Consider the following 112,281-nt stretch of genomic DNA (forward strand, 5'->3'; position numbering starts at 1 on the left):
GGCCCGGGCGATTATCTGGCGCTCATGCCGCTGCTGTTCGCCAAACCCGCTCGCACGGTGGCGCAGACCATGCGTTGCAATGGCCCGCTGTGGGACCGCTTGCTGCGGCCGCTGTTTGTCGCGCTCCTGAATGTCGAGCCGCGTGAAGCGTCGGCGGAGCTGACGGGCGCGATGGTCCGGGAAACCCTGCTGGCCGGTGGCCTCGCGTGCCGGCCGCTGGTGGCGCGCAACGGTCTGGGCAGCGCCTTTGTCGATCCGGCGCTGCGCCTGTTGCAACATGGCGGCGCGGCGATCCGGCTCGGTTCGCGCCTGAAAGACATTCAGTTTGCCAGCCCCGGCACCGGCCCCGGCCCCGGCCGCGTGTCGAAGCTGGTTTTCGCTGACGAAAGCATCGCGATCGAAGCGAACCAGGCCGTGATTCTCGCGGTGCCGCCGGAGATCGCTCAAACGGTCGTCCCCGGTTTGCGCGCACCCAATCGCTTCGCGGCGGTCGCCAACGTACATTTCGCGGTCGAGCCGCCGTTCGGTTTGCCGCCGATTACGGGGTTGCTGAACGCGACCGCCGATTGGCTGTTCGCGGCCGATGGCCGGCTCTCGGTGACGATCAACGCCGCGGACCGCGTGCTCGACATGCCGCATGAAGCGCTGGCGCAAACCGTCTGGACCGAAGTGGCCCAGGCCGCCAGTTTGCCGGCCGAGCCGATGCCGGCCTGGCAAGTCGTGATGGAAAAGCGCGCGACGTTTGCCGCGTTGCCGGATCAGGAAACGCTGCGGCCCGGTACGCGTACTCGCTGGAACAACTTGATGCTCGCGGGCGACTGGACGGCTACCGGCCTGCCCGCGACGATCGAAGGCGCGGTCCGCTCCGGCCAGAAGGCCGCGGACACGCTGCTGAATCAACCGATGGAACGCCGATGAACGATTTATCCCAAGCCCAGCAGCTGGACGCCGTCCTGCCCGAATTCGCCGAGGCGCCGCAGAACGCGCCTGAAGTGGCGCCGCAAGCGCCCGCAACGCCGCTCGACGCCTCGATCACGCGCGCGACCGATGCGATCCTCGGCGCGCAGAAACCGGACGGCCACTGGGTCTACGAACTCGAAGCCGACGCGACGATTCCCGCCGAATACGTGCTGCTGGTCCACTATCTCGGCGAAACGCCGAACGTGGAACTGGAGCAGAAGATCGCGCGCTACCTGCGCCGCATCCAGCTGGATAACGGCGGCTGGCCGCTCTTCACCGACGGCGCGCTCGACATCAGCGCCAGCGTGAAGGCGTACTTCGCGCTGAAGATGATCGGCGACCCGGCAGACGCCGAACATATGGTCCGCGCGCGCGATGCGATTCTGGCGCACGGCGGCGCGGAACAGTCGAACGTGTTCACGCGGATTCTGCTCGCGCTGTTCGGTGTGGTGTCGTGGCGCGCGGTGCCGATGATGCCCGCCGAAATCATGCTGCTACCCGAGTGGTTCCCGTTCCATCTGTCGAAGGTGTCGTACTGGGCGCGTACCGTGATCGTGCCGCTGCTGGTGCTGAACGCGAAGCGGCCGGTCGCGCGCAATCCGCGCCGCGTGCGTATCGACGAGTTGTTCCGCGGCGCGCCGGTCAACACCGGCCCGCGGGCCCGCGCGCCGCATCAGCATGTCGGCTGGTTCCGTTTCTTCAGCGGCGTGGACGTGCTGCTGCGCGCCGTGGACGGCCTGTTGCCGAAGGCGACGCGCGAACGCGCGGTGCGCGCGGCGGTGGCGTTCGTCGACGAACGGCTGAACGGCGAAGACGGCCTTGGCGCGATTTTCCCGGCGATGGCCAATTCGGTGATGATGTACGACGTGCTCGGCTATCCAGCCGATCATCCGAATCGCGCGATTGCCCGCCAGTCGATCGAGAAGCTGCTCGTCATCAAGGACGACGAAGCCTATTGCCAGCCGTGTTTGTCGCCGGTATGGGATACCTCGCTCGCCGCGCACGCGTTGCTCGAAACCGGCGAGGCGCATGCCGAGCAAGCCGCTGAACGCGGACTGGCGTGGCTGCGTCCGCTGCAGATTCTCGACGTGCGCGGCGACTGGATCTCGCGCCGTCCGAATGCGCGGCCTGGCGGCTGGGCGTTCCAGTACAACAACGCGCACTACCCGGACGTCGACGATACGGCGGTGGTGGCGATGGCGATGCATCGCTGCGCGGCGCTGACGCAATCGGACGTCGATCGCGAAGCCATTGCGCGCGCGCGCGAATGGGTGGTCGGCATGCAGAGCAGTGATGGCGGCTGGGGCGCGTTCGAGCCGGAAAACACCCAGTACTACCTGAATAACATCCCGTTCTCCGATCACGGCGCGCTGCTCGATCCGCCGACCGCGGACGTGTCGGGCCGCTGTCTGTCGATGCTCGCGCAACTTGGCGAACTGCCGGCCGGCAGCGAGCCTGCGCAGCGCGCTTTTGATTACATGCTCAAGGAACAGGAATCGGACGGCAGCTGGTACGGGCGCTGGGGCCTGAACTACATCTACGGCACGTGGACCGCGCTGTGTTCGCTGAACGCCGCGGGTATGCCGCACGACGATCCGCGCATCAGGCGCGCCGTGCAATGGCTGCTGTCGATCCAGAATCAGGATGGCGGCTGGGGCGAGGCCGGCGAGAGCTACAAGCTCGACTACCGCGGCTACGAGCGCGCGCCGAGCACAGCCTCGCAAACCGCGTGGGCGCTGATGGGTTTGATGGCGGCCGGCGAGGTGAATCACGAGGCGGTCACGCGCGGTATCGATTATTTGCAGCGCGAACAGCGTGAGCATGGTCTGTGGGACGAAACGCGCTTTACCGCGACCGGCTTCCCGCGCGTGTTCTATCTGCGTTATCACGGCTATCGGAAGTTCTTCCCGTTGTGGGCGCTGGCGCGCTTCCGCCATCTGAAACGTAACGGGCTGGCGCGCGTCACGGTTGGGATGTAACGGATGCCGCTTTCGACAACCCCGTTCGTCGGCGCCGGCAGCAGCACCTTGCCGGTCATTGCGGTGACCGGGATGGCCTTCGAGGCGCGCATCGCGCGCGGCAAGGGCGTCGAGGTGGTGTACGCCGCGCGCGCCGATCTGCTGGAGCGCGCGCTGAGCGCGGCGGTCGCGCGCGGGTGCGCAGGGATTATCAGCTTCGGCACGGCGGGTGGTTTGGCGCCCGATCTGGAGCCGGGCACGCTGATCGTTGCGGAAGCGGTCGAGGGACCGTTTGGGCGGCTCGAAACCGATCCGCGCTGGACGGACCGGCTGGCTGCCGCGCTGGCCGTCGGGCCGCTCGCGGCGCGCCTGCGGCGCGGCCTGGTGGCGGCCGTCAGTGCGCCTTTAGTCAGCGCCGACGCCAAGCGGATGCTGCATCGCTCGACCGGCGCATTGGCTGTCGATATGGAATCGCATATCGCCGGGGCCACAGCCGCCGCGCGCGGCGTGCCGTTCGCCGTATGCCGCGCGATCGTCGATCCGGCGTGGCGGACGCTGCCTTCGGCGGCGACAGCGGGCCTGCGCGATGACGGCAGCACTGCGATCGCGCCGATTCTGCGCGAATTGCTGCGGCAGCCGTCGCAGATCGGGGCGCTGATTCAGGTCGCCGCCGATGCCCGGGCGGCTCGCACTTCTTTGGTTCAGATGCGCCACGCGCTGGGAGAGGCCGGGGCCTTGCGGCTGGGGGGCTGACGGCGGGCGCCCAGCCGGTCTGTGCGCCGGCTTGCGCCGAAGCGCCTATCCCCGCCTTCGTTCCGATGTCGCCATGACCCGTCGCCTTGCGCGCGACGCTGCGTCCGGCTTACTTATTGCCCGTAGGCGCGGTTTCAGACGCCGGAGTCGGTGTCTTCGCGCCCGAAGCTGCTGCCGGGGCCGCAGCAGGCGCGTTTGGCGTCTCGCCAGGGTCTGTGTAGTTCGGCGCACCCGCCGGAGCGCCTGTGGCGCTTCCGGAGGCCGCGTTCGGCGCTTGTGCCGCGTCGCCCGGGTCCGTGTAGTTCGGCAGGCCTGCCGGTGCGCCCGCTGCCGCGCCCTTGGCGGGCCCGGCCGACGCGCCGGAGTCGTCCTGGTCTTCGTAGTTCGGCGGCGGCGCCGCGCCCTCGCCGGTGCCGCGCAGACGCGCTTTACGCTGCTGCGTGTAGGCGTCGCGCACGAACGAGTATTTGTCGAGCGCGGCTTGTTCCAGCAGGTTCGTGGCGCCCAGCAGATCCGAGCGCACGCTGACGAACTGCAGCACGTACAGTGGATTGCGCTCGGCCGGTTCGATGTAATTCAGCGGGTTGAACTTCACATCCACCACCAGACCCATGCTGTCGCGCACCGTGCTCGGACCGAACAGCGGCAGGACGAGATACGGCCCCGACGGCACGCCCCAGTGGCCGAGCGTCAGGCCGAAGTCCTGGTGGTGCTTCGGCAGGCCGGCCGGCGTCGCCCAGTCGAGCAGGCCGCCCAGGCCGAAGGTCGAATTGAACGCGAAGCGAACGATGTCTTCGGTCGCGTCGGTGATCTTCAATTGCAACAGGTTGTTCGCGGCGTTGCTCAGGTCGCCGAGATTCGAGAAGAAGTTGCTCACCGCCGTACGCAACGGCTTCGGCGTGACCTTCTGATAACCCTTGGCGGCCGGGACGGCGATATAGCGGTCGAGGCCGTCATTGAAGTTGAACACGACCCGGTTCACCGGTTCGAACGGGTCGCCAGGCTTGCGGTCAGGGCCGGTCGCGCAACCTGAGATCAGACCGGTGGCGACGAGCGCCAGCGCGGTGGTTCGCAGCTTCATGCTTAAATTTCCTTGTTCTTCGCGCGACGTGGCCGCGGTTTGCCCATCAGTACCGGTTGGAACACCACCGCGCCGATCAGCGTGCAAAACAACGATAGTGCCAGCAGGCGTCCCATGCTGGCCGTCCCCGGATGGTGCGACAGCCAGAGGCTGCCAAATGCTGTTGCCGTGGTCGCCGCGCTGAACAGCACGGCGTGTGTGAGGCTCGACTGCAAGAGGCCGGTCTGGCCGTTGCGCCACGCCATCACAAAGTAAATCTTGAAGGCCACGCCGACACCCAGCATCAGCGGTAACGCAATGATATTCGCGAAGTTAAGCGGCATGCCGAACACCACGCATAACTCCAGCGTCACCAGCGCCGACACCAGCAGCGGAACCAGCGTGCGCAGCACGTCGCCGAAGCGGCGCAGCGCGATCCATAGCAGGATGGCAATCGTCAGCAGCGCGTAGCCGGCCGCCTGGATGAACGCCTTGATGATGGTGTCAGCCGAATGCAGGATCGAAATCGTCCCGCCGATCGCGCCCGGTTCGACCCTCTTCACCGCGTGTGCGAAGCGGGCGAGCATCGCATCGTCGTTCGGATCGGTGCCGGGCTTGACCTTCGGCGCGATGTCGACGAGCGCGCGGCCATCCTTGGATAGCCAGCTCCGCGAGATGTCTTTGGGCAGGTTGTCGCGCGTGATGTCGGTGGGTTGCAGCAGATCCGCCAGTTGCTTCAGCGCGATTCGCAGCGGCTCCGACATCGCGGTTTCGGCGCGCTCGCGCGTGGCGGCGTCCGCGGCGGCGAGCTTTTGCAGCGTCGCCGACAGATGCCGGGCTTCGGCGGCGCCCGGGCCCGGATGATCGTCGGCGGCGAGCGCGAGCTGGTTCGACGCGCGTTTCAACGCGGCCACGCGCACCGTGTCCGTGGCTTGCGGCGAGGGCTGCTGCGTCAGCGCGGGCAGCAGTTGTTGCGCAGCGCTCGCGATCAGCATCAGCTTTTGCTGCTGCTCAGTGGGCACGAAGGTGTCGAGCGTGGTCACACGGCCGACTTCCGGCAGCGTTCGCAGATGCTCGGCCATGCGCTCCGCGTCCGCCAGCGAAGGCGCCAGCACATGCACATTGTTGACCGCCGCTTCCGGCGAATCTTTCAGCGACAGCAGCGTCGCCATCGATTCCGTGTGCGGGTCCTTCAGATGCAGCGGGTTGAAGTCGAAGCGCAAATCCGTGAGCAGGGGCGTGGCGCCGATCACGACGATGAGCGTTGCAATCAGCACCGGCTTGCGGTGTTGATCGAGGTACTCGTCGACGGGCGCAAGTAGCGGGAAACCCGGCGACACAGGTTCGCCCGGCGGATTGAAGACTTTCAGCAGCGCCGGCAGCAGCGTCATATTGGTGAAGTACGCGACGAACATCCCGATGCCGGCGATCTTGCCCAACTCCGACACGCCGCGATAAGCCGTCGGCAGGAACGAGAAGAAGCTTTCGGCGACTGCGACCGCCGCTAGCGTGAGCGGCACGCCGATGCTGTGCGCGGTGTGCACGAGCGCGGCGGAGAGGCGGTCGTCGCGATTGCGTTCCTCGCGGTATTTGACGCCGAACTGCACGCCGAAATCGACACCGAGTCCGACGAACAGCACCATGAACGCGACCGATATCATGTTGAGCGCGTCGACCATCATCAAGCCGAGCGCGGCGGTGATCGCGAGCCCGACGAACAGTGTGATGAACACGGCGACGATCATGCGGCCCGAGCGCAGCGCCAGCCACAGGATCACCAGCACGACGATGAAAGTGCCGATGCCGTTGAGGACCGCGCCGTCCTTGACCGAGGCGAATTCTTCGTCGGCGAGCGGCTGTTCGCCGGTTAGACGGACGGTCGCGCCATAGCGCGCCTCGAGGTGCAGCGCCGCGGCGGTATCGCGGATCGCCTTCGACGCAGTTGCACCCGGCTCGAGGGCGTCGTAGTTCACGACGGGCTGCACGGTGACAAACGCGCGCGCCGGATCGGTGGCCGTGCTCGTGTCGACCAGGGCACGCCACGAAAACGCCGCCGGCTGTCCGGCCAGCACGCGGTCGAGCACGGTCGCACTTTGCGATAGCAGATGGCTCATGTCGGCGAGCTTCACCTGGCCGAGTTGCAGCGGCAACAGCAGGCTCGTCGTGAGCGTGCCGGCGAGGCCAGTCAAGCTCGGATCGTGGGCGAGGGCGTTGACCAGCGGGCGGGACTGGATGAGCTGCGAGGTGGTCGACAGGACTTCATCGGTCGACGGGAACAATAGGCCGTTGTGCTCGAAGAACGGGCCGCCGGACGGTTGCGTGACCGCGACGAACTCCTTCGAGTCGGCTCGCAGCGCAGCCGTGAGCGCATTGGCGGCGGCGTCGGCGAATTCGGGGGCGCGGGCTTCGACCACGACGAGCACGGTTTGGCCGCGCTCCGGGAAGGCCTCGTCGAACGCATGGTCGAGCGACGACCATGCCTTATCGGTCTCGATGAGACGACTGATATCGGTGTTGATCTTGAAGTGATGGACGACATAAAAGCTGCTCAGGACCGCGAGCACGAGCGAGAGGGCGATGACCTGCAGCGGGCGGCGCACCGAAAAGGCGACGAGACGGACGATATATGACTTCAGCATGTAGGCGGGAAGGGCCTTATCACGGGTAGTGTTTTTGACGAAAGTGCACAAGTATACAGAGCCGGAGCGATCCGGACCGACTTCGCAGCAAGTGCCACGCCAGGCGGGACGGGGCCAGGGTGGGAACGCAATCTCGGTATACTGGTCTATCTTGCGTTTGCCGCGGGCCTGTTGGCCTGGCCGGTGCTTACTTCTCAGGTGTTGACCAGCGTATGAAACGTTATTTATCTGCCTTTCTGGCTGCGGCCGTGGTGTCCACGGCGGCGTATGCGCAAAGCGCGCCCGATGCAGTGGTGAAAAGTGCCGTTGAAGGCACGGTTGCCGCGATGAAGGCCGATCCGCAGGCCCGCGGCGGCGATATGAAGAAGATCACCGAACTGGTGGAAACGCGATTTGTGCCCGCGACGGATTTTCAGCGTACGACGCGGATTGCGGTTGGGAAGGCGTGGAGTACTGCCACGCCTGAGCAGCAGAAACAGTTGTATGAGCAGTTTCAGACCCTGCTGGTGCGGACCTATGCTGCTTCGCTGTCGCAGTTGCGGGATCAGGACGTGAAGTTCAAGTTCCTGCCGGTTAATGCGCCTGCCAGCGCCAACGATGTGGTGGTGCAGTCGCACGTTATCAGCAACGGCGGCGACGATTCCATCGATTACCGGCTTACCAAGGGTGCGTCCGGCTGGAAGGTCTACGACATCAATATGATGGGCGCCTGGTTGATTCAGGTTTATCAGACGCAGTTTGCCGATCAGCTTTCCAAAGGCGGGGTCGATGGGCTTATCAAGTTCTTGATTGCCCATAATGCGCGCAGCGCAGGGTAGTTTTTGCGCGTGGCGTCTGAATAGGTTCTTTGCCGCGCAGGCAAAAAATAAAAAAGCGCGATGGCAAAAAAGCCACCGCGCTTTCTAAAAACTGCAGGGTAATAGGGGCGGGCAAAACCGCTCCGATAAACCCGCTTTAGTGTGCAGAAGCCGTCTGCACCTTCTTACCCTTGCCAGCCCGCTGGATCTCATCGAGCTTGATCTCGACATGTCGAGAAAAGACATACTCGGCGGGACGCTGCTTATCCAAAGGAATATCTTTGGTGAAAGCACCTGAAGTCTTCGGCCCACGCAGGCTGACCTTCAAGGCCTTCAGCGGATGCGCCACCGTATCCATCACGGCAGTCGCTTCGAATCCGCAGTGCACCATGCAGTCAGCGCACTTCTCATAGTTACCCGTGCCGTAATTGTCCCAGTCCGTGGTTTCCATCAGTTCCTTGAAGGTCTTCACGTAACCTTCGCCGACCAGATAGCACGGCTTCTGCCAGCCGAACACGGTACGCGCCGGGTTGCCCCACGGCGTGCACTCGTACGTCTGATTGCCGGCCAGGAAGTCGAGGAACATCGCCGACTGGCTGAACGACCAGTTCTTGCCGTTGTTGCCGCGCTTGAAAATCTCGCGGAACAGATGCTTGGTCTTGTCGCGGTTCAGGAAGTGCTGCTGATCCGGCGCGCGCTCATACGCGTAACCCGGCGAGACAGTGATGCCGTCCACGCCCATCGGCCCGACCGTATCGAAGAACGCGGCCACGCGCTCGGGCACCGCGTCGTTGAACAGCGTGCAGTTGATGTTCACGCGGAAACCGCGGCGCTTCGCTTCCTTGATCGCCGCGACCGCCTTCTCGTACACGCCGTCTTGCGACACCGAGTGATCGTGCATCTCCCGATCGCCGTCCAGGTGGACCGACCAGACGAAGTACGGATTCGGCTCGTAGTCGTCCATCTTCTTTTCCATCAGCAGCGCATTCGTGCACAGATACACGAACTTCTTGCGCGCGATGATGCCCTTCACGATCTGCGGCATTTCCTTGTGCAGCAGCGGTTCGCCGCCTGCAATCGACACCACCGGTGCGCCGCATTCGTCGACCGCGCCGAGGCACTCTTCGAGCGACAGACGCTGGTTCAGGATGGGATCCGGATAATCGATCTTGCCGCAGCCATTGCAGGCGAGATTGCAGCGGAACAGCGGCTCCAGCATCAACGCGAGCGGGTAGCGTTTGTTGCCAGAGAGATGCTGACGCATGATGTATGCGCCGACCCGGACTTTCTGTAGCAGCGGAATAGACAAGACGTCCTCCTTAAACTTCGCGTGCAGCGAGTGGTTGCATCAGTTTCGATGGCAACTTGAATTCGACTTTTTCTTCACGGCCCGCCATCGTCGTGACCTCGACGGGCCCCAATGCGCGCAGCGCATCGATTACGTTCGTTACCATTTCTTCCGGCGCCGAGGCGCCCGCCGTGATGCCGACGGTTTGTACGTTCGCAAACCACTCCGGCTTCACTTCCGAACCGTCGGCGACGAGATAGCTCGCGACGCCGCTTTCGCTGCCGATTTCGCGCAGTCGGTTCGAGTTCGAACTGTTGGTTGCGCCGACCACCAGCAGCACGTCGACCTCTTTGCTCAGCTCGCGAACCGCCGCCTGACGGTTTTGCGTCGCGTAGCAGATGTCGCGCGTGTCAGGACCGACGATGTCGGTGAAGCGGCGCAACAGGGCGTCGATAATGCCGCGCGTGTCGTCGACCGATAGCGTGGTTTGCGTCACGTACGCGAGCGGCGCATCGGGCGGCAGATCCAGATGCGCCACTTCGGCTTCGCTCTGGACCAGCAGCACGGTGCCGGGAATCTGTCCGATCGTGCCCTCGACTTCCGGGTGCCCGGCGTGGCCGATCAGGATCAGCGTGCGCCCAGCGGCCACATATTGGCGGCCTTGCACGTGAACCTTGGTGACCAGCGGGCAGGTCGCGTCGAGCACGTCGAGGCCGCGCTGTTCCGCGTCGCGTTCGACCGTCTGCGCGACACCATGGGCGCTGAAAATCGCCACGGCGCCTTGCGGTACCTCATCGAGCTCTTCGACAAAGCGCGCGCCTTTCTGGCGCAGATTGTCGACCACATGGCGATTGTGGACAATCTCGTGACGGACATACACGGGTGCGCCGTGTTGCTGTAACGCGCGATCGACGATTTCAATCGCACGAACAACACCCGCACAAAAGCCGCGGGGTTGAGCAAGGATGACTCGCATAAGTTGGCGAACTCCGACTGACGCGGGTTTCGAAGAAGTCGGTAAAAATGACTTTATCGCCGCGACCATCATATTTAGTTGACGTCTTGGGACCGGCGTACGGCCGGCACAGCAAAACCAAACGCGCATTCTAACGCTATCACGGGCGCTTTGCTTCTGGCGCGCCCCCGAGGTGTTGGGCCGCGACGCTGCAACCGCCGGCTCGCCGTCCGGCGCGGTATTCCTGGCGCGGCATCCGCTTCCCAGGCGGCGATGCAGCCATCGATGCGGCCGGCAATGATTACGCGCTGCACCGGTTTGGCGGAACCCTTAAACTACACGGTCCTGCGGCACACGTTGGCGGCCGCGACACAGAATGAATCCGAGGCTCGCTGGATGGATGTCGATCACTACGAAAATGTTCCGGTCGCGAGCGTATTGCTGCCCAAAGCGCTTCGCGCGCCAGTCGGCATTATCTATCACGTCGCCCGCACGGCCGGCGACATTGCCGATGAAGGCGACTGGAGCCCGGCTGAGCGGCATGCGCGCCTCGCCGACTTTCGCGCCGGCCTCGACGCCGTTGCGGACGGCCGCGTGGCGCCCGTGCATCCGTTGCTGTTCGGCAAGCTGGCCGGCGTAGTCGCACAGTATAAGCTGCCGCTCGCGCCGTTCTACGACCTGCTGCTGGCGTGCGATCAGGACATCGACACCCACCGTTATGCAGACCGCGCCGCGCTGCTCGACTACTGCCGCCGCTCGGCGAACCCGATCGGCCATCTGATGCTGCATCTGGTGGGCGCCGCCACGCCGGCGAATCTGCTGGATTCCGACGCGATCTGCACGGCGCTGCAACTGGTCAGCTTCCGGCAGGACGTCGCGGCGGACTGGAAAAGAGACCGCGTTTATCTGCCGCTCGCGGAGTTGGAACGCTTCAATGTGACCGAGGCGCAAATCGCCAACGGTGTCGTCGACGATGCCTGGCGGGCGCTGATGGCTCACGAGATTTCGTTCGTTCGGGCCATGCTCGTGAGCGGCGCGCCGCTCGCGTTGCGTATTCCGGGGCAGCTGGGTTTCGAATTGTGCGGCGCCGTGCACGGCGGCTTGCGCATTCTCGAGCGGATCGAAATGGCCGGCTATGACGTGTTTCGTCAGCGGCCGGTGCTCAGCAGTTTTGACTGGTGCGTGGTGGCGGCGCGCACCGTGGCTATGCGGCTGTCGCGGCGCGTCGGCGCGCATGCGCGTTCAATCGAGGGTAATGCTTAATGGCGGTGGTTCTGTTTCTTCTTTCGTGTCTGTCGTTGTTGATCTGGTGTGTGCTGCTGTTCGCGCGTGGCGGCTTCTGGCGGGCCCGTCCTGCCGCGCCGCTGGTGCCGGAGCCGTGCGAAACATGGCCGGCGGTTGCCGCGGTCGTACCGGCGCGCAATGAAGTCGACGTGATCGCCGAGGCGGTCACCACCTTGCTTCAACAGGACTATCCGGGCGCATTCCACGTGATCGTCGTCGACGACCACAGTACCGACGGCACCGCCGACGCGGCCCGCGCCGCGGCATTGCAACTGCAATGCGCGGACCGTCTGACGGTGCTGAGCGCCAAGCCGCTGCCGCCTGGCTGGTCCGGCAAGGTGTGGGCGCAGTCGCAAGGCATCGAGGCGGTGCGCACGCTCGGTCTGCAGGCCGATTTCCTGCTATTGACCGACGCCGACATCGGCCATCCCGCCGACGCTGTCTCCCAACTCGTTGCGCGCGCGGATGCGGAACAGCGCGACCTCGTCTCGCTGATGGTTCGTCTGCGCTGCGATTCGTTCTGGGAAAAGGCGTTGATTCCGGCCTTCGTGTTCTTCTTCGCCAAGCTGTATCCGTTCGCGTGGGTCAACAACCCGCGCAATCGCACGGCGGCGGCGGCGGGCGGCTGCATGCTGGTCCGCCGTAGCGCGCTCGAAGAAGCGGGCGGCATCGAGTCGATTCGCGCCGAACTGATCGACGATTGCAGTCTCGCTGCGCGTATCAAGCATCGCGGCGCCGGACGTCATCCGATTCGCCTGGATGTGGCGGCGCGCAGCGTGTCGCTGCGTCCCTACGATAGCTGGCGCGAGATCTGGAACATGATCGCGCGCACCGCATTCACGCAACTGCATTACTCGCCGGCGCTGCTGGCGGGCACCCTGGTGGGCATGACGATCATCTATCTGGTGCCGCCCGTCGCCGCGCTGCTGCTTGGTCCGACCGGCTGGCCTGCGTGGCTCGCCTGGGGGGCGATGTGCTGCGCCTATGCGCCGATGCTGCGCTACTACCGCCGCTCGCCGTTGTGGGCGCCGTTCCTGCCGCTGGTCGCGTTGTTCTATGTCGGCGCGACGTTTGCATCGGCGGTGCGGTACTGGCGCGGCGAGGGCGGTCAATGGAAGGCGCGTGTGCAGGCGCCGGTGCAGGAGCGCTGAGGCGCGCTAAACAGCGCGGATGGGCGAACCCGCAGTGACGCGGATTTGTCGGATGAAAATGAAAGCGGCGCTCATGAGCGCCGCTTTTTGCATATCAGCCCTTGGTGAGCAGCATGTACAACTGAATCACCATGTCGGGCGAGAACGTGAACGGCACCCAGCCGTGGCCGGTGTGACGCATGACCAGCAGCCGGTCGCCATTCGACTGTTTCTGCACCGCCATGACCGGATTTTTGGTCGATACGAAGCGCCAGCCCGGCGGGATGCCCGGAGGCGGTTCCGGCGTCATCGAGGCGCGCGCGTTCGACAATTCTTCAATCAGTTGGCCAATCTGCTCAGCGCGCAGCGCGACCGTCTGGCCGCCGATCGTCATGGTGATTTCGTTCTGCGCGGGGCGGTTGATTTCGAGCGTCGGCTGGACTTGCGCGGCGGGCGCTTCATCTTTGGCAAGCACCTGCGCCTCAGCCACAGCGTCTTGCGCTACCGGTTCCGGCGTGGCGGCCTGATCCGCCGGCCCGTGCGGCGCGGCGGTTTCTGCGGATGTCTCGGGGATGTTTTCGGCCTGCGGGGCCACGACAGCCTGGATGAGCTGATCGACGCCCATTTCCAGCGCGCCGAGCTGTTCGTGAAGATTCATGCGAGGTTTCTCTGGTAAGACCCGCGATTTTACCTGCTGCGCGTGGGCTTTGACCTGTCGCGAACAAAGTGACGTTGTAACAAAATGCGTGCTAGCCGCGCCGGACCGCCCAAAGTGGCCTGCATGGCCCGGCCCGGCCCGGCCCGGCCCGCCCCGCCCCGACCCGACCCGCCCCGCCCCGCCCCGACCCGCCCCGACCCGCCCCGACCTGATCTGGACGCGCGCCTCAGGGCTTCAGATACCCCGCTTGCCTGAACCATTCGAGCGCATCGCTTAGCCCTTCGCGATACGGCCGCGCGTGATAGCCGAGTTCGCGCTCCGCCTTCGCCGACGTGAAGTACATCTTGTTCTTCGACATCTTCAAGCCGTCGACGGTGACGAACGGCTCGCGCTTCGTGATCTTCGCGACGGCTTCGGCGCCTACGGCCAGCGGATAGAGCGGCCAACGCGGCAAGCTCAGCGTCGGTGCTTTGCGGCCGGTCAGTGCGGCGATATCCGCGAGCATCGCTTGCAGCGGCAGATTTTCGCCGCCGAGAATATAGCGCTCGCCGATCTTGCCGCGTTCGAGCGCAAGAAAATGCCCGGCGGCCACGTCATCCACGTGCACGAGGTTCAGCCCGGTATCGACGAACGCGGGAATCTTGCCGAGCGCCGCTTCGACGATAATGCGCCCGGTCGGCGTCGGCTTGACGTCGCGCGGACCGATCGGCGTGGACGGGTTGACGATCACCGCGGGCAGGCCGTCCTCGGCGATCATCCGCTCCACCGCGCGCTCGGCCAGCACCTTGCTGCGCTTGTAGACGCCGATCGCCTGGTCGGCTTTGAGCGGCGAGGTTTCATCGGCGGATTGGCCGGAACTGGTGACCTTCAGCGTGGCCACGCTGCTCGTGTAGACGATGCGCTCGACGCCTTCCTTCAACGCCGCGCGCATGGTCGCCTCGGTGCCCTCGAGGTTCGAGCGTTCGATCTCGCTCGGGTCCGGCGCCCACAGACGATAGTCGGCGGCGACGTGCAGCAGATAGCGCACTCCGCGCAGCGCGACGCGCATCGACGCTTCGTCGCGCATATCGCCGACGACGATTTCCGCATCGAGCGCCTCGACGTTTTGCCGGGGACTGGTGGCGCGCACCAGCACGCGCACCTTGAAACCCTTCTGTTGCGCGATGCGCGCCACCGACGAGCCGACGAAGCCGGAGGCGCCGGTCACGAGCACGAGATCGCGATTCTGTTCGGTCATTCTGTTTCCATTCCCTGCGTGACAGTCGACGGATTGTACGTGGCGCGCACGCCGCGTGTCGCCTCGCGCGGTCCGCGAGCGAGCCGGCGAGCAATCTCGCCGCGACGCGACTAGAATGCCGGCTTGAAAGTTTGCGTTGCATGGGATCGGAGTAACGCGCTATGGGACCAGAGTAAGTGCTCTGCATGGGACCGGAGTAAGCGCTAAAGCGCTAACTCCGGTCGACAGCTAAAGCGGCAACTCTGGTCGACACGCCAACTCTGGTCGACAGCGTTGCATGGGAGAGGACGGCATGGCCCCGGATCTGGATTCGCGGATCGAAACGTATTACGTGCGGGTGCGCGGCATGGTGCAGGGCGTCGGCTTTCGCCACGCGACCGTGCGGCAGGCGCACGCGCTCGGTCTCAAAGGATGGGTGGCGAATCTCGACGACGGTTCAGTCGAAGCCATCTTGCAAGGACCGGCCAACCAGGTCGACCGGATGCTGTCATGGCTGCGTCACGGGCCGCCGGCGGCGCGCGTGACCGAGGTCGCAGGCGAAGAGCGCGCGACGGAAAAGCGTTACGAGCGTTTCGAGCAGCACTGAGAACGCGTTCATGGACGGGCAAGGCGGTGCGTCATCACATGGATGTCGCGCCGCTTTGCTGTTGGTTTCTCCCTAACCGCGCCGACGACCTCAACGCGTCACCAGCAAGCTCTCCGCAAAGCCCCATTCCTCTTCGATCCATTGATGGCTGCAGACAAAGCCGGCGTCGTCCGCAATCGCGGGTACTTCCTCGGCGCGATATTTGTGGCTGCTCTCGGTCCAGATCGTTTCGCCTTCTTTCAGCGTAACCGTCAATTGCGCCGCGCCCACGTGGACCGTGACGTCGCGTTTCGCGCGCAGATGCATCTCGATGCTGCGCGCGTCCGGATTGAATCGTGCGACGTGCTCGAACGCATCAAGCGGAAAGTCGCCACCGAGTTCGCGATTGATCCGCGCCAGAAGATTCAGATTGAACGACGCAGTCACGCCGATCGCATCGTCGTAAGCGGCCACCAGCACCGGCGTCGGCTTGATCAGATCGGTGCCGAGCAGCAACGCGTCGCCGGGTGCGAGCATGTTGCGGATATCGCGCAGAAAACGCGTGGCCGCGAGCCGTCCGAAATTGCCGATGGTGCTGCCGAGAAACAGGACCAGTAAGCGTTCGTCCGACGCGCGGTTCTTGCTGACTTCGGCAAGGCCCGCCAGATAATCGCGCTCGTAACCGACAATCGAAATCCGTTCGATGTCGCCGAGCTCACGTCTGCATAACTGCAACGCGCTGCGCGAAATTTCAATCGGACAGTATGAAGTCGGGCGTTTTTTACACAGCGCTTCCAGAATGCGCCGCGTCTTTCGCCCGCTGCCACTGCCGAGTTCGGCGACGGTGACGTCGTGCGGCAGGTGCGCGACGATGTCCGCGGCGTGCTTCGCCAACAGACGCTCTTCGGCGCGCGTCACACCGTATTCGGGCAGCACGGTGATCACCTCGAACAGCGCCGATCCGACTTCGTCATACAGATATTTCGACGGCAGCTCTTTCTGCGGCGCGTGGGTCAGCCCGGCGCGGACCTCGGCGGCAAAGGCGGGGCTGGGGTTGGGTGATGCATTGTGCGAGAGGGCTGGCTGGGTCATGCTGGCTCCAGTAGTCACATTCGATGGTCGGGGATGCTGGCCGGACGGCGGCCTGCGCGGCGAAAAGCAGTTGATGCACGCCGCTGAAAGAGGAGCGGACCGGATTCGCCGTGATGTGATGGCGCCTGTACCCGGACCAACAGATTGATGCTGCAAGACTCGTAGCAAGATTCGCGCTTGTGCGGCGAGGTTTGGCGTGTCGACGTCAGATTCGCCGGTTGCGCGTGAAGTTATGTTCTAGTGCATCGGCGCGCGATGCGCACGGAATAAATGCAACGCGTTGCGCAAAAGTACGTGCGCCCTCGTCGGGTAACCCGTCTAGAATGCCCGCCTATGCCCGCTTGCGTCGAATATCGACGAATTACCGTAGTGCTTGTGCAGTGCCCGAACTGCTTGCTGCACGCTTGAGACAATCCAATCTAATGACAACAATCCAGGCCGCGCCGTTGCATGCTGCGCCGCACACCGTTCCGATTTCGCAGCGGGCCGCCCGATGAACCAGTACGACCCAAAGCGCGGCATTGCGTTGTCGGTCGGCGCATCTGCTCTGTTTGCCTTGCTGTCGGGCTACGCAAAACTTCTCGCGCCGCTGAGCGGCCTCGATATCTTCGCGTGGCGCATCGTGTGGACCGTGCCGGGCGCATTATTGCTGATCGTTCTGCGCCAACGTCTGCCGATCTTCCGGCAACTGATTGCCCGTATGGTCCGCGAGCCGGCGCTCAGCCTCTCGATGATCGCCGCCGCGGCGCTGCTCGGTCTGCAACTCTGGGTTTTTCTGTGGGCGCCGCTGCACGGCCGGATGCTCGAAGTGTCGCTCGGCTATTTTCTGTTGCCGCTGGTGATGGTGCTGGTTGGACGCTTCTATTATCGCGAACGGCTCGATGGCTTGCAGTGGCTGGCTGTCGCTTGCGCCGCAGTGGGTGTCGTGCATGAACTTTGGGTGACAGGCGCTTTTTCATGGCCGACCTTGCTCGTCGCACTGGGCTATCCGCCGTACTTCGTGCTGCGCCGCAAAATCAACCAGGATTCGCTGGCGATGTTTACCGTGGAAATGTCGCTGCTGCTGCCGGTGGCGATCGTGGCGGTCATCAGCGGCGGCTCGCTGACGATGATTTCCGGCCGTCTCGACATGTGGTGCCTGCTGCTGCCCGGTCTTGGCGCGCTCAGCACGGCCGCGCTGGCTTCGTATCTGAAGGCGAGCCGTTTATTGCCGGTCGCGTTATTCGGCATTCTCGGCTATGTGGAGCCTGTGTTGCTGGTGGTGGTCTCGGTGACCTTGCTCGGCGAAACGCTGGGCGCACAACAGTTGGCCACCTACATACCGATCTGGATCGCGGTTGCGTTGACCGCGTTGCACAGCGTGCGGCTCGTCCGGCTTGCGCCGCGCTGAGCGTTGCGCGCGCCATCCGGCGCGCGTGCGTGTTCCGTTCAGCGATGCGCCGTCGCACGGTCCGCGTTGATGCGCGTCGGGCCAACTTGCGCCTCGATCGCTTCGCGCAGCGCAGGCCGCCAGCCGAAACAGAACAATGCTTCGGCGAGCACGAACAGCGGGCCGACCAGAAGGCCGATCACGTCGTCGACAAAGGCCGGCTTGCGATGCTCGTATGCGACATGGCCAATAAACTGAAACACCCAGCCGACCACGAATAGACCGATGCCCGAGGCCAGCCAGGTGAGCGTCGATTGCGCGGCCAGCCACTGACCGCACGCGATGCACAACACCGACACGATTGCCATCAGCGCGCCGAGCGGCACGTCGAGCACGAGGTAATAGAGCGTTGCCGCTATGAACAACACCCACGCGGGCGATAACGAAAACGGCAACGCGCCCGAAGTGAACGCGGGCCTGCTCAGCAGGACGGCCGACGCCAGCACGATCATCGGAATGCCGATGAAATGCGTGGCGATATTGCGCCGGTCACGATGGTAGGCCGCGTATTGTGTTAGCTGCTCGGTCAGCGTTCTCATGGATGTCTCTCCTCCTCGATCATCGTCATTCGATTCTCGGCAGTTGATGGGTTAGCGCCGTGATGTTCGAAATATAACGGGCGATTTTCATTACTGTACGTCCACGTAACCATATGCCTTAAGCGTAGTGCCGGGAATAGGCAGGGTGGCACCATGCTTATGCAGATAATCCGCCAGCACATTGAACTGGTCTGAATTGACAACTGTTATACAGCCCTCCGACAACCCGCGCGGCCCCATTGGGTGTAAACGAAAAGCACCGCGTTTGATGCCGTTGATTATCGTCGTGTCTCCCGCGCCTTCACGCCACAGAATAAACCAGTGACGGCGGTCAGCCCCGTACACCGCCGCCGCAAGGTAGCGAATCCACCCGGCGCGTCCCTGCCCGGCAGCTGCATTTTTATAAGCAATTTACGGCGCACGTCCGTTTCTTTGGCTATTCGCTACACCAGGCCCGGTAAGGTTCGATGCACCCGGTCAGGAAGCGAAACGATGCAGCGAAATAGCGCTCTGGATGGTGTGCAGGCACAACGCGAAATCAAACTTCATCCGCTAACCGGCTTGAAGATATTGCTGGCGACGATCGCTTTCTCGTACGCCGCGATTTCTCATGCTGCCGATGCGCCGGCGCCGGCAGCGATGCCGCTGTCGGCGAGCAACGCAGGCGTCGGCGCCAACGCAGTCGTCGAAGCCAACGCAGCCACGGGAGCGAACGCAGTCGTCGAATCGAACGTGCCGGCTCTGAGCGATATTACAGCCGTGTTGCGCGCGCAATTCCGCGTCGCGCCATCGGACTCCGCAAGGATCGCGCGTGCGGTGCTGGTGGAAGCGGACCGTCACGCCATTTCGCCGATCCTGCTGCTTGCGGTGATGTCGGTCGAATCGAGCTTTAATCGCTTTGCCGTGAGCATTGCGGGTGCGCGAGGCCTCATGCAGATTCTGCCCGCAGCGCATCCGCAATTGATTGCGGGTACAAGCGATCTGTCCGATCCGGCCATTAATGTGCGGATCGGCTCGGCGATTCTGCGCGACTACCTTGATCGGAGTGGAGGCGATCTCGAGGCCGCATGGCTGCGTTACAGCGGCGGCGGTCGAGGTTACGCACAGCGTGTCGTTCTGCGAATGCAACGATTCGACGCGAGTTTGCGCCGCGAATGACGAGTGGCTTCGCGATGCGTTCAGCGGCTACTCGGCATGGTTGGCGAACTGATGGCAAGCCCGCGCAAAAGAGCGGCCACAAAAAAAAGGCGAGTCATGAGACTCGCCCTCCCTGAACGGCACTGCGCGGCTTCGATTACCAGCTTGAATTAACTACCTATGCATGGCCGTTGCGTGCCGACGACCTGACACGTGTTATTGCGTTTTGGTCGTGTCGGTCTTCGCGCCGGCGGCTTTTGCCGGCGCAGTGCTGGCCTCGTTCGCACCATCCGTTTTGCTCTTGTCGGCGCCTGCTTCGACAGCGTTCTTCTTGGTGGACTTGTGCGTCGTTGCCGTGTGAGCGGCCGACGTCTTCTTCACATGCGCCTTCTTCGCGGTTTTCGTTTCAGCCTTCGCGTCGGTCTTGACGTCGGACTTCGTCGCGGCCATGCCGCTGTCGGCGGTGCCGGTTTGCGCACCGGTGGTGGCTTTCAGATTCGCCTGACCGGCGGGTTGCATTTGTGCGGGTTGTGCGGGCTGTGCGCTCGAAGGTGCGGTCGTTTGTGCGAACGCGGTCGAGACGAGCAGGGCGGAAGCGACAGCGGCGAAAAGCGTCTTCATGGTTTAACTCCTTGGTTTAACCGGTGGTTTCTTGTATCGCGGCTGAAAATGTTCAGCGCTGCCCGTTTAACGTTGCGCGGAAGACAGGAGTTGACGGTGCGCTGGTGACAAAACGTAAGGACTGAAACAGGATGGTTCGCGCCTTAGGTAGTCGATGCGAGGATGCGATCGTTCAGACAGGGATCATGCGAGGCGATTGCTGCGTGGCGGCGAAGGCGGCACCAGGTGCATCGCCTTCGCGCATCGGCGCTGGGTGAGTGCGACTTGATTGCGCTACTGGAACGGGTTCTGAATGACGCCCGGTTTTGCATCCGGCTCGTCCTTCACCCTGACTGGCAGATCCTGTTGCGCCTGCAATGAAGCCACGACTGCATCGACCGCCTCCTTCAGCGCTAGCGCAGCTTTCAGGCCGCGCTGATCCCGGGTCAACTCCAGCGTCCCGGCCACGACCACACGCGTCGTGCCGTTGCTCACAGTGAGCGCATCGCCTTGAATGTTGAGCACGTCGTCATCGTTCGAATAGGGTTTAAACACCTTTCAGTCCTCCCGGTCGCTGATCTTTGAGATTCTCCGGAATGCCCGGAAAACGGATGCCGCTTGCCGCCTCGAGTTCGTGAATCGTCTTGATGTCGTAACGGTTGGTCGAGACATTGTCCACCATCACCGCGAACGCGAGTTGCTTCGACGGCACGTAGACGGCCTTGAACAATTGCGTCGGCACGAAGACGCGTGTCGGCCCGATGGTCTGCAATTGCCGGCCGCTGAACATCGGCCCGGTCACGACGTAGGTATCGTCGTACGACATCGCGATCCTGCGCACCGACGTTTCGATGCGCGCCCACAAGCGCTGGTTATTCTCGCGGTTCTGCGGTACGACGTTGGCGAGCGAAAACGATTGTGCCATCGCTTCCTGATTCCAGCGATTGCCTGCCGGGCTCATATGACCGCGATCGAAACCGCTGCGTTTATAGTCCGCCAGCGTTGCGCCTTCGCCGTCGGGCAAGCGCGCGTCTTCGAAGAACTTGTTGGTGCGCACCATGTCTTTGGCGGCTTCGATGTGAGCGCGCGTCAGGTGCTCGGCGGACCATAGCGGACCATGCGTGACCCCGGAATGCAGAACGGCGAAATCGGTGTAGCAAAGCATGCGCGTTTTCGGCGCCATCTTCTGATTGGTCAGCACCGGCCATTGCGCATTCGGTGTGAACTGGGTGCAGGAGGGCGCCGCGCTCACGTGAGCGGCGACGGCAAACAATAGACAGGCAAACCACTTCTTCATGAGTCAGTCAGTCGAGGGAGGGGGCGCAAGTATAGCGTTGCGAGCCCGCTTCGAGCGACGTGGAACACGCGAATAAACAGGAAAAAAACGAGGATTTGCGCGAAGCGCAGGAGAAGACCGGACTCACGCCGGACAAAAAAAGGGGCCGCCTTGCAGCGACCCTAATGCGTGGATTTCCAAATCTACGCACGCAAACTTAAGAATGGCTTAAACGCGGGGGAGGCGCGCAGCGCGAATGAGCTGCCTGTCAATCGACGCAAAAAATCGGCGCAAAAGTTCGCCACGCACACGAGGTGCGTGTCGAGTCGAACAGATTGTCGAGCGACGAGAACCGCTCCAGAAGTCAATTTCCGAACACGCTGTTTTCCGCGTGGATCGTTTGCCGGTCGACGGCTTGCAGGCGCCAGAAGCCGCTGGTCGGCTTGCGTGCCGGTACGGCAGTCCACGCAGCCGCGCCTTGTGCTGCACTGACTTGCTGCTTGCGGTCGACGTGCAATCCGCGCAGCGTGCACAGCGGCGCGTCCGTGCTCGGCGCACAGAGCGTGGTGACGCCGTTGTCGTCGTGTAACTCGCCCCACGGGGGCAGATCGATCCCTTGATGCGCTTCTCTCGACCACCGGTGCTCTTCGGTATCGAGCCACAACACAGCGTAATCGTGGTTGACGGTGGGATCGGAACCGTTGATCAGGATGGTCAGACGCATGACAGTTCCGTACAAAATGCGAAGTGGTGCTCTACAAGTCTATGCCGCGATGCGCGTTATGCAAGCCAAAGGTAGGACGGCCGATCCGGCACGAAAAAACTCGCCGCGATCTCAGACGAGATTAAGCGCACTAGTCAGATCGCCAGGCGCAGCCTGGCCGTTCTCGGTAAATGCACGATCTCGCGCGATGATCCCATCGAGCGGCGCCAGTCCATGCACGCGGCTGATAAACCGCAAAATCGAGTTAGTGTCATACACCGTGTGATCGACGTATGCCGTCTTCGCCAACGGCGAAATCACCAGCGCGGGAATCCGCGAACCCGGCCCCCAGCGGTCGCCCTTGGGCGGCGCGACCGGGTCCCACCAGCCGCCGTTTTCATCGACGGTGACGATCACGACCGTGTTGGCCCATTGAGCACTGCGCTGAATATGCTCGACGACGTTCGCAATATGCCGGTCGCCTGATTCGACGTCCGCGTAACCCGCGTGCATGTTCAGGTCGCCTTGCGGTTTGTAGAACGTGACGGCCGGCAGGCGTCCCGCATCGATATCGGCGAGCAGACGATTGGTCGATACGTTGTTGCCCAAGCCCGCATCGCGCAGATATTTGCGGCGCGCCGCGGTGCCCGGCGCGTAATTGGCGAAGTAGTTGAACGGCTGGTGGTGATACTGGAAATCCGGCACGGCGCCGGTGTCCTGATGCTCGAGTGCGTATCGCCAGGCACCGCTGTACCACGCCCAATCGATACCCTTGTCCGTCAAACGGTCGCCGATCGTCGCGAATTTTTGCGGCGGCAGGACACGCGGATTCGATGGATCGGCGAGCTCGGGATCGCCGCCTTGCGCCGGGCGCACGTTGCTCGGCTGATAGGGCGGCGCCATCGTGTTGACGGCGTAGCCGTCGGCAGTGAACAAGCCGTCGTTGACGAATTTCGGCGGGCCGTCGAGCGCGGACGCCGGCGAATCCGCCGCGAGCTTGAGGCGCGTGCCGGCGGGATCGTCGCCTTCGAGTACCGACACCAGCTTCCTGGCCGGACTGTTATGCACGTCGGGATAGAACGGAGCCTGAGCCGAAATCAGAAAGATGTGGTTGAGCCACGAGCCGCCGAAGGCCGCCATGAAAAAGTTGTCGCAGAGCGTGTACTGTCGCGCGAGATTCCACAGACGCAGCGTGTCGGCGGAATTGCGGTAGTGGCCCATCACCAGGCCGCCGGAATCGCTCCATGCGGCGAACTGATCGTTGCGCCCCGCGTTGATCTGCATCTGGTTCTGATAGAAGCGATGCACCAGATCGCGTGTAATGACGCCGTTCGGCAGCGGCGCGCCCTGCGCGTCGGTCATGTGGAACGGCCGGTTCTGCAGGGCGCCGATATCGCGCTCGCCAATCATGTAGCGCTTGCCGTCCACTTCCTGCGCCCGCGGTACAAGGCCGCCCCAGATTTTCGGCAATTGCGGCAGCGGCGTCTTGCCGTCGCGGTCAAGTTGCAAGTAACGCTCAGCGGTCACTGCATCGAGTGGAGACTGGACGCCGGGAAAATTGCCGTACAGGTTGGCGAAACTGCGATTCTCGGCGTAGATGACAACGATATGACGCACCTGGTCGCGCAGCGCGGCGTCGAGTCGCAAGTCGGCGGCACTGCGCGGCGCCATGCCGTTCGCGGTGCTCTGCCCGGCAGTGTGGCAGCCGGCGAGAGCGAGTCCTATGCCGACCGCCGCGAGGCCGGTCAGGACGCGGCGGCGATCGGGATCGTCAGGGGCGTCGTCGGGATTGGGCGGCAGGGTGGAGTCGTGGTCGGTCATCGGCGTGTTCCGAAATATGCGGGACGGACATCCGAGCGCTGCGCGCGGCGGCGTGCGTGCAACTTCGGCTCGAGGTTTGGACCGGTCTGCTTAAGGCAGTCGCCGCTTGACGCGCCAACTGTTGTGCGTCGCGTCAACGGCTAGCAGGAGCCAATGCTTTGCGTCGACGGGATGACGCCTTTGCGTGGCGTAGCCGTCGACGGTCAATTCCAGTTCGTCGGGTGCCCGCCGATGGCAGGTTGCGTTGGCGCCGGAGCCGTCCGCGAATTCGACTATCGCGGCGGCCGCCAGGGCCGGCTCGGGCAGGTGGGCGATGTGAACCGCACAGCCCGGATAAAGATGCGAGTCGGCGACCTGAATCTGGATGGAATCGGACATGAGCGTGCCCTCCGGACGCGTGCGACGAGCGAAAGCGCGGCGATGTGACGAGGCGCTACGAACCGCATCAAAGGATAGCACCGGGTGAAACGGTGGCGGTGGACAAACTGCATCGGCAGCAACCGCTTATGACGCGTCAAGCTTACGTGCTGTCCAACGTGGTGCGCGGGTGGTGCACGCACTGTTCGCCGGATAAATAACCGCCCCATGCTTCGCGCTATCATGCTGATCTAGACACGATGAACAGCAGAAACGGCAGCCAAGATGGCAAAAGAAGAGCAGACAGGAGCGGGACGCAAGCACGCCCTTGCCGCCATTCGCCGCCGATGAAAATATCGCCGGTAGGCACGAGGCTGGTATCGAAGTGAGTCATGTCGGTCGTTCCGGTCTGCTTCAGCTAATTGGGCGATCGAGGGCGGCATCGACGGCAATACGTGTCGCCAGAAGAACGCGAAGGCGCCGGAAGGCAAGTTCATGACGGAGCGTAAAAATGACTGACGCTGCTGCTGCAAAGGCGCAAGCCGCCCACGCCGGGCTCGAAGCACCGCGCACGATCGTCGTGATCGGCGGCGGCCAGGCGGCCGGCTGGGTCGTGAAGACATTGCGCAAGGAAGGCTTCGTGGGCCGCCTCGTGATGATCGCCGACGAGATTCATCTGCCGTACGAGCGCCCGCCCTTATCGAAGACGGTGCTGACCGGTGAAGCGGATATCGAAACCGTGCGGCTCGTTACGCCGGACGATTTCGAGGCGCTGAACGTCGAAGCATGGCAACCGGATTACGCGACGTCGATCGACCGCGAGCAACGCATCGTGCGCACGCAGTCGGGCCGCGACGTGCAATACGACCGTCTGGTGATCGCCACCGGCGGCGCGGCGCGCCGTCTGCCGGATGCGCTGGTGAAGACCTCGCACATCGCTTACCTGCGCACGCTCGACGAAGCCGTCGCGCTCGGCGAGCGGCTGCGCGCCAGCAAGCGCGTGCTCGTCGTAGGCGGTGGCTGGATCGGCCTCGAAGTCGCGGCGACCGCGCGCAAGCTCGGCGTGCAGGCGACGGTGGTGGAAGGCGCGTCGCGTCTATGTGCTCGTTCGTTGCCGCCGATGGTGTCGAACTTCCTGCTCGAGTTGCATCGCGCGAACGGCGTGGACGTGCGCTTGCACGCATCGCTGGTAGCGCTTGCCGATCATCCGCACGACGCTGAGCGCATTCGCGCAACCTTCGCGGACGGCTCGACGCTCGACGCCGATTTCGCCGTCGCCGGTATCGGCCTCACGCCGCACACCGCATTGGCGGAAGCCGCCGGCATCGAGGTGCAGGACGGCATCGTGGTCGATCACTTCGGCGCGACCGACGACCCGCGCATTTTCGCGTGCGGCGACGTCGCGAATCATCCGAGCGCGTGGCTCAAGCGCCGCGTGCGTCTCGAATCGTGGGCCAACGCGCAGAACCAGGCGATCTCCACGGCGAAAGCCTTGCTCGGCACCTTCGAACCGTATGCGGATATTCCGTGGTTCTGGTCCGATCAATACGACGTCAATCTGCAAATCCTCGGCGATATTCCGGGCGATGCGCAACTCGCCGTACGCGGCAATCTGCCGGGCAAACGCGCCACGCTTTTCTATCTGGAAGACAACGCGATTCGCGGCGTGATCGCCATCAACACGCCGCGCGAACTGAAACTGTCGCGCAAGTGGATGAACCAGGGCCGGACCGTCGACCTTGCCACCCTGACCGACGCCAACACGGCGCTTGCCTAACCACACCTACGCACGGCACCACGGCATGAGAATGCCTATATGTACACGCCGGAGCTGTATCCGACGAGTATCCGGGCGATGGGTTGCGGTGTCGGCGGCGCGTGGCTCAAAGTGGCGGCGATCTTCGCACCGGCTAACGTGTCGAAGACGATGATCGGCGGCAATCTGGAAGTCGCGTTCTATATCCTTGCGGCGGTGCCGTTGCTGGCGGCGATCACGGTGCACTTCCTCGGCATCGAAACCAAGCGCAAAGTGCTGGAACAACTCGAGGCTTGACGGTTTGCCGCGACGTTACAGCGCCTTGCGATATACCACGAAGCCCGAGCGTTCCGCGACGCTATCGTAGAGCCGCATTGCCGTCAGATTCGTTTCATGCGTCTGCCAGTAAACGCGCTGCGAGCCGTCGGCCTTCGCGCGCGCGTACACCGCCTCGATCAGCGCACGGCCGATGCCTTTGCCGCGCTCCGATTCCAGCGTGTACAGGTCTTGCAGATAGCAGGTCGGGCCGGCCATCGTCGTGTGACGGTGATACAGGAAGTGCACGATGCCGAGCAACTTGCCGCCGCGCTCGGCGACCATCGCATGCATCGGCTCGTAGCCGTCGAAGAAACGTCCCCACGTAATCTGCGTGATTTCGCGCGGCAATGCAGTTTCGCCAGAGCGGCCATAGAACGCGTTGTAGGCATCCCATAGCGGCAGCCACGCGTCGAAGTCGGCGGGCGTGACGGGGCGGATTTGAATCGATTCGGACATGACTGCGGCTCCTTGTCTGGCTGCATGCGGTTGTTGGCAACCCGATAGCCGTCAGCATAAGAAATTTGTGGCACCATTGTTAGCTCCACGACGCGTTCAGAATTTGGAGCCACGAACTTGGATTATGGTCTGTTGATGTCGAACGTCGAGCGGGCACTGGGTGGCCGCAAGCTGACGCAGCAGGACTTGCTGTACGAGAGCCTGCGCCGCGCGATTCTCGATGGCGACATCCGCCACGGCAGCCAGCTCGTACCGACGCGTGCGCTCGCCGAGCAACTCGGCATCGCGCGAAATTCGGTGCTGTACGCGTACGAACGGCTGACCGAAGAAGGCTTCATCACCACGAGCCGGCATGGTTCTATCGTCAGCATGGTGAGCGGCGCGGGCGCGTCGATAACCACGGCCCGCGCAGGCGCGAAAGCACCGGCGAACCGTCTGTCCCAGCGCGTCGCCGGCCTGCCGCGTGAGCGCAGCAACCCGGACGACCCCACACCATTCCGTCCCGGCGTACCCGCACTCGATGAATTTCCGCTCGCGCAATGGCGCGCTTCGATGGAACGCGCGTGGCGCTCGGTCGAGCCGAGCGAACTCGGCTATGGCAACAATTCCGGGCATCCCGCGTTACGCCGCTCGATCGCCGAATATGTGCGCGTGTCGCGCGGCGTGCGGTGTTCGCCCGAACAGGTGTTCATCACAGCGGGTACCCAGGCGAGTCTCGATCTGTGCGCATGCATGCTGGCCGATCCCGGCGATAGCGTGTGGGTCGAAGATCCCGGTTATCACGGCGCGAAGGCGGCGTTCCAGGCCGCCGGTTTGCGACTGGTGCCGATACCCGTCGACGCCGCCGGCATCGCGCCCACGCCGGATCATTGGCAGCAGACGCCGCCGCGTCTGATGTACATCACGCCGTCGCATCAATATCCGCTCGGCAGCGTGTTGAGCCTGGAGCGACGCTGGTCGATCATCGAGCACGCGGTGGCGCGCGGCGCGTGGATCATCGAAGACGACTATGACAGCGAACTGCGCCACAGCGGTCCGCCCTTGCCGTCGATCCAGGGGCTCGCGGCGGATACACCGGTGATCTACCTCGGCACCTTCAGCAAGACGATGTTTCCGGCGCTGCGTATGGGCTTCATGATCGTGCCGGCGAATCTGGTCGCGGACGTGGACGAGGCGCTCAGCGAGATCGCGCGGCAGGGGCGCGTGGCCGAACAGATCGCGTTGGCGGACTTCATCGATAGCGGGAAATATGCGCGGCATCTGCGGCGCATGCGGCGGCTTTATCAGCAACGCCGCGCCGCGTTGGTGGATGCCATCGAGCGGCACATGGGCGATCTGGTGACGATCTCCTCCGACAGCGGCGGCATGCATTTGACGGTGCGGCTCGATGCGCCGCTGCACGATCAGGACGTAAGCGCGGCCGCGCGCGAGCACGGCTTGCATATCGCGGCGCTCAGCGCGTTCTGTCAGCCGTGCGCACAGAACGCCGCGCGCTATAACGGTTTTATGCTCGGTTACGCGGGCATCAAACCGGACGAAGCCGATGCATGGGTGGCGCGGCTCGCCGCCGTCGTTCGTGGACTGGATCGTGCAGGTACGCGCCGTTAGGGCGGCACCGTCGCTGTTGTGACGAAACCCGGCTACGCCATTTCCGCTCTGAGCCAACGTGCGAGCATGGCGTCGTCGTCCGTATGCAGTGCTTGCGCGATGCGCCGCCCGACCGCCGCGCCGAATTTATAGCCGTGGCCCGAGCATGCCGACACAACCAGCGTGTTGCCGAGGCACTGCGAAAAGAAACGTGTGTCCGCCGTGAATGTATACGCGCAAGTCTTCACTTCGGTGACCCTATATTCGTCGATGCGGCCGAAGGGCGGCGAGAACAGCCGGCGCAAACTGTCGCCTTCGTCGGGTGCGGCGACGCGATCGGCGTTTGGATCGGCGGCGCGAGTCTTGCGCACGCCCGCGCCGAACTTCAGGCCGACGCCGTCGATAGGCGGCAGCACGTAACCGCTGCTGGCGCCACCGATATCGACAATCGCCGGCGCGTTCGACCATGCGTCCTGCAAGTCCGCGGGCGGTTCCATATAGGCGACCGCGTTGCGATAAGTCACCAGCTTTTCAGCGAGTGCGGGGAACAACTGCAAGGTCCAGGCGCCCGCGGCGACCACGAGCTTGTCGCCGCGAACCGTGCTGCCGTCTTCGAGTTGCACGGATGCCGCCTGCGGATCGACGGCGAGCGCTTTTGCATGCATGCGAATCTCGGCGCCGCGCATCTTGAGCCACGCTTTCATATCGTGTGCTATGCGTTCGCTAAAGAGCACGCCACCGTCATGGTCGAGGTAAGCGTAGCGAAAGGTAGCGGGATCGAGAAACGGATAACGTTCGGCCGCTTCGTACGGTTTGAGCCGTTCGTATTCGAATTCCATCCGGTCGAGGCCGGCGCGGAATAGTTCCGCGCCGTCGCCGGCATATTGGGAAATGCCAAGCACGCCGCAATTAGCGTAGTGCGAAACGCCCAAGTCGTCCCACAGCAAATCCCAACTGTCGAACGCTTCAGCGATGGTACGCGCATAGCCGTCGGCGTCGCCGTATGCGCGGCGGATCATCCGGTGCCGGTCGCCCGACGCGGCGAGCGGATTGGGAATCGAACCCTGTTCGATCAGCGTAACGTCATGCCCCAGCTTCGCCAGCGACCACGCCGTACTCAAGCCCGCAATGCCCGCGCCTACGATTGTCACCCGCATGCCTCGTCCTCGAAACGGTCTGTTCGGATCAGAGTCTAGCAGCGGGAAATTTCTGACAACGGGAAAATTAATTCAGTGCAAGTTCGTGCGAATCAGCGTATGCAAGCCAGCGAGGCTTGCGCGAAACGGCATGAAGCAACGCATAAAGAAAGCAACGGTATAAAACAGGCGGTGGTCTCCGCGCGCCCAAATATTAGTGTTTGCTGCGATTCGACGAATTCCGCAGCTGGTCACGCACCTTCTTCGCGGCGAAGAGCGGCACGTAATCGAAGACGCGCGCATCGTGCCGATAGTCGGCCAGCGTGTCGGCGTACATCTTCGAGACCGTTTCAGCGGGCGTATCGGTTTCTTCCGCGATGCTTCTTACCAATTCGTCGATGTTGGGTTCGGGCTGGGACATGGAAATCTCTCCAGGGTAGGCAGGATGAATCGCGGGCAAACAGGAGTTTCATTAGAGAATGTGATTCGCGTTGATGCAAATTGAATCGGTCTATCGCAGGATTCGTTCCACAGAGATTTTTGTCTTGCAGTCCGTAGGTTCCAGCGCCGGGCCGTCGTGCGAGAAATCAATGCGTATGTCGATGATGAATATCCGGGAAATGCGCGTGAGTGTGCGAGATTGGTGCATGGCGATGCGGATGGGTATGCGGCTCGTTGCCATCCCATACGAAATCGTGTTCATGCTGATGATGCGCGTCGTGTCGATGACGATGCGTGTGGTCAAGTGCATCGTGCGTATGCGGATGCTCGTGACGTTCGCGGATATGCAGCCAGACGCCCAGCGTCATCAGCGCGGCCGCGACCCAGAACAGCAGCGGCGGCATTTCAGGCCACAACACCCACGACAAGGTCACGCCGAAGAGCGGCGCGACCGAGAAATACGCGCCGGTGCGCGCGGTGCCGAGATGGCGCAATGCTATGACGAATAGCACGAGACTCACGCCGTAGCCGGCGAAGCCCGTCAGCATCGCAAGCGTGATGGTCGCGGCCTTCGGCCATGCGGCGCCGAGGGTGAACGCGAGCGCGATATTCACCGAACCGGCCACGAGTCCTTTGACGCACGCAATGAACATGGCATCGTTAGCCGACACCTTGCGCGTGAGATTGTTGTCGATGGCCCAGCAGGCGCACGCGGCGGCCAGCAGCAGTGTGCCGGGCGGCAGGCCTGCCGCGCCCGGTTGCCACGACAGCGCCACGCCGCCCGCGACGATCGCGACCATGCCGAGGAATACCTGCACGTCGACGTTCTCGCGAAACACGACCCATGCGATCAGCGCGGTGAATACGCCTTCGAGATTCAGCAGCAGCGAGCCGGTGGCCGCGGGTGTCGTTTGCAAACCGAGCATCAGAAGCGCCGGACCGGCGACGCCGCCCGCCGCGATCGCGCCGGCGAGCCACGGTACTTCGCGTAACGGAAAGCGGTCGTGGCTGACGCGCTGTCCGCGGGCATGGCTTTGCAGCCGGCGCAGCAGGATCAGCACGGCGAGGCCGGTGCCGCTGCCGAGGTAGAACAGACCGGCGAGCAGAAACGGCGACAGCGAGCCGAGCAGCGCTTTGGCGAGGGGCGTGGTCGCGCCGAACAGCGCGGCGGCCAGTAACGCGGTGAAAGCTGCGTTAAAGCGGGTCGACATGAGTTTGAAATCCAGTTGAAGTCGAAGCGGGCGTTGCCGACACGATAGCGCTATCTGCCCGCCGACGCCTCGGGAATCGAGCGCTCCGACAGAAAATCCACGAACGCTCGCAGTTTCGACGACAACCGCCGGCTCGACGGCCATGGGACCGAGATGCGGAAGAGGGCGGATCCGCGCTCGACCCGCGCGCTCGACCCGCGGTTGACCAGGCGCCGCGCACGGGGTAAACGTACAGCGTCGCCGCCAACGCCCGGGTGAACCTGCAATGACGCGTCCGTTTTTCACGATCGGTCATTCCACGCATCCGCTGCGCGAGTTCATCGATTTGCTCGAAGCATCGGAGATCGAAACGCTGGTGGATGTGCGCAGCATTCCACGCTCGCGCACCAATCCGCAGTTCAATCAGGAGACATTGCCGGGCTCGCTCGCTCCCGCGCACATCGACTACCTTCATCTGAGCGAACTGGGTGGCCGCCGCAGCCATCGCAAAGGCGATGCGCCGTCGCCGAACGGTTACTGGACGCATCCCGCCTTTCGCAGCTATGCCGACTACGCAATGACAGCAGCATTTCAGGAAGGCCTCGCACGCCTCGTCGACCTCGGCCACCGCCGCCGTTGTGCGATCATGTGTTCCGAAGCGGTATGGTGGCGATGCCACCGGCGTATCATCGCCGACTATTTGCTGCTGCGCGGCGAGACCGTGTTGCACATCATGGATACGCACCACACCAACGCCGCGACCATGACGCCGGGCGCGCAAGCGCAACCCGGCGGCACGTTGATTTATCCACCGGAAACCGAGTCCTGATCCGCTGCTGCGTTGGCGCGACTATGGCCCCAACGTCATGCCGCTGCCGCATCCATCGCCGCGCAATATCGCGTGGTTCAAGCGCAATCCCTGGTTCGAGGCGGAGATGCTGCCGAGTTTGCGTGAGCGCGTATTCGCGGCGCTGAACGGCGCCGGCCTGACGCACCGCCTGCCGGCGAAATAATCTGAAATACGTATTTAAGCGTATGAGGGAATAAAACGGCACACTGGTGCGTTTGCCTCATGCCGACGGCGCCAACAAACCTGCTCCGGCATAGCCGGATTTCAAACAGCTTTCGCAGAAACGCTTTCTTGCGGACGGAACCATTGATGAACACCCAAGCCGACACCCTGACCGATTCGACCAGCACGCCGCTACCCTCGCGTTACACCCGCACGGCGATGCTGCTGCACTGGCTGATCGCGCTGCTGATGATCGGCAACGTCGTGCTCGGGCTGAGCGCGGATTCATTACCCGACGGCTGGGTGCGTCCGGTGGTCGATACCCACAAGTCGATCGGCATCACGGTGCTTGGCCTCGCACTCATGCGCATCTTGTGGCGCATCTCGCATAAGCCGCCGCCGCTGCCGCGCGAGTTTCCGGCGTGGGAAAAAATGGCCGCGCACGTCGCGCATTTCCTGCTGTATCTGCTGATGATCGCGTTGCCGCTGTCCGGCTGGCTGCACGATTCGGCCTGGAAAGACGCGGCGACGCATCCCATGCGGCTGTTCAACCTGTTTCCGTGGCCGCGTATCGGCTACGTGACGAGTCTTGATCCGGCGTTCAAGGAAACCTTGCACGACCGCTTCGGCGCGCTGCATACGTGGCTCGGCTACGCGCTGTATGCGTTGCTGGCGATGCATATGGGCGGCGCGTTGAAACACCAGTGGATCGATCGCAAGCCGGTTCTCAAGCGCATGGTGCCGTAAGCGCCGCGGCCTATACGCCCAGTCCCCAGTCCTTTAACCGCACTCTCGACGAACTCAGCCGTTATTTTGAAGAAAACTCTGGAACAGGCGCTCGCCCTCGCATCGCCACGCATACTGCCGCGTCCCACTACGCTGTCCAGCTCGCTGATTCATGTCAGCGTCGTCGTGTTGTGGCTGCTGCTGTTCGCGCGCGCGTTCTTTCTGCAAGGCGTGGTCGCATGGTCGACCGGCATTGCGTACGTGGTGTACGACACCTTGTTGCTCGCCTTCGTTACGCTGAAAACGCTGCCGCTGATGCGCCCACCGCCGCCGCTCGAACCCGACTACGACTCGCGCGATTTGCCGAGCATGGGTGTGATCGTCGCGTCGCATAACGAGGCCGCTGTGCTGCCGCTGACGCTTGCCGCGCTGTTGCGGCAGACGTATGGTCCGGCGCAAATCGTGATCGCCGACGACGGTTCCACCGACAACACCCGCGCGCTGCTTACCGAGCGCTTCGGGCTGACTGCCGCAGCCGAAGGCGTGCTGAGTGCGCCGAGTTCGCTTTACCCGAATCTCTACTGGCTGCGTGTACCGCACGCCGGCAAGGCGCGTGCGCTGAACGCCGCGATCACGGTCATGACGACCGACACGGTGATGACCGTCGATGCCGACACGCTGCTCGACGACGACGCCACCTATGCGATGCGTGCCGCCTTCGCGAGCGAACCGAAGCTGGTCGCGGCGGCGGGCATTCTGACGCCGGTCTGCGGCAAGTCGGTGTCGGGCCGGGTGTTCCAGTGGTTCCAGAGCTACGAGTACATGCGCAACTTCATCGCCCGTTTTGCATGGATGCGCGCCGAGAGTCTTCTGCTGATTTCCGGCGCGTTCGCGTCGTTCAGGCGTGATGCGCTGATCGACGTGGGCGGCTTCGACCCGCAGTGTCTGGTCGAAGACTACGAACTGATTCATCGGCTGCGCCGCTATTCGGTCGATCACGGACTGAGCTGGGACGTGCGCGTGGTCGGCGACGCCCACGCGCATACCGATGCGCCCGGCAATCTCAGCAGTTTTCTGCGGCAGCGCCGCCGCTGGTTCGCGGGCTTCCTGCAGACGCAGTACTGGAACCGCGACATGACCGGCAATCCGCGCTACGGCACGCTCGGCATGCTGATGCTGCCGGTCAAGGCGGTCGACACGATGCAGCCGATCTACGGCTTGACCGCCTTTTCGCTGCTGCTCGCGTTTGGATTCGGCGGGCATGGCGCGATCGTCGTATCGATTTTCAGCGTGATCGGTCTGAAAACCGCAATCGATCTCGCGTTTTATCTATGGTGCATCCACCTGTACCGCCGCTGGACCGGCGCGCGCACCGGTTCGAGTTTGTGGATGGCTGTCCTCGCGGCAATCGCCGAGCCGTTCACGTTCCAGCTGGTCCGCCATGTCGGCGCACTGCTCGGTTGGCTGCATTTCCTGCGCGGCGGACGTTCGTGGGGCGTGCAACGCCGCTCGGGCCTCGTGGCACGCGACGAAAGTTAGCGGGAGATGGCCTTCGTCGATTCACGTGCAGCGGCGGTCTCGAGCGATTGCGGCAATGGGCGGCGGCGAGCGGCGCATAAGGGCAGTCAGCAGGTCCAACCCGCTGCCGGTTCGAGTAGACTGTGCGACGCTGCCAACCTCTCTTCGGGGCGGCGACCTTCTTCCCGCTCCCGCACGGAGGCTCGACCTATGCATGATGTTCCCCCGCTCGAACAAGACACCGTTGATGTGCCTGCCGATGCAACGGCAGTTCATGCAGCCGCGCACACCCCCGCCCATGAAGCGGTGGATGCCCAGCCATCCCGCCATGCCGTCGATGGTGCGCCGGAGCGCGATCTGCGGCGTGTCGGCATTCATCCCGACTACTGGTATCCGCTGGCGTGGTCGAACGAAGTGAAGCGTGGCAAGACGCATGGTGTGACGTTCGCGGGTGAGCCGATCGTGCTGGCACGCACGGAGTCCGGCAAGGTGTTCGCGCTCGAGGACCGCTGCGCGCATCGTCAGGTGCCGTTGCATCAGGGGGTGGTGGACGGCGAATCGATTCGCTGCGGCTATCACGGCTGGACCTACGACTGCTCTGGCAAGTGCATCGACGTACCGTATCTGGGCCGCGACCGTTTGCCGAATGGCGTGCGTTCGTATCCGTGCCGCGAAGTCGAAGGTCTGATTTTCGTGTTTCCGGGCGATGCCGCTCTGGCTGAAGAGCGTCCGTTGCCGTCTTTTGGTTCGGTGTCGGACAAGAAGTACAAGACGCGCCGTTTCGGCCGCGCGGTGAACTGCCACTATTCGTTCATGCATGAGAACCTGATGGACATGAACCATCAGTTCCTCCATCGCCGGCAAATGGGCCAGATGCGCGCGCGTTCGGTGGGCCGTCGGCGTGGCGAAGGCTGGGTTGAAGTCGACTACACGTTTGCGCGCATGGCCGGGCAGCAGCCGATCGGCGAAGCGATCGTGTTCGGCCAGAGCCGCAAGACCGGCGGCGAAGATGACAAGGACGTCATGACGATCCGCACCGGCTATCCGTATCAGACGCTGCAAATCCGCACATCCGATCAGACGCTGGTGATGGATCTATGGATCGTCTACGTGCCGCTCGATCGCGAGCAGCGCACCAATCGCACGTTCGGTTTGCTGTCGATCCGCAAGCCGGGCATTCCGGGCCTGCTGAATCTCGCGTGGCCGCTGCTGGTGTGGTTCACCGAACGCATCTTCAAGGAAGACCGCGAGATTGTCGAAGCCGAGCAGCGCGCGCACGATAAGCAAGGCGCGGACTGGAATCATGAAGTGTTTCCTGTCATCAACGAGCTGCGTGCGTTGCTGCGCGAGAGCGGCGCGCCGGACCAGGTAGTGGGCGTCGGCACCGCCGGTACGTCGGTGATCCGTTTTTGGGATTCGCGGCACGGGAACGCATCGCCGAATACCTGATAGTCGAATTTTTGGTGCTGCGCAGGATCGCACAATCGGGAATGACTCCATCTTCAACCATGACCGAATCCTGGCAACACGAGCAGCGATAATGGAACAAATACACCGGGGTTTGCGCAAATCGGCATGCGTCAGTCCCCACCCCGTGTACCATTTCGCTTTTTCCGCAATCAAGAACGCCAAGTGACTGCTTCCAAATCCCCCATCGTCCAACAAGTTCCCGCTTCTTCGCGTAAATCGCTGACACTGTTGCAATTCCTGGGCCTCATCGGCGGTGCAGCCCTGCTCGCCGCTATCTTGCTGAACCAGCTGGTCTAATCCTCCCGCGAGCCTTCGCTCCACGCATCAGGCCTACGCCGGCGCTGGCCGCCGGCTTCTTCGAATTCCAACTGCCATGTACAAGAAGGGCGTAGCCGTAGAAATCCAGTTTTCTCCCGAGCGGCTGAACGACGGTGCGGGCGACCCGTACTGGATCGATTTGACGCACGCAGAAGCGCAGCGTCTGTTGGAAAGCCTGCAGGCGCGTCTTCTGGCCGATAACAGCGCAGGCACCGCTGCGCCGCTGGTCGTGAGTCTCGATGACACGCCCGCTCTGCAAGCCGCCGATGCGCCCCACGCAGCGGTTGATCATGCGGCTTCGGCGGATGACTTCAAGCAGTGGGTCTGCGTGATCTGCGGGTGGATCTACGACGAAGCCGCCGGCCTGCCCGACGAGGGCATCGCGCCCGGCACGCGCTGGGCGGATGTTCCGGCCGATTGGCGCTGCCCATTGTGCGACGTGGGCAAGGACGATTTCGCGTTGGTCGAGTTTTGAGATCAGCCGGCGGCCTGGCTTAGCGCACGGTAAGAGCAGCGCCAGCCGGCAACTGTAGCCGCAGCGCGGCCGCCTCGCTTTGCAGCGCTTCGACGAACGCCCCGGCTAGCGGATGGCTCGGACGATGCTCCGGATGCACCACGCTCACACGAAACGGAAACGATACGGCAAGCGGCCGGATATGCAGATTCCGGCCCACGAAATCGAGCGCGGTTAGCGGATTGACGATCGCCAATCCCAGGCCCTGCCGCACGAAACTGCAAACTGAAACGGCGGTGGGCGTCTCGATCATCTGCCGCCGTGCGATGCTCGCTTGTGCGAAAGCTTCGTCGATCTGAATCCGGTACGGATCGTTCGACGACAGGCTGATAAAAGGCTGATTCGCGAAATCGTTCAGTTCGATCACGCGCTTCGCGAGCAGCGGATGCGCATCGGGCAGCACGCAAACTTCGTCCACTTCAAGCAACGGCGTCAGGCGCGTGCCGGCCGGCGGCGCGCCGTGTTCGGTCAGGCCGAGGTCGTAGCGCTGGGCGGTCAGCCACTCTTCGAGAAACGGCGACTCCTGCGTCGCAATGGACAGGCTCACGCCCGGCTGTGTGTCGTGGAATCGTTTGGACGCTCCCGGCAAAAGCGAATGCGAAAACGCGGGCAACGCGATGATCGAGAGTTGGCCGCCCTGAAATTCGCGCAGGCTCGCCGCCGTGGACGCGACCCGTTCGAGTCCGACGTACGCGCGCTTGATCTCGTCGAATAGTGTCAATGCGGACATCGTGGGACGCAGACGCCCATGCACCCGCTCGAACAAGGCAAAGCCGATGCTTCGCTCCAGGCGCGCGAGTTCGCGGCTCACGGTGGGCTGCGACGTGAACAACATCTCGGCCGCTCGGGTGACGCTGCCCGCCGTCATCAACGCGCGGAAGATCTCGATATGCCTGTGCGTGAGCGCCATGATGCCTATATCAGAATTGAATGGATGAGCGACAGATAAGTATTTTACTGAATGAACGGTTTTCAGCATCATGTGGCTCGAGCCTTCACCGGGGACATGAGAACCGTGACCACATTCGATCCGCAACAACTCGTTGAACTCGCCGGACAGCACGGCACGCCGCTATGGATCTATAGCGCCGACGCGATCCGTCAACGCATCGCCGAATTGCGCCGCTTCGACGTGATTCGCTATGCGCAAAAGGCGTGTTCGAATCTACATGTCCTGAAGTTGATGCGCGACGAAGGCGTATTGGTCGACGCTGTGTCTTCAGGCGAAATCGTGCGTAGTATGGCGGCGGGCTTCGCACCGGATGGCGAGCCGGAAGGCGTCGTGTTTACCGCGGATCTGATCGACCATGCGACGCTGGCCACCGTGCTCGCGCATCGCATCACGGTCAACGCCGGGTCGCTCGATATGCTCGAACGCGTAGGGCGGCATGCGCCCGAAGGTCACCGCGTGTGGCTGCGGATCAACCCGGGTTTCGGACACGGACACAGCAACAAGACCAATACCGGCGGCGAGCATAGCAAGCACGGTATCTGGCTCGGCGACGTGGCGCTCGCGCTGGAAATCGTGCGTCGTTATCGCTTGAAGCTGGTCGGGTTGCACATGCATATCGGCTCCGGCGTCGACTATGTGCATCTGTCGCGCGTGTGCGATTCGATGGTTTCGGCAGTCAAAGGCCTGGGCCACGATATCGAAGCGATTTCCGCAGGCGGCGGTTTGTCCGTGCCGTATAGCGAAGGCGAACCGCGCATCGACGTCGAACATTATTTCCGTCTTTGGGATGCGGCGCGCAAGCAGATCGAAGCGCATGTCGGACATCGCGTGCGGCTGGAAATCGAGCCGGGGCGCTTTCTGGTTGCGCAAGCCGGCGTGCTGGTTGCCGAGGTGCATGCGTTGAACCGGCGGCCGAGCCGGCATTTCGCATTGGTCGATGCTGGGTTCAACGATCTGATGCGGCCGTCGTTCTACGGCAGTCATCATGAGATGAGCGTGGTGAAGCGCAACGGCACGCTTGGCGAACAGCCCCATGCATTGTTCGCGGTGGGCGGCCCGTTGTGTGAAGCGGGCGACGTGTTCACGCAAGCAGCGTGCGGTGTGGTTGAGAGCCGGTTTATGCCCGCGCCTGAAGTGGGCGACTTCGTCGTGTTTCGCGACGCGGGCGCATACGGTGCGTCGATGTCATCGAACTACAACAGCCGGCCGCTCGCACCCGAGGTGTTGCTGGAGAACGGCAAGCCGCGCCTGATCCGGCGCCGGCAGACCGTCGAGGAATTGTTGGCGCTGGAGGCCTCGGTTTGATTTACCGCGATCGCTTTGTCAGCGCGCTCTCACCGAGTTGATATTCCAGCGCAGTGGGCAATCATGTCTCGCGAAAAGCGAGCCAGACACGGGCCGCGCCTGCGAACTGTATCGGCGCGGCCTGGTGACTACGGGGTCTTAATGGAGAGCCGACTCAGTTAGCTCATCGACTCCCCGACGCGTCCGCACGGACGTCGCCCTTCTTCAAATCCGTAGGCCGAGTATGTGCCCGGGCTCAGGCATTCATCCCGCCATCTACCGTAAGATTCGCCCCGGTAACGTATGAGGCCTCCGGGCCGGCGACGAAAGCCACCATTGCGGCGATCTCCTCAACGCGCCCATAGCGGCCGAGTACTGTGGCGGTCCCCTGCGGCACCGCCCAATCGCCTGAGGCGGGATTCACGTCTGTATCGATCGGACCCGGCTGGACGTTGTTGACCGTGATGCCCCGCCCTCCCAACTCTCTGGACAGCGCCTGGGTGAACATCCTGACGGCTGCGTTCGTGGCTGCGTAGGGCACCAGCCCTGGCGCAATGGCACGCTCACCCACCGCCGAACCGATCATGATGATGCGGCCACCATCACTCAGGTGCTTCAGCACAGCCTTGGTCGTAGCGAATACGCCGCGGATGTTGATGTCGATCACTTTATCCATCTCCTCCAGCGTCGTATCTTCGAACGGTTTCGGAATGGCCGTGCCGGCATTGTTCACCAGCACATCCAGCCGGCCGAAGGTCGCAAAACTTTTTTTGACCGCAGCCTCGACAGCTTCGACGTCAGTAGCGTCCGCCTGAATTGCAATAGCCTTTCCGCCATTGAGTTCAATCGCTTTGACCACGGCCGAAGCCGCGCTGGCGTCCTTCGCGTATGTAAAGGCCACGCTCGCCCCATCCGCGGCCAGACGTTTTGCGATTGCCGCACCGATGCCACGTGAACCACCGGTAACAAGTGCCACTTTTTGAGCTAACTTAGACATATGATTTCCTAAGGATTCCGTGAGCGATTCACCGCGTCACTAATCCAGTTAATAACTGACTGTTGTCTTTGCCCGGACCATTTTTAGAACCGGAACCTTCCCGGTGCCGCCACATCACGAAGATCGGCGATGACCAGCTTCGCGCGCTTCCTGGCGTCGACGGCAGTACAGCCTTCGCCTGTGAGGGTTTCTGCAATCGAACCAACGAACTTCTTCATAGCGCCACTTTTGATCCATGGTGGTGCAACGACTATAGGTTTCGGTGGAAGGTGCGACAAAGACCTTGTATGCAGGGGGCATGCCTCTCGGGCATAGTAGGAGGGGCAAACGAGGAAACAAACGGCCGCTATGAAGTGTGAAGTCAAGTTTTGACTTGGACACGGAAGTGAAGCACAGGCTGACTGGGTCAGCGGGCACGATCCGGTCGCTGCAGCCCGCAAACGGAAAGCCGTGATGACGCCTGGCCGGGGTGTCTGTTCAGCGCGTATGCACCTCATGGCCCCTTCGTTAGCGTACTCAGCACCCAAAGCAACCGCTCGGCGGGAAGATATCGTTGCGCCCGCGTCCCCGGATCACATAGGGTCGTCACGCGATGCTTGCCGCCGATGCGAGCGCCACGCGAATAGGGGCTGAGGCTCGCCCAGATGACGCAGCGCAGCGCAGTGGCGCATGGCGAGCCACTGCCGTGCCGTGCAGAGACGTTGGCGCTGACGCTTCAGCGCGAAGGCTTCTCCTTCAGGCGTAATCGCTACTCGCTAAAAAAACGGGCAACAAAAAGGCAACCGGACAATTACAGAAGAGATGTTGCTTTATCTGGAATTACCTCTATTTTTGTAGAGGAGTTCTGCACGCCTGACTCGACGCTTTGTGGCAGATTTGCGGCACAGCTTTGGCCGCTGTCCGACCATGGCGGCTCAGTGCACGCGTGGCGCGACCTGTTTGCACTACACGATGGTGTACGCAGCCCTCAAGCGCAAGACGGTACGACGGACGTGATGCTGCCAACGCCGTCATCGGCAAAAACGTTGCTATCCCGCTGATTCAATGCCCATAGCCGTCACCACCGGCGGAGCAGTCCAGCCCAAAGAATTTTTAGCGAAGCGGACGTGCCTTTCGTGCCGTGCCTGCGGCCATCTCCGAGCGCCGCCTCCGCTTCGCTAAAAGTCCTCTGCACGAGAGAACAAAAGATGAGGCGGCAGCCAGCGATTGTTCTGACAATTCGTCGTATTTTGAATGCCGTTTAGTGCCTCTCTACGATGGCCCGAAGGGGTTGCGGCTTACCTGAGATCAGAACTTCAGGAGGTCATTCGATGGAAATCAAGTCAATCGTCGCTTATCAAGGACCTAATATTCATGCACATTTCCCGGTCATTCGGTACACCGTCGATCTGGGGAAGCTCGAGGAATGGCCAACCATGCGGCTTGGCCACGACTTCATCGATCGTCTGCTTGGCTATCTCCCCGGCCTTCAACAGCATGGCTGTTCGTACAATACCGCCGGCGGGTTCGTGCGACGCATGTTGGAAGGCGAGGGAACCTGGCTGGGTCACGTGATGGAACACGTAGCCATCGAACTGCAGAAGGTGGCGGGTTCGGACGTGAGCTTTGGCAAGACGCGTGCAGCCGGGCCGCGGGGACACTACGACGTAGTCTATGAGTACCATGATGAAGATGTCGGTCGGCATGCCGGAAACCTGTCTCTTGCCTTGATCGAGCATCTTCTTCCTGACGAATTGAAGCCGGAGCAGCATCCCGAACAGGATTTCGATTTTGAGCATGAACTGGATGATTTCATCCGTTATGCGCGGAGTCGCGACGTGGGGCCAAGCACTGCCGCGTTGGTGAGCGCCGCTGGGAAGCGTGCAATCCCTTGTACGCGCCTGAACGGCGAGAGCCTGATACTGCTCGGCTACGGGCGTTTCCAGAAACGGATCAAGGCGACGCTCACCAGCGAGACGCGTCAGATCGCCGTAGACCAGGCATCGGACAAGGAGGAGACCAATCGGACCCTGCATGACGCGGGCCTTCCGGTGCCGCGGCAACGAAAGGTCTATAACGCCGGCGACGCCGTCGATAGCGCCGAACGCATCGGCTACCCGGTCGTGGTCAAGCCCTTGGACAGCAATCACGGGCAAGGCATATCAATCAAGCTTACAAGGCCAGAGCAGGTGGAACTCGCCTTTGAGAGGGCGCAAGAATACAGCAGGCGGGTGCTCGTCGAAAGCTATATCCCGGGGTCCGATCACCGCATGCTGGTGGTCAATGGCGAATTGCTGGCGGTTGCCAGACGCATCCCCGCTCATGTGATGGGCGATGGGGTTCACACCGTAGAGGAGTTGGTGGAAGAGATGAATAAGGATCCACGCCGGGGTGTGGGGCATGAAAACGTGCTCACTCGCGTGGAGCTCGACGGCGCGGCAAAACACTTCCTGGATGACGAGGGTTTTAGTCCCGGGACGGTACCCAAGCCGGGCGAGACCGTCTATTTGTGTGCCACCGCCAACCTCTCCACCGGTGGCACCGCCATCGACGTCACCGATAGCGTGCACCCGGACAACCGGGAAATGGCCGTCCGGGCGATCAGGGCCATTGGCCTGGACGTCGGTGGTGTTGATTTCATCACCACCGATATCTCCGCGTCGTATCGTGAGACTGGCGGCGCCATTTGCGAGGTGAATGCCTGCCCGGGTCTACGGATGCATCTGGCGCCGAGCGACGGCACGCCCAGGGACGTGGCCGGGCCTATCATCGACATGCTGTTTCCACCCGGTGCTCCAACGACCGTCCCCATTGCAAGCATTACCGGCACCAACGGCAAGACCACCACGTCGCGCATGCTGGCCCACATCATGAAGCTGGCGGGCTACACGGTTGGTCTGGGTACAACCGATGGCGTCTATATCGACGGACGGCTGACTGTGGAAGGCGACATGACCGGGGCGACATCCGCGCGCATAATTCTCGCGGATTCCGCTGTCGACGCGGCCGTACTGGAGACGGCCCGGGGTGGCCTGCTGCGGTGTGGTTTGGGCTATCCGGAGTGCAACGTGGCGGGCTGCCTCAACGTGACCGCCGATCACCTGGGCCTGCGTGGGGTCGAGACCGTGGAGCAGATGGCCGAGGTCAAGCGCATCGTCATCGAAGTGGCGAAGGACATGGCTGTCGTCAACGCTGACGATCCCTTATGTCTGAAGATGGCGGATCATAGCCACGCAAACCGCCTGGGCTACGTGACCATGAACCCTGCCCACCCGCTGGTCAATGAGCATATACGGGCGGGTGGGGTGGCGGTCATTCTGGAGGAAGAGATAAACGGCCACATGATCACCCTGTGGGACGGTGGTCACCGTTTTCCGTTGCTGTGGACGCACCTGATTCCGGCCACAGTGCAAGGGCTCGCTTTGCACAATGTGCAGAACGCGATGTTCGCCGCGGCGCTCGCTCGCGGTCTCGGGATCGATCTCGAGGGCATCCGCCTGGGCCTGCGCACGTTCGAAAACACCTTCCAGCAGACCCCCGGCCGCATGAACATCTATGATCAGCATCCGTTCAGGGTGATTCTGGACTATGCGCACAATCCGGCGGCCGTGAAGACGATGTGCGCTTTTGTAGACCGGCTGGGCGCCGCGCGCGCGAAGATCATTTCGCTGACGGTCCCGGGCGACCGCCGTGACGAGGACGTCCTGGAGATCGCGCGTATTGCGGCCGGACACTTCGAGCATTACATCTGCCACCGGGACTGCGACTCGCGTGGGCGGGCTCACCTCGAAGTGCCGGAAATGCTGTGCTACGCGCTGCGCGAGAACGGGGTCGGCGCAGAGCAGATCGAGGTCATCGCCGATGAGCAGGCAGCGAATCAATCGGCGCTCGAGATGGCTGGCCCTGGCGATCTGCTCCTCCTGTTGAGCGAAGACTACGTGCGTGCCTGGGAGCAGATTGTGCGCTTCAGGCCCAATGGGCAAGCAGGGCATGTGGCCGAGAGAAGACCAGGGCCCGTCAAGATCCGTCTGGACGATCTGGGCCGGTTCGAATGGGACAGTAGCATGGAGATCATCCGTGACGAGCGCGGCGTGCGGCTAGCGCGAGAGATCGAGGACTGAATGAGTTTTCGCCGTGGTAACGGCGAGGTCCCAGGCGGTCGCAAGCCGACCTGGTAGTAGGACCACAAGGCGGGTGAAGCATCCAATGCACACCCTTCATGAGCGTCAAGACTTAGGAGAGCCAAAATGGACGAGAGACAGAGATTTCTTCTCTACAACGATAACGAAGCCGGGCTCGATGCGTCCTCGAAACGGAGGATAGCCGTCGAAGTCGCGCTGGACCTGATACGTCACGAAGCGATGAGCGGGTCGTCGCGCAATTCTCTGGATTCCAATCTGAGGCACCTCTCAGACTATGCCGATTTTATTCAGGAAGCCTTGAGAGGCAGTGAGCGGGAGGCCTTGGGAAGCAATGAGCAGGAGGCCTTGAGGGGCAGGGACCGGGACGCCTCGAGGGATCGGGAGCGGGAAGCCTCGAGGGGTAGGGAGCATTAGCGGACATGCTGCGCCTGCTTGCGCGTAGCAGGCGCAGCGCGCACGCTCAATGGAGCCCTGTTGCGGCCTCGGGCGCCGCATCCCGCCTGACTTGACGAGGCACCGGTCCCGCCCGTGCCTCGTCAATCAGAACGATAGGGGGATTTGTGGTCACGCCGATAAAACCTCTCTTTGCGAGGCATATCGTCTCTGTCGATAGCAACGAGGAAGATGCGCTGTTCGTCGTCGATCCGGACCTTGGGGCGCTCGGCAAAATTGACGTTCGCACGGGATTCTTTTACGGGATTATCAATTTCAGGAGCTTCAACGCGTTCAAAGGATCGGCTGCACTCTGTATGCGGCCGGATGGTACCGTCAATTATTCGCGTTCCAATCGGATCTACACGGTCGGGATAGAGAATGGAACGGTCCGTGACGCGATGGACATCATTACGATCGATCAAGCAGAGGAGCTGGTTGGGCTGTGCTGGAAAAACGATCGGTATTATGCGGTCGACAGACGTGGCGCCCTGTTCATTCTGGATGAGGATGGTTTAATACAGGCGACTGAGGTAGGTCATGGCGTCAACGATATTACCTTGCATGGAGATCGCCTGTTTATACTGAACGGCGCCAGCCAGGCCATTTATGTCTACAGCCTTGATGGAATTCATCTGGCGTCGCTGACCATACCGTATGAAGGGGCATCGGGAATCGCTTCCATTAAAACGTCAGATAAAGAAGAACCCGTCATCTATGTATATTACAACCAGGATAGCTGGGACGTTTTCGACGATGCGAGTTCTGAATCGGGGAAACGTGGTGGTCCGAATATAAAACTCAATAAGCATGTCTCCGATGGTTTTATAGAGAGGCTTGACTACAAAATAATAGAACTTGGTGAGATCGGGAGTTTCGGCCTTTCGGGAGGGTATGAAGTGAAATTGACTTATGCCGAAATGCTCAAGCCCGCCCGTGAAGTTTTGAACAGAATCGGTGGTGTCGAGATGTGCGTCAGGCTGTCGATTCCAGTCGAGACGCGAAGACAGAAGATCAAGTCAATCAGGATTATTGGCGACGTTCCGGGCGTTTTAAAAAAAGACGAAAATGGCAACGAGATCGTGGAATTCGATCTGACCGGCGTCGAGCTTGATAAAGAGCGCCGTTCCTTTGGCTATAGTGCTGTAATCGAAGTGTACGGCATACGATACAAGCTGAATGTCGCGGATGCGCCCTACCCCGACGATATCAAGACACGCTTTCTTAAAGAAGAGTCCAGGTATGATATGGACCGGCTGGAATTAAGAGACATTGCAGCCGAGCTGATCTCGGCTCTGCCCGAAAACGAGCGCGGTAATGTGGTCAAAATTGCGAAAGCCGTGCGCGAATATGTTTATAGCAGGTTGGCGTACCGATACAACAACCAGTACACAAGTCCCGTCGAGACCTTGAGAGACGGCGAAGGGACCTGCGGAAAGTACATGGAGCTGTTAATAGGATTAATGCGGCTTTGCGGGGTCGCATGCAGGCCAGTTGGAGATTTCAAGGTGCCCGAGTATAAGCTGAGATATGCGCGGGTCAACTCGGTCTGTACGCCGGATTACGACCATGCGTGGGTGGAGTTCTATGTGCCCGGGCTAGGGTGGGTACCGATGGAAAGCTCATCGGACAATGCGCCAGAACGACATGAAAGGTTTTTTGGCGCGCTGTCGTGGATCTATATAGAAAACAGCAGAACAGAAAAGATGTGCGAAATATGCAAGCCCGGTTGCTGGGAAAAGGTCGATAACGATCTGATGTATTCGGACTTTTTTGTACCTGACATCCAGATCGAGGTGCTTCGGGAAGCATCGCTGGATGAAGCGTTTCCTGACTGACGTCCGGCGGTCCGCGCCGCATGAGCACTGGGCGGTCGGGGGAAGCCCAACGCTTGATCGCGAGGTCGCCAAGGCGGCTCACGTGATGACTTGAGAAAACCCAAGCCTACCGGCGCGAATCCGAATTAGCGCTTGATGGTCGCCCTATGCGCCGCCAAATCATACAGGTCGCCCTCAACAAGGATGTCCAGGTGCAGGCCGATCACGCTGACCGGCGCATGGCGCCGATCCGGATGGATCGCGGAGTGCTGGAGTTGGGACGGGTTCACAATGGTGATGCCGCCGCTGCCCACCACCTGCAGCCCGTGGTCCGGACCAATAAACGCAGCCGTGTCTTCATCCAGGCCGATACCAATGGCTAGCGGGTTGTAAGTCAGGGCCATCAGTAGACGCCCCAGCCGGTCCTGGTGACGATAGTGCTGATCGATGATCAACTGCCCGATCAGGCCCAGGCCCGGCGCCAATTCGACAATGTCCGCGCGGGGCGTCGTGCCGCTCTGTCCGGACGCAATCATCTGCTCCGGCAGGAACGCGGCTCCCGTCGAGGTGCCGGCCACGTGCATACCCTGTGCATTCCGGTTGCGGATCTTCTGGGCCACCGAAGTGTTGCCCAGGGTCTCGGAAAGATGGACCGTCTCGCTCCCCATAAGGAAAATCCCGTCGACGCTATCGAGCACTTCCAGGTCCCGCTCCGACTCGCAGTCGGCTCGGGTCCCAAATCTCAGGAGGCTGACCCGATCAACCCGCAGATCGCGGAACGCTCGTTCGTAACGATAGCCAGCGTCGGGCATCTCGGAGACCGTGGCGACGATGGCGATATGCGCACGGGAGCCGCCGCAAAGCTGCACGAAGCGGCGCAGGATGGAGGCCTTCCGTATGCGTCTTCCATCGCCGCCGATGGGGACGATAAAACCGCGTGTGCCTCCCGTGGACGCCTTTGCACGACTCAACTTTCACTCCGGGTAGAGTGCAAAATCGCGAAGTAGCCCAGGTCTCGTGCAGCCACCACGTGATCCGCTTGTTCCACTGGCAGCACTGCTGCTGGCGGGCTCGCATCAGCTGGCGTCCATGGTTTCTGCCGTCCCGGTCGCTGGTGCCTCGTACGATTATATCGGCAAGCGGATTGCGGCAGACGCGCGCTGCCCGGTTCGTGAATGAAGCGGGTTCTGCGTTCTAACCGGTCAGGTCAAGGCAGCGGCGGTCAATTTGCCGGCGGCGTTGCTTTTCGCGGACAAGATACCGCCTGAGAGGGTGTGTGTTGCGAGATCGTACGTATTGCCTTCGACGAGGATATGCAGACGTACCCCTGTCAGTCCTACCGGGTCGTCGTGGCGAACCGGCTTTGCAGCCGAATTGCGCAGATTCGACCCGTCGATGATGGTGACGCTACCGGTGCCGACCACCTCCAGCGTGTCGTCTGGACCGATGAACGCGGCCGTATCCTCATCCAGCCCGATGCCCGCCCCGAATGGGATCGAGGCCACCGCCGCCAGCAGGCGCCCGAGTCGATCGCGCTGGCTGAAGTGCTGGTCGATCACAAAGCGGCTGATGAAACCCAGGCCCGGCGCCAGATCGACCATCCCGGCGCGAGGCGTGGCACCGCTCTTGCCGCCGGCGATCATCGCGGCGGACATGGCGGAGGCTCCAGCGGAGGTGCCTGCTACGTGCATGCCGTGTGCGTTGCGGCGGCGCAGCTTGTCCGCTGCCGACGTGTCGATCAGCATCTCGGCGAGGCGTACCTGGTCGCCCCCGGTCATGAAGACACCGTCAGCGTGATCGAGCATCTTCAGATATTTGTCGGACTCGCAGTCGGCGCGGGACTTGAATGGCAGGATACTGACCCGGTCAGCCCCGAGATCGCGGAACACAGTCTCGTAGAGATCCCCCGTATCGTCCAGTGAAGAGGCCGTCGGGATAACTGCAATGTGCGCGCGTGACCCACCACAAAGCTTGACGAAACGACGCAGGATAACCGGGTTCTGGACCCGATTTTCCTTGCCGCCAATGGGGATAATGAAGCCTCGCGCGGCGCCGTTCAGCGATTTTCCCGGGTGCATCATTCACTCCTTCCAGATTTGTACCTGCCCCTCTATGAGCATCGTAACAGCAAAAAGCGCGCCAATGTTTCCTCGACAAGGACGCGCGCGCTGTGCGGGCCGCGATGAGAAGAAGCTCGCCGGGACTTCAGACCAACGAGGTGCGGGAAGCATGTATGCACACATTTCGCGCATACGTGAACCAATATGGTGCGACATTGGCGCGCAACTCGACGCCGATCCGCCGGGGATCGTGACCCTCGAGACCAGGTTCCGGACGTCGAGGATCGTGCCACTGCACCCGACGACAGCGGAGAAGCTGCAGACCTACGCATCCGGCCAGACCGAGGTGATCGTGACGAGCCCGTTCGACTGGCTTCGCGACGTCGGTATCCCCGTAATTTCTGTACAGATTACGATGGTAGCCAGATTGGGGCTTCTTTGAAGCGCGGCGGCGGCATAGGATCGCGCTGTAGCAATCCGCCAACCCACATCATTCGCTCATGAAAATCCCGCTGATAATCTTGAGCGCCTATTCTTCTACAGACGCTTCGCACATGAACAAGCAATCGATTCCGCTTCTCTCGCCGGCTATCGGCACACACCGCGAACTGGTTTCATTTCACTTTGGACCCGCGAATAGCGCGCAGAAGGTTTATATCCAGTCGTCGCTGCACGCCGATGAAACGCCTGCGATGCTGACCACTGTCTTGCTCAAGCGTCGTTTGCTTGAACTGGAGAGGCAGGGTGCTTTGGCCGCTGAGATTGTCGTCGTGCCGGTCGCGAATCCGGTCGGGCTTGGGCAGTATGTACTCGGGCAGTTTATGGGACGCTTCGATCTTGGCAGCGGCAAGAACTTCAATCGACATTTCTTGCAGTTCTCGCAGCTGGCGGCGAAAGCCAGGGATGTTTTGGGTTCTGATGCTTTGGAGAATCGGCGGATTGTTCGTGAGTTGATCGCGCAGGAACTTGCGCAGCAGAAGCCGTTGACCGAGTTCGAGTCATTGCAATTGGCTTTACTGAAGCTTTCGTTCGATGCAGATGTCGTTATCGATCTGCATTGTTCGTTGGAAGCGGCGATGCATCTCTATACCAGTGAAGCAGCCTGGCCGGAGTTCGAACCTCTGGCGCGGTATCTCGGGGCACAGGCTTCGTTGCTGGCCACTGACTCAGGCGGGGAGTCGTTCGATGAGACACATAGTTTGTTGTGGTGGCAGTTGCAGCAGGAAATGCCGGCCGATAAGCCGGTGCCCAATGGGGCGATTGCTGTGACTGTCGAATGCAGGGGGCAGCGGGATGTTTCTTATTCTGTAGCTCAGGAAGACGCTGACGCGATTGTTGATTTTCTGGTTTGGCGGAAGGCTGTCAAGCTCGATGCCAAGCCTTTGCCCGAGTTGCTGGCGCCTGCTACGCCGCTCGCTGGCAGTGAGCAGTTTTATGCGCCTGTTAGTGGAATCCTCGTTCATCGCGCGGCGATTGGAGACACGATTCGCGTCGGGCAGGCTTTGTTCGATATCGTCGATCCGTTGACCGATGAGACCACAACCCTCTGTAGTCAAACCGAAGGCGTGTTTTATATGCGGCGTGCTATTCGGTTTGTTACGGCTGGTGCGCCATTGGGACGCGTGACTGGGACGCGGGCTTTCAGGACTGGGGTTTTGTTGGGGGCCTGAGGTTGTTTGTTATTGATGCCGGCATAATTCAAAGCCAGGCATCTGTCGAAACGATGCCTGCCCGCAGCAGGTTGTTGCGCCGACCACGAATAGCGATGCTCACGACTGGAGTGGTGTCTTCATTTTGGGGAATACTGGCGATTGCAGTAGCCAAGGCCGTCTACGGTCTCTTGCTGCTGGAGTCTCATTTAATAATGTAGTCGCTGCATTACGATTTTGGTCGCATGAAACATGGAGATCCAATGAATCCATCGGAACGTATTGACCATCTGATTGCAGAACTCACCGACTGGCGCGGCAAAACGTTCGCCAGCATCCGCAAGAGCATCCTTGCGGCCGACCGGGAAATAATCGAGGAATGGAAGTGGATGGGAAGCCCGGTATGGTCTCGCGATGGGATAATCGCGGTCGCCAACGCTCACAAAGAGAAGGTGAAGCTGACCTTCGCTTATGGGGCGAGCCTCCCGGATCCGGACCAGCTCTTCAACGCGGGCCTCGAAGGCAACGCAAGACGAGCGATCGATTTTTTCGAGGGCGATAAGATTAATGAGCGTGCTCTAAAAAATCTCATCCGTGCCGCTATTGAGTACAACCAGAGCAAATTGAAGAAGAAAGCGTCTGCGGGTACTCGAGCGAAAGTGCGCAAAAGTAAAGAGACATAAAGCTATAGCTTGTTCTCGCGTGTGTCTCGCTGACCCGGATGTGTGCCGCCGCGGGAGCAGTGCCGCTTACCCGGAAAGAAACTTAGCTTGGCAAGCAACTACTTTGGTGTGCAAGCAGCGGCCCGTGCACTAGCCGCTGCTCGCAACATCCATCGCGATGGCATCGCGCCTACGAGCTTCAATCAGGCGCAGCTTAACAACGCGGCCACCCGAACATTAGCAAGGAGTGGAAATATGATCGAAGATAGGGATTTGGCGTTGGAAGTAAGCAACCGAATGCTGAAGATAAACGCATCGATAGATGATTCGATAATTTTCGTTCAGCAGCATTGCTCCGTCGAGGAAATTGAGAGGTTCAAGATGGCTATGGGAGAGGTGATGTACAAAGTATTTGAGGAAGCGCTCATACCAATATATAAGAAACACCCCGACCTGGTTCCGAAGGGCCAACGCGTGAGCGGCATAAACGATTGAAGTTTGCGTTCGTGACAAAAAAGCGCGAGCAATCGCGCTTTTTTGTCTTGGCAAGGTGTGGCTAGTATTGAGCGCTATAGCCTAGAACAGTTCGCGGTTGCACTCGCTGCCATGCCTGCCGCCAATCTGCGACGCCTGCGAAGCAGTCTGTTTTACGTTACCCGCGAACTTACGCACAAAACCGTTCGGGCCGAACACTTCCAACGCGTCCACGCCGCTCGTCGTCGCTAGGTCGAAGCACCGCGTCCCGCCGTCGTACCTCAAGCGGCATGGACAGCTTTAGGTTACGGTTATCCATATTTGGAGCTGTGTGAACGATTGTGCTGAGTTGTGTACGGCGCACACCGAAAGATCAGCGGCTTTGCACACTACGGTACATCCATGACACGCATCGACAGGCCCTTTGACATCACGCGTCTCGAAGACGAATGGCTCGAAGCGGACGGCTTTGGCGGTTTCGCGTCAGGCACCGTCGGCACGATGCGCACGCGCCGCTATCATGCGTTGCTGCTGACCGCCACACGTGCCCCGGGCGGGCGCGTCGTGCTCGTCAACGGTGTCGAGGTGTGGCTCGAAGCGAACGGCAAGCGCTATCCGTTGAGCATGCAGCGCTATGTGCCGGACGTGATCTATCCGGACCTCACCGCGAGCCTGTTGGATTTCGATACACAGCCGTGGCCGACGTGGCGTTTTCACCTCGATGAGCAAACGCAACTGACGGCCGAAGTCTTCGTCAGCAAGACGACGTGCGAAACGGTTTTGCTTTGGCGACTTGAGGGCGCCGACGCGGCCGTTCAATCGAGCGCGTTCACGTTGAAAGTGCGGCCGTTGCTTTCCGGCCGCGGCTATCATGCGCTGCATCATGAAAATCCCGCGTTCAACTTCAATGCGCAAACGAGCGGCGAGCAAGCGTGCGTCAGTTGGCAACCCTACGGCGACTTGCCCGTCATTGACGCCGTAACGAACGGCGCCTACACGCACGCACCCGACTGGTATCGAAACTTCTGCTACGTCCGCGAGCGCGAGCGTGGTCTCGACTTCAGCGAGGATCTCGCGACCCCTGGCGTATTCAGCTTCAATCTCGCCGATGGCGAAGCGGTGATGATCCTGAGCGCATCAGCATCAGCATCAGCATCAGCATCAGCATCGGCATCGGCATCGGCATCGGCATCGGCATCGGCATCGGCATCGGCATCAGCATCAGCATCGGCATCGGCCGTGGCCTCGGCACAGACCCCAAGCACACAACCCGCCGCGGCCCGCGCCGCGGAACTCGCCGCCATCGAACGGCGACGCCGTCTCGCACTGGGCTCCCGTCTCCAGCGCTCCGCCGATGCCTACATCGTCACACGCAACGAAGGCCGTACGATCGTCGCAGGCTTTCCGTGGTTTACCGATTGGGGCCGCGATACGTTCATCGCCATGCGCGGCTTGCTGATCGCATCGGGCCGTTACGACGACGCGGCCGCAATCTTGCTCGAATGGACCGGCACGTTATCCGAAGGCATGCTGCCGAACCGCTTCCCCGACTATGGCGACACACCGGAATACAACTCCGTCGATGCGTCGTTGTGGTTCGCCATCGCAGTGCACGACTATCTGGCGACCCGTCACGCCACCACAGCCACACGCACGCGCCTGCAGCAGGCAGTAGAAGCGATCCTCACGGGCTACACGAACGGCACGCGCTTCGGGATCAAAGCGTCTTCTGACGACGGTCTTCTGAGTGCGGGCGTGCGCGGCGTGCAACTTACGTGGATGGACGCGAAGGTTGGCGACTGGGTGGTCACGCCGCGCATCGGCAAACCGGTGGAAGTGCAAGCGCTATGGATCAACGCGTTGCGCATTGCAGCAATGTGGAATCCGCAATGGCGGCAGCCAGCCGAGCGAGCGTCGCAGGCGTTTCACGAACGCTTTGTTGACCCATCGACCCAAGCGCTTTTCGATAACGTCGACGTCGACCACGTCAAAGGCGCTGTCGATCGCTCGATCCGGCCGAATCAGATCTTTGCGGCAGGCGGCCTGCCGTTTCCGTTACTCGACGGCGCGGCGGCGCGCGCGGTGGTCGATCAGGTCGAAACGCAACTGCTTACGCCGTTAGGTCTGAGAACACTCGCACCGTCCGATCCCGCCTATCGTGGGCACTACGCCGGTACTCCGTTGGAGCGCGACGGCGCCTACCATCAAGGTACGGTTTGGCCGTGGTTGCTCGGCCCGTTTGTCGAAGCGTGGCTGCGGGTTCACGCGACCGAGCCCGATGCCCGCGCTCAAGTCAAAGCGCGCTTTCTCGACCCGCTCTACGCGCATCTCGACCACGCCGGCCTCGACCACCTCTGCGAAATCGCCGACGGCGACGCGCCGCACACACCCGCCGGCACGCCGTTTCAGGCGTGGTCGCTGGGCGAGTTGCTGCGCATCGAAAATCTGCTTGCCCAGTTGGAACCCATCGCCGTCTAAACCGCGCTACGATGTGAAACCTGCCGCCAAGCTCGACGCAAGGACGCATTCATGCCACCACTGCGCGCTGCCAATTTGCTCGCCACTACTGAAGGTTCACGCCTGCATTCGGCCGATTGTGCCCACTGGCAACGCTGGGGGCCCTATCTCAGCGAGCGTCAGTGGGGCACGGTGCGGGAGGATTACAGCGCGAACGGCACCGCATGGGACTACTTTCCGCACGACCACGCGCGCAGCCGCGCCTACCGTTGGGGTGAAGACGGCATCGCCGGTTTCGGCGACGACAAGCTCAGCTGGTGCGTCTCGCTCGCGCTGTGGAACCGCAAGGATCCGATCCTGAAGGAGCGTCTGTTCGGACTCACCAATGCGCAGGGCAATCACGGCGAGGACGTGAAGGAGTTGTACTTCTACCTCGACGGCACGCCCACGCATTCGTATATGCGGATGCTCTACAAATACCCCCACGCCGCCTTTCCCTACGACGATCTGGTTCAGGAAAACGCGCGGCGCGGCGCCGACATGCCGGAGTACGAAATCCTCGATACCGGTGTGTTCGACGATTCGCGCTATTTCGACGTGCAGGTCGAGTACGCAAAACACGCACCCGACGATATCCTGATGCGCGTGACGATCGAGAATCGCGCGGACCAGGCGGCGGCGCTCGACGTGCTGCCGCAGATCTGGGCGCGCAATTCGTGGTCGTGGAAGGAAAACAAGGACAAGCCTTCGCTGGTTGCGGGCGCAGACCACGACGGAGAAGCGCATCTGGTCGGCCGTCAGCATGGTCATGAGCCGATCGTCGTGACGGCGTGGTCGAAGGACGCGCCACAGCCGACGTGGCTTTTCTGCGAGAACGACACCAACGTCAAGCGCTTGTACAACATGGACGGCGCGGGCCCGTTCAAAGACGGCTTCAACGACTACCTCGTGCACGGCGACACGCAAGCGGTGCGCCACGATGCCGGCACCAAGGCCGCCGCGCACGCGCCGCTCGAACTCGCGCCGCACGGCCGTGCCGTGGTGTATCTGCGCTGGCGTCCCCAGTCGTCCCCGGATGACGTGTTGCTCGACGCCGACGCGGTGTTCGCTCGCCGGATCGCCGAGGCAGACGAATTCTATGGCGCGCTGCAGCATGAAATCGGCGATCCCGACGCGCGCCTCGTGCAGCGTCAGGCGCTGGCGGGGATGCTGTGGTCCAAGCAGTATTACCAGTTCGACGTGCATCGCTGGCTCGAAGGCGATCCGCTGCAACCCAAACCGCCCGGGAGCCGCAAGCAGGGCCGCAACTCGGAGTGGCAGCATCTGTGCAACGCGGACATTGTGTCGATGCCCGACAAGTGGGAATACCCGTGGTACGCGTCGTGGGACCTGGCGTTTCAAGCGGCCGCGTTCGCGCTGATCGATCCGGCGTTTGCGAAGCGGCAATTGCTGCTGCTCGTGAAAGATCGCTATCAGCATCCGAACGGCCAGTTGCCCGCGTACGAATGGGCGTTCGGCGATGCGAATCCGCCGGTGCATGCGTGGGCCGCGTGGCGCGTCTATGAAATCGACCGCGCGCTGACCGGCAAAGCGGATCGCGACTTTCTCGAACTCGTCTTTCACAAGCTCTTGCTGAATTTCTCCTGGTGGGTGAACCGTAAGGACGCCGACGACCGCAATATTTTTCAGGGCGGTTTTCTCGGGCTCGACAATATCGGCATCTTCGATCGCTCGTCGCCGCTGCCGACCGGCGGGCACATCGACCAGGCCGACGGCACCGCATGGATGGCCGCGTATGCGCTCGACCTGATGCGCATTGCACTCGAGCTCGCGTTTGCGAACCATGTATTCGTCGATATCGGCGTGAAGTTTTTCGAGCACTTCCTGTATATCGCTCAAGCCGTCAGTTGCGACGACGGTTGCGATACCGGCCTATGGGACGGCGAGGACGAATTCTTCTATGACAAGCTGCGCTTGCCCGACGGCGGCAACATACCGATGCGGTTGCGCTCGATAGTCGGCCTGATTCCGCTGTTCGCGGTCCATGTGCTCGAAGAGCGCCTGCATGGCGGCTTGCCGTCGTTGCGCGAGCGGCTCGTCTGGTTCCTCGAGCATCGGCCCGATCTGGCGAAGCTGGTATCGCGCTGGAACGAACCCGGCAAAGGTAATAGCCTGCTGCTCTCGGTGTTGCGCGGGCATCGAATGAAAGCACTGCTGCGCCGTGCGCTCGACGAAAGCGAATTCCTCTCCGATCACGGCGTGCGGGCGCTGTCGCGCGTGCATCGCGATCAACCGTTCGTGTTCAGCCACAACGGCGAGAGCTTCAGCGTCAAGTACCTGCCGGCCGAATCGGATTCGCGCGTGTTCGGCGGTAACTCGAACTGGCGGGGGCCGGTGTGGATGCCGGTGAACTACCTGCTGATCGAGTCGTTGTACGAATTTCATCGCTACTACGGAGACGATTTTCGCGTCGAGTATCCGACCGGCTCAGGCCAGAAGTTCTCGCTGTGCGAGATCGGCGACGAACTGGCGCGCCGCGCGACCACGCTGTTTCTCAAGGACAAGGACGGCGAGCGGCCGGTGATGGGCGCGTATCCGCTCTTGCAGGCCGACCCGCGTTCGCGCGATCTCGTGCTGTTCCACGAGTATTTCCACGGCGACAACGGGCGCGGCGTAGGCGCTTCGCATCAAACCGGCTGGAGCGGCCTGGTCGCCTTGCTGCTGCAACCGCGAGCGATGGCCACGTCGGGCAACGTGCCGCTGCCGGGCGAACCGGAACCGGCTCCAGCGGCGGGACGCACGCCGGAGCCTGCGCTGGCCACCGCGGCGGCGAAGTAGCTAATGCAAGCAAACGCGCAAGCAAACGCGCAAGCAAACGCGCAAGAAAACGCGCAAGAAAACGCGCAAGCGGACGCGCTGCTCGCAAGCAACTGACCTGCATGCCGGCCTTTGCAAAGGAATGCAGTCGAGAAGAAGTCACTCCATGAGACGCGGCAACCCATTCGGGGGACGTTATGGCAACACGCAAAAAGAAAGTGACTAGCGGCGCTGAGCGGATTCTGGCGATCGACGTCGGCGGAACCGGGCTGAAGGCCGCGATCATCGGCGCTGATGGACAGATGAAAACCGAGCGCTTGCGAGTGGCGACGCCGCATCCGTGCACGCCGGATCAGCTGGTGGATGCGTTGGTGCAGCTGGTGGAGCCGCTTGTCGAGAAGGAGCCGCCTACGCTGATGTCGATCGGCTTTCCGGGCGTGGTGCGCGACAACCGCATTTTGACCGCGCCGCACTTCGGCGTTGAAGGCTGGCACGACTTTCCGCTGGCCGATTCGCTGGCGCAGCGCCTGGGCGGTTTGCGGGTACGAATGATCAACGATGCCGAGGTGCAAGGGTTCGCCGCGATTGAAGGCCGCGGCCTCGAGTTCGTGCTGACGCTCGGCACCGGCGCGGGTACGGCGCTCTTTCGCGACGGCGAGTTGATGCCTCACCTGGAGCTTGCCCATCATCCGGTGAGCAGGAAGGGCTTGGCGTATGACGAGTACATCGGCGAGGCGGCGCGCGAGAAGGCGGGGAATAAGCGCTGGAATCGCCGCGTCGGGAAGGTGATCGGCATTCTTGCTTCGCTGGTGAATTACGACAAGCTTTGGATCGGCGGCGGCAACGCCGCGCGGCTGAAGATCGATTTGCCGGCCAACGTCGCGACGGTTTCGAACGATGCGGGTATCGAGGGCGGCGCGCGGTTATGGCATCCGAAGTCGGTGCGCGAGACGCGGCAGTTGCCGCAGGCCAATCAACGGACTGGCGCGTTCAAGTGACGGCGTTGCTGACTGTGTCGCTGCGGCATCGTCAAGCTGCGTCTTACAGCATGGCCCGCCGCGGATCGAAGGGACAGGCGGGCACGTCGGGCATGGCAGTAAGCCTGTATGCCTGCAAGCGAGAAACCGATGTATCGCGCTAGAATCGTCGCAGACCGCCAACACGTCCGTTGTCGCAGACGAAAGCTCGCTGCTCGACACGTTGCGCAGCGAGCGCGAGCCAGTCGAACGTTTTAGCCGATTCCTCGATTGACGAGCGTTGCCGCTTGCCGTCGCCCGCAGACACTCGTAGCCATTTTTCTATCGGACCATCATGAAAACATCGCGCCGAAACTTTCTGATGCTGAGTGTGGGCGTCGGTTCATCGCTGGTGCTGTCCCGTGCAGCGTTCGCCGACTCAGCCGGCAAGCTCAGCGAAGCCGATCCGAAGGCACAAGCCGTCGGCTATAAAGAGGACGCTTCCAAGGTCGACAAGGCGAAATTCCCTAACTACACAGCAGGACAAACATGCGGCAACTGCTCGCTGTTCCAGGGTAAAGCGACGGACGCGTATGGCGGCTGCACGCTGTTCGGCGACAAGCAGGTCGCCGCGCGCGGCTGGTGCAGTTCGTATTCAAACATCTGATGTGAATGCGCGCCGCGCGCGCATCTCATTTCAATGCGTCCAGCACCAGTTGGTGCGAATGGCCGATCCACACTGCCGCGTCGCGATGATCGCGTAGTGCGTCGCCTGTGTTCGGGTGCAGAAAAATATCGAGCGCGCCGTGATTCAGCGTGAGCCAGCCGACCAGTTCGGCGAACTGCTCGTGGCCGAACGCAAGCTGATACGACCACATCGGATGCGGCCCGACCGGCCGCTCGTGAAAGCGCCCCAATTTCAGCTTGCCGTTCCAAAGCGCGTCGATCTGCTCGCGAAAAGCCCACGCGGCGTCGCGGCTCTTTGCGTCGAAATAGATGTGGGCGTGCCAACTCTCGATAGCTGAGGTGTCGCGAAAGGTCATAGCGGGGTCCGGTGCATACCAGTCTTTATCGGACATTCATTCTGCTTGAATTTCCGTTGACGCGCGCGGCGCACGCCTCATGTGAAACTGTCTTTCGTCTTCATCGACGGTCTCGAAGCCAAGGCGTTCATACAGGCGCTTCTGTCAAACAGGGTGTGCACGAGACATCGAGCGGCTAATTAAACTTTGCAAGGTGGGCCAATGGAGATTGTCGAGCTTGAACCCAGCGTCTCAGCCGATGGGCGCACCGTGGTTTTCCTGCTTTCGGCGCGCGGGCGGGATCTCGAGTGCGCCGTCACGCGCGAGGCGTTGGAACAGCATTTCTGGCTGCAAGGCGACGCCGACGAAGAGCGCGTACTGAAGACATTCGCGGATGGCCGCAAGCGCATTACCGCGTTGGCCGAGAGAAAGATGCTGGCGCGGCCGGGCGAGAAGATAGTGCTGACGACCGGTGATTTTGCCGCGCGGGGGTGAGCGGCGGGGTTGAGCGACAGGGTTAAGCGGATTTGACGCTTCGGCGCCGTTCACATGCATGCAGCCAGACCGTATAAGAGCGCGATCGGCGGTGGTCGCACCGTCGTTTTTTTACAGCGCTTCCTCCGCCAGAGCGCAGGCCATTATTTAGGGCCCCTTGGGTCCAGATCGCCGTCCTCCAGCGATTCGCCAAACTGGACCGCCAATTCCCCTCGTTTCGCCCAATTGCTTTCACGCTCACTCGCATAAACTGGTTTCCATGGAGCGACAAGTCATCGAGCCCATCGACGCGGTCTTCCCCCGCGTTGTTTTGAACCGTACCGTTGATGGCAGTTTGCCGCGGTTGTCGAAAGCGGCAGGGCAGCAAAGCAGTAGGAAGTAGAAACGATTGGAACAGCGCGCAGTCGATTCATATGCGCTGAAAGCAGCAGGGGATTGCAGCGAGGTGCAGCAATATGAGGGACCGAGCTGCGATGCAGTAGCAATTCGAGTAGCAGTTCATGCAGTAGCAGTTCGAGTAGCAGCTCACGCAGTAGCAGTTCGACTAGCAGTTCACGCAGTAGCAGTTCGAGTAGCAGTCCACGCGGTAGCAGTTCGAGTAGCAGTTCACGCAGTAGCAATTCGAGTAACAGTTCACGTAGCAACAGCATTGTTAGTTAGTGGTGGGTATCGGTCGGCAAGCATCCACGCGCCTGCACGGCTCCTCCATCCTGTCCGGCCCTGTTCCCTCGCGGAACAGGGTTTTTTTTCGTCCATGCAGCACGTGGCGACTTTCGTTCGTTTAAGTCTGTCTTAAGTTCGTTTAAGTCTGTCTTAATAGTTGCTTGCCATGATGACGGCACAGATTCACATTCCGAGTCTGTCAGGCCGCCGGCGCATCGGCGGAGTTTGCCACCGGACAGCAGAATTCTGGTGGCAAAGCCGAGAGTTAGCGAAGGAGTTTGAACCGATATGTCCAGCAAATCGCGATTCCGCAAGCACAGTCAGCCCGCAATGTCGCCGCTGTTGCGCGCGCTTACCTATAGCCGCACCGCGCACGAGCCTGTCACTGAAGCGATGCTTTTGCAGTGCTACACCGCTCTCGATGCATTCCGGCACGGCCACGGTTCGCGGAATCTGCACCTGACGTTGAGCCGGCATTTGCTTGTGTCGCAAGAACTTTCCCGTCTCGGGCTCGGGGCGGACATGCTCGCCGACATTGAAAGCGCACACGCGGCGATGGTCGAGATCGACGCCCGCGAGCATCGCGATGGCGTCTGGGCACTCGAAGAAAGCGAGTATTTCCACCTTTGCGCGGCGCTGGCGATTCTGGACGGGCAATTGTCCGTCGCATCGTTGAGCGACATCGCGAACGCGGAAGCGAAAATGATCGAAGGGCTAATGAGGGCGGCGCAGATCCAGACGACTGCCGAGGCGGCGGTCTAACCGAACGGCTCTTCGCTCCGTAGAACCTGGAGTCAAAAAACGCCCTACATGAGCTGCACCCCAAAAGTTGGACACCGGTCCAGCCTTTGGGGCGTTTTTTTGACTCCGGAACGGAATAAGCCGCCGTCACTCAGCGCGCGCTAACCTTGTACCCATCGTTCAGCGTCTTCAGGAACGCGATGATGTCGCGCATGTCGTCATCGCTCATCGCGGGTTTGTCGCCGAATTTTCGGTCGAACGGCGCGTCCTTGTCGTCGATGTTCGCCTGGTACTTCGCCGGCAGATCATCGTACTTCTGGATCTTTCCATCGGGGCCGCGCGGATAGAACTTCTGCGGGGCGGTATTGCGTTCGTTGTAGAACACCATGACGTCCTCGAGCGACCGATAAACGCCGTTGTGGAAAAACACCTGACGCGTGGCAACGTTGCGCAGAGTCGGCGTGAGGAACATCCCGCAATACTGCGTCTGGTCCTTCAGGTCGGTCCGGAAGGGCCCGCAGATACCCATGTCGAAGAAACGGTGGTCGCGGTTGGCGGCAAGGCTCGCATTGCGCGGTACACCGAGCGCCTCGTACTGGTAGTCCGTCAACATCGGCGGCAGGCCGTCGGAACCCGGCTTCGAAAGATGGCACCCCGCACAGTTCGCCTTCTTCGGGTCGTTGAACAGACGCAGCCCGTGCAGTTCCGCCTGACTGAGCCGCGCTTTCCCTTCCAGCCAATAGTCGTATTTGCTGGTGTAGGGATGAAACGATTGCTCTTCCACCTGGTAGCGTGCAATCGCGAACATGGCCTCCGACATGGCGAGGTTCATGTTTTCGAAAACGTTCGGACCGAATAGCTGGATGAAGTCGTTCCGGTACGGCGTGCGCTCGAGCTTCGCCAGGACGTCGGCCATGCTCGCATTCGCCATCTCGACCGGGTTCAGCATCGGACCGGATGCCTGTGCCTGGAGCGTGTCGGCGCGGCCGTCCCAGAACATGCCGCCTTGCGGGACCATCGCCGGTGCGGCGGGCGCCACACCCGCGTTCTTCTGGGCCTTGTCCACGCCCGCCGCCTGAGCCGCGATCTGCGCGAGATCGGGGGCATTGTCCGCGTCGCCGCTATCCGGGCCGATGCTGAAATTAGGCTGCCGGTAGAGGTACATGAGCGACTGCGGCGGCCGGTAGCCTTGCTGCGTCAGATCGGGCCCGCCCAACTGAACGGCCAGATTGTTCGCCGGCGCGTACGCGTGCGCCGGGCTATGGCACGACGCGCATGACTGGCGACCGGACGCGGAGAGCGTCGGGTCGAAAAATATCTTCTTGCCGAGCTGCGCCACTGCGCTGAGCTGAGCCGGAGCAACCGGACGCTGAAGCGCGATGGGATTGGCGTTCGCCCCCGTGAGGTCTTCGACGAGGGCGCCGACGGCTGCCGGAACTCGCGACGGGTATGCCAGCGCCCATGCACAGAAGCCGATCAGCGCGATCGGCACGGCGGCGGCGAGCAGCATCAGAATGCGGCGCGCGCTGTACCTCGGCTGATTCCGGGTAGGAGGAGATTCGACGGGAGGAGCGGCGGAAGCGGGCATGGGAGCTAAAAACAAAAAAAGTTGCCAGCCCGGAAACGGTTGGCAACACGGGGGTACTGTCCAGCCGCGCGCCGGCGTCTTGCCGCCGGCGCGAGCCGCGGAAGCTAGATTGCCGGCACCGACGAGACCGGCGTGCCCAGGTTCGGGTCGACGAACAAAGTCGGGTTGTTGCCGCTGCCGCCGAAGTTGAACAGGCTCATGATGCTGCCTGCCGTCGCATCGAAAGAGCCGCCGCCGATTCGCTGGCCGCCCAGCCAGTTGTCTTCGATGAAGCGAACCACGGACGCCTGACTGATCGCCGTGTGGTCGACATAATTGACCTTCGCCCACGGCGAAATCACGAGGAACGGAATGCGCGTGCCGGGGCCGCAACGGCCGTTGACCGCCGCGCCATTCACGCCGGCCGGCGCCGTGCCCGTGCCGCACGTGCCGGAGCCGTTCAGCTGGTCTGCCTGAGCATCGAACGACGAAGACGTCGGGTTCGCGTAAGCATGGTCGTACCAGCCATCCGAATCGTCCCACGCGACGATCACGGCCGTGCTCTTCCAGTCAGGCTGTTGCTGGAGGAAGTTGACGATCCTGGCCGTGAACGCCTGTTCGTCGAGCGGGTCGGAGTAGCCCGCGTGGCCGTCCTGGAACGCCGGCGCCTTGATGAAGCTGACCGACGGATAGTTGCCCGCCTTCACGCTTGCAAAGAAGTCGTCGGTGTCGTACTGGTGGTTCGCCGGGTCAGCCGTCTTGCCGTCCGACTCGAGCGTGTAGCCGATGGCCGCCGTCGCGCTCGGACGCAAGTGCTGCGGATTCGCCGTCGACGCGTAGTACTGGAACCAGTTGTGGTGCGGGATATAGTCGGTCGTTGCCTGTCCGACCACCGGCGACACCGTGCTGCGCTTGCAGCCGGTCGTGCCGTTGCTGTTGGTGGTCGCGAGGTTGAAGCCGCCCATGAAGCCGCCCCACGTGATGTTCTTCGCGTTGAGCAGATCGCCGATGTTCTTGCCGGACATCAGGATCTGGTCGGTCGTGCTGGAGCACGTGTCGGAAGCCGGGTCGGCGTCGTTGATCAGCGTAATGCCGCCCTGGCCGTCGTTGACGTAATACGAGTGCGACGCCGTCGATAGATTGAACGGCTGCTGGCTGGTCTTGACGAGTTGCACGCCGTTGTTCTGGCCGGAGATCACTTCCAGCGCACCCGGAGTCGACGGGCCGTACGTATCCGTATAGGCGTTGTCGCTCATCGCAAAGTTCTGCGCCCAATTCCACATCGCCGTCACGGTGTTGCCGTCGTAGTAGCCCATGACCTGGCCGGTCGTACCGAAGGCGCCTGCACCACCGCTCGAACCTTTACCCGTGTATTTTGGAAACAGGTCAGCCGCGCCATTGTTATACGCTTGCTGCTCTGCCGTATAAGCGTGGTTCTGGTCGGCCGTCGCGGCCTGCGTCCGGTCCAGCCGGAACGGATTCGCCGCGCCCGTGCCGTTCGCGGTGTTCGTGAAGTTGGGGTTCGCGCTCAGCAGCGTGCCGCTCAGGCCGTTCACGGTCGGCGTGCCTGCGGCAGCCGTGAAAGCAGGTTCGCCCGCCGGATTGGTTGCACTCGGATAGGTGGCGAAGTAATGGTCGAACGAGACGTTCTCGTTATAGATCACGACCACATGCTTGATGGGCGTCGAGGTGGTCAATTGATTCTGCACTGACACGGGGGTGAGCGAATTACCGCCGTTGTCATTGCCGCACGCATAGAGCGAGACTGCCATCGCTATGCCTGATACGCCAAACAGGAAGGTTCGAGAAAACATGCGTTTTAACTCCGGGTATTGTTTTGCTAGTTATTCTTCGACCGCTGTTCGTGGCGAACTCAGCGGGCGCGTGAGGACCGTTTAAAAAACCCACGCACATTGGAACATCGGGGCGTTACCGGCTAATGGCGCTTTGCTTACCCGGCTATTACGTTGCGGGGCGTAATACCAAGCTGATTGAAGGACTTCGTAAGGCAAGTCCGAGATTGACGCAGGCCTGAATAGATCGCCTCGGCGAAAAAAGCCGGCATAAAGCCGGCTCTAAAAAGTTCTAGCATTCCGAGTTAACTAGAACTTGCAAGGACGGCGCGATCATACCTGGACCTGGCTTAAGAGAAGCTGATGCGCGGCTACGCCCACTCTAATCGTTGTACTTCGTAAAATCGTAGTACCCGATGCCGTTCTGTCCGCCGCCCCATTTGCACAAGCCGCGAGCCACCCGTCATCCATGCCGGGAACGGGCAATTCGTGCAGCTTTGCACGCCGGCCAGCGGCCCGCCTGGTGTCAGGAACTGTGCGGCGAAGTCCGGCAGCAGCGTCGGCCATGTGATCGTGCTGCCCGCTGCCGCGCCCACCGGGCTGCCCGGATTGATATGTGATTCGTTTGTTGTGCCGGCAGATTATGCCGATAAATACCGCTGTATCGCCGCGCTATGTCGAGGCGTTTTTGTCGAATGGCAAGCCGATTTTTGTCCGCGGATTTTAATCCGCAAACGGGGCTTTCACAGCAGGTTTAACGCGTTGAGAAAATGCTCGAAAGCGGGCGGTTTTGTATCGCGCGACGAATAATGAAGAGCAGATCACGCAATCCACATGCCGTATCGGCGTTACGAGTGTTCGTAGGGGGCCGAATTAACCGCAATTCTGGCGTTGAGACGGGTTTGCTGGACTCATCCGCGCTTGTTAGACTGGCTCTCGCAAGTCATCCGCAAGCGCGTTTTTGCCGTCATACGCCTGTCGGGCGTTCACGTCTGCGGCACGATCAATCGGAGACGCCATGTCTTATATGCTGCTTATTGTCGAACCCCCTGAACAACGCATTGAACGTGGCGAGGCTGCCGGGCGCGAAGTCTACGACGAGATGGTGCGCTTCGCCGCCGATCTGAAAGAGCGCGGCAAACTGCTCGCGGTCGAATCGCTGACCTCCACTGACGACGCCGTGCGCGTGCAGGTACGCGAAGGCCGCGCGAGGCTGCTCGACGGCCCGTTTGCCGAAGCCAAGGAGATGATTGGTGGCTTCTTCCTGCTCGATTGTGAAACGCGCGAGGAAGCGGTCGCGATCGCGCAAGCCTGCCCGGCGGCATCCTGGTGCACGGTCGAAGTCCGCAAGGTCGGGCCTTGTTTCGTGTAAGCGGCGCGCGCCACGTGTACTTCACCTGGTGTTTTCCCTTGGTTTAGAAAATCGGTGTCGATCCGGTCGCGTACCGCTCGTCGTGTGAGTAAGGAGCCAGCGAACAAGCCGCGGCTTTCCACTCACAACGCAAGGAGCGATTGCGATGCGATTCATGATCATGGTGAAGGCGACAGCCGCCAGCGAAGCCGGCGTCATGCCGGAAGCATCCCTGATGGCCGCGATGGGCACGTACCACGAAGAGCTGGCCAAGGCCGGTGTGCTGCTCGACGCAACCGGCCTGCAACCGAGTTCAAAGGGCTGGCGCATCCGCTACAGCGGCGGCAAGCGCACAGTGGTCGACGGCCCGTTCGCCGAGACCAGGGAACTGGTCGCCGGCTACACGCTGATCCAGGTTCGCTCGCGTGAAGAAGCGATGGAATGGGCGCGGCGCTTTCCGGCGCCATTCGGCGAGCAGGCCGACGGCGAGATCGAAGTGCGGCAACTGTTCGAACTCGAAGACTTCGAGCCCGGCCCCGAAGTGGATCGCTTTCGCGAACTGAACGCGGACAAGCGTTGATCCCAACGCCGATCGATGCGCCGATTCAAGCGCCGATCCGGCTACATCGAAAGGATTCGTCATGCTCAAAACCATTCTGATCGCCGTCGTCGCGGCCGTGGCTCTGGTGCTGATCTACGCGGCGACGCGGCCCGACAGCTTTCGCATTGAACGCAGTGTGCGGATCAAGGCGCCGCCAGAGCGGATTTATTCGCTGATCGACAACCTGCATCAGTTCAACCTGTGGAATCCGTTCCTGCTCAAGGACCCCGCGACGCAAGGCACGTACAGCGGCTCGACGAGCGGCAAGGGTGCGCGTTATGCGTGGCGAAGCGACAAGATCGGCGTGGGGCAGATGGAGATCGCCGATACCGCGGCGTCGTCGAGCGTGACGATGAACCTCGATTTCATCAAGCCATTCGAGGCGCACAACATTGCCGAATTCACGTTGAAGCCCGATGCGGATGCGACTCAGGTCACCTGGGCGATGCACGGACCGGCGCCGTTTCTGTCGAAGCTGATGCAGGTTTTCATCAGCATGGACAAAATGGTCGGCAAGGATTTCGAAGAGGGCCTGAGCAATCTGAAAACGATTGCCGAGGCGAGCTGACGGCGCCGCCGATCCGGTGGCCCGCACACAACCCGATGAATGGACTCCATCATGCATAAGCAGATCTACGTGAACCTCGCTGTCGGCAATCTCGAACGTTCGAAGGCATTTTTCAGCGCGATCGGTTTTGGCTTCGAAGCGCGATTCACCAACGAACAGGCAGCGTGTCTGATCCTCGGCGAGAACATCTACGCGATGCTGCTGGTCAAGGAGCTGTTCAAGTCCTTCACACGCAAGACGCTGTGCAATCCGCAAGAAAGCACTGAGGCGCTGGTGGGCCTCTCATGCGAGAGCCGCGCCGAAGTGGATGCGCTGGTCGCGAAAGCGATCGCCGCCGGCGGCACGGCGCCGCGCGCGCCGCAGGACTACGGCTTCATGTACGGGCATGGCTTCGAGGATATCGACGGACACATCTGGGAGCTGATCTATATGGACCCGAACGCCAACGCAGCGGGTTGAGGCCGTGACGACGGCGGCCACGCATCGTGCCATCGAGGCGGTCTGGCGGATCGAATCCGCCAAGGTCATCGCCCACGTCGCGCGGATGGTGCGCGACGTGGGGCTGGCCGAGGAGTTGGCGCAGGACGCGCTGGTGGCGGCGCTCGAACACTGGCCCGACGCGGGCGTGCCCGATAACCCCGGAGCGTGGCTGATGGCGACCGCGAAGAACCGCGCGCTCGACCGCTTGCGCCAGGAAGCGTTGCATGCTCGCAAGCGCGAGGAGCTGGGTCACGACCTCGATGCACAGGAGGCTCACCTCGTGCCGGATTTCGTCGATGCCCTCGATGCAGCACGTGCCGACGATATCGGCGACGATCTGCTGCGGCTGATCTTCACCGCCTGTCATCCTGTGTTGTCCACCGATGCACGCGTCGCGCTGACGCTGCGCCTGCTCGGCGGCCTGACCACGGAGGAAATCGCGCGCGCGTTCCTCGTGCCCGAGCCGACCATCGCGCAGCGCATCGTGCGCGCCAAGCGCACGCTGTCGGCGGCCAAGGTGCCGTTCGAAGTGCCGCAAGCGGATGCGCGTGCGCCGCGGCTTGCGTCGGTACTCGAAGTGATCTACCTGATTTTCAATGAAGGCTATTCGGCCACAGCCGGCGACGACTGGATGCGCCCGGCGCTATGCGAGGAAGCGCTGCGGCTTGGGCGCGTGCTGAGCGGTCTGGTGCCGGACGAAAGCGAAGTGCACGGCCTCGTCGCGTTGATGGAGATTCAGGCGTCGCGCACGCATGCGCGTACCGATGCCGAGGGCCGTCCGGTGCTGTTGCTCGACCAGGACCGCAGCCGCTGGGATCCGCTCCTGATCCGCCGCGGGCTGGCCGCGCTCGGCAGTTCGCACGCGCTCGGCGGCGCGAGCGGACCGTATGCGCTGCAAGCGGCGTTGGCCGCGTGTCATGCGCGCGCCCGACGTGCCGAGGACACCGACTGGGAGCAGATCGTCGCGTTATATGACGCGCTGGCGCAGGTGGCGCCTTCGCCGGTCGTGGAGTTGAATCGCGCGGTGGCGGTGGGCATGGCGTTCGGGCCGGCCGCGGGTCTGGAAATTGTCGATGCGCTCGCCGCCGACGCGACGCTCGCGAACTACCACTGGTTGCCGAGCGTGCGCGGCGATCTCCTGGCCAAGCTCGGGCGCGTGGACGAGGCGCGCGCCGAATTCGAACGCGCCGCTGCGATGACGCGCAACGCGCGCGAGCGGGAGTTGTTGCTCGCGCGTGCGCGCGAGATGGCGCATTGAGCGGCGGGGCGAACGGTATCGAACCTACCGTATCAACTGACGCACACCCAGCGCGACGATCAGGCCGCCGCACGCGCGATCGATCCACGCCTTGCTGCGCCGATACGCCGCCGCAATCCGCGAGTGCGACAGCGTCAGCGCAACGAATCCGTACCAGCTGCTCGCAACCACACAGACCATGCCGAGCATTGCCGCGAACGTCCCGACGCTCACGTGTGCCGGCGCAGCGGCAGAGAAGACGGCGGCAAAGAAGGCCATCGATTTCGGATTCGCGATGTTGGTCGCGAAGCCTTGCGCGAACGCCTGGCGAAAGCCGCCCGCCGATACGCTCAGGCTGTGCGCCGGTTTGCCCGCTGAAGCGTTCGCGATCAGACGTCCGCCGAACCAGATCAGGTAGCCGGCACCGGCCAACTTGACCGCCAGCGCCAGCCACGGAAATGCGGCGAAGACAATGCCGACGCCGAGAATCGCGCAACTCGCCCAGAACAGGTTGACCAGCACGATGCCGGCGACCATCGCCAGCGCCTCGAGCCGCGTCGCCGACGCCGCTTTATGCGCGACCGCCACGAAGTTCGGACCGGGGATCACCACGCCGGCCACGTACACGGAGAACACGCCAAGAACCGCAGACCCGTCAATCACACCTCGCTCCTTTATTCACTCGACGCAGCCACTGAATGTGCCTGCTGTTTGCCCGCCGCCGCGTGCATCACGCCGAGAGAAACGCCCAGGCGCCCATCAGCACGCCTGCCGTCGCAACGCCGAACGACAGATTGCGCAGCCACGTCTTGCGCGTGAGCAACGTGATCGCGCTCAATGCGATGGCGACCTGGATCAGCGTGGTGGCCTGCGCCCAGCGATGATGACCATGCAGAAGCGCCTCGCTTTTAGCGTCGTTTTGCACGACTTCTTTTTCGATCTCTTCAGCCTTCGCGCGGATCGGCTCTTTCTGCTGCGTGTATTTTTCGACGTCGGCGACGAACTTGGCGTGCGCTTGCGCATTGCCGCCCGACAGCGCCGCGCCGAGTTCAGCGAGATTCTGCTTCTCGCCCTTGGCCTGGTAGTAACTCCATTGATTCGACGCCTCGGTCTTCTTGATGGCGGCTTCGTTCTTGTAGTAGAGCGCCAGGTTTTCGCTATTGCCGCTCTGGTACGCGCACAGCGCGCCGATTGTCGCGAGGATCGCCGTCATCACGGCCATGCGGCTCGCGAAAGGATCGTCGTCGTGGTGGCCGGCATGTTCGACCGCATGGTCGTGTGGGCCATGCACTTCATATTCGTCAGGCATCTGATTCTCCGAGGCAAAGCTTTTCTTGTATTCCGGACGGCGCTCGCTGACGCGAACCGGCCGCGGGCATCGACGCCCGTGCGGCGCGACCTTCCGGAGGCCTCAATCTTAGCGTGAGGCGCCCGGCGATGGGAAAGGCATCGCCGTTTTGCGCAGCATAGCGTGAGGTGCAGGCCGCTTGTCGATGCCCCGCTGATATCATCCCACGCACCCCTTCAACGCATCAGCGCCGCCAAGCATCCCTACCCAATCACTCGCTCCTTCGATGCCCACCCATCCCACGCTCCTCACCACCGACCGTCTGATCATGCGTCCGCACACGCGCGACGATTTCCTCGAGAGCTATGCGATGTGGTCCGATCCCGAGGTGATCCGCTACATCGGCGGCAAGCCTTTCACGCGTGAGGAAGTCTGGGCGCGCCTGCTGCGTTACGCCGGACATTGGGCGATGCTGGGTTACGGCTACTGGGTGGTTCGGGACAAGGAGAGCGGCCGCTTCCTCGGCGAAGTCGGCTTTGCCGACTATCACCGGGAGATCGAACCTTCGCTGATGGGCACGCCGGAGATCGGCTGGGCCCTGGACCCGGCCGTGCATGGCCGCGGCTACGCGACCGAAGCCGTGCGCGCCGCGCTGAGTTGGGCCGACCGGCAGTGGCCGGACGCCGAAACCGCCTGCATCATCGCGCCGGACAATCTTCCGTCGCTGCGCGTTGCGCACAAATGCGGCTATCGCGAGCGGCTTCGCACGACGTACAAAGGCAAGCCGACCATCGTCTTGCGGCGCGCGGCAGGCGTGGTTTGAATCGTCGCGCGCCGTGCGGGTTGTGTGTCATTGCCGGCTCGCGGCTTATTGATCACCCTCACTCTCCGCCGCTCGCCGTTGCGCGATCAGATCCGCCAGCCGTTCGATCTGCTGACCGTGCGCGTCGAAGTTGCCGGCATCGAGCCAACGTGCGTAGCACGCACGCAGCGCGGGCCATTCCCCGTCGAGCATCGAGAACCACGCGGTATCGCGATTGCGTTGGCGATATACGATCGCCTGGCGGAAGATGCCTTCGAAGGTGAATCCATAGCGCAGCGCCGCCGTGCGTGACGGGCCGTTCAGCGAGTCGCACTTCCATTCGAAGCGGCGATAGCCGAGCTCGCCGAACACGTGGTTCATCAGCAGGAACATCGCTTCGGTGGCGATGCGGGTGCGCTTCAGGCGCGGCGAGTACGTGACGTGCCCGACTTCGATCACGCCGTTCGCGGGGTCGATACGCATCAGCGCCAGGGTGCCGACGGCCTTGCCGGTCGCCAGATCGATCACCGCATAGTGCAGCGGATCGGCCGACGCCGCCGCGCGCGTCAGATGCTCGCGATACGCGGCGAGGCTCTCGAACGGTCCGACGTTCAGATAGGTCCAGTCGCGGGCATCGGTGGCCGAACTGTATGCGTCGTAGAGGTCTTCGGCGTGACGTTCGACGTCCACCGGTTCGAGCCGGCAATAGCGGCCCACCAGCGGCTCGCGGGCGGGCGCCCGCGCACCGTTCCAGCCCGGCACCGGGGCGCCGACCGGCTGGTCGAACGCGTTACGTGTGGGTTCCATGTCTGCTCTCCTTGTTCACTCGGTCGATTGTCTGAGAGAACAATACGACAAACGTGGTATGTTAAAAAGATCCAGTCTCGCCGCATTTGATAGGTCCAGCATCCATGATCGAGATCATTGGTCCGCTCATTCATTCAGCCAGCGCGCCAGCCGCCTCGCCGTCCACCGCGAGTCGTACGGATACCGGCGCTGCCGCCGCCGGCGACAAACCGGCGCCGCTGCAAAAGCAGCTGATCGAGCGCTTGCAGCAGGCGATTCTGACCGGGCGTCTGCCGGCGGGCTCGCTGCTACCGTCGTCGCGTTTGCTGGCGGCGGAGATGGGGGTGTCGCGCAATACGGTCGTGATTGCCTACGAGCATCTCGCCGCGGTCGGTTATGTCGTCGCCGACAAGAAGGGCACGCGCGTGAGCCCGCTCTCCAGCCCAACCGCGCGCGGCGAACATCAGGTGCAGCCCGCTGCGCCGGAGGCGTTCTATGCCACGCGTGTCGGACAATTCGGCGCCACGCGCACGCATGCCGACAACACCTTGCCGCTGACGCCAGGCACGCCCGCGCTGGATCGCTTTCCGCTCGGCGCGTGGCGGCGCGCGCTCGAACGCTCGATGGAACGCGCATTGCCGCTTGCGCTCGGTTACGGCGCGCCGGCCGGCGAGCCGGCGCTGCGCGAGGCGATCGCTACCCATCTGCGCGTGTCGCGCGGCGTCCGCTGCGACGGCTCGCAGGTGGTGATCACCGAAGGTGCGCAGGAAGCGCTGAACCTGTGCGTGCGGCTTTTCACCGATCCGGGCGACATCGCCTGGGTCGAGGATCCCGGCTATCGCGGTGCGAAGGCGGCGTTCAATCTCGGCGATCTGACCACGCTGCCGATGCCGGTCGATCTCGAAGGCATGGCGGTGCCGGCGGACGCATGGCGCGCGCATCCGCCGAAGCTGATCTACACGTCGCCCGCGCATCAGTATCCGACCGGGGCGGTGCTGTCGGTGGCGCGGCGGCTGGAGCTGATCGCGCAGGCGCGCCGCAGCGGCGCGTGGCTGATCGAAGACGACTACGACGGCGAATTCCGCCACACCGGCGAGCCGATCGCCAGCATGCAGGGGCTGGTGCCGGACGCACCGGTGTTGTACGTGGGCTCGTTCAGCAAAACGATGTTTCCGGCGCTGCGCATCGGCTTCGTGGTGCTGCCGGGCGCGATCGCCGAGCAGGCGGCGGTCGCGTTGCAGGAGATGCTGCGCGGCGGGCATCGTCTGGAGCAACTGGCGTTGGCGCATTTCATCGAAAGCGGGGAGTTCGGACGGCATCTGGGCCGCATGCGGCGCCTCTATCGGGAACGGCAACAGGCGCTACGCGATGCGCTGACCACGCATTTCGAGCCGTCGCAGATTCTCGGCGGCAATTGCGGCATGCATCTGACGCTTCGTCTGCCGCCTCGCATCCCGGATCGGCTGCTCGCTGAACGCGCGCTTGCAGCGCGGCTCAATCCTCGGGCGTTGTCCGGTTTCGCGTTGCAGCCTCGCGACGAGACGAACGGGCTCGTGATCGGCTACGGCAACACGTCAGCCGAACAACTGGCGCCCGCGATCGCTGTATTGGCCGGCCTGATGGGCGAAATGGCGGGTGCACGCGTCGCGTAAGTTTTTACGTTTGTCCGCGCAGCCGATGTCGCGCTATCGTGTCGTTCATGCGCGGTGATTCGCCAGGTGCGCGACGTTGGCGAATCGCCCGCAGGTCATGCTCAGCGCGCGCCGCGCTGCAACATCGCGGAAAGGATGCGCGCGTACGCCGGGCCGCTGCCGGGCGCGGGCATGAAGAATGCGGTTGTGGTTATCTATGACGATTTTTCCGACCGGAGAAGACATGAAGGAAATCGAACCGACACCGTGGTTTGAGCTTGCCGTCCATACGCCCGTTCGTGAAGGCTGGTACGAAGTGCAGTTGACGAGCGGGGACACGGCATTTGCGAAATTTGGCGACGGCGTATGGACCGAAAAACCGTTGCTGGTCTTCACGCACTGGCGCGGCCTGTCCGCCGATCCGGCGAGCGTTCCGGCTGGCGAGGCGGAGTCGATCGGCGCGGAGGCCACCGCGGCGCAAGGCGTGCGTGCCGCCTGGAACGCGTTCTTCCCCGGGCTCGGCGAAGAACAGCACAAACCGTTGGACGCGCTGCCCAACGGCAAAGCTCCGCATTGATAGCAACCCGCGCGGCGGCCTCGCGGCTGCCGCCTTGAATCCGCCGGGGCCTTCAGCTCCGCTTCAACGCTTCGGCAGCCAGTTTGCCGATGTCCCTGTCGATGTCCGGCGTCTCACTTGACGATGTACTCGGCGAACATCGCGGTTCAGATCAGAAGCGTGGCCGCTGGAACGGCGGCGGCGAGGCCGGTGGCCGGGCTGGTCAGCGGTTTCTCGCCGCGCGTGACCAACGCGCTCGCGCCTGCCATCGAGGCTTGCGCCAGTGCCACGACATGCGCGCCGTTTTCGTAAGCGGCGTCCACGGCGGCGGCGACCGAAGACAGATAACCCGCCGTATCGCCCGCCTTGAAGCGGCTCCAGGCACCGTCGACCTTCGAGCGGCCCGTGCGCGCGGCCCGTTCGAGCGCCGTGCGTGACGGCGGCGTCAACAACGCCGCGCGTACCTCGCTACAATCGACGTCGTTCATTGACGCGGAAAGGACGTATGAAAGGCACTCGAGAAGCCGTGGCATTGCCGCGGGCGACGCAGTTACTGAATCATGGACCGGTCACGATCATCACCAGCGCGCACGACGGGCGTTCGAACGTGATGGCCGCATCGTGGGCGATGCCGCTCGATTTCAATCCGCCGAAGGTGGTGGTGGTCGTGGACAGCCGCACGCTGACGCGGCAACTGATCGACGCGAGCGGCGTGTTCGGGCTGCAACTGCCGAGCCGCGGTTTTGCCGCGCAAACGCTCGCGGTGGGGTCGAACGCGGGCGCCGGACTCGACAAGTTCGCCGCCTTCGACCTCGAAACTTTCCCCGCGCAAAACATCGACGTACCGATGCTGGCCGGCTGCATCACGTGGATGGAATGCAAGGTGATTCCGGACGACAGCCAGCGGCACGATCTGATCATTGGCGAAGTCGTGGCGGCGTACGCGGATAGTCGCGTGTATTCGAACAACCGCTGGCACTTCGGCGACGATCCGGATCTGCGAACGTGTCACTACGTGGCGGGCGGGACGTTTTTTGCCACCGGCGACGCGTTCGAAGTCGCGCCAGTGGCAAGCGGCGCGATGGGATAGTTAGCGGTTAGCAGCAGCGAGGCGCGCGCGTGTCCTGACCGCGAGCCTCACGCCCCGCCATCGGCAAACGCCTTGAGTGCGTCGCCCGCCAACCGGTAGCGGACCCACTCGCTCTGCGCGCTCGCGCCGATCGATTCGTAGAAACCGATGGCCGGCTCGTTCCAGTCGAGCACGCTCCATTCGAAGCGGCCGCAGCCCGTGTCGCATGCAAGGCGGGCGAGGTGGCGCAGCATCTGTTTGCCCGCGCCGCTGCCGCGCGATTTCGGCGATACGTACAGGTCTTCGAGATAAAGCCCTTGTTTGCCGAGCCACGTCGAATAAGAAAAGAAGTAGACGCAGAAGCCGATGGGTTCGCCGTTCATCTCGCAGATCAAAGCCTTCGCGGCCGATTCGGCTGAAAACAGGCTTGCTTCGATATCGCCGACGGTAGCCACAACCTCGTGCTCCGCTTTCTCATACACCGCGAGTTCGGTGATGAAGCGCAGAATCAGCGCGGCGTCGGAAGTGTGGGCGGGACGGATGTGGATGGTCAAGGTAAGGTGCTCGGTCGGTGTGAAATGTCGATCGAAGTTTCGCGCGTAGGCATCGGCTTCGAAGCGCCGGCTTCGGATCAGTCCTGCATCGTATCGTTTATCCTGCTGTCCTGGCCAGCGAACGGCCGGTTCCCGACGATATTTAGCAAGCTAACGCGTGAGGTTGTTCAATGAAGCGAGCGTCGATTCTGGCCGTGACATGCCTATGGATGAGCAGCGCGGCCCATGCGGAGAACATGGATTGCAAGAACGCATCCGATCAACTCTCGCTCAACCGTTGCGCGGACATCGAATACCAGGCCGCCGATCAGAAACTGAACGACATCTACAGCAAGCTGCTGAAGAAAGTCAGTCCGCACGGCAAGCCTCGTTTGCAGAAAGCCGAGCGTGCATGGGTCGCATACCGCGACGTTCAATGCGATTTCCTCGCGTCGTCGCCGTCCCCGTACAGCGCGCAGCCGATGATTCATGCGTACTGCCTGAGCCGTCTGACGCAAGCGCAAACCAAACTGCTCGACGAGCAATTGCACTGCCAGGAAGGGGATATCGGCTGCGGTCAACAGTAATGCTTGAAGCACGCCACGAGTGGCAAGCAAGATTGACGCGCCACTGCAAAATCGTTTACTGTCGATCCATGGACTTCCACTCGATTCCCTTCGCTGCCGTCACCACCACGACGACCACCTTCACAGGCGGGTCGTCTGGAGGTTGCACGCGTTAGAAGCGCGAAGCTGTGGCAAACCACCAAAGGCCCCGCCGGAAACGGACGGGGCCTTTGGCGCTTCTGGACCTCCGTTTGCGGCATCAATCCGCGGTATCCATCCGCGGTATCAATCAAACGGAGCGTGACTGTGAACGACATCGATCATCGTGTACTGGGCAACAAACTCGACCTTTTCCATCATCAGGAAGAAGGCGCGGGCATGGTGTTCTGGCATCCGCGCGGCTGGGAGCTTTATCGCGTGCTGGAAGACTACATCCGCGCCCGCATGCGTCGTGCAGGCTTTCGTGAGATCCGCACGCCGCAATTGCTCGCGCGCTCGTTGTGGGAGCGGAGCGGCCATTGGGAGAAGTTCGGCGCGGCGATGTATTCGCTAGCCGACGCGGAAGAAGGGCGCGCGCTATGCCTGAAACCGATGAGTTGTCCGTGCCATGTGCAGGTGTTCAATCAGCGCGTGCGTTCGTATCGCGAGTTGCCGGTTCGCTATAGCGAGTTCGGCGCTTGTCATCGCGACGAGCCTTCGGGCTCGCTCGAAGGTCTGAAACGCACGCGTGCCTTCGTACAGGACGATGCGCATGTGTTCTGCACGGAGGTGCATATCGAGGCCGAAGTCGGCCGCTTCTGCGAGTTGTTGCGCACGGTCTACGCGGACCTCGGCTTTCCTGCCTTCCAGGTAGCGCTTGCCACGCGGCCTACGCTGCGCGCGGGCGATGATCAAATGTGGGATCGTGCGGAAGCCGCGTTGGACAACGCCGCACGCGCGGCGGGCCTCGAATTCGATGTGCTTGCAGGAGAGGGCGCTTTTTACGGGCCGAAACTGGAGTTTCATCTAACGGACAGCCGCTCGCGCAGCTGGCAATGCGGCACGATTCAACTCGACTTCGTGCTGCCGGATCGGCTCGATGCGGAGTTCGTCAATGAACGCAATGAACGCGAGCGTCCCGTCATGATTCATCATGCGGTGCTCGGCAGTATGGAGCGTTTCATTGCAATGCTGCTGGAACATCACGGAGGATGGCTGCCTGTATGGCTCGCGCCGGAGCAAGTTGTGGTCGCGACGATCGGCGATGCGAATACGGCCTACGCGCAACAGCTCATGCGAGCGCTCGACGCCGCCGGTATCAGAGCGCTGCTCGACAACCGGCCGGAGCGGCTGGAAAAGAAGATCGTCGATGCGCGCGAAAAACAGGTGCCGATTCTGGTCATGGTGGGTTCGCGCGATGAACGCGATAGAACGATCACCAGTGTTCGTCGAACGAGGCGGGCGGATGGCGCCGCATGGCCGAAGCGAGTCAAACGCCCGGGCCCCCTTCATGAATGCCTCAGTCCGACCTGTTTCGTCGAAAACCCGTGTTTCGCAAGCGGACCCGGGGCCGAACCAAACGGCAGATCAATGCGAACAACATCGCATGGATCCGACTATCACGATTACATCGAGGAGCGCTCCGACGCATGCGCGTCGGAGCGCTTTGCGCTTTAGGCGCGCAAGGGCCTTAACCCCGTGCGCACTTCGTTCGCGAAGATCATCGGTTCTTCCCATGCCGCGAAGTGTCCGCCTGTTTCGGGTTTGTTGAAGTAAATCAGGTTGTGATAGGCCTTTTCCGTCCAGGTTTTCGGCGCCTGGTAGTTTTCTCCCGGAAAAGCGCTCACAGCGGCAGGCACGTTGACGTCGGCCGCGAGGAAGAAATTCGCGTGCGACTCCCAATAGAAGCGCGCCGCAGAGATGCCGGTGTTGGTCAGCCAGTAAAGTGTGATGTCGTCGAGTATGTCGTCTCGCGTCAGCGCGCCTGCTGAATGGCCGTTGACGGGATGACCGAGCACGGCTGCGCTCAACGCCGCCGCGGGCTGGCCGTAGCCGTCGCCGTGGTCGAGTAGCCAGGAAGCCAGCGCGACGGGCGAGTCGGCGAGTCCGTACAGCGTCTGTGGGCGCGTGCCCATTTCGAGCGCGTATCCGCGCTTCTTCTTGAAGTTCGCGCTCAGTTGCTCATACGCATGCTTTTCCTCATCTGACAGGCCAGCGGGCGTCGGATCGCCCGCGACAAGCGACTTGAAAATGTCAGCCGGAACCGACGCAGGGAAGTTCACATGAATGCCGATCAGTTCGGGCGGCGCCTGTTTGGCCATGATGTTCGTGACAATCCCGCCGAGATCGCCGCCCTGCGAAGCAAAGCGCTCATAGCCGAGGCGTTTCATCAATGTGACCCACGCGCGCGCGGTGCGCTCCGGTCCCCAGCCCGTTGTGGTAGGTCTCGCCGAAAAGCCGTAACCGGGCAACGATGGAATCACGAGATGAAAGGCATCCGAAGCCGGCGCGCCGTACGTAGTCGGATTAACGAGCGGGTCGATGATCTTGAACTGTTCGATGACCGAGCCGGGCCAGCCGTGAGTCACGATCAACGGCATCGCGTTTTCGTGCTTCGACCGGACGTGGATGAAATGGATATCGAGTCCGTCAATCTCAGTGATGAACTGCGGATACGAATTCAGCCGCGCTTCGCATTTGCGCCAGTCGTAGCCGGTTGCCCAATATTGCGCGAGTCCCTGAATAGCGGCGAGCTGAATGCCCTGTGATTCGTCGGGCACCGTCTCGCGATCCGGCCAGCGCGTGGCCTTGATGCGGCGCCGCATGTCGACGAGCTGCGAGTCCGGGACGTGAACGCGGAACGGCCGGATCGCCGTCTTGTCGCCGTTCGCGGATTCGGTGATCTTGCCGATTGCCGGGCTCGTTTCCGCGACGGCGAGCCCGCTTAGCGAGCTTGCCGCGAGCGCCGCGGCGGCCATACCGACAAAGTGCCGGCGCGATGAGGATTGGGGCGTGTTTTTTGACATGGGATCGGTCTCTTGCCTTGGATCAGCGTGTTGCGTTGCGCGTGAAGTCCGCGATGTGCAGTCTCACGAAGTCGTACATGCTCGTGGGTTTGCGGCCCGTGAGTTCGAACAGGTCGTTCGTCATGCGGTCGTACCGTCCCTGAACGTGAAGGTCGGCCATCACGACCAGATGATTGACGACGTGAGCGGGAATGCCGAGCTCGCGCAGTTTGTCGGACCACGGCGCGACCGGCACATTCCGGTAACGGATTGGCCGACCCAGCGCCTCCGAAAAGACGCGGGCGGCATGCTCGAGATCCGTCGATTCGAGGCCCGTCAGGTTATAGATCTTGCCAATATGCGGCGCCGGGTTCTCGAGAATCACCGATACCGCATTCGCGACGTCAACTGCAGAAATGGGCGACGTCTTGCTGTCACCGAGCGGCAGCGCGAGTTCGTCGTTGTCGCGTACGCCGGCTGCGCCAAGCGTCAGGAAGAAGCTCTCGAGAAACGCCGTCGGCCGCACCGTGATGACGGGCAGCCCCGACCACTGCAATACCTGCTCCGCAAGCCAGTGCAGCTTATGCTGGGGGCTGTCGGTCGTCTCCGTGATGCTCATTTCCGTGACTGTCATCTGCGACATGTTCACGATGGCTTCGACGCCCTGATGACGTGCCACCGCAGCAAAATTGACGGTTGCTTCGAGATAGGCCGCAGAGACGGACATGCCGAAATAGACGCGCGAACAACCTTCGATTGCGCGGTGCATCGCAGTGAGATCGGTCAGATCGCCGACCACGACTTCGGCGCCGAGGCGACGCAACTCGTTCGCGCGATCGTCTTCCTTGCGGACCAGCGCCCGCACTTTATAGCCCTTCGCGAGCAATGACGTTGTCACGTTGCGGCCGATTCCACCAATCGCGCCTCCGGCACCCGTCACGAGAATGGGCCCATCATGGGCAGGTTTCGTTGTCATATCACATACCTTTCAAGAAGAGACTTCAGTTTATTTATATATGCATATACACACGTAGGTATGAAAATGTGCGCGTGCATACGTTGACCAATGCGACGTCGGGTCATCGCTCGCGTGCGTCTTGCAGAAAACCGAGCATTGTCTTCGTCACCAGCTCGGGCTGCTCCTCCTGGATAAAGTGTCCACTGTTTTCTAGCGGGTGCGAAGCGCGTTCGTGAACATGCGCGGTCGGCGTGCGGTCGATCATCAGACTCAGCAATTCGGGGCGGTTGTAGTGGCCGGCCGAGTCCATCAGCATCTTGCGGCGGTCGATTTGCGTGAAGTCGAGATCGACGATCACTTCGCCTTCACCCGAGCGAAGCGGCTCGGCCATCAGCATGCCGTCAGGAGCGACGATCGTGGTGAAGCAGCCCCCCGAGATCGGACCGATTCCACAACCGGTATCTTTCATGATTTGCGCTTGCTGGTCCGCGTCCAGCCACGCCGTTGCATTGACGACGAACGCGCCGGATTCGAGCGCATGCTGGCGGATGTTGATTTCCATGCGCTGGGTAAAGCCCTCGCCAAAGGCGGAACCCGGGTACATCGCCGAATGGATCTGCTCGCCGTCGGCGATCATCGCGTAGCGGGCGAGCGGGTTGTTGTGCTCGAAGCATGCGAGCTGGCCGATGCGGCCGACTGCGCTGTCGACTGCACGCAAGCCCGAGCCATCTCCCTGGCCCCAGATCATGCGTTCGAAATGCGTCGGCGTGATCTTGCGGCGGCGCTGGATCAGCGTACCGTCAGCATCGAAGAGCAATTGTGTGTTGTACAGCGTGCCGCCATCGCGCTCATTGACGCCAATGGACACGACCATGCCGGCCTTTCGCGCGGCTTCGCCGATCGCGTCGGTAGCAGCGGACGGCACAGTCACAGCCTGTTCGAGCAGGCGCAGATGTTCGGTGCCCGACAGAAGCTCGATGCCCGTCTGGACGGCCGCAAAGTAAGGGTAATAAGGCACGACCGTTTCGGGGAAGGTGGCGAACTGCACGCCTTTCTGGCCGAGTTCGTGGATCTTCTGCACGACCTTGGCGACGGTTGCTTCACGGCTATAGAGCACCGGGCTGAACTGGACAGCGGCGGCTTTGACGACTTTCATGACAAACTCCTTGACGCGGGGGAAGGGGTACCAGGCGTTGGTCGATCTTGCATATTCAACATCGACCGAAAAACTTCAGACCATGCGCAGCGGCAATTTGCGCGCGATATTCATGAGCTCATGGGCAACGCCTTCGCCGAGGAGGCGCGTCGCGTGGCTCTGTGCAGCCGACCACGCGCTCGCGGCGTTTTTGAGCAGCGCCTTGCCCTCGTGCGTGAGCGAGAGAGGGCGGCTTCGACCATCGCTTGACGGGACGCCCTCGGCAACCCAGCCCTGCGCGATCAGCGGCCGCAGATTCCTTGTCAGCGTCGAGCGCTCGTGATGATTCCGTCGGCCCAGATCTGAGCGGCTAATAGGCCCGAACTCCGCGATCAGCACGAGCAATGAGAACTGCGGCGCCACGATGCCGAACGGACGCAACGCATCGTCATAGACGGAAGTCAAGACGCGGGAGATCTGCCGGGCGCGCGTCAGCAGACAATTGCGCGCGATCTGGCTGCTCGGCGGTTTATCCGCGGTGCGGTCCAGTTCAACGGTTCCGTTCGACTCGTGTTGCATATGCACTACCTCGGTAAGCCCAGTTTTTGCGGTGCGGTGTTTTGCTCGCGATGGGCGTATTTGAGCGGATGAACGTATCCCGCTTGTGTCCGAAAGTCGGTTGTGTGTAAGCGTGCGTATCCCTATCTGTTGCAGATACGTTGAGATACAAAAAAGGGCAGTGCGGGAAAAGAGGGAGGGGAAATGACGAGGGCTGCGGCGTGATGATCTCGCGACGCCTCAGCCGCCGTTGTGGCCTGACTCGGCTTCGATATTCTCCGCCGCGGCACGCGAGAACCGCATTTGATATTCACTCGGCGACAACCCCGTCTTGCGCTTGAACAATTGCCGAAATGTGCTGATATCGCCATAGCCGACCCGCTGACTTACCGCTTCAAGCCCAATTGGCCGCGTTTCCAGCAACCTTTTCGCGACCTCGATGCGTAGATTCTGCAGATACGTCAATGGTGCGAGCCCGACGGCTTCCTTGAAACGGCGATTGAGCGTGCGTTCGCTGACAGCAAGCGACGCCGCCAGATCGCTCAACCGGAATCCCTGCTGCAACGTAGCCTCCATCTGCTGCTGGGCGCGCGCGACGAGCGTGTCGGTATGCCCATGTTCGTCGAGAAGCGTTGCAAAGGAAGCCTGCGAAGTCCGGTTCATGTCGATCAAGAGCGCCTTCGCGGTCATCGTGGCGAGTTCTTCGCCGGCGAATGTTTCGACGAGCCGCACCGCGAGATTCAGATACGACGTCACGGAACCGCCCGAGATGATGCCGTCCTGCGCGATCAGCAGTTCCTGTGCGCGAACTTCGACACGCGGATAGCGGCGCGCGAAGTCCGCGGCTCTCGCCCAGTGCGTCGTTGCAGCGCGGCCATCCAGCAGGCCCGCCTCGGCGAGCAGGTAGTTGGCCGTGCAATAAGCCGCCAGCACGGCACCTGCCTTGCGTTGACGCCGCAGTGCGGAAGACAGCGCGTTCAACTGCTCGCGGCGCCCGATGAACTCGTCGATGTTCGAGAAAAACGGTGCGGTCAGCAGAACGGCGTCCGCCCGTTTTCGCGGGTCGATCTTGCCGTCGACGTGAATGGTCTGGCCCGACGCAGCCGTGACGGGTTGCCCGTCGAGAGATTCCACGCGCCATGCAAACACGGGCGCGGATGTCGTGCCCGGTGCAGCCTTGCGCGCATGGAACTGATTGGCGGCGCTGAAGACGTCAACGGGGCCGGCGACGCCGGACGCGAGGATTCCGTCATAGACCCAGATGCGGACGATGGCCATTGCGTGTCTGAAATTCCCTGAATAATGGCGATGCTGCCACTTCCGGCCGCACGAGTAAACCCCGATCATGGCCACATCCAATGACTTGAAAGCAGGAGCAGCACCATGCCAATGATCGATGCACTGTGGCCCGAAGACGCCTTGACGCCGGAGGCCGAAGCGCGTCTCGTCAAGGAACTGACCGACATCCTCATCAAGGCGGAAGGGTACGATCCCGCCAATCCGATCGCACAGCGTGTCACCGTGTTCCATCTTCATCGGCCTGCTGCGATCTACATCGGCGGCGAACGCACGAGCACGATACGCTACCGGATCATTCCGTCTGCACCCGAAGGGCAATACACCGACGAATCGCGTCGCTCGCTCGTCAGAAACGTCACGGAAGCGGTGGCGCGCGCGGAGAACCGGCCGTTCGATGACGTCGCGCCGCGCGTCTGGGTCTTCCCGACCGAGATTCCCGATGGCGCCTGGGGGACGCGCGGCGCGATTTGGATGTTGCCCGATATTCATGCGTTGCTGGCGGGCGAGTCTGAGCGCGGCGCGGGCGTCGGACGCCTCGCGCGACGCCGCCTCGAAAAGGCGCGCATCACGCTCGAAGCAGCGCTCGATGCCGCTAGCGCAGGCATGACGAGCAAACCGTAACTGGAGCGCCCAGCATGAAATTCAACGACACAGCCCCCGTGCTGGCGCCCGCAGGCGGTCCGCCGCTCTGGCTGGCGAGGCTCGCCGAAAACGCGACGCTCGAAGCCACCGTGCTGAAGCGTCCGATCGAGGGACGAGCCGATATTCTCTCCGTGATCAAACACGCGGTCTCGCTCTACGAATTCCAGCATCACAGCTACAAGGGCGAGATCGGCAACGGTTTGTACATGGAATCCTATCGGTCGCAGATCCAGGGCGTGCCGATCGAAACGGTGGTCGTCGCGCATCTGAACGAACAGGGCGAGACGGATTCCGTGATCATCAATCATCGCCCGCTCAACGCAGCGCTGCTGTTTTCGAAACGAATGTGGGAGCGCGTCGATGAGCGCTTCCGCGATTGCTATCTGACGGGACCAGAAGCCGCAGCGCTGAATACGGCATCTGGTGTGGCCTCGCGCCAGCCTCCTTGTGTTGAAGAGTTGCTGTAACGAACGATCTATCGATCGAAGCAGTGAGGATTTCGCAATGACTGATGCACTAGATGGCGTACGCGAACACTATCGCGCGATGCATAGACTAGGCGGAGGCTCGCGGCAGCCTTCAGGTTAATGCGACAAGAACAGGACATGATGAAAACGCCTTTTTCTTAATTTGACGACAGCCTCTGTGCTGGTCGCTTCTGCTGGAGTCTCCATGGCGCAAACCACTCCGATGCCAAGCACGCCAACCACGAAGATATTGGCGATTGGCACCTTTCCACCGGGCACGGACATGCAACTTGTCCAACACATTCTTCCGACCGAAGTTCGCGAGACGGCGCAGCTCTACCTCGAGGGCAAGATTGACCAGTGGTATTCACTGCAAGACCGGGCTGGCGTGGCGTTCATCCTGAACGTTACGGACGTAAGTCAAGCGCATGAAATGCTTGAGGCACTTCCCTTGGGGAAAGCGCACTTAATGACATTCTCGCTTCTCCCAATAGGCCCACTGAAGCCGTTGAGTAAGCTTTTGAATCCGCCTTCCCCCCAATAGAAAGCGCTACAGCGTACTGGGCTGCTGCGCCGCCGGTTTTGCCGTGCACGTGGCAAACGTTTGGCGAAGCGTGAGATGGTGCAGGGTCTTACGCGCGTTTACAGGCGACGCACCGTACGCGTGCATCGCACGTGATGCCACTGACGGCCTGCAAAGACGCCATTCAAGCCTTCAACGGTAACCAGATTTCGAGTCCACCCATGCCGCTGACCGGATCGAACTGTTCGTCGTAGCGTTCGAAGCTCGGCGCATCGGCGGGCACATGTCCCGACGCCGGCAGCCACTGATTCCAGATCGTGTTCCAGGTGCGCTGGATCGTCGAGATATGCTCGCGATGGCTGAACACCGCGTAACGCTGCGCGGGAATGCGTACGCGGCTCAACTCGGCCGGCAGCGTGGAGAAGTCGCTGACTTCGACGCCGCACAGGTAATCGAAATTGCCCGAGTCGTCGGCGTTGTAGCTGACGCCGTAGGCGACGCCGCCTACTTGCGCCGGCACTTTGCCGTAGTAAGCGCCAAAGCGCTGCCATTGCGAAGGAATGGCCTGGCTGGTGTCGCAGGTGTAGCGCTCGTTCAGGCCCGCGACGAGAAACGGTTTGCCGTCTTCGAAACGCGGTGGTTCCAGATGGGTGAGAAGGGTTTGGTCCATTTTGATCGGCTCCACGATGGCCAGGCGGTCGAGGTGACCACGCGCGCGCAGCGCTTCGGGCGTGAGCCCGAACTGCTCGCGAAACGCGCGCGTGAATGCCTCGTGAGAACCGTATCCGGCATCGAGCGCCACCGCCAGAATGTCCGGTGCGCCGTCAGCGAGGCGCCGTGCAGCCTCGCTCAAGCGACGCGCGCGGACATAGCGCATCACCGGCAACCCGGTGGCCGCTTCGAATGCACGCGACAGGTGGAAGCGCGACACACATGCACAGCCGGCGATATCGTCGAGCGTCAACTCGCGGGCAAAATAGCTTTCGATAAACCAGAGTGCTCTTCCGACAGGGTTCATATCGGTTCTCATGTCAGCATGGAACCAGCATAGCGGGCGGCCAACTGGCGTATTTGATCGCGATTGCGGTTTTGCTAATCAGTCGCTTCGCGATAACAGCACCGCGTTGCCCCTCGGGAGGCCTGCCGCGAACCGACAGGTTTGGGCCGCTCAATAATTTTCGGTTGCAGCCTGGTTCCCAGCGCCTCTCGAGTGTCCTTCCGCTCCCGGCACCTCTTGACCATGTACGCCTTCTTGCGCGCCGGCGCCGCCCGGCTGCCCTGGCCGCAACAGCAATCCGCCAAGAACGCCTGCCGCCGCCGCGAAAATCGCCCCGAACAGGAACGCGACGTGATAGCCGCTGTTGAGCGCCGTCGCCGCGTTTTCCGAAGCCTGCACGGCGCCGCTGCGCGCGGCAGCGAGGCTCGCAAGCACCGCGAGACCGAGCGCGCCGCCCATCATGAACGACGTATTGACGATCCCGGACGCAAGGCCCGAATCGCCCGGATCGACGTCGCTCATCGCGGCAAGCAGCAAAGGATTGAACGCAATACCCGCGCCGAAGCCGAGCAGGATCATGCCGGGCAGCACGTCGAGCACGAAGCTGCCGTTGACCGGCGCGCGTGCGAACAGCGCCAGTCCCACCGCCGCGACCAGCAGCCCGGCGGCGAGCGGCACACGCAGACCGCAGCGCATCACCACCCGCGCTGACAGGCCCAGCGAGAAGAACCCCATGATCAGATTCGCGGGCAGAAACGCGAGCCCAACCTGCAACGGCCGGTAGCCGAGCACGCGTTGCAGATACAGTGCGGAGATGAAAAACCACGCGAACATCGCTGCCGCCCACAGCATGCCGACCACATTCGCGGTCGCGACATTGCGCAAGCGAAACAGACCGAGCGGCATCAACGGATGCTGCACGCGCGCTTCGATGACGAGAAACACGGCGAGCAGCGCCACTGCCGCGAGCAGCAGGCCGAGCGTCTGCGGCGAGGTCCAGCCTGCTTCATTGCCGTTCACGACCGCGTACACGGCCAGCATCAGCGAAACGGTGACCGTCACCGCGCCGGCGACGTCGAGCCGTTCGCCGTGTGCGTGGCCGCGCGCCGACGGCAACAACGCGACGCATAACGCGTAGACGGCGATGCCGATCGGCAGATTGACGAGGAAGATCCAGTGCCAGCTCAGCAGGTTGGTGAGCAGACCGCCGAGCAATACGCCGATGCTGCCGCCGCCCGCGCAGACGAACCCATAGACGCCCATCGCTTTCGCGCGTTCGTCGGGCTCGGTGAACAGATTCATGATGAGCGACAGCGAAACGGCGGAGACGATCGCGCCGCCCAAACCTTGAACGGCGCGCGCGCACACCAGCAGCGCTTGCGAGTTCGCCATGCCGCACGCGAGCGAGGCCAGCGTGAACAGCGTGATGCCGCCTAGGAACAGCTTGCGGTGCCCGTACAGATCGCCGAGCCGGCCGCCCAGCAGCAGACAGCCGCCGAAGGTCAGCATGTACGCGTTGACCACCCAAACCAGCGAGGTCTCGCTGAAGCCGAGATCCGCTGCGATCGACGGCAGCGCCACATTCACGATCGTCGTATCGAGCACGATCATGAGCACGCCCATGCACAGAACGATCAGCGCCAGCCAGCGTTTGCTGCCGTGGATGGAATGGGTCATGCAGGGAACTCCTTTGCCGCGCTCAGTCGGATGCCGGACGCCCCGCCGCATCGCGAGACGCTGGGAACTCGTTGATCGAAATAGGGATTTTCGAGTCTAGCACCCGCTGATTCCGGGCTACAACTACGAATTCCTGGCCGTCTGGCATCGGCTCCGAGGCGCAGCTACGCTCAGCTCAGCAGCTCGTATTTGCCGCCGCGTTCCAGCGCACGCTGATAAGCCGGCCGCGCGTGAATGCGCTTCAGAAATTCGATCACAGCCGGAAGCTGGCCGTCCATGCCGCCGCGCGCGGTAGCGGCTTCGAGAGGAAAGCTCATCTGGATGTCGGCGGCCGTGAAGTCGTGACCGACGAACCAGCCGGTCGTGCTCAATGCATTGTTGACATAGCCAAGGTGCAGCTTCAACTGCGGGTCGATAAAACTCGATTGCAGCGTCGCCGCAATCTTGCGGGCGATCGGCTTGGCGAAGAACGGCATCGGCGCGCCGGCAATGCGCAACGCGATCAGCTTCAGCAGCAGCGGCGGCATCGCCGAGCCCTCGGCATAGTGCATCCAGTAGGTGTAGCGCAGCCTTTCTGGCGTGCCCGCCGCCGGCGCGAAGCGGTCTTGACCGTACTTGTCGATCAGATACTCGATGATCGCGCCCGATTCGGCGAGGGTCTGGCCGTCGTCGGTGATTACGGGCGATTTGCCAAGCGGATGCACCGCGCGCAACTCCGGCGGCGCGAGCATCGTCTTCGGGTCGCGCTGATAGCGCTTGATCTCGTACGGAACGCCGAGTTCTTCGAGCAGCCACAACACGCGTTGCGAGCGGGAGTTGTTCAGATGATGGACGGTCAGCATGGGTCGAGGGAGGTTGGCTGGTGGAGTGTCACATCATAGGGGTGTTGTGCAGCGGCGTGACTCCTGCAAAGAGAGAGGCGCTACATCATCGTACGCAACGCAAAGCGTTTGAGCTTGCCGGTTTCGGTGCGCGGCAACGCGCCGATAAAAGTGATGACGCGCGGATATTTATAAGGCGCCACGTTATTTTTCACGAAATCCTGCAGCTGCGCGACCAGTTCGTCGTTCGGCGTGTAGCCGGGGTTCAGCACCACGAACGCCTTGACGATCTGCCCGCGTGTTTCGTCAGGGACGCCGACCACGCCGCATTCGGCCACGGCTTCATGCTGCATTAACACGCTTTCCACCTCCGGCCCGGAGATGTTGTATCCGGCGGAAACGATCATGTCGTCGGCGCGCGCCTGGTAGAACACGTAGCCGTCTTCGTCCAGGTAAACGGAATCGCCGGGCAGATTCCAGCCGTCGCGGACGAACTTGGCTTGCCGCTCGTCGGCCAGATAGCGGCAGCCGGTCGGCCCGCGCACCGCGAGTTTGCCGATCGTGCCGGGCGGGACCGGTTGCATCGCGTCGTCCACCGCTTGTACGAGGTAGCCCGGCACCGCGCGGCCGATTGCATGCGGACGAATCTCGTCGCCCTGCGACGAAATGAAAATATGGATCAGCTCGGTGCCGCCGATTCCGTCGATCATGTCGATGCCGGTTGCGTCGTGCCAGAGAAGCCGCGTCGAATCCGGCAACGCCTCTCCCGCCGACACCGTCTTTTGCAGGCTCGAGACGTCGTGATGCGCGACGAGCGGCGCCATCTGCCGGTAGAACGTCGGCGCGGTGAACATGATGGTTGCGTGAAAGCGCTCGACGGTCTGCAGCAAGGTCTCGGGCGTGAGCCGCTCGATCAGCACCGTCGATGCGCCGGCGCGCAGCGGAAAGCACAGCAGCCCGCCGAGTCCGAAGGTGAAGGCGAGCGGGGGCGTGCCGCAAAAGATGTCCTTTGAAGACGGTTTCAACACATGACGCGGAAACAGATCGCACATCGCCAGGACGTCGCGATGAAAGTGCATGCAGCCTTTCGGCGCGCCGGTGGTGCCGCTGGTGAAGGCGATCAGGCAGACGTCGTCGGCGGCGGTGTCGCACGCTGTGAACTGGTCAGGCTTGTTGACCGCGAGCGTGTCGAGCGAGCCGGCGGAGTCGTCGTGGAACAGGCGTGTCTGTTTGAGGCCCGCGCAATAGAACTCGTCCTGAGGGTCGGTGCAGCGCGCGAGTTCTTCCGTTAGACGCGCGTCGCATAGGGCGGCGCCGACTTGCGCCTTGTCGATGATCTGCTTCAGTTCTTTCGCGCGCAGCAACGGCATGGTCGGCACTACGACGAGGCCGGCCTTCAGCGCGGCGAGCGCGGTCACCGCCATGTGCAACGTGTTCGGCCCGCGCAGCAGCACGCGGTTGCCCGGTTGCAAACCCATCTCGTCGACCAGCACATGCGCGCTGCGATTCACCAGTGCGAGCAATTCGCCGTAAGTGGTGGCGCGAGGCTGGCCGTCCACCTCGGACCAGATTGCCGGATGATCGCGATGACCGGCTTCGATGGTCCGCTCCAGCAGTTCCGTCGCGCAGTTGAGGCGCGCCGGGTACGCAACGTCCGGATTGTCGAGCAGGAATACGGGCCATCGATCCTGCGGCGGAAGATTGTCGCGCGCGAAGGTGTCGACGTGTGCTGACGGTTCCATCATGGTCTCCCGGGTGTTGAGCCGGCTGGCTGCGCTTCGGTTGGCTTAGGCGGCGGCCGGTATGTGCTTAGTGGGGAATCACTGCGGTAGCTTCGATTTCGACCTTGGCTTCATCTTCGATCAACGCGACGACCTGCACCGCGCTCATCGCGATGTCGTAGTCGCCGATCAGCTCGCGAAACGCGCGGCCGATATCTCTTAGCGACGCCAGATACTCGCGTTTGTCGGTGACGTACCACGTGAGGCGCACCAGATCGCGCGGCTCGCCACCCGCTTCACGCAGTACCGCCACGACGTTTTTGAGCGCTTGAATGGCCTGGGCGGCGAAGTCGGTCGTCTGAAAGCGCGCCTGTTCGTCCCAGCCGATCTGGCCGGCGATGAACACTTGCGTGCCGCTTGCCGCGACGCCGTTCGCATAGCCGCGGGGCTTGACCCAGCCGGCGGGGAGAAGAGCTTTTTTCATGAGCGTTGCGCCTCGATGGGTTCGGGCTGTGGGGCGAACTTCGCGAGCGCGCTCGCGATGTCGGCGGGAATGTCGATCGATGTGCCGTGTTCCAGCGAAGTCGTCACGAGCACCTGTTTCGCGCGGAAGCGGATTTCGTCGGCGCAATAGCCGACGATGTCGATGCCGATGGAGCGGCGTCCGATAGCAGCGACGGCGAGTGAAAGCGTGATCGTTTCGCCCATCTGGCTCGGCCGCGAAAACTCGCAATCGAGCTTGACGATCGGCAGGCCGACGCGGCGATGCGCGATCAAGTTTGCGTAGTCGATATGCAAACCTTCGTTGAACCAGTCTTCGACCAGGGCGTTGGTCATCACCAGATATTGCGGAAAGAACACGATGCCCGCCGGGTCGCAGTGCGAGAAGCGGATGCGAACGGGTCTTTCAAATCGCGCGCTCATTTCGTGTCGTCCTTGTTGTTCTCTGCGGCAGCGGCAGCGTGCGCCTTGAGCAGGTCGCGGCCGACAATCAATTGCTGCACCTCGGTCGCGCCTTCATAGATCCGCAATGCCCGAATCTCGCGATACAGCATCTCGACGGCGGTGCCGCTCTGCACGCCCATGCCGCCGAACAGTTGCACGGCGGCGTCGATCACCTGCTGCGCGCCTTCGCTTGCGTGCCATTTCGCCATCGCGGCTTCACGCGTGACGTTCTCGCCCTGGTCGCGCAACCAAGCCGCGCGATAGACCAGCAAGGCGCTGCTGTCGATTGTCAACGCCATCTGCGCAAGCTTCGCCTGCGTCAGCTGAAAATCGCCGAGCGTCTGACCGAACATCTTGCGCGAAGACGCACGAGCGAGACCTTCGGCCATCGCATGACGCGCGAAACCCAAAGACGCCGCCGCCACCGACGTGCGGAAAATATCGAGCGTACGCATCGCGAGTTTGAAACCTTCGCCGGGCGCGCCAAGCATCTGGCTGCGCGGCACGCGTGCGCCGGCAAAGTGCAGACGGGCGAGCGGATGCGGCGCGATCACATCGATGCGTTCGGCGATCTCCAGCCCCGGCGTGTCGGCGTCGACGATGAACGCGGTGATGCCGCGAGCGCCCGGCGCTTCGCCGGTTCTGGCGAACACCACATAGAAATCGGCGATGCCGCCGTTCGAGATCCACGTCTTGTCGCCGTCGAGCACGTAGGCGTCGCCGTCTTCGCGTGCGGACAGCGCCATCGCGGCGACGTCCGACCCCGCTTCCGGCTCCGACAAAGCGAACGCGGCAATCGCCGTGCCGTTCGCCACGCGCGGCAAGTAGCGCGTCTTTTGCTCATGCGTGCCGCCGAGCGAGATCGCCCCTGAACCGAGCCCTTGCATCGCCAGAGCGAAATCCGCGAGACCGGAATGCTTCGCCAGCGTTTCGCGCAGCAGGCAAACGGCGCGGGTGTCGATGGTGTCGCCGTGCCCGCCATAAGCCGTGCCGCCGACGCCGTATTTCAGCCAGCCCGCCGCGCCGAGTTCACGGACGAGGCGGCGGCAGGCGGCATCGACGTCGTGGTGTTCGACGTGCGTGAGATGCGTGCGGGACCATGATTCGATACCCGCGGCCAGTTCGCGATGACGCGGCTCAAAAAACGGCCACGCCAGCGCGCTGTGCAGATCTACGTTGGCGCTCAACTCAATCTCCTTCGAACACCGGACGCGACTTCGCGGCGAAGGCGCGGTATGCACGCTCGAAATCGCGCGTGCTCATGCAGATTGCCTGTGCTTGCGCTTCGGATTCGATCGCTTCGTCGATGCTCATGCTCCATTCCTGATGCAGCATCTTCTTGGTGATGCCATGTGCGAAAGTCGGACCGGCAACCAGGTCCGAAGCGAGCTTCTGTGCTCCTTCAACGAGCGCCGCCGGTTCGCACAGGCGGTTATAAAAGCCCCAGGCATAGCCTTCGTCGCCGCTGGCCGAGCGGCCGGTGAACAGCAATTCGGCGGCGCGTCCCTGGCCGATGATGCGCGGCAGGATCGCGCACGCGCCCATGTCGCAACCCGCGAGGCCCACGCGCGAGAACAGAAAAGCGAGCTTGCTGCGCGCGGTGCCGAGTCGCATATCGGACGCCATGGCGAGAATCGCGCCTGCGCCGGCACAGACGCCGTCGACCGCGGCAATCACAGGCTGCGGACAATGCCGCATCGCCTTGACGAGATCGCCGGTCATGCGTGTGAAGAGCAGCAGTTCCGGCATCGGCAGAGCGATCAGCGGCGCGATGATGTCGTGCACGTCGCCGCCTGAGCAGAAATTTTCGCCCGCGCCGTGAATCACCACGGCTTTTACGTCGGTCGCATAGGCCAGTTGCCGGAACAGGTCGCGCAACTCCGCATACGATTCGAAGGTGAGCGGATTCTTGCGCTCGGGCCGGTTCAGCGTGATCGTCGCGACCTTATCAGCAACCGACCAGCCGAAGTGCTGCGCCTCGTAGCCGGCGAGCGTCAGGCGATTGCCGGCCAGCAGCGCGTCGGCGTTGGATCGTGCCATGGATGTCTCCTGTGTCGACCGGAGTTCGCGCTTTAGCTGTCGACCGGAGTTCGCGTGTCGACCAGAGTTGACGCTTTAGCGTCTCACTCTGGTCCCATGGCGCGTTACTCCGGTCCCATGCAGAGCACTTACTCTGGTCCCATGAAAAATAGTTGCTCGGTTCGGTGCGGCTCAGTCTTTCAGACTGTCCAGCAGATGCTTCTTAAGCTTGCCAAGGCGTTGATGAGTGCGCGATTTTTCATCGAGGCTCAGACCGCCGAACAATTCGACGACCCATTGCTCGTGCGCCACCGCCATCTTGTCGAACGCCTTGCGGCCGGCGGGCGTCAGGCAGACGCTGATCGAACGGCGATCGTTCGGATCGGTATCCCGCGAAACGAGCCCTTCTTTTTCGAGCTGATCGGTAATGCCGGTGACGTTGCCGCCCGTCACCATCAAACGGCGCGACAATTCGGTCATCTTCAAACCTTCCGGATGACGTTCGAGTTGTGCCATCAGGTCGAAACGCGGCAACGTGGTGTCGAATTCGCTGCGCAGACGCTTGCGCAGTTCGGCTTGCACGAGGTTGGTCGTGGTCAGCATACGCAGCCACAAACGCAAACCCATGTGACTATCGGCGCCCGTGCTCATTTCCAGATCCACGACGTTCTCCGCAGGTTTGGCAATGCCCTTGCGCGGCGGCTTAGTCTCAGCCGCAGCGAGTTTTTTGATGTTCGATGTCTTGGTCACGTTACTTCTCCACCGGAGATGGAAATGGATTGGCCCGTGATCGCGTCCGAGCCGGGTTGGCAGAGCCAGAGCACGGCGTTGGCCACCTGTTCGGGACTGACGAAGCGGCGCTGCGGATTCGAACGCAGCAATGTTTCGCGTGCCTGCTGTTCGGTGCGCGAGGTCTTGCTGGTGATCTGTTCGAGCGACGCGTGCAGCAGTTCGGTTTCCGTGTAGCCCGGACACACCGCGTTGACCGTGACGCCCTTGGTCGCGACTTCCAGTGCGAGCGAACGCGTCAGGCCGATCACGCCGTGTTTCGCGGCGCAGTAGGCGGCGACGTACGCGTAGCCGATCTGTCCCGCCGTGCTCGCGACATTGACGATGCGCCCGTGCCCGCGTTCGAGCATGCCCGGCAACGCAGCGCGCGTGCCGAGGAATACGCCGGTGAGGTTGACGTCGAGCATGCGCTGCCAGAGCGCCATGTCGGTGTGCGTAAACGGAGCAGCCTGCGCCTGGCCTGCGTTGTTGACGAGGATGTCGATTGCTCCGGCTTGAGCGAACGCCTTTTCGACCGAGTCTTCGCGGGTGACATCCACGCTGATGCACGCGACCTCACCCAGTGCTGCGAGTTTTTCCCGCTGCGTATCGAGACGTTGCGCGTTGCGGCCCATCAAGGTGACGCGCGCGCCGCCTCGCAGCAGCGCTTCGGCTACGGCCGCACCGATGCCGCTGCCGCCGCCGGTGACGACTGCGTGCTGTCCTGCCAGCGTCGAGGTGTTCGTATTCACGTGGTTCCTTCCGCGCGCTGCGCGCGTTCTTGTGGCGACAGGCCCGCGTTGGCGGCAGCCTGCGCACGTTCACGTTCGAGATTGCGTTCGAGTTGCGACTTTGCCGCCATATAAGGCTTGGGCCACGTCACGTCGAGATAGCCAATTTTTGCGGCTTCGTTCAATGTCCAAGACGGATTCGCCAGATGCGGACGCGCGATCGCGCAGAGATCGGCCCGGCCCGCCGCGATGATGCTGTTCACGTGATCGGCTTCGGAGATCGCACCGACCGCGATCGTCGCGATGCCGGCTTCGTTGCGCACGCGGTCCGCGAAGGGCGTCTGAAACATGCGGCCGAACACAGGTTTTTCATCCTTGCTGACCTGGCCCGACGACACGTCGATCATGTCTGCGCCCGCTGCCTTGAACGCGCGTGCGATTTCAACCGCGTCGTCAGGCGTCGTGCCGCCGTCGACCCAATCGTGCGCGGATATGCGCACCGAGATGGGCTTGTCTTGCGGCCAGACCGCGCGTATCGATTCGAAGACCCGCAGCGGGTAGCGCAGACGGTTTTCCAGCGAACCGCCGTATTCGTCGGTGCGATGGTTGGTCAACGGCGACAGGAAGCTCGACAGAAAGTAGCCGTGTGCGCAGTGCAGTTCGAGCCAATCGAAACCGGCTTCGTTGGCCATTTGCGTGGCGCGGACGAATTGCGCTTCGATCTCGCGCAGATCGTCTCGAGTCGCTTCGCGCGAGTGTTGGCTGACGCCGCACAGATATTGCTGTGGCGATGCGGAGATGAGCGGCCAGTTGCCTTCGGCGAGCGGTTGATCGATGCCGTCCCACGCGACGCGGGTCGAACCTTTGGCGCCGGAATGGCCGAGCTGCATGCCGATCTTCGCATCCGACTGACGATGCACGAGATCGACGATGCGCTTCCAGGCGGTGAGGTGTTCCGGCGCATACATGCCCGGACAAGCGGGCGTGATGCGCGCTTCCGGCGACACGCAGGTCATTTCCGTCATCACCAGCGCGGCGCCGCCCATCGCGCGAGCGCCTAGATGCATCAGGTGATAGTCGCCGGCGATGCCGTTTTCAGCGGAGTATTGCGCCATCGGCGAGACGACCACGCGGTTCTTCAATGTGACGCCGCGCAGCTTGAACGGCGTGAACATCGGCGGGACGGAATGCTTTTCCGGTGCGCGTTCTACGCCCGAGCGCCGCGCGAGCCAGTCTTCGAAGCCCGACAGGTAACGCGCGTCGCGCTCGCGCAGATTCTCGTGCGAAATACGCTGCGAGCGGGTGAGCAACGAATACGCAAACTGTTCAGGCTCGAACGACGTATAGCGGTCGACATGCTCGAACCATTCCGTCGAATTGCGCGCGGCGTTCTGAATACGCAGTACGTCGATGCTGCGCACGTCCGTGTAGTGCTTCAGCGCGGCGGGCAAATCGCCGGGGTGGGCGCCGATGCTGTTGGCGAGCTCGATCGAATCTTCAAGCGCGAGCTTGGTGCCGGAGCCGATCGAGAAATGCGCGGTGTGCGCCGCGTCGCCCATCAACACGATCGGCGTTTGAGTGCCATCGGCGTTATTGCGCCAATGCACCCATTCCTCGTTGACGACGCGCGGAAAGCGGATCCATTGCGACGAACCGCGCAGATGCGCTGCGTTCGACAGCAGCGCGTTGCCGTCCAGATACTTCGCGAAGAGTTTTTCGCAAAAGGCGATGCTGTCTTCCTTGCTCATCTCGTCGAGACCGGCGGCGCGCCATACGCGCTCCGGCGTTTCGACGATGAAAGTCGAGGTCTGATCGTCGAAGCGATAGGCATGCGCCTGGAACCAGCCGAATTTGGTTTCTTCGAAGGCGAAGGTGAAGGCGTCGAAGAGTTTTTTGGTGCCGAGCCAGACGAAGCGGCAGTCGCGCACGTCGATGTTCGGTTTATACGTGGCCGCGTGCTTCTGACGGATTGCGCTGTTGGCGCCGTCGCAGGCGACGATCAGGTCGGCCTGGTAGGCCGTGTCGTCTGTCACCTGGGTTTCGAAGACCAGTTTGACGCCGAGTTCCTCGCAGCGTGCTTGCAGGATATTCAGCAGACGTTTGCGGCCGATGCCGCAAAAGCCGTGACCCGACGAGCGAATCTGCTTGCCGCGGAAATGGATCTCGATGTCGTCCCAGTGATTGAAGGCGTCGAGGATCGCGTCGGCGCTTGGCGCGTCCGCGGCGCGCAGGTTGCCGAGGGTTTGGTCGGAGAAGACGACGCCCCAGCCGAACGTGTCATACGGGCGGTTGCGCTCGACTACCGTGACGTCATACGCCGGGTTCCGGCCCTTCATCAACAAGCCGAAGTACAACCCAGCCGGGCCGCCGCCGATACAGACGATGCGCATGCTTGTTCCCCAATGTGGACTCTGCTATTGGGGTAATTTAGGCTTCGATAGTTTAAGTGTCAAGTAAATATTCGTGCGTTGCAGTCGTATGGCTCCCGGCTGTGGTCTGAAAGAATAAAGTCCGTCACGAGATTGCTCGCAATGTGGACTGTGGGGGCGTGCGACGGAGCTGTTTCCGGGACGGGCACGGATCTAGGCCAGGCTGCAGGACAGCCCCGGTGGAGTGAAAGACGCCAGGATTTTGCCAAGTTCGGGTTGGTCCGCTGTGGCGTTGCGTTTTTTTGTACAACAGCTCTGCGCCCAAGCCTGAATTACCGACTTTGATATTCAAGCCGTATATGCCCACCAGCCCTTGTACAACGTCTGTGAGCTACGCAGAAAACCGCCGCATGAAACTTGACGTAGCATCGTTTCGTGCGGCCAGCGCCGGCCGCGCCAGATTTCCGTCTGTTCCGAAAGCTCAGCGCGTCATCGACTTGGATGCCAAAGTACCTGATTGCGCTTTCAACCTTGCTATGGCCGGGCAACAACTGGACTGCCCTGAGGTTCTTCGTGCGTTTGTAGATTAGGGTTCCCGTCCGCCGCCTCAGGTATGCTGAGCGCTTTTGGACAGCTTCCATTCAGGGGGAGAATATGCGGCGCGTCGTATTCAATCAGAAAGGTGGCGTAGGCAAATCGACCATTGTATGTAACCTGGCGGCAATCAGCGCCAGCGAAGGCATGCGCACACTGGTCATCGACCTGGATGCCCAGGCGAATTCAAGCCAATATCTGCTCGGCTCGCAGGCCGGCGAGGTCAATCCCACCGTCGCGGGCTTCTTTGAAACCGCGTTGACGTTCAGCTTCAGGCCTGTGGAAGTCACGTCGTTCATTCATCCGACGCCGTTCGAGAACCTCGACGTCATGCCTGCTCATCCTGATCTGGACACATTGCATGGCAAACTGGAATCACGTTACAAGATCTACAAGTTACGCGACGCGCTGAACGAGCTCGACATGTATGACGCGATTTATATCGACACGCCGCCTGCGTTGAACTTCTACACACGCTCCGCGCTGATCGCGGTCGAGCGTTGCCTGATTCCGTTCGATTGTGATGATTTTTCCCGTCGCGCGCTTTACACGTTGTTGGAAAATGTGAAGGAGATCCAGCAGGATCACAATGTCGCGCTGGAGGTGGAAGGGATTGTCATCAACCAGTTTCAACCTCGCGCGAGCCTGCCCCAGAAACTGGTCGATGAGCTTGTCGGTGAGGGCTTGCCGGTGCTGGCTTCGCGCCTGTCGTCGTCCGTGAAGATCCGCGAATCGCATCAGCAGGCAACACCCCTCATTCATCTCGATCCGGGACACAAACTTTCGCAGGAATATCGGGCCTTGCATCGTGAATTGGCCGAATAGAGGGGAGTCGGCGGACAAGCACCCGCGGCCCATCTTCAGACATTGATCGATGCGCTGGCACGGACGCTTGAACGTCTACCTGGATGCGTAGACGCCGACGTTTGCGTGCCGGCGCCGCTACGATGGCGGTCACTGCTCCGCGCTGGCGCCCGTTAGGGCCCGTACCCGGCTTTCATCGGCGGCGAGCGCACGCGCATCGCCTGAATAGACGATGCCGCCATCGTCCAGCACGTAAGCATAGTCGGCGATCTCGAGACTCACGCGTGCATTCTGTTCGACCAGCAGTACTGAGATCCCCTCATCGCGCATCTGCGACACGACTCGAAACACCTCCCGAACGATCAGTGGGGCGAGGCCCTGCGATGGCTCGTCGAGAATGAGCAGCCGGGGATTGAGCAGGAGAGCGCGGGCAATCGACAGCATCTCCTGCTCGCCGCCGGAGAGCAGGCGCCCGCGGCTGAACTTGCGCTCGGCGAGGCGTGGAAACAGCTCGTAGATCCGCGCGATCGTCCACGGTCCGCCGCGCTCCAGCGGGACCTTCAGATTTTCCTCGACACTGAGATTGGCGAAGATTCTTCGTCCCTCGGGCACGTAGCCGACGCCGCGCGCGGCGATCTGGAAGGTCGGCCAGCGCGTGGTATCCGCCCCGAAGATCGTCACGCGCCCCTGGCGGGCGGGCGTCAAACCCACGAGAGTACGCAAGGTCGTGGTCTTGCCGGCTCCGTTGCGGCCCAGCAATGCCGTGATCCGGCCTTCCTCGACCTCCAGGCTCACGCCATGCAGGATATGGCTCTTGCCGTAGTAGGTATGCAGCCCCTCGGCGGTCAGCGCGGCGGTCATTTGAGCCCCCACGCGCGGCACTTCGTGTCCTCGCTGCCCCCCAAGGGGGCGTGAGCTTGCTTGGAGCGGTCCGGCGCGGCGCTCATGCTGCGTTACCCAGATAGGCGGCCTGGACGGCCTCGTTTGAAGCGATCTGCTCCGGCGAGCCTTCGGCGAGGACGCTGCCCTGGTCGAGCACCGTGATTCGATCGGCCAGATGGAAGACCACGCGCATGTCATGCTCGATCAGCACGATGGTGAAATTGCGGTCGCCATGCAGGCGGCGCACGAGTTGCGTAATCTCATGAGTCTCCTGATCGCCCATGCCGGCGGTGGGCTCGTCGAGCAGCAACAGGCGCGGCCGCAGCGCCAGCGCCATCGCGATTTCGGCAACCCGCTGGTCACCGTGCGGCAGTTCTCCGACCAGCCGGTGCGATTTGCCGGCAAGGCCCGTGAGCTCGAGCGTCTCCTCGACGTGACGACGAACCCGCGCCCGCTCGGTGCTGCCGATCCACGGGCGCAAGCGAAAACCCTCCGTCACTTCCGCACTGATGCACACGTTCTCGAATACCGTCAGTTCGGGAAAAATCTCGGTGATCTGGAACGTGCGGGCGATGCCGGCCGCCACGCGCCGATACGCAGGAAGCGCGGTGATGTCGAGACCGTCGAACACGATGGTTCCCATGCTCGGCGGGAAAAAGCCACTGATGAGATTGAAGAAAGTGGTCTTGCCGGCGCCGTTCGGCCCGATGACAGCGCGCAGCTCGCCCTTCTCGACCGTGAGCGATACGTCGCGCACCGCGGCCAGGCTGCCGAAGCGCTTGCTGACGGACCTGACTTCGAGCACGCTCATGAGTCGCTCCTGCGCTGAATGAAGCCGAGTAGCCCGCGTGGGAAAAACAGCACGATCGCGACGAACAGCATGCCGACGAACGACATCCAATTGACCGTGACGCTCGACAGATAATCCTGCAGCACGACGAATACCGCGGCGCCGAGCAGCGGTCCCCACAAGCTGCGCATGCCGCCCATGACCGCCATCATCACGAAATCGCCCGACTGACTGTAGTGCAGCCCGCGCGGATCGGCAAAGTTGTTCAGGAGAGCGTAGAGCGCGCCGGCGAACCCCATGAAGAAGCAGGACAGCGTGAAGGCGATCCAGATATGCTGGTCGACGGGAATGCCGAGAAAGCGCGCCCGCCGCTCGTTTTCACGGATTGCGATCATGGTGCGACCGAACGGGGAGCGCAGGATGAAACCCATCGCGCCGATCACCAGCGCAAGGCAGAACAGCACGAAGTAGTAGAACGCGTCGGCGTTCGACAGGATGTCGATCCGGGCGACGCCGAGATCGAGCGGCTGGCGCGAAAAGCCGCGCAACCCGTCGTCGCCGCCGGTGACGGAGCTCCATTGGAAGGCGATGTAATAGAAGACCTGCCCGAAGGCGATGGTGACCATCGCGAAGTAGACGCCGCGTCGCCGCGCGATGAGCGCGCCCAGCAGCATCCCGGCAATGCCGCCGAGCAGCGTGCCGCACAGCAGCGCGAGCGGCGTGCTCGGCGCGAGAAACTTCAGCGCGAGGCCGGCGCCATAGGCGCCGAGCCCGAAATACGCCGCGTGCCCGAAGGACAGCACACCGGTGAAGCCGAGCAGGAAGTTCACCGACATGGCTGCCAGTCCGAGCACGAGCACGCGTGTGCCGAGCGCGGTGTAGCCGCCGAGCAGCGGCATCCAGTAGGGCGCCAGCAAGAGCACTGCCCAGAGTGCTGCGATGACGACCAGCCGGGGAGGGTGGAGGTAGTCGCTCATCAAGTCATCATGCCTTCTTCGCCGAGCAGGCCGCGCGGCCGGATCAGCAAAACCACAGCCATCAGCACGTACATGATGGCCTCGCTCGCCGCAGGGAGGAACACCGCGGTGATGCCCGAGGCGACGCCGATCAGCAAGCCGCCGAGCAGCGTACCGGTGAGGCTGCCCACCCCGCCGACGATGATGGCGATGAAGCTCGGCATCAGGAGGCCGGTTCCCATCGTCGGCTCCAGCCCGAGCTGGCCCGCGGCGAGCACGCCGCTCAAACCGGCGAGAAAGATGCCGACCGCGAAGTTGAGCGCGCGCAGCCTGCCCACGTTGATGCCGAGCGCCGCAACGGTCTCGAGGTCGAGCGTGCCGGCCCGGATGCGTATGCCGAGCCGGCTGTAGCGCAACAGCATGAAGAGCAGTGCAACCGCGATAGTGACGGTGCCGACCATGAACAGGCGGTAGCCGGTAATGAAGAAGAGGTCGTTGCTCAAGGGCTGGGCCAACGCGGTCGGAATGGTCACGGGCTTGCCCTGCGCACCCCAGATGAAGCGGGTGCCGTCCTCGATCATGAAGGCGAGGCCGAACGTCAGCAGCAGACTGTAGAGCGGATCGCGCCCGTAGACGCGTCTGATGAGCACACGCTCGACGGCGAGACCGATGACGGCCGTGCAGATCGGCGCGATCAGCAATGCACCCCAGAACCCGACATACGGCGTGATCGTATAGGCAATGTAGCCGCCGATCACGAGAAAGCCGCCATGGGCGAAGTTGATCACGTTGCTCAAGTTGAGAATGAGCGACAGGCCAAGCGCCATCAGTACGTAAAACGCGCCGATGATCAGCCCGTTGGTGACGTTGAAAAGGAGTAGTTGAGTCATCGGCCGCTCATGTCCTGACGCAACCCGTGCACGAGCCGCGTCGGGCAGCTTGGGCCGCTGTGTCGCCACGCCTGCGTGGCAAGTTTATGGCAACGGTTTCCGGCACGCCCGCGCCGACCCCGTCCGCGGGATCAGACCGGCCACTGAAGCTTGCAGCCGGTCGCGGCTTCGGGCGGCGCAGTCTTGTCGCCGGCGACCACGCGCTCGACACGAAACAGATCCTCCGGGTCGCCCGCCGGCTGAGACAGCGCTTCGCCGACGAACGAGGAGGTCATCAGCTGATGGTCTCCCTTGCGGTAGTAGCACTTGTTGGGCTGCAGCTTGACGTCGTCCGCGAGTTCGAACCCGCCGAGCGCCTCGGCGAGCTTCTTCGCATCGAGGCTCTTTTCCTTGTTGGCGACCGCGGCGAGCGTATGAACCGATGTGTAGCCGAACCAGTGGCGTGCAGTGGGGACCTTGCCGCCATTCATCTTGCGGATGTCGGCGACGAACTTCTCGACGCCCGCGACACCCGGTTGCTTCCAGTACCACTCGAACATCCAGATGCCGACACGCGCCTCCGGTGGCATCGCCGCGAGCGATTCGAGTTCCTGCTGAAGCCCGGCAACGTGGATCTGCTTGCCGATGCCGAACTGCGCGATCTGCTTCAGGCAGTTGACCATGTCGGAACCTTGCGGCAGCACCAGCAGAACATCGGGGTTGGCGGCGCGCGCCTTGATCAGGTACGCGGAGAAATCGGTCGTGCCGAGCGGCGTGAGCTCGTTGCCGGTCATCGTGCCGCCGAGCTTTTGCAAATCCGCCAGCGCGGCCTTCTGCAGCGTATGGCCGAAGGCGTAGTCCGGCGTAATGAAATGCCACTTCTTGCCGTACTTGGTGAAGAGGAGGTCCGCGACCGCGTTGGCCTCCATGCTGGTCGTATTGCAGACGCGAAATACGTTCCACTTGCAATCGCTGCCCGTGATCGTGTCGGTGTGGCCGCCCGAGACGATGTGCAACACCTTCTTCTCGTTGGTGACCTGGGCGATTGCCTGGGCGATGCCGGAATTCACGTCGCCGATCAGAAACGTGACCTGGTCGCGATCGATCAGCTTGCGCGCCTTCTGCACGCCGGTGCCGACGTCGTTCGCCGAGTCTTCCACCAGTAGTTCGATGGGGCGCCCGAGAATGCCGCCGTTGGCGTTGACCTGCTGCACGGCGAGCCTGGCGCCCGTCACTTCATTCTGTGCAACTGCAGCATAAACGCCGGTCAACGGATCGACCATGCCGATGCGCAGCGGCGACTCGCCGCGTGCCTTGATGATGAAGGGTGAGGCGAGCTGCAGCACTGCGGCAGCAGCGGCCCCCTTGAGCACCGTGCGACGACCGACGGCGCGGATATGACCCGGAGCTTTCATAGGGGTTCTCCCTGATTTTTCTCATGTAGAACCGGTCAAGCGCTTGAATCCCGAACCGAAGCGTGAGCATCTTCGGTCTATACAATCTTGATCTTGTTAAATGGGATTCACAAGTCATCGTTATCCCGCCGGCCGGCTAACGGCTATCCGTTTTCGCGAGGTGCCAACAACGGGTTGGAGTCGATGTCCCCCTCACTCTCCCCGGAGATGGACACGGTACTCGAAGCATGAAATATCTGATCAAACGACCGCATCATGCATCCGCGGCCAGGAAACTTCGGGATGCTTGTCGAGCAAGATGGTGACGATCTCACCCTGCAGTGCAGTGATGGCGTAGGCGAGGTTATGGTCGATTGGTTTGGGCAGAGCGTTGCTCGGCCAGAGCGAAGATCTTCATGCCAATGAGCATGGCGATGACAAACAGTATCGCTTTCGACTCGCCGCTGCCGGCGCTCACGAGGGCCGGTCCCGGGCAAAAACCTGCCAGACCCCAGCCTGCACCGAATAGTGCGCTGCCGGCAAGCAAGCGACGGTCGACGCGCGTTGAGGCAGGCATTGACATCGGTGCGCCCAACAGGCTGTGCTTGAGCTGGCGCGCAACCGTGAAGCCAGCGAAGCCGATTGCAATCGCACCGGCCATGACGAATGCCAGTGACGGGTCCCAGTTGCCGGCGACGTCGAGAAAGCCCAGCACCTTCGCAGGGTTCGCCATGCCGGACACGATCAGTCCCACGCCGAATATCAGCCCGGCCAGCAGCGCGTTTAGCTTCAGCATGTCAAAACCCCAGTAGATGACGCGCAACGAAGACAGTGCCAAAGCCCACCGCCATGAACGTTGCCGTGGCGGCAAGCGAGCGAACCGAACCGCGTGAGAGACCGCATACTCCGTGACCGCTGGTGCAACCCGACCCATAGCGGGTACCGATCCCAACCAGCAGGCCAGCTACAACGAGCACAGGCGGCGACGATGCAATCGTCACGGCGGGTAGCGGCGCAAAAAGCTTGAAGACCCACGGCGCGGCGAACAATCCGAGCACGAATGCAGCGCGCCAGGCGCGATCGCCGGAGGCCGATTCGAGCAGGCCGCCCAGAATCCCGCTGATGCCGGCGATGCGGCCGTTTCCAAGTACGAGCAGCGCCGCCGCAAGCCCGATCAACAAGCCCCCGGCCAGCGCGGGGAGGGGCGCGAAGTGGGCGACATCGAGGCTCATTTCGCGCGTCCTTTGACTTTGCCGCAATAGAGGCTGGACAGCGTCTGCATGATGCTCAAGACTTCGGCGCCCGCAAGGCTGTAGTACATGTACTTCCCTTCGCGCCGCGCACTGACGAGGCCTTCCTCGCGCAGCACGCCAAGATGCTGCGACAGGCTCGGTTGATGAAGTCCGACCGCTTCTTCCAGTTCCCCGACGTTGTGCTCGCCTTCGATCAACTGACATAGCAACATCAAACGGTCTTCCTGCGCCATGGCCTTGAGAAGGGCGCAGCATTTCGTCGCGGATTGCCGTAACGCGGCGAGCGCGGTGGGAGACAGCGGCGTGTTCATCGATCAGCGTCCTTAGATCTGACAGTATGTTGACTAACATTATATGAGAATATATATTGTTTTTCAATATATTGGATGGAGCGTGCGATGAAACCACTGGTAGAAGCGTTCTTTGATCGGGTCACGTGCACCGTCAGCTACGTCGTTCACGCAGGCGATGGATCTGCATGCGCAGTGATCGATTCGGTGCTTGACTACGACCCGAAGGCTGGCCGCACCTCGACTCGCTTAGCGGACAAGATCGTCGACTTTGTTCAGGCGCATGCGTTGCGTGTCGAATGGCTGCTGGAAACGCATGCTCATGCGGACCATTTGTCGGCTGCGCAATATCTGAAGGCACGGTTGGGCGGCAAGATTGCCATCGGCGATGGCATTCGCGCGGTGCAGGGCGTATTCAAACTTGTCTTTAACCTGGGCGCCGAGGTGCGAGACGACGGCCAGCAGTTCGATCATCTGTTTGCAACCGGCGAAACCTTCGCCATCGGTGCGTTGAGCGCGCACGCGATACACGTGCCCGGACATACGCCGGCCGACATGGCCTATCAGATCGAGGACGCGGTTTTTGTCGGCGACACGATGTTCATGCCGGACGTAGGCAGCGCACGTTGCGACTTTCCGGGCGGCGATGCGCATGCGCTTTATCGCTCGGCACGCAAACTATTGTCGCTGCCGGCAGCGACGCGGCTCTACATGTGTCATGACTATCCGCCGCATTCGCGTCAACCACAGTGGCAAACCACCGTAGCCGAGCAGCGCAAAAGCAATATTCATCTGCATGACGGCAATTCCGAAGAGGCGTTCGTCGCAATGCGCACCGCACGCGACCGGACGCTTGAGATGCCTACGCTCATTCTTCCCGCCGTGCAGGTCAACATTCGTGCAGGCTCATTGCCTGAGCCCGACGATAACGGCACGCGGTACCTGAAGATTCCGCTCGACGCGTTTTAGAACTTGCATGGCGAGCGCCTCCATGCCCCGGTGCTGAGAGTTCAAGAATGAACGCGGCTCGCTTCACGTCGAGTCGTAAGTCGGCGCGTGAGTATCAGGTTACGTGGCGGCTGGCAGGGACGTTGTAGCGAGACTGTATAGCTACCGGTTGCGTTGCCACGATAGCGGCCGATTCACGACGTTGCCCAACTCTAACATTTAGCAAACAGAACCATTTTGTTTGTAATAAAAATCGGGCGAATTTACATCAACGCGTCGATGCCGGTATGTTCGACAGAAACTGTTTCATGGAATTACGGAAATGCGGCAATTCCTTGACAAACGCGCACCGCGTCACCTATTTTTCATCTGCCGCCAATTACAAATAATTACCTGAAAGTAATCTCCCCGGAAGAACCGGAATATCCAATCCATATATTTAGACATTCTAAGCAAAGAGCATAGCTAATTGGATCGATGTTCTTTGAAACAAGTTGGCTCTCAACCGCTGTCTGCCTGCGATGCAACGCGAGTGTCATGAGCTCGGACGCATTTCTTCGGCGATAGCGGCCCTTGTGAAAAAAAGTAGCTAAAACTCACCACCGAGGATAGAGATGAAACGAGACGAGGGTCTTACCGGAAGTCACCATCATCGGCAACGCGGGTTGTCTGGATTGGGAATTTTAGTGATCCTGATGATGTTTATTGCGGGATGCGGAGGAACGGACAGTGGTTCGTCGACGAATACCGCCGCAGCCTTGCAACAGACGGCGAAACAGCAGTCTGCCGGACAAACGCAGTCGCAGACGGCCAATCAGACCTACCTCGATCCTGTTGCCTATTCGGGCAACGCCAAAGACGGCCTGGACCCGTCCCAGGTCTCGGAGAATGCGGCAGTCATGCACTACCAATGGCCGTTCGGTCGAACGCCGGTCAATTACACGACCACAACCGGTCATTTGACGGCCGCCGACTCGAAGGGCAACCCCGAAGCCACGATGTCCTACGTCGCGTATACCGCGCCGGGTGCGAACGGTTCATCGCGGCCTGTCACCTTTATCTATAACGGTGGGCCGGGTTCTTCCTCGATCTGGCTGCGTCTCGGATCATTTGCGCCGACGCGGGTAGCGACATCCGACCCGGTCTTCGGGAACTGGCCCAATTACCCGCTGGTCGACAATGAAGAAAGCCTGATCGACACCACGGACATGGTGTTTATCGATCCGCCAGGAACGGGGCTATCCGAGGCGATTCTGCCTAACACGAACCAGAAGTTCTGGGGCACCGATGCGGATGTCAACATCATCCGCGATTTCATCGAGCGCTATCTGACGGTCAATAACCGCGGCAGCTCTCCGATTTATCTGTATGGCGAGTCTTACGGCACACCGCGCACCGATATTCTGGCGTTGGCGCTGGAATCCGCGGGCATCCATGTGACGGGGATCGTGCTTCAGTCCGCAATCCTGAATTACTTTGCGGATGCGATCGAAGCTGTCGCCATCACGAACTCGACTAGCGCGCTCGCGCTCGATACGGATACCCTGGCCGGATATTTTCCGGGCTACGCGGCAGTGGCGGCCTACTATAACCAGGCCTCGCCGGCGCCGGTCAATCAGGATCTTTATGCCCTGCAGACGGAGCTGTTCGTGACGGCTGAATACGATCGGCTCAGGAGGTTCTCGCAGTCGTGGGTACTCAGTCAGCTTGGCATCCCGAATGCATTGGGTACACCGGTATTCCCCCGTCCGGCAACGCTTCAGGCGTGGACGCTGCCATCCGGTCTGACCCTGCAGGCGCTGCAAGGCTACTTCAATGTCAATCCTTTCTCGACCACCCTCATACCCGGCACGACGATAGGCCGGTACGACGGACGTGTGTCATTGCCCAATTCAGATCCGCGTTTGCAAAACGACTCCGATCCATCCGATATTCTGATCTCGCAGCCGTTCACCACGGCGCTGGCGACACAGTTGCCTGACTATCTTGGATATTCGGCGCCCAATGCGACTTACCTGCCGTTGAACGACAATATCATTCAAGTCTGGGACTTCTCGCATGACGGTCAGCCTCTGCCCGATACGATCCCTGATCTGCTAGGCGCGCTGACGCTGAACCCGCAGCTCCGGGTACTCTCGGAAAACGGCCTGCATGATCTGGCCACGCCGTTCTTCAATACGGAGAAACAGCTGGCGCGGCTTCAGACGGTACCTGGCCTCAATCCGGACTTGCAGGTCAACTTCTTCCAGGGTGGCCACATGACTTATCTGGATGACGGCGCTCGCCCGCGGATGAAGCGGGATCTGGTGCGCTTCTATCGGGGCACACCGCTTCCGGATGCGCTCGCGCTCTGGACCCTGCCGCCGCCGTGGCGCGACGAAAGCCCCGCCAATCAGCCAACCACCACGGCGCAAGTCACGACGCCGTGACCGATGGGATGCGACTCGTCCGTTCCGTGGTACTCCGTTCACTCAATCAATGCGAGTAATCATGTCTCTTTTCGATATGTTGCGGCGTATTTCCCCATTGATCGTTCTGGGCTGCCTGGGCGGCAGCGCGCATGCGCTGCCGCCTCAAGCGGTGGCGCCGGCGACTCCGCCTGGCGGAGCCAAGGGAGTCGATGGGCCGTTCTTTCCGCAGAACCGTGCTGAGCCCATCACGCCGTCGACCGGCACAACGCTGCAGCAGCAGGCCCAGCAGCGACTCGAAGCGAGGTTGGGGGCAGACTCCGCTCTTGGCAACGGCGCGGCGGTGACGAAAGCACAGGCGCAAACCCAGGGTCTCGGCTATGTCGCCAAGCACTTCGACCAGATCGATACAAGCCATAAGGGGAGTGTGACGATGAGCGACGTCAGACAGTACCTTCAGCAACAAGGCAAGTAGCGAATTGGCACCGCTCGATTGACAGGGCGCCGGTTGTGTCCAGCCGGCGCCGCTTTGCCCACCTTGGCCGAAGCAGAATAACGTCGTGCCCCTGAAGACGGTAAGCTACGCACTGCTCGTGCAGCTCTCAGCCGTTTATTTCATGAGGAGCAGGACGCCTTGGTGAATCGCTCGTTGCGCTGGTTGTTACTCGTCGTCATCCTGCTGATCGTGGCGGCGACTCTGGGTATGGGCCTATATGGCTACGCGTCGTTGCCGAAACTGGACGGCGCCATCGCCGTGAGCGGCTCGAACGGGCTCGCGAGCGAAGTCGAGATCGCCCGGGACGCCCACGGCATCCCGCATATCCTTGCCGGCAACGACGGCGACGCCTATTTCGCGCTGGGCTTCGTCCATGCGCAGGACCGGCTCTGGCAGCTCGACATGGACCGGCGCATTGCTTCAGGCACGCTCGCCGAAGTGCTGGGCGAGCGCGCCTTGCCGATCGACAAGTTCATGCGCACACTCGGCGTGATGCGGAATGCCGAACGCATCTATCGCAATCTGTCGCCGGACGGCCGCTTCGTGCTCGATCGCTACGCGGCGGGTATCAACTACTACTTGAGCACGCGCCGCACGCCGCTGCCCATCGAGTATCTGCTGACCCGCGCGCCCGCTCCCGCACAGTGGACGCAGGCCGATTCCGTCGCGTGGCTCACGGTACTGGCGTGGGACCTCAGCGGCAACATGGGAATGCAGATCGAGCGGATGCGGCTGGCCCAGAAACTGCCGCTGGAGCAGATCCATCAGTTGATCACGACTGCACCGGAAGATCTGACGCGAATGGCGACGACCGATTACGTGCCGCTGTATCGCCACGTGTCGAAGCTCGCCGCCGCATCCGCCGACGTGCTCGCCGCCGCGCCCTCGCAGCATGTTGAAGGTCTCGGTTCCAACAATTGGGTGGTGTCCGGCAGCCGCTCGGAAAGCGGCAGCCCGATTCTCGCGAACGATCCGCACCTCGGTCTTTCAGCGCCGTCGCTGTTCTATCTGGCGCATCTGAAGTCCGATCGCCTGAGTGTGGTCGGCGGCACGGTTCCCGGTTTGCCGGTGGTGCTGATCGGCCGCAACGATCAGATTGCGTGGGGCTTCACGAATACCGGTACGAGCGTCGAGGATCTGTTCATCGAGCAGGTGAATCCCGCGAGGCCTGACGAATACCGCACACCGGGCGGCTGGGCGTCGTTCGCCACGCGGATCGAAACGATCAAGGTCAAGGGGCAGGCGCCGTTGCGCTGGAGCGTGCGCGAAACCCGTCATGGCCCGGTCATCAGCGATGTCTCCGCGAATGCGCAAGATGCGCTCGGCAAATCCGGACAATACGTGCTCGCGTTGCAATGGACGGCGTTGATGCCGGACGACAAGACTGTCGAAGCCGGCATCGGCTTCAACCATGCGAACAACTGGAACGCGTTCCTCGATGCGGCGGCGAAGTTTTACGCCCCGCAGCAGAACATCGTCTACGCGGATCGCGGCGGAAATATCGGCTTCATCGCGCCGGGGCGCGTGCCGCTGCGCAGCCCCGATAACGATCTGATGACGGAAGCGCCCGCGCCGGGTTGGGACCCGCGATACGACTGGAACGGCTTCGTGCCGTTTGCCGATTTGCCGAAGGCGTTCAATCCGCCGCAAGGGCAGGTCGTGACCGCGAACAACCGGATCGTCGCGAAGGACTACCCGTATTTCCTGACGGGGGAATGGGCGCTGCCCTATCGCTACAAGCGGATCACGGCCTTGCTCGACGCGCGCCAAAAACATACCGCCGACAGTTTCGCGGCGATACAGGCGGACATCCAATCGTTGTCGATGGACGAGCTGCTGCCGTTGGTGACGGCGCAAACCGGCACGCTGAACGATCCCGACGCGGTGGAGGCGCTGGCATTGCTGAAGAAGTGGGATGGCGAAGCGCGCGCCGACCGTTCCGAGGCGCTGATCGCCGACGCGTGGGAACGTGCATTGACGCGTGCGATCTTCGAGCCACGCATTGGCCACCCGCTGTTCAAGGAGTACTGGGGGCAACGCAACCTGCATCAGGCCTTGCTGAACACACTGCGCGACCCGGCAATCGGCGCCGTATGGTGTGGCAAGGGCTCGGACGCGACGGCGGCGCAGCCGTGCGCACCGCAGGTCGCCGCATCGCTGCAGGCCGCGTTAGCGGATCTCAAGCAACGCTACGGCAGCGACATGAGCGCGTGGCGCTGGGGTGAAGCGCATGCGGCCGTCGCGCCGCACCGGCCGTTTCACCAGGTCTCGTGGCTCGCGCGTTGGTTCGACGTGCGCGTGCCGGTGGGTGGGGACATGATGACGGTCAACGTGGGCGGAAACGACTTCAGCAACGATGAAACGCCGTATCAGACGCGCATGGCAGCGGCGCTGCGCATGGTGGTGGATATGGCGCACCCTGAGGCCGCGCGCTTCGTCTTGCCGGTCGGCGAATCGGGCAACCGGTTTTCCGGGTGGTACGCGGATATGACGCGACTGTGGGCAAGCGGCCGCTACGTCACGATTCCGACCGACGCGCGGAGCATCGAGCAGTGCGATTGCAAACGGCTTCGGCTTACGCCTTCGCACGGGTGAGAACGCGGGCCGCGCCTGGCGCTTTGATGGAGTCCGACACCGAGGTCGAAATGGAAAACGCATGGCAGTTTCAGCTAAGGATCGCCGTCTCGGCGGAACTCGCGGGCGCGCTGCGCACGGACCCGGCGTGCTCGTCGCACGCTGCGCTCGGCGATGTTCTGCGCGGGCATCACGCGTCCTTGAAGTGTCAGTTCGATGCGTTCGCCGACTACGTGAGTGAAGCGGAAAGAATGGGTCCGGAAAACTATCCGCTGTATCAATGGACCCGGGAGACGATTGAGAACCCGGAGAAAAAGGCCAGGTATTTACGGTCCTTCACTGTCTATGTAGACGGCAACGAGGTCTACGGCAGGGAAATCGCCGATCTGATGGAGACCGAACTATTGGCACTGGTCGGCGACGGCGGAATCATCAGCGTCACCAGGTTCGATACCAACCCGGCGCACAATCCGCAGCCACCTGCGCGCTAGCTGGCGCGTGGATCGTCGCGATGCTGGGCCGCGAGTCGATGCCGGCCTCGGCATGGCTTCGACATCGATAGTCGGATATCAGGTCAATGCCGTTGGAAGGATGAATCTGTCTTCATCCGCCAGCTTTCCAACAAGACACTCGCATGTAACAAACAGAAATTATCGTCTCGGTACCGCGTGCGCCTGAACGTATGCGGTCGTCGACGTGCGATCGCGTCTGCCTGCCATTTCCACGGAGAGACTCATGCCGACGTCGGCATTCCGGCTATTCGCGTTCGTTGGACTCTTTGCTGCAACAGCGTTGCTCGGCGCATGCGGCAACAGTGTCGACCCGCCCAAGGCGGCGTGCGGCAACGCCACAGTCACCGACGCTCGCATGAGCTGCCCGCCGGGCTTCGTCCCGCCCGCCTCCTGACGCCGGAATTCAAACCAGGTCCATCGCATGGTCGCCAAAACTCGTCGAGATTTTCTGAAGCTGTCCGCCGGACTCGCCGGCGCGACAGCCGCCACCACCCTCTTTCCTGAATCGATTCGCAAGGCACTGGCCATCGAGCCGAGTTCGGTCACCGGCACGATCCAGGATGTGCAGCACATCGTCGTCTTCATGCAGGAGAACCGTTCGTTCGATCACTATCTCGGTCACCTGAGCGGCGTGCGCGGCTATAACGACCGCTTCCCCGTGACGCTGCCGAACGGCCAGCCGGTGTGGTTCCAGCCGCGCCAGGAGGATCAGACCAAAGTGATCGCGCCGTTCCGCTACGACACGAGCAATCCGAATGTCAACGCGCAGTGTATCGGCGGCCTGCCGCACACGTGGAGCACCACGCACGGCGCGATCGACAACGGCCGCGCCGACAAGTGGGCCGTGCAAAAGACCAACATGACGATGGGCTATCACGTGCGCGAGGACATTCCGTTCCACTACGCGCTCGCCGATGCCTTCACGGTGTGCGACAACTACTTCTGTTCGATTCCGGGCAACACGCACCCGAACCGCATGTATCTGATGACGGGGATGGTCGATCCGCTCGGCACGGGCGGTGGCCCGTTGCTCGACAATATCGACTACATCGACAATCAGTTCGACAGCATCAAGCTGCAGCCCTTCAGCTGGACGACCTATCCCGAGCGGCTGGAGACGGCCGGCATCTCGTGGCAGATCTATCAGCAGGGCACCGGCTTCGACAACTTCAACGGCAACTACGGCACGAACATGCTGGCCTCGTTCCAGAACTTCGTGAATGCGCCGGCTGGGTCGTCGCTGCAAACCCGGGGGATGAGCACGCGCACGCTCACGCAATTGAAAGCCGACGTGCAGGCGAATGCGTTGCCGCAGGTGTCGTGGCTGTTGCCGCCTGCCGCCTATTCCGAGCATCCGAAATTCACGCCGCTCTACGGCGCCAATTACATTTCCACGATTCTCGATGCGCTGACGTCGAATCCCGGCGTATGGAGCAAGACCGTCCTCTTCATCATGTACGACGAAAACGACGGTTTCTTCGATCACGTCGTGCCGCCGCAAGCACCGACGCTGCCGGGCTCGGGCATGAGCACGGTGGACATCACGCTCGAACGGCACAACGTCGTGACCGCGACGCAGGCCAGCACGTACACCGCCGACAACCTGCCTTACGGTCTCGGGCCGCGCGTGCCGATGACGGTCGTGTCGCCGTGGTCGAAGGGCGGTTTCGTGTGCTCGCAGGTGTTCGATCACACGTCGGTGCTGCAATTCATCGAAAAGCGCTTCGGCGTAGTCGAAACCAATATCTCGCCGTGGCGCCGCGCGATCTGCGGCGATCTCACCACGACGC

General features: G+C 62.1%; 113 protein-coding genes and 4 pseudogenes (2 of these 117 running past the window's edge). 58 read left to right on the plus strand and 59 right to left on the minus strand.

The window, feature by feature from the left end; genetic code table 11:
• The 3 genes in view from hpnE to DLM46_RS14275 are tightly spaced (at most 3 nt apart) and all read left to right on the plus strand, a layout consistent with a single transcriptional unit that may run on beyond the window.
• A protein-coding gene (gene hpnE, locus DLM46_RS14265; RefSeq protein WP_115101396.1) for a hydroxysqualene dehydroxylase HpnE crosses the window boundary here: on the plus strand, positions 1-918 show its 3' portion. 366 nt of this gene lie to the left of the window's left edge; only the last 918 of its 1,284 coding nucleotides appear in the window; its start codon lies beyond the left edge, outside the window; its stop codon occupies positions 916-918.
• Positions 915-2,939: a squalene--hopene cyclase gene (shc, locus tag DLM46_RS14270; protein ID WP_115101397.1), complete on the plus strand. Its 2,025-nt coding sequence runs from the start codon at positions 915-917 to the stop codon at positions 2,937-2,939. Before hpnE ends, shc begins: the two co-directional genes overlap by 4 nt.
• 3 nt (positions 2,940-2,942) lie before the next feature.
• Positions 2,943-3,671: a phosphorylase gene (locus DLM46_RS14275; RefSeq protein WP_115101398.1), complete on the plus strand. Its 729-nt coding sequence runs from the start codon at positions 2,943-2,945 to the stop codon at positions 3,669-3,671.
• A 109-nt stretch (positions 3,672-3,780) separates the two neighbouring features.
• Here the strand turns inward: DLM46_RS14275 and DLM46_RS14280 are convergent, their stop codons facing one another.
• A complete protein-coding gene (locus DLM46_RS14280) occupies positions 3,781-4,752 on the minus strand; it encodes an MlaA family lipoprotein (protein WP_115101399.1) in 972 nt (323 codons plus the stop codon).
• Between the two features lie 2 nt (positions 4,753-4,754).
• Positions 4,755-7,370: a hopanoid transporter HpnN gene (gene hpnN / locus DLM46_RS14285; protein WP_115101400.1), complete on the minus strand. Its 2,616-nt coding sequence runs from the start codon at positions 7,368-7,370 to the stop codon at positions 4,755-4,757.
• A gap of 212 nt (positions 7,371-7,582) precedes the next feature.
• Between hpnN and DLM46_RS14290 the strand changes: the two genes are divergently transcribed.
• Positions 7,583-8,188: an MlaC/ttg2D family ABC transporter substrate-binding protein gene (locus DLM46_RS14290; RefSeq protein ID WP_115101401.1), complete on the plus strand. Its 606-nt coding sequence runs from the start codon at positions 7,583-7,585 to the stop codon at positions 8,186-8,188.
• A 136-nt stretch (positions 8,189-8,324) separates the two neighbouring features.
• On the opposite strand, the gene hpnH is transcribed toward DLM46_RS14290, so the two are convergent.
• A complete protein-coding gene (gene hpnH, locus DLM46_RS14295) occupies positions 8,325-9,476 on the minus strand; it encodes an adenosyl-hopene transferase HpnH (RefSeq protein ID WP_115101402.1) in 1,152 nt (383 codons plus the stop codon).
• Positions 9,477-9,486: 10 nt separating this feature from the next.
• Entirely contained in the window at positions 9,487-10,431 is a 945-nt protein-coding gene (gene ispH / locus DLM46_RS14300) for a 4-hydroxy-3-methylbut-2-enyl diphosphate reductase (protein WP_115101403.1), read from the minus strand.
• Between the two features lie 375 nt (positions 10,432-10,806).
• Here ispH and hpnC point away from each other — a divergent pair, with 375 nt between their 5' ends.
• Positions 10,807-11,673 carry a squalene synthase HpnC gene (hpnC, locus tag DLM46_RS14305; protein ID WP_115101534.1) on the plus strand — a complete coding sequence of 289 codons (867 nt, stop codon included), beginning with the start codon at positions 10,807-10,809 and terminating at the stop codon, positions 11,671-11,673.
• A complete protein-coding gene (locus DLM46_RS14310) occupies positions 11,673-12,845 on the plus strand; it encodes a glycosyltransferase (RefSeq protein ID WP_115101404.1) in 1,173 nt (390 codons plus the stop codon). The genes hpnC and DLM46_RS14310 overlap by 1 nt, the downstream gene beginning before the upstream one ends.
• 94 nt (positions 12,846-12,939) lie before the next feature.
• Here the strand turns inward: DLM46_RS14310 and DLM46_RS14315 are convergent, their stop codons facing one another.
• Entirely contained in the window at positions 12,940-13,482 is a 543-nt protein-coding gene (locus DLM46_RS14315) for a hypothetical protein (RefSeq protein ID WP_115101405.1), read from the minus strand.
• Positions 13,483-13,708: 226 nt separating this feature from the next.
• A complete protein-coding gene (gene hpnA / locus DLM46_RS14320) occupies positions 13,709-14,719 on the minus strand; it encodes a hopanoid-associated sugar epimerase (protein WP_115101406.1) in 1,011 nt (336 codons plus the stop codon).
• Between the two features lie 292 nt (positions 14,720-15,011).
• Here hpnA and DLM46_RS14325 point away from each other — a divergent pair, with 292 nt between their 5' ends.
• Positions 15,012-15,305 (plus strand): acylphosphatase, encoded by a 294-nt coding sequence (locus tag DLM46_RS14325; protein ID WP_115101407.1) that lies wholly within the window; start codon positions 15,012-15,014, stop codon positions 15,303-15,305.
• 90 nt (positions 15,306-15,395) lie between these two features.
• On the opposite strand, the gene egtD is transcribed toward DLM46_RS14325, so the two are convergent.
• Positions 15,396-16,376 carry an L-histidine N(alpha)-methyltransferase gene (gene egtD, locus DLM46_RS14330; RefSeq protein WP_115101408.1) on the minus strand — a complete coding sequence of 327 codons (981 nt, stop codon included), beginning with the start codon at positions 16,374-16,376 and terminating at the stop codon, positions 15,396-15,398.
• Between the two features lie 493 nt (positions 16,377-16,869).
• Between egtD and rarD the strand changes: the two genes are divergently transcribed.
• Positions 16,870-17,766 carry an EamA family transporter RarD gene (gene rarD / locus DLM46_RS14335; RefSeq protein ID WP_115101409.1) on the plus strand — a complete coding sequence of 299 codons (897 nt, stop codon included), beginning with the start codon at positions 16,870-16,872 and terminating at the stop codon, positions 17,764-17,766.
• A gap of 38 nt (positions 17,767-17,804) precedes the next feature.
• Here rarD and DLM46_RS14340 read toward each other — a convergent pair whose 3' ends face one another.
• Both DLM46_RS14340 and DLM46_RS14345 read right to left on the minus strand, forming a co-directional pair.
• The gene (locus DLM46_RS14340; protein ID WP_115101410.1) at positions 17,805-18,344 is read right to left on the minus strand and encodes an Mpo1 family 2-hydroxy fatty acid dioxygenase; all 540 of its coding nucleotides are present in this window, start codon (positions 18,342-18,344) and stop codon (positions 17,805-17,807) included.
• Positions 18,345-18,434: 90 nt separating this feature from the next.
• Entirely contained in the window at positions 18,435-18,755 is a 321-nt protein-coding gene (locus tag DLM46_RS14345) for a tlde1 domain-containing protein (protein ID WP_115101411.1), read from the minus strand.
• Positions 18,756-18,836: 81 nt separating this feature from the next.
• Between DLM46_RS14345 and DLM46_RS14350 the strand changes: the two genes are divergently transcribed.
• On the plus strand, positions 18,837-19,502 hold the full coding sequence (locus DLM46_RS14350; protein WP_115101412.1) for a lytic transglycosylase domain-containing protein: 666 nt from the start codon (positions 18,837-18,839) through the stop codon (positions 19,500-19,502).
• Positions 19,503-19,697: 195 nt separating this feature from the next.
• On the opposite strand, the gene DLM46_RS14355 is transcribed toward DLM46_RS14350, so the two are convergent.
• From DLM46_RS14355 to DLM46_RS39415, 7 genes are all read right to left on the minus strand, one after another.
• The gene (locus DLM46_RS14355; protein ID WP_115101413.1) at positions 19,698-20,102 is read right to left on the minus strand and encodes a hypothetical protein; all 405 of its coding nucleotides are present in this window, start codon (positions 20,100-20,102) and stop codon (positions 19,698-19,700) included.
• A gap of 273 nt (positions 20,103-20,375) precedes the next feature.
• Positions 20,376-20,636 (minus strand): hypothetical protein, encoded by a 261-nt coding sequence (locus DLM46_RS14360; protein ID WP_115101414.1) that lies wholly within the window; start codon positions 20,634-20,636, stop codon positions 20,376-20,378.
• Complete coding sequence (locus DLM46_RS14365) at positions 20,629-21,378, minus strand: DNA/RNA non-specific endonuclease (RefSeq protein ID WP_115101415.1); 750 nt, start codon at positions 21,376-21,378, stop codon at positions 20,629-20,631. The genes DLM46_RS14360 and DLM46_RS14365 overlap by 8 nt, the downstream gene beginning before the upstream one ends.
• Positions 21,379-21,721: 343 nt before the next feature.
• Positions 21,722-22,081 (minus strand): DUF3564 domain-containing protein, encoded by a 360-nt coding sequence (locus DLM46_RS14370; protein ID WP_115101416.1) that lies wholly within the window; start codon positions 22,079-22,081, stop codon positions 21,722-21,724.
• A 111-nt stretch (positions 22,082-22,192) separates the two neighbouring features.
• Entirely contained in the window at positions 22,193-23,881 is a 1,689-nt protein-coding gene (locus tag DLM46_RS14375) for an acid phosphatase (protein WP_115101417.1), read from the minus strand.
• Positions 23,882-23,971: 90 nt separating this feature from the next.
• Positions 23,972-24,259, minus strand: a complete 288-nt coding sequence (locus tag DLM46_RS14380; RefSeq protein WP_115101418.1) for a hypothetical protein — start codon at positions 24,257-24,259, stop codon at positions 23,972-23,974.
• Positions 24,260-24,479: 220 nt separating this feature from the next.
• Positions 24,480-24,632: a hypothetical protein gene (locus DLM46_RS39415; protein WP_165847970.1), complete on the minus strand. Its 153-nt coding sequence runs from the start codon at positions 24,630-24,632 to the stop codon at positions 24,480-24,482.
• A gap of 23 nt (positions 24,633-24,655) precedes the next feature.
• Here DLM46_RS39415 and DLM46_RS14385 point away from each other — a divergent pair.
• The 3 genes and pseudogenes from DLM46_RS14385 to DLM46_RS14395 all read left to right on the plus strand — a co-directional run.
• Positions 24,656-24,757: pseudogene (locus DLM46_RS14385) on the plus strand (VOC family protein); the annotation flags it as partial.
• A complete protein-coding gene (locus tag DLM46_RS14390) occupies positions 24,750-26,015 on the plus strand; it encodes an NAD(P)/FAD-dependent oxidoreductase (protein ID WP_115101419.1) in 1,266 nt (421 codons plus the stop codon). The pseudogene DLM46_RS14385 and the gene DLM46_RS14390, both read left to right, overlap by 8 nt.
• 33 nt (positions 26,016-26,048) lie before the next feature.
• Positions 26,049-26,291, plus strand: a pseudogene (locus tag DLM46_RS14395) (MFS transporter); the annotation flags it as partial.
• Positions 26,292-26,306: 15 nt separating this feature from the next.
• On the opposite strand, the gene DLM46_RS14400 reads toward DLM46_RS14395, so the two are convergent.
• Positions 26,307-26,768 carry a GNAT family N-acetyltransferase gene (locus DLM46_RS14400; protein ID WP_115101420.1) on the minus strand — a complete coding sequence of 154 codons (462 nt, stop codon included), beginning with the start codon at positions 26,766-26,768 and terminating at the stop codon, positions 26,307-26,309.
• A 117-nt stretch (positions 26,769-26,885) separates the two neighbouring features.
• On the opposite strand from DLM46_RS14400, the gene pdxR (DLM46_RS14405) reads away from it, so the two are divergent.
• Positions 26,886-28,376, plus strand: coding sequence for a MocR-like pyridoxine biosynthesis transcription factor PdxR (gene pdxR / locus DLM46_RS14405; protein WP_244306201.1), 1,491 nt, complete (start codon positions 26,886-26,888; stop codon positions 28,374-28,376).
• Between the two features lie 32 nt (positions 28,377-28,408).
• On the opposite strand, the gene DLM46_RS14410 is transcribed toward pdxR (DLM46_RS14405), so the two are convergent.
• The 3 genes from DLM46_RS14410 to DLM46_RS14420 form a co-directional block, all read right to left on the minus strand.
• On the minus strand, positions 28,409-29,512 hold the full coding sequence (locus DLM46_RS14410) for an NAD(P)/FAD-dependent oxidoreductase (RefSeq protein ID WP_115101422.1): 1,104 nt from the start codon (positions 29,510-29,512) through the stop codon (positions 28,409-28,411).
• A gap of 193 nt (positions 29,513-29,705) precedes the next feature.
• Complete coding sequence (locus tag DLM46_RS14415; RefSeq protein WP_115101423.1) at positions 29,706-29,912, minus strand: DUF3562 domain-containing protein; 207 nt, start codon at positions 29,910-29,912, stop codon at positions 29,706-29,708.
• A gap of 166 nt (positions 29,913-30,078) precedes the next feature.
• Positions 30,079-31,143, minus strand: a complete 1,065-nt coding sequence (locus DLM46_RS14420) for a DMT family transporter (protein WP_115101424.1) — start codon at positions 31,141-31,143, stop codon at positions 30,079-30,081.
• Positions 31,144-31,408: 265 nt separating this feature from the next.
• Here DLM46_RS14420 and DLM46_RS14425 point away from each other — a divergent pair, with 265 nt between their 5' ends.
• The 7 genes and pseudogenes from DLM46_RS14425 (at position 31,409) to DLM46_RS14455 (ending at position 36,641) form a co-directional block, all read left to right on the plus strand.
• On the plus strand, positions 31,409-31,951 hold the full coding sequence (locus tag DLM46_RS14425) for a DUF488 domain-containing protein (protein WP_115101425.1): 543 nt from the start codon (positions 31,409-31,411) through the stop codon (positions 31,949-31,951).
• Positions 31,950-32,135, plus strand: a pseudogene (locus DLM46_RS14430) (hypothetical protein); the annotation flags it as partial. The gene DLM46_RS14425 and the pseudogene DLM46_RS14430, both read left to right, overlap by 2 nt.
• A gap of 146 nt (positions 32,136-32,281) precedes the next feature.
• Positions 32,282-32,881 (plus strand): cytochrome b, encoded by a 600-nt coding sequence (locus DLM46_RS14435; RefSeq protein WP_115101426.1) that lies wholly within the window; start codon positions 32,282-32,284, stop codon positions 32,879-32,881.
• Between the two features lie 66 nt (positions 32,882-32,947).
• Positions 32,948-34,399 (plus strand): glycosyltransferase family 2 protein, encoded by a 1,452-nt coding sequence (locus DLM46_RS14440; RefSeq protein WP_115101427.1) that lies wholly within the window; start codon positions 32,948-32,950, stop codon positions 34,397-34,399.
• A 189-nt stretch (positions 34,400-34,588) separates the two neighbouring features.
• Complete coding sequence (locus DLM46_RS14445; RefSeq protein WP_115101428.1) at positions 34,589-35,827, plus strand: aromatic ring-hydroxylating oxygenase subunit alpha; 1,239 nt, start codon at positions 34,589-34,591, stop codon at positions 35,825-35,827.
• Positions 35,828-36,010: 183 nt separating this feature from the next.
• Positions 36,011-36,145, plus strand: a complete 135-nt coding sequence (locus DLM46_RS40930; RefSeq protein ID WP_279635190.1) for a hypothetical protein — start codon at positions 36,011-36,013, stop codon at positions 36,143-36,145.
• Positions 36,146-36,221: 76 nt separating this feature from the next.
• On the plus strand, positions 36,222-36,641 hold the full coding sequence (locus DLM46_RS14455) for a rubredoxin (protein WP_115101429.1): 420 nt from the start codon (positions 36,222-36,224) through the stop codon (positions 36,639-36,641).
• A gap of 19 nt (positions 36,642-36,660) precedes the next feature.
• On the opposite strand, the gene DLM46_RS14460 is transcribed toward DLM46_RS14455, so the two are convergent.
• Positions 36,661-37,590 (minus strand): LysR family transcriptional regulator, encoded by a 930-nt coding sequence (locus DLM46_RS14460; RefSeq protein WP_115101430.1) that lies wholly within the window; start codon positions 37,588-37,590, stop codon positions 36,661-36,663.
• Positions 37,591-37,686: 96 nt separating this feature from the next.
• Between DLM46_RS14460 and lysA the strand changes: the two genes are divergently transcribed.
• Positions 37,687-38,937, plus strand: a complete 1,251-nt coding sequence (gene lysA / locus DLM46_RS14465; protein ID WP_115101431.1) for a diaminopimelate decarboxylase — start codon at positions 37,687-37,689, stop codon at positions 38,935-38,937.
• Between the two features lie 235 nt (positions 38,938-39,172).
• Here the strand turns inward: lysA and DLM46_RS14470 are convergent, their stop codons facing one another.
• Both DLM46_RS14470 and DLM46_RS40935 read right to left on the minus strand, forming a co-directional pair.
• A complete protein-coding gene (locus tag DLM46_RS14470) occupies positions 39,173-39,913 on the minus strand; it encodes an SDR family NAD(P)-dependent oxidoreductase (RefSeq protein WP_115101432.1) in 741 nt (246 codons plus the stop codon).
• Between the two features lie 83 nt (positions 39,914-39,996).
• Positions 39,997-40,131: a hypothetical protein gene (locus tag DLM46_RS40935; RefSeq protein ID WP_279635192.1), complete on the minus strand. Its 135-nt coding sequence runs from the start codon at positions 40,129-40,131 to the stop codon at positions 39,997-39,999.
• 426 nt (positions 40,132-40,557) lie between these two features.
• Here DLM46_RS40935 and DLM46_RS39055 point away from each other — a divergent pair, with 426 nt between their 5' ends.
• From DLM46_RS39055 to DLM46_RS14485, 4 genes are all read left to right on the plus strand, one after another.
• Positions 40,558-40,953: a hypothetical protein gene (locus DLM46_RS39055; RefSeq protein WP_133300338.1), complete on the plus strand. Its 396-nt coding sequence runs from the start codon at positions 40,558-40,560 to the stop codon at positions 40,951-40,953.
• Positions 40,954-41,223: 270 nt separating this feature from the next.
• On the plus strand, positions 41,224-44,013 hold the full coding sequence (gene cphA, locus DLM46_RS14475; RefSeq protein ID WP_115101433.1) for a cyanophycin synthetase: 2,790 nt from the start codon (positions 41,224-41,226) through the stop codon (positions 44,011-44,013).
• A gap of 126 nt (positions 44,014-44,139) precedes the next feature.
• Positions 44,140-44,448, plus strand: a complete 309-nt coding sequence (locus tag DLM46_RS14480) for a hypothetical protein (protein ID WP_115101434.1) — start codon at positions 44,140-44,142, stop codon at positions 44,446-44,448.
• A 146-nt stretch (positions 44,449-44,594) separates the two neighbouring features.
• On the plus strand, positions 44,595-46,304 hold the full coding sequence (locus DLM46_RS14485) for a transglutaminase-like domain-containing protein (protein WP_115101435.1): 1,710 nt from the start codon (positions 44,595-44,597) through the stop codon (positions 46,302-46,304).
• A gap of 125 nt (positions 46,305-46,429) precedes the next feature.
• On the opposite strand, the gene DLM46_RS14490 is transcribed toward DLM46_RS14485, so the two are convergent.
• The gene (locus DLM46_RS14490) at positions 46,430-47,254 is read right to left on the minus strand and encodes a cyanophycinase (RefSeq protein WP_115101436.1); all 825 of its coding nucleotides are present in this window, start codon (positions 47,252-47,254) and stop codon (positions 46,430-46,432) included.
• 231 nt (positions 47,255-47,485) lie between these two features.
• Positions 47,486-48,364 carry a cyanophycinase gene (locus tag DLM46_RS14495; RefSeq protein ID WP_208866275.1) on the minus strand — a complete coding sequence of 293 codons (879 nt, stop codon included), beginning with the start codon at positions 48,362-48,364 and terminating at the stop codon, positions 47,486-47,488.
• Between the two features lie 148 nt (positions 48,365-48,512).
• Here DLM46_RS14495 and DLM46_RS14500 point away from each other — a divergent pair, with 148 nt between their 5' ends.
• From DLM46_RS14500 to DLM46_RS14545, 8 genes are all read left to right on the plus strand, one after another.
• Complete coding sequence (locus tag DLM46_RS14500; RefSeq protein WP_133300339.1) at positions 48,513-48,785, plus strand: hypothetical protein; 273 nt, start codon at positions 48,513-48,515, stop codon at positions 48,783-48,785.
• 112 nt (positions 48,786-48,897) lie between these two features.
• A complete protein-coding gene (locus DLM46_RS14505; RefSeq protein WP_115101536.1) occupies positions 48,898-50,013 on the plus strand; it encodes a succinylglutamate desuccinylase/aspartoacylase family protein in 1,116 nt (371 codons plus the stop codon).
• A 242-nt stretch (positions 50,014-50,255) separates the two neighbouring features.
• On the plus strand, positions 50,256-50,675 hold the full coding sequence (locus tag DLM46_RS14510) for a DUF1801 domain-containing protein (protein ID WP_115101537.1): 420 nt from the start codon (positions 50,256-50,258) through the stop codon (positions 50,673-50,675).
• An 87-nt stretch (positions 50,676-50,762) separates the two neighbouring features.
• On the plus strand, positions 50,763-51,149 hold the full coding sequence (locus tag DLM46_RS40285) for a hypothetical protein (protein ID WP_244306204.1): 387 nt from the start codon (positions 50,763-50,765) through the stop codon (positions 51,147-51,149).
• A 381-nt stretch (positions 51,150-51,530) separates the two neighbouring features.
• Positions 51,531-53,606: an amylo-alpha-1,6-glucosidase gene (locus DLM46_RS14525; RefSeq protein WP_115101440.1), complete on the plus strand. Its 2,076-nt coding sequence runs from the start codon at positions 51,531-51,533 to the stop codon at positions 53,604-53,606.
• Between the two features lie 51 nt (positions 53,607-53,657).
• Positions 53,658-56,423: an MGH1-like glycoside hydrolase domain-containing protein gene (locus DLM46_RS14530; protein WP_115101441.1), complete on the plus strand. Its 2,766-nt coding sequence runs from the start codon at positions 53,658-53,660 to the stop codon at positions 56,421-56,423.
• A gap of 176 nt (positions 56,424-56,599) precedes the next feature.
• A complete protein-coding gene (locus DLM46_RS14535; RefSeq protein ID WP_115101442.1) occupies positions 56,600-57,400 on the plus strand; it encodes an ROK family protein in 801 nt (266 codons plus the stop codon).
• Between the two features lie 313 nt (positions 57,401-57,713).
• Positions 57,714-58,025 (plus strand): high-potential iron-sulfur protein, encoded by a 312-nt coding sequence (locus DLM46_RS14545; RefSeq protein WP_115101444.1) that lies wholly within the window; start codon positions 57,714-57,716, stop codon positions 58,023-58,025.
• Between the two features lie 25 nt (positions 58,026-58,050).
• On the opposite strand, the gene DLM46_RS14550 is transcribed toward DLM46_RS14545, so the two are convergent.
• Positions 58,051-58,401 carry a DOPA 4,5-dioxygenase family protein gene (locus DLM46_RS14550; RefSeq protein WP_115101445.1) on the minus strand — a complete coding sequence of 117 codons (351 nt, stop codon included), beginning with the start codon at positions 58,399-58,401 and terminating at the stop codon, positions 58,051-58,053.
• A 201-nt stretch (positions 58,402-58,602) separates the two neighbouring features.
• On the opposite strand from DLM46_RS14550, the gene DLM46_RS14560 reads away from it, so the two are divergent.
• Positions 58,603-58,875 (plus strand): DUF1488 family protein, encoded by a 273-nt coding sequence (locus DLM46_RS14560; protein ID WP_115101446.1) that lies wholly within the window; start codon positions 58,603-58,605, stop codon positions 58,873-58,875.
• 951 nt (positions 58,876-59,826) lie between these two features.
• Positions 59,827-60,300 (plus strand): hypothetical protein, encoded by a 474-nt coding sequence (locus DLM46_RS14570; RefSeq protein WP_115101447.1) that lies wholly within the window; start codon positions 59,827-59,829, stop codon positions 60,298-60,300.
• Positions 60,301-60,430: 130 nt separating this feature from the next.
• On the opposite strand, the gene DLM46_RS14575 is transcribed toward DLM46_RS14570, so the two are convergent.
• Entirely contained in the window at positions 60,431-61,867 is a 1,437-nt protein-coding gene (locus DLM46_RS14575) for a cytochrome-c peroxidase (RefSeq protein ID WP_115101448.1), read from the minus strand.
• A 104-nt stretch (positions 61,868-61,971) separates the two neighbouring features.
• The gene (locus DLM46_RS14580) at positions 61,972-63,660 is read right to left on the minus strand and encodes a phospholipase C (RefSeq protein ID WP_115101449.1); all 1,689 of its coding nucleotides are present in this window, start codon (positions 63,658-63,660) and stop codon (positions 61,972-61,974) included.
• A 468-nt stretch (positions 63,661-64,128) separates the two neighbouring features.
• Between DLM46_RS14580 and DLM46_RS39420 the strand changes: the two genes are divergently transcribed.
• The 6 genes from DLM46_RS39420 (at position 64,129) to DLM46_RS14610 (ending at position 67,897) form a co-directional block, all read left to right on the plus strand.
• Positions 64,129-64,449: a hypothetical protein gene (locus tag DLM46_RS39420; protein WP_165847976.1), complete on the plus strand. Its 321-nt coding sequence runs from the start codon at positions 64,129-64,131 to the stop codon at positions 64,447-64,449.
• 208 nt (positions 64,450-64,657) lie between these two features.
• Entirely contained in the window at positions 64,658-65,011 is a 354-nt protein-coding gene (locus tag DLM46_RS14590) for a YciI family protein (protein ID WP_115101450.1), read from the plus strand.
• Between the two features lie 145 nt (positions 65,012-65,156).
• A complete protein-coding gene (locus DLM46_RS14595; RefSeq protein WP_115101451.1) occupies positions 65,157-65,570 on the plus strand; it encodes a YciI family protein in 414 nt (137 codons plus the stop codon).
• 61 nt (positions 65,571-65,631) lie between these two features.
• A complete protein-coding gene (locus DLM46_RS14600) occupies positions 65,632-66,159 on the plus strand; it encodes an SRPBCC family protein (RefSeq protein WP_115101452.1) in 528 nt (175 codons plus the stop codon).
• A gap of 51 nt (positions 66,160-66,210) precedes the next feature.
• Positions 66,211-66,618: a VOC family protein gene (locus DLM46_RS14605; RefSeq protein WP_115101538.1), complete on the plus strand. Its 408-nt coding sequence runs from the start codon at positions 66,211-66,213 to the stop codon at positions 66,616-66,618.
• A gap of 4 nt (positions 66,619-66,622) precedes the next feature.
• Positions 66,623-67,897 (plus strand): RNA polymerase sigma factor, encoded by a 1,275-nt coding sequence (locus tag DLM46_RS14610; protein ID WP_115101453.1) that lies wholly within the window; start codon positions 66,623-66,625, stop codon positions 67,895-67,897.
• Positions 67,898-67,921: 24 nt separating this feature from the next.
• On the opposite strand, the gene DLM46_RS14615 is transcribed toward DLM46_RS14610, so the two are convergent.
• Positions 67,922-68,539 carry a LysE family translocator gene (locus DLM46_RS14615; RefSeq protein ID WP_115101454.1) on the minus strand — a complete coding sequence of 206 codons (618 nt, stop codon included), beginning with the start codon at positions 68,537-68,539 and terminating at the stop codon, positions 67,922-67,924.
• 67 nt (positions 68,540-68,606) lie between these two features.
• Complete coding sequence (locus tag DLM46_RS14620; RefSeq protein WP_115101455.1) at positions 68,607-69,185, minus strand: DUF4337 domain-containing protein; 579 nt, start codon at positions 69,183-69,185, stop codon at positions 68,607-68,609.
• A gap of 265 nt (positions 69,186-69,450) precedes the next feature.
• Between DLM46_RS14620 and DLM46_RS14625 the strand changes: the two genes are divergently transcribed.
• Positions 69,451-69,987 carry a GNAT family N-acetyltransferase gene (locus DLM46_RS14625; protein ID WP_115101456.1) on the plus strand — a complete coding sequence of 179 codons (537 nt, stop codon included), beginning with the start codon at positions 69,451-69,453 and terminating at the stop codon, positions 69,985-69,987.
• Between the two features lie 45 nt (positions 69,988-70,032).
• On the opposite strand, the gene DLM46_RS14630 is transcribed toward DLM46_RS14625, so the two are convergent.
• Positions 70,033-70,773, minus strand: coding sequence for a GNAT family N-acetyltransferase (locus DLM46_RS14630; RefSeq protein WP_115101457.1), 741 nt, complete (start codon positions 70,771-70,773; stop codon positions 70,033-70,035).
• A gap of 104 nt (positions 70,774-70,877) precedes the next feature.
• Here DLM46_RS14630 and pdxR (DLM46_RS14635) point away from each other — a divergent pair, with 104 nt between their 5' ends.
• Positions 70,878-72,404 (plus strand): MocR-like pyridoxine biosynthesis transcription factor PdxR, encoded by a 1,527-nt coding sequence (gene pdxR / locus DLM46_RS14635; RefSeq protein ID WP_115101458.1) that lies wholly within the window; start codon positions 70,878-70,880, stop codon positions 72,402-72,404.
• Between the two features lie 45 nt (positions 72,405-72,449).
• Here pdxR (DLM46_RS14635) and DLM46_RS39060 read toward each other — a convergent pair whose 3' ends face one another.
• On the minus strand, positions 72,450-72,629 hold the full coding sequence (locus DLM46_RS39060; protein WP_133300340.1) for a hypothetical protein: 180 nt from the start codon (positions 72,627-72,629) through the stop codon (positions 72,450-72,452).
• Between DLM46_RS39060 and DLM46_RS14640 the strand changes: the two genes are divergently transcribed.
• Positions 72,628-72,960 (plus strand): hypothetical protein, encoded by a 333-nt coding sequence (locus tag DLM46_RS14640; RefSeq protein WP_115101539.1) that lies wholly within the window; start codon positions 72,628-72,630, stop codon positions 72,958-72,960. The genes DLM46_RS39060 and DLM46_RS14640 overlap by 2 nt on opposite strands.
• A gap of 146 nt (positions 72,961-73,106) precedes the next feature.
• On the opposite strand, the gene DLM46_RS14645 is transcribed toward DLM46_RS14640, so the two are convergent.
• On the minus strand, positions 73,107-73,427 hold the full coding sequence (locus DLM46_RS14645; protein WP_115101459.1) for a hypothetical protein: 321 nt from the start codon (positions 73,425-73,427) through the stop codon (positions 73,107-73,109).
• A 17-nt stretch (positions 73,428-73,444) separates the two neighbouring features.
• Here DLM46_RS14645 and DLM46_RS14650 point away from each other — a divergent pair, with 17 nt between their 5' ends.
• The gene (locus tag DLM46_RS14650; protein ID WP_115101460.1) at positions 73,445-74,029 is read left to right on the plus strand and encodes a flavin reductase family protein; all 585 of its coding nucleotides are present in this window, start codon (positions 73,445-73,447) and stop codon (positions 74,027-74,029) included.
• Positions 74,030-74,076: 47 nt separating this feature from the next.
• Here the strand turns inward: DLM46_RS14650 and DLM46_RS14655 are convergent, their stop codons facing one another.
• Positions 74,077-74,562, minus strand: coding sequence for a GNAT family N-acetyltransferase (locus DLM46_RS14655; protein ID WP_115101461.1), 486 nt, complete (start codon positions 74,560-74,562; stop codon positions 74,077-74,079).
• A gap of 236 nt (positions 74,563-74,798) precedes the next feature.
• On the opposite strand from DLM46_RS14655, the gene DLM46_RS14660 reads away from it, so the two are divergent.
• Both DLM46_RS14660 and thrS read left to right on the plus strand, forming a co-directional pair.
• Positions 74,799-75,128 carry a lysozyme inhibitor LprI family protein gene (locus tag DLM46_RS14660; RefSeq protein ID WP_165847977.1) on the plus strand — a complete coding sequence of 110 codons (330 nt, stop codon included), beginning with the start codon at positions 74,799-74,801 and terminating at the stop codon, positions 75,126-75,128.
• A gap of 285 nt (positions 75,129-75,413) precedes the next feature.
• Positions 75,414-76,763 carry a threonine--tRNA ligase gene (gene thrS / locus DLM46_RS14665; RefSeq protein ID WP_244306210.1) on the plus strand — a complete coding sequence of 450 codons (1,350 nt, stop codon included), beginning with the start codon at positions 75,414-75,416 and terminating at the stop codon, positions 76,761-76,763.
• On the opposite strand, the gene DLM46_RS14670 is transcribed toward thrS, so the two are convergent.
• From DLM46_RS14670 to DLM46_RS14690, 5 genes are all read right to left on the minus strand, one after another.
• Entirely contained in the window at positions 76,760-78,112 is a 1,353-nt protein-coding gene (locus DLM46_RS14670; RefSeq protein WP_115101463.1) for an epoxide hydrolase family protein, read from the minus strand. The genes thrS and DLM46_RS14670 overlap by 4 nt on opposite strands.
• 22 nt (positions 78,113-78,134) lie before the next feature.
• On the minus strand, positions 78,135-79,067 hold the full coding sequence (locus tag DLM46_RS14675; protein WP_115101464.1) for an NmrA family NAD(P)-binding protein: 933 nt from the start codon (positions 79,065-79,067) through the stop codon (positions 78,135-78,137).
• A gap of 103 nt (positions 79,068-79,170) precedes the next feature.
• Entirely contained in the window at positions 79,171-80,205 is a 1,035-nt protein-coding gene (locus DLM46_RS14680) for a carbon-nitrogen hydrolase family protein (protein ID WP_244306213.1), read from the minus strand.
• Between the two features lie 75 nt (positions 80,206-80,280).
• Positions 80,281-80,763: a MarR family winged helix-turn-helix transcriptional regulator gene (locus DLM46_RS14685; protein ID WP_115101465.1), complete on the minus strand. Its 483-nt coding sequence runs from the start codon at positions 80,761-80,763 to the stop codon at positions 80,281-80,283.
• Positions 80,764-80,982: 219 nt separating this feature from the next.
• Positions 80,983-82,020, minus strand: coding sequence for a GlxA family transcriptional regulator (locus tag DLM46_RS14690; protein ID WP_115101466.1), 1,038 nt, complete (start codon positions 82,018-82,020; stop codon positions 80,983-80,985).
• Between the two features lie 105 nt (positions 82,021-82,125).
• Between DLM46_RS14690 and DLM46_RS14695 the strand changes: the two genes are divergently transcribed.
• The 3 genes from DLM46_RS14695 (at position 82,126) to DLM46_RS14705 (ending at position 83,694) form a co-directional block, all read left to right on the plus strand.
• Positions 82,126-82,662 (plus strand): tautomerase family protein, encoded by a 537-nt coding sequence (locus tag DLM46_RS14695; protein WP_115101467.1) that lies wholly within the window; start codon positions 82,126-82,128, stop codon positions 82,660-82,662.
• 14 nt (positions 82,663-82,676) lie between these two features.
• A complete protein-coding gene (locus DLM46_RS14700) occupies positions 82,677-83,150 on the plus strand; it encodes a hypothetical protein (RefSeq protein ID WP_115101468.1) in 474 nt (157 codons plus the stop codon).
• A 205-nt stretch (positions 83,151-83,355) separates the two neighbouring features.
• Complete coding sequence (locus DLM46_RS14705) at positions 83,356-83,694, plus strand: hypothetical protein (RefSeq protein WP_115101469.1); 339 nt, start codon at positions 83,356-83,358, stop codon at positions 83,692-83,694.
• 163 nt (positions 83,695-83,857) lie between these two features.
• On the opposite strand, the gene DLM46_RS14710 is transcribed toward DLM46_RS14705, so the two are convergent.
• The 12 genes and pseudogenes from DLM46_RS14710 to DLM46_RS40290 form a co-directional block, all read right to left on the minus strand.
• Positions 83,858-84,691 carry an AraC family transcriptional regulator gene (locus DLM46_RS14710; protein WP_115101470.1) on the minus strand — a complete coding sequence of 278 codons (834 nt, stop codon included), beginning with the start codon at positions 84,689-84,691 and terminating at the stop codon, positions 83,858-83,860.
• A gap of 150 nt (positions 84,692-84,841) precedes the next feature.
• Complete coding sequence (locus DLM46_RS14715) at positions 84,842-86,347, minus strand: DHA2 family efflux MFS transporter permease subunit (protein WP_115101471.1); 1,506 nt, start codon at positions 86,345-86,347, stop codon at positions 84,842-84,844.
• Between the two features lie 170 nt (positions 86,348-86,517).
• On the minus strand, positions 86,518-87,189 hold the full coding sequence (locus tag DLM46_RS14720; RefSeq protein ID WP_115101472.1) for a glutathione S-transferase: 672 nt from the start codon (positions 87,187-87,189) through the stop codon (positions 86,518-86,520).
• 80 nt (positions 87,190-87,269) lie between these two features.
• The gene (locus tag DLM46_RS14725) at positions 87,270-88,910 is read right to left on the minus strand and encodes an AMP-binding protein (protein WP_115101473.1); all 1,641 of its coding nucleotides are present in this window, start codon (positions 88,908-88,910) and stop codon (positions 87,270-87,272) included.
• Positions 88,911-88,977: 67 nt separating this feature from the next.
• Positions 88,978-89,373 carry a RidA family protein gene (locus tag DLM46_RS14730; protein WP_115101474.1) on the minus strand — a complete coding sequence of 132 codons (396 nt, stop codon included), beginning with the start codon at positions 89,371-89,373 and terminating at the stop codon, positions 88,978-88,980.
• Positions 89,370-89,813, minus strand: coding sequence for an acyl-CoA thioesterase (locus tag DLM46_RS14735; protein WP_115101475.1), 444 nt, complete (start codon positions 89,811-89,813; stop codon positions 89,370-89,372). Before DLM46_RS14735 ends, DLM46_RS14730 begins: the two co-directional genes overlap by 4 nt.
• Positions 89,810-91,021, minus strand: coding sequence for an acyl-CoA dehydrogenase family protein (locus DLM46_RS14740; protein ID WP_115101476.1), 1,212 nt, complete (start codon positions 91,019-91,021; stop codon positions 89,810-89,812). Before DLM46_RS14740 ends, DLM46_RS14735 begins: the two co-directional genes overlap by 4 nt.
• A 1-nt stretch (position 91,022) precedes the next feature.
• Positions 91,023-91,874 (minus strand): enoyl-CoA hydratase family protein, encoded by an 852-nt coding sequence (locus tag DLM46_RS14745; RefSeq protein ID WP_115101477.1) that lies wholly within the window; start codon positions 91,872-91,874, stop codon positions 91,023-91,025.
• A 171-nt stretch (positions 91,875-92,045) separates the two neighbouring features.
• Positions 92,046-92,603 (minus strand): MarR family winged helix-turn-helix transcriptional regulator, encoded by a 558-nt coding sequence (locus DLM46_RS14750; protein WP_115101478.1) that lies wholly within the window; start codon positions 92,601-92,603, stop codon positions 92,046-92,048.
• Positions 92,600-93,373: an SDR family NAD(P)-dependent oxidoreductase gene (locus tag DLM46_RS14755; RefSeq protein ID WP_115101479.1), complete on the minus strand. Its 774-nt coding sequence runs from the start codon at positions 93,371-93,373 to the stop codon at positions 92,600-92,602. Before DLM46_RS14755 ends, DLM46_RS14750 begins: the two co-directional genes overlap by 4 nt.
• Positions 93,370-95,742 (minus strand): bifunctional salicylyl-CoA 5-hydroxylase/oxidoreductase, encoded by a 2,373-nt coding sequence (locus tag DLM46_RS14760; RefSeq protein WP_115101480.1) that lies wholly within the window; start codon positions 95,740-95,742, stop codon positions 93,370-93,372. Before DLM46_RS14760 ends, DLM46_RS14755 begins: the two co-directional genes overlap by 4 nt.
• A 438-nt stretch (positions 95,743-96,180) precedes the next feature.
• A pseudogene (locus tag DLM46_RS40290) lies at positions 96,181-96,332 on the minus strand (tyrosine-type recombinase/integrase); the annotation flags it as partial.
• A 43-nt stretch (positions 96,333-96,375) separates the two neighbouring features.
• Between DLM46_RS40290 and DLM46_RS14770 the strand changes: the two are divergent.
• Complete coding sequence (locus DLM46_RS14770; protein ID WP_115101481.1) at positions 96,376-97,140, plus strand: ParA family protein; 765 nt, start codon at positions 96,376-96,378, stop codon at positions 97,138-97,140.
• Between the two features lie 129 nt (positions 97,141-97,269).
• Here DLM46_RS14770 and DLM46_RS14775 read toward each other — a convergent pair whose 3' ends face one another.
• The 8 genes from DLM46_RS14775 to DLM46_RS14810 form a co-directional block, all read right to left on the minus strand.
• Positions 97,270-97,980, minus strand: a complete 711-nt coding sequence (locus DLM46_RS14775; protein WP_115101482.1) for an ABC transporter ATP-binding protein — start codon at positions 97,978-97,980, stop codon at positions 97,270-97,272.
• Between the two features lie 82 nt (positions 97,981-98,062).
• Entirely contained in the window at positions 98,063-98,812 is a 750-nt protein-coding gene (locus tag DLM46_RS14780; protein ID WP_115101483.1) for an ABC transporter ATP-binding protein, read from the minus strand.
• Positions 98,809-99,768 carry a branched-chain amino acid ABC transporter permease gene (locus tag DLM46_RS14785; RefSeq protein WP_115101484.1) on the minus strand — a complete coding sequence of 320 codons (960 nt, stop codon included), beginning with the start codon at positions 99,766-99,768 and terminating at the stop codon, positions 98,809-98,811. The genes DLM46_RS14780 and DLM46_RS14785 overlap by 4 nt, the downstream gene beginning before the upstream one ends.
• Complete coding sequence (locus tag DLM46_RS14790) at positions 99,768-100,637, minus strand: branched-chain amino acid ABC transporter permease (RefSeq protein ID WP_115101485.1); 870 nt, start codon at positions 100,635-100,637, stop codon at positions 99,768-99,770. Before DLM46_RS14790 ends, DLM46_RS14785 begins: the two co-directional genes overlap by 1 nt.
• 131 nt (positions 100,638-100,768) lie before the next feature.
• Positions 100,769-102,031 carry an ABC transporter substrate-binding protein gene (locus DLM46_RS14795; protein WP_115101486.1) on the minus strand — a complete coding sequence of 421 codons (1,263 nt, stop codon included), beginning with the start codon at positions 102,029-102,031 and terminating at the stop codon, positions 100,769-100,771.
• 343 nt (positions 102,032-102,374) lie between these two features.
• On the minus strand, positions 102,375-102,806 hold the full coding sequence (locus DLM46_RS14800) for a YeeE/YedE family protein (protein ID WP_115101487.1): 432 nt from the start codon (positions 102,804-102,806) through the stop codon (positions 102,375-102,377).
• A gap of 1 nt (position 102,807) precedes the next feature.
• Complete coding sequence (locus DLM46_RS14805) at positions 102,808-103,242, minus strand: YeeE/YedE family protein (RefSeq protein ID WP_115101488.1); 435 nt, start codon at positions 103,240-103,242, stop codon at positions 102,808-102,810.
• Positions 103,239-103,574 carry an ArsR/SmtB family transcription factor gene (locus tag DLM46_RS14810; RefSeq protein WP_115101489.1) on the minus strand — a complete coding sequence of 112 codons (336 nt, stop codon included), beginning with the start codon at positions 103,572-103,574 and terminating at the stop codon, positions 103,239-103,241. The genes DLM46_RS14805 and DLM46_RS14810 overlap by 4 nt, the downstream gene beginning before the upstream one ends.
• Before the next feature lie 87 nt (positions 103,575-103,661).
• Between DLM46_RS14810 and DLM46_RS14815 the strand changes: the two genes are divergently transcribed.
• From DLM46_RS14815 to DLM46_RS14840, 7 genes are all read left to right on the plus strand, one after another.
• The gene (locus DLM46_RS14815; protein ID WP_115101540.1) at positions 103,662-104,522 is read left to right on the plus strand and encodes an MBL fold metallo-hydrolase; all 861 of its coding nucleotides are present in this window, start codon (positions 103,662-103,664) and stop codon (positions 104,520-104,522) included.
• Positions 104,523-105,115: 593 nt separating this feature from the next.
• Positions 105,116-106,930: a S10 family serine carboxypeptidase-like protein gene (locus DLM46_RS14820; RefSeq protein ID WP_115101490.1), complete on the plus strand. Its 1,815-nt coding sequence runs from the start codon at positions 105,116-105,118 to the stop codon at positions 106,928-106,930.
• A gap of 61 nt (positions 106,931-106,991) precedes the next feature.
• Positions 106,992-107,384, plus strand: a complete 393-nt coding sequence (locus tag DLM46_RS14825) for a 2-oxoglutarate dehydrogenase (protein ID WP_244306216.1) — start codon at positions 106,992-106,994, stop codon at positions 107,382-107,384.
• Positions 107,385-107,546: 162 nt separating this feature from the next.
• Positions 107,547-110,000: a penicillin acylase family protein gene (locus DLM46_RS14830; protein WP_244306218.1), complete on the plus strand. Its 2,454-nt coding sequence runs from the start codon at positions 107,547-107,549 to the stop codon at positions 109,998-110,000.
• Between the two features lie 50 nt (positions 110,001-110,050).
• Positions 110,051-110,470, plus strand: coding sequence for a hypothetical protein (locus tag DLM46_RS14835; protein WP_115101542.1), 420 nt, complete (start codon positions 110,051-110,053; stop codon positions 110,468-110,470).
• A gap of 244 nt (positions 110,471-110,714) precedes the next feature.
• Positions 110,715-110,885 carry a hypothetical protein gene (locus tag DLM46_RS39425; RefSeq protein ID WP_165847978.1) on the plus strand — a complete coding sequence of 57 codons (171 nt, stop codon included), beginning with the start codon at positions 110,715-110,717 and terminating at the stop codon, positions 110,883-110,885.
• 27 nt (positions 110,886-110,912) lie between these two features.
• On the plus strand, positions 110,913-112,281 hold the 5' portion of the coding sequence (locus tag DLM46_RS14840) for a phosphocholine-specific phospholipase C (protein ID WP_115101492.1). Its footprint extends 746 nt past the window's final position; the window shows 1,369 of its 2,115 coding nt (coding positions 1-1,369); the start codon lies at positions 110,913-110,915; its stop codon lies off the right edge, out of view.

The sequence above is a fragment of the Paraburkholderia lacunae genome (genome assembly GCF_003353175.1).
Taxonomy (GTDB): Bacteria; Pseudomonadota; Gammaproteobacteria; order Burkholderiales; family Burkholderiaceae; genus Paraburkholderia; species Paraburkholderia lacunae.

Excerpts from the sequence above, each read along its gene's own strand:
- shc (WP_115101397.1), top strand. The coding sequence starts at position 915 with ATGAACGATTTATCCCAAGCCCAGCAGCTGGACGCCGTCCTGCCCGAA.
- DLM46_RS14275 (WP_115101398.1), top strand. The coding sequence starts at position 2,943 with ATGCCGCTTTCGACAACCCCGTTCGTCGGCGCCGGCAGCAGCACCTTG.
- DLM46_RS14280 (WP_115101399.1), bottom strand. The coding sequence starts at position 4,752 with ATGAAGCTGCGAACCACCGCGCTGGCGCTCGTCGCCACCGGTCTGATC.
- hpnN (WP_115101400.1), bottom strand. The coding sequence starts at position 7,370 with ATGCTGAAGTCATATATCGTCCGTCTCGTCGCCTTTTCGGTGCGCCGC.
- DLM46_RS14290 (WP_115101401.1), top strand. The coding sequence starts at position 7,583 with ATGAAACGTTATTTATCTGCCTTTCTGGCTGCGGCCGTGGTGTCCACG.
- ispH (WP_115101403.1), bottom strand. The coding sequence starts at position 10,431 with ATGCGAGTCATCCTTGCTCAACCCCGCGGCTTTTGTGCGGGTGTTGTT.
- hpnC (WP_115101534.1), top strand. The coding sequence starts at position 10,807 with ATGGATGTCGATCACTACGAAAATGTTCCGGTCGCGAGCGTATTGCTG.
- DLM46_RS14310 (WP_115101404.1), top strand. The coding sequence starts at position 11,673 with ATGGCGGTGGTTCTGTTTCTTCTTTCGTGTCTGTCGTTGTTGATCTGG.
- DLM46_RS14315 (WP_115101405.1), bottom strand. The coding sequence starts at position 13,482 with ATGAATCTTCACGAACAGCTCGGCGCGCTGGAAATGGGCGTCGATCAG.
- hpnA (WP_115101406.1), bottom strand. The coding sequence starts at position 14,719 with ATGACCGAACAGAATCGCGATCTCGTGCTCGTGACCGGCGCCTCCGGC.
- DLM46_RS14325 (WP_115101407.1), top strand. The coding sequence starts at position 15,012 with ATGGCCCCGGATCTGGATTCGCGGATCGAAACGTATTACGTGCGGGTG.
- egtD (WP_115101408.1), bottom strand. The coding sequence starts at position 16,376 with ATGACCCAGCCAGCCCTCTCGCACAATGCATCACCCAACCCCAGCCCC.
- rarD (WP_115101409.1), top strand. The coding sequence starts at position 16,870 with ATGAACCAGTACGACCCAAAGCGCGGCATTGCGTTGTCGGTCGGCGCA.
- DLM46_RS14340 (WP_115101410.1), bottom strand. The coding sequence starts at position 18,344 with ATGAGAACGCTGACCGAGCAGCTAACACAATACGCGGCCTACCATCGT.
- DLM46_RS14350 (WP_115101412.1), top strand. The coding sequence starts at position 18,837 with ATGCAGCGAAATAGCGCTCTGGATGGTGTGCAGGCACAACGCGAAATC.
- DLM46_RS14355 (WP_115101413.1), bottom strand. The coding sequence starts at position 20,102 with ATGAAGACGCTTTTCGCCGCTGTCGCTTCCGCCCTGCTCGTCTCGACC.
- DLM46_RS14365 (WP_115101415.1), bottom strand. The coding sequence starts at position 21,378 with ATGAAGAAGTGGTTTGCCTGTCTATTGTTTGCCGTCGCCGCTCACGTG.
- DLM46_RS14370 (WP_115101416.1), bottom strand. The coding sequence starts at position 22,081 with ATGCGTCTGACCATCCTGATCAACGGTTCCGATCCCACCGTCAACCAC.
- DLM46_RS14375 (WP_115101417.1), bottom strand. The coding sequence starts at position 23,881 with ATGACCGACCACGACTCCACCCTGCCGCCCAATCCCGACGACGCCCCT.
- DLM46_RS14380 (WP_115101418.1), bottom strand. The coding sequence starts at position 24,259 with ATGTCCGATTCCATCCAGATTCAGGTCGCCGACTCGCATCTTTATCCG.
- DLM46_RS39415 (WP_165847970.1), bottom strand. The coding sequence starts at position 24,632 with ATGACTCACTTCGATACCAGCCTCGTGCCTACCGGCGATATTTTCATC.
- DLM46_RS14390 (WP_115101419.1), top strand. The coding sequence starts at position 24,750 with ATGACTGACGCTGCTGCTGCAAAGGCGCAAGCCGCCCACGCCGGGCTC.
- DLM46_RS14400 (WP_115101420.1), bottom strand. The coding sequence starts at position 26,768 with ATGTCCGAATCGATTCAAATCCGCCCCGTCACGCCCGCCGACTTCGAC.
- DLM46_RS14410 (WP_115101422.1), bottom strand. The coding sequence starts at position 29,512 with ATGCGGGTGACAATCGTAGGCGCGGGCATTGCGGGCTTGAGTACGGCG.
- DLM46_RS14415 (WP_115101423.1), bottom strand. The coding sequence starts at position 29,912 with ATGTCCCAGCCCGAACCCAACATCGACGAATTGGTAAGAAGCATCGCG.
- DLM46_RS14420 (WP_115101424.1), bottom strand. The coding sequence starts at position 31,143 with ATGTCGACCCGCTTTAACGCAGCTTTCACCGCGTTACTGGCCGCCGCG.
- DLM46_RS14425 (WP_115101425.1), top strand. The coding sequence starts at position 31,409 with ATGACGCGTCCGTTTTTCACGATCGGTCATTCCACGCATCCGCTGCGC.
- DLM46_RS14435 (WP_115101426.1), top strand. The coding sequence starts at position 32,282 with ATGAACACCCAAGCCGACACCCTGACCGATTCGACCAGCACGCCGCTA.
- DLM46_RS14445 (WP_115101428.1), top strand. The coding sequence starts at position 34,589 with ATGCATGATGTTCCCCCGCTCGAACAAGACACCGTTGATGTGCCTGCC.
- DLM46_RS14455 (WP_115101429.1), top strand. The coding sequence starts at position 36,222 with ATGTACAAGAAGGGCGTAGCCGTAGAAATCCAGTTTTCTCCCGAGCGG.
- DLM46_RS14460 (WP_115101430.1), bottom strand. The coding sequence starts at position 37,590 with ATGGCGCTCACGCACAGGCATATCGAGATCTTCCGCGCGTTGATGACG.
- lysA (WP_115101431.1), top strand. The coding sequence starts at position 37,687 with ATGAGAACCGTGACCACATTCGATCCGCAACAACTCGTTGAACTCGCC.
- DLM46_RS14470 (WP_115101432.1), bottom strand. The coding sequence starts at position 39,913 with ATGTCTAAGTTAGCTCAAAAAGTGGCACTTGTTACCGGTGGTTCACGT.
- DLM46_RS40935 (WP_279635192.1), bottom strand. The coding sequence starts at position 40,131 with ATGAAGAAGTTCGTTGGTTCGATTGCAGAAACCCTCACAGGCGAAGGC.
- DLM46_RS39055 (WP_133300338.1), top strand. The coding sequence starts at position 40,558 with ATGACGCAGCGCAGCGCAGTGGCGCATGGCGAGCCACTGCCGTGCCGT.
- cphA (WP_115101433.1), top strand. The coding sequence starts at position 41,224 with ATGGAAATCAAGTCAATCGTCGCTTATCAAGGACCTAATATTCATGCA.
- DLM46_RS14480 (WP_115101434.1), top strand. The coding sequence starts at position 44,140 with ATGGACGAGAGACAGAGATTTCTTCTCTACAACGATAACGAAGCCGGG.
- DLM46_RS14495 (WP_208866275.1), bottom strand. The coding sequence starts at position 48,364 with ATGATGCACCCGGGAAAATCGCTGAACGGCGCCGCGCGAGGCTTCATT.
- DLM46_RS14500 (WP_133300339.1), top strand. The coding sequence starts at position 48,513 with ATGTATGCACACATTTCGCGCATACGTGAACCAATATGGTGCGACATT.
- DLM46_RS14505 (WP_115101536.1), top strand. The coding sequence starts at position 48,898 with ATGAACAAGCAATCGATTCCGCTTCTCTCGCCGGCTATCGGCACACAC.
- DLM46_RS14510 (WP_115101537.1), top strand. The coding sequence starts at position 50,256 with ATGAATCCATCGGAACGTATTGACCATCTGATTGCAGAACTCACCGAC.
- DLM46_RS14525 (WP_115101440.1), top strand. The coding sequence starts at position 51,531 with ATGACACGCATCGACAGGCCCTTTGACATCACGCGTCTCGAAGACGAA.
- DLM46_RS14530 (WP_115101441.1), top strand. The coding sequence starts at position 53,658 with ATGCCACCACTGCGCGCTGCCAATTTGCTCGCCACTACTGAAGGTTCA.
- DLM46_RS14535 (WP_115101442.1), top strand. The coding sequence starts at position 56,600 with ATGGCAACACGCAAAAAGAAAGTGACTAGCGGCGCTGAGCGGATTCTG.
- DLM46_RS14545 (WP_115101444.1), top strand. The coding sequence starts at position 57,714 with ATGAAAACATCGCGCCGAAACTTTCTGATGCTGAGTGTGGGCGTCGGT.
- DLM46_RS14550 (WP_115101445.1), bottom strand. The coding sequence starts at position 58,401 with ATGACCTTTCGCGACACCTCAGCTATCGAGAGTTGGCACGCCCACATC.
- DLM46_RS14560 (WP_115101446.1), top strand. The coding sequence starts at position 58,603 with ATGGAGATTGTCGAGCTTGAACCCAGCGTCTCAGCCGATGGGCGCACC.
- DLM46_RS14570 (WP_115101447.1), top strand. The coding sequence starts at position 59,827 with ATGTCCAGCAAATCGCGATTCCGCAAGCACAGTCAGCCCGCAATGTCG.
- DLM46_RS14575 (WP_115101448.1), bottom strand. The coding sequence starts at position 61,867 with ATGCCCGCTTCCGCCGCTCCTCCCGTCGAATCTCCTCCTACCCGGAAT.
- DLM46_RS14580 (WP_115101449.1), bottom strand. The coding sequence starts at position 63,660 with ATGTTTTCTCGAACCTTCCTGTTTGGCGTATCAGGCATAGCGATGGCA.
- DLM46_RS14590 (WP_115101450.1), top strand. The coding sequence starts at position 64,658 with ATGTCTTATATGCTGCTTATTGTCGAACCCCCTGAACAACGCATTGAA.
- DLM46_RS14595 (WP_115101451.1), top strand. The coding sequence starts at position 65,157 with ATGCGATTCATGATCATGGTGAAGGCGACAGCCGCCAGCGAAGCCGGC.
- DLM46_RS14600 (WP_115101452.1), top strand. The coding sequence starts at position 65,632 with ATGCTCAAAACCATTCTGATCGCCGTCGTCGCGGCCGTGGCTCTGGTG.
- DLM46_RS14605 (WP_115101538.1), top strand. The coding sequence starts at position 66,211 with ATGCATAAGCAGATCTACGTGAACCTCGCTGTCGGCAATCTCGAACGT.
- DLM46_RS14620 (WP_115101455.1), bottom strand. The coding sequence starts at position 69,185 with ATGCCTGACGAATATGAAGTGCATGGCCCACACGACCATGCGGTCGAA.
- DLM46_RS14625 (WP_115101456.1), top strand. The coding sequence starts at position 69,451 with ATGCCCACCCATCCCACGCTCCTCACCACCGACCGTCTGATCATGCGT.
- DLM46_RS14630 (WP_115101457.1), bottom strand. The coding sequence starts at position 70,773 with ATGGAACCCACACGTAACGCGTTCGACCAGCCGGTCGGCGCCCCGGTG.
- pdxR (WP_115101458.1), top strand. The coding sequence starts at position 70,878 with ATGATCGAGATCATTGGTCCGCTCATTCATTCAGCCAGCGCGCCAGCC.
- DLM46_RS14640 (WP_115101539.1), top strand. The coding sequence starts at position 72,628 with ATGAAGGAAATCGAACCGACACCGTGGTTTGAGCTTGCCGTCCATACG.
- DLM46_RS39060 (WP_133300340.1), bottom strand. The coding sequence starts at position 72,629 with ATGTCTTCTCCGGTCGGAAAAATCGTCATAGATAACCACAACCGCATT.
- DLM46_RS14645 (WP_115101459.1), bottom strand. The coding sequence starts at position 73,427 with ATGAACGACGTCGATTGTAGCGAGGTACGCGCGGCGTTGTTGACGCCG.
- DLM46_RS14650 (WP_115101460.1), top strand. The coding sequence starts at position 73,445 with ATGAAAGGCACTCGAGAAGCCGTGGCATTGCCGCGGGCGACGCAGTTA.
- DLM46_RS14660 (WP_165847977.1), top strand. The coding sequence starts at position 74,799 with ATGGATTGCAAGAACGCATCCGATCAACTCTCGCTCAACCGTTGCGCG.
- DLM46_RS14670 (WP_115101463.1), bottom strand. The coding sequence starts at position 78,112 with ATGTCAAAAAACACGCCCCAATCCTCATCGCGCCGGCACTTTGTCGGT.
- DLM46_RS14675 (WP_115101464.1), bottom strand. The coding sequence starts at position 79,067 with ATGACAACGAAACCTGCCCATGATGGGCCCATTCTCGTGACGGGTGCC.
- DLM46_RS14680 (WP_244306213.1), bottom strand. The coding sequence starts at position 80,205 with ATGAAAGTCGTCAAAGCCGCCGCTGTCCAGTTCAGCCCGGTGCTCTAT.
- DLM46_RS14685 (WP_115101465.1), bottom strand. The coding sequence starts at position 80,763 with ATGCAACACGAGTCGAACGGAACCGTTGAACTGGACCGCACCGCGGAT.
- DLM46_RS14690 (WP_115101466.1), bottom strand. The coding sequence starts at position 82,020 with ATGGCCATCGTCCGCATCTGGGTCTATGACGGAATCCTCGCGTCCGGC.
- DLM46_RS14695 (WP_115101467.1), top strand. The coding sequence starts at position 82,126 with ATGCCAATGATCGATGCACTGTGGCCCGAAGACGCCTTGACGCCGGAG.
- DLM46_RS14700 (WP_115101468.1), top strand. The coding sequence starts at position 82,677 with ATGAAATTCAACGACACAGCCCCCGTGCTGGCGCCCGCAGGCGGTCCG.
- DLM46_RS14705 (WP_115101469.1), top strand. The coding sequence starts at position 83,356 with ATGGCGCAAACCACTCCGATGCCAAGCACGCCAACCACGAAGATATTG.
- DLM46_RS14710 (WP_115101470.1), bottom strand. The coding sequence starts at position 84,691 with ATGAACCCTGTCGGAAGAGCACTCTGGTTTATCGAAAGCTATTTTGCC.
- DLM46_RS14715 (WP_115101471.1), bottom strand. The coding sequence starts at position 86,347 with ATGACCCATTCCATCCACGGCAGCAAACGCTGGCTGGCGCTGATCGTT.
- DLM46_RS14720 (WP_115101472.1), bottom strand. The coding sequence starts at position 87,189 with ATGCTGACCGTCCATCATCTGAACAACTCCCGCTCGCAACGCGTGTTG.
- DLM46_RS14725 (WP_115101473.1), bottom strand. The coding sequence starts at position 88,910 with ATGGAACCGTCAGCACACGTCGACACCTTCGCGCGCGACAATCTTCCG.
- DLM46_RS14730 (WP_115101474.1), bottom strand. The coding sequence starts at position 89,373 with ATGAAAAAAGCTCTTCTCCCCGCCGGCTGGGTCAAGCCCCGCGGCTAT.
- DLM46_RS14735 (WP_115101475.1), bottom strand. The coding sequence starts at position 89,813 with ATGAGCGCGCGATTTGAAAGACCCGTTCGCATCCGCTTCTCGCACTGC.
- DLM46_RS14745 (WP_115101477.1), bottom strand. The coding sequence starts at position 91,874 with ATGGCACGATCCAACGCCGACGCGCTGCTGGCCGGCAATCGCCTGACG.
- DLM46_RS14760 (WP_115101480.1), bottom strand. The coding sequence starts at position 95,742 with ATGCGCATCGTCTGTATCGGCGGCGGCCCGGCTGGGTTGTACTTCGGC.
- DLM46_RS14770 (WP_115101481.1), top strand. The coding sequence starts at position 96,376 with ATGCGGCGCGTCGTATTCAATCAGAAAGGTGGCGTAGGCAAATCGACC.
- DLM46_RS14775 (WP_115101482.1), bottom strand. The coding sequence starts at position 97,980 with ATGACCGCCGCGCTGACCGCCGAGGGGCTGCATACCTACTACGGCAAG.
- DLM46_RS14780 (WP_115101483.1), bottom strand. The coding sequence starts at position 98,812 with ATGAGCGTGCTCGAAGTCAGGTCCGTCAGCAAGCGCTTCGGCAGCCTG.
- DLM46_RS14785 (WP_115101484.1), bottom strand. The coding sequence starts at position 99,768 with ATGAGCGACTACCTCCACCCTCCCCGGCTGGTCGTCATCGCAGCACTC.
- DLM46_RS14790 (WP_115101485.1), bottom strand. The coding sequence starts at position 100,637 with ATGACTCAACTACTCCTTTTCAACGTCACCAACGGGCTGATCATCGGC.
- DLM46_RS14795 (WP_115101486.1), bottom strand. The coding sequence starts at position 102,031 with ATGAAAGCTCCGGGTCATATCCGCGCCGTCGGTCGTCGCACGGTGCTC.
- DLM46_RS14800 (WP_115101487.1), bottom strand. The coding sequence starts at position 102,806 with ATGCTGAAGCTAAACGCGCTGCTGGCCGGGCTGATATTCGGCGTGGGA.
- DLM46_RS14805 (WP_115101488.1), bottom strand. The coding sequence starts at position 103,242 with ATGAGCCTCGATGTCGCCCACTTCGCGCCCCTCCCCGCGCTGGCCGGG.
- DLM46_RS14810 (WP_115101489.1), bottom strand. The coding sequence starts at position 103,574 with ATGAACACGCCGCTGTCTCCCACCGCGCTCGCCGCGTTACGGCAATCC.
- DLM46_RS14815 (WP_115101540.1), top strand. The coding sequence starts at position 103,662 with ATGAAACCACTGGTAGAAGCGTTCTTTGATCGGGTCACGTGCACCGTC.
- DLM46_RS14820 (WP_115101490.1), top strand. The coding sequence starts at position 105,116 with ATGAAACGAGACGAGGGTCTTACCGGAAGTCACCATCATCGGCAACGC.
- DLM46_RS14825 (WP_244306216.1), top strand. The coding sequence starts at position 106,992 with ATGTCTCTTTTCGATATGTTGCGGCGTATTTCCCCATTGATCGTTCTG.
- DLM46_RS14835 (WP_115101542.1), top strand. The coding sequence starts at position 110,051 with ATGGAAAACGCATGGCAGTTTCAGCTAAGGATCGCCGTCTCGGCGGAA.
- DLM46_RS39425 (WP_165847978.1), top strand. The coding sequence starts at position 110,715 with ATGCCGACGTCGGCATTCCGGCTATTCGCGTTCGTTGGACTCTTTGCT.